Source organism: Psychrobacter sp. P2G3 (assembly GCF_001593285.1).
Taxonomy (GTDB): Bacteria; Pseudomonadota; Gammaproteobacteria; order Pseudomonadales; family Moraxellaceae; genus Psychrobacter.
Window position 1 is genome coordinate 2,016,673 of record NZ_CP012529.1, and the last position, 115,343, is coordinate 2,132,015.

86 protein-coding genes, 1 other RNA gene and 1 pseudogene (1 of these 88 running past the window's edge) are annotated in these 115,343 nt (G+C 41.2%); 45 read left to right on the plus strand and 43 right to left on the minus strand.

All coding sequences use genetic code 11. The features are described from left to right. From ppsA to ssrA, 7 genes are all read left to right on the plus strand, one after another. A protein-coding gene (gene ppsA, locus AK823_RS08185) for a phosphoenolpyruvate synthase (RefSeq protein WP_068036195.1) crosses the window boundary here: on the plus strand, positions 1 to 1,017 show its final stretch. The gene continues 1,368 nt to the left of window position 1, outside the view; 1,017 of the gene's 2,385 nt are visible here — the last part of the coding sequence; its start codon lies beyond the left edge, outside the window; its stop codon occupies positions 1,015 to 1,017. 128 nt (positions 1,018 to 1,145) lie between these two features. After that, complete coding sequence (locus tag AK823_RS08190) at positions 1,146 to 2,138, plus strand: RDD family protein (protein ID WP_068328120.1); 993 nt, start codon at positions 1,146 to 1,148, stop codon at positions 2,136 to 2,138. Positions 2,139 to 2,370: 232 nt separating this feature from the next. Next, entirely contained in the window at positions 2,371 to 2,775 is a 405-nt protein-coding gene (gene rpsF, locus AK823_RS08195; protein ID WP_068036200.1) for a 30S ribosomal protein S6, read from the plus strand. A gap of 16 nt (positions 2,776 to 2,791) precedes the next feature. After that, entirely contained in the window at positions 2,792 to 3,022 is a 231-nt protein-coding gene (gene rpsR, locus AK823_RS08200; RefSeq protein ID WP_010198808.1) for a 30S ribosomal protein S18, read from the plus strand. Positions 3,023 to 3,048: 26 nt separating this feature from the next. Continuing rightward, entirely contained in the window at positions 3,049 to 3,564 is a 516-nt protein-coding gene (gene rplI, locus AK823_RS08205; protein ID WP_068328123.1) for a 50S ribosomal protein L9, read from the plus strand. 381 nt (positions 3,565 to 3,945) lie between these two features. Continuing rightward, complete coding sequence (locus tag AK823_RS08210; RefSeq protein WP_068328125.1) at positions 3,946 to 5,268, plus strand: questin oxidase family protein; 1,323 nt, start codon at positions 3,946 to 3,948, stop codon at positions 5,266 to 5,268. Between the two features lie 114 nt (positions 5,269 to 5,382). After that, positions 5,383 to 5,741, plus strand: a transfer-messenger RNA (tmRNA) gene (ssrA, locus tag AK823_RS08215). A 184-nt stretch (positions 5,742 to 5,925) separates the two neighbouring features. Here the strand turns inward: ssrA and AK823_RS08220 are convergent. The 3 genes from AK823_RS08220 to AK823_RS08230 form a co-directional block, all read right to left on the minus strand. Then, the gene (locus tag AK823_RS08220; RefSeq protein ID WP_068328128.1) at positions 5,926 to 6,363 is read right to left on the minus strand and encodes a hypothetical protein; all 438 of its coding nucleotides are present in this window, start codon (positions 6,361 to 6,363) and stop codon (positions 5,926 to 5,928) included. Between the two features lie 337 nt (positions 6,364 to 6,700). Next, positions 6,701 to 7,171 carry a hypothetical protein gene (locus AK823_RS08225; RefSeq protein ID WP_068328131.1) on the minus strand — a complete coding sequence of 157 codons (471 nt, stop codon included), beginning with the start codon at positions 7,169 to 7,171 and terminating at the stop codon, positions 6,701 to 6,703. Positions 7,172 to 7,356: 185 nt separating this feature from the next. After that, positions 7,357 to 8,028 (minus strand): dienelactone hydrolase family protein, encoded by a 672-nt coding sequence (locus AK823_RS08230; RefSeq protein WP_068328134.1) that lies wholly within the window; start codon positions 8,026 to 8,028, stop codon positions 7,357 to 7,359. A 369-nt stretch (positions 8,029 to 8,397) separates the two neighbouring features. Between AK823_RS08230 and AK823_RS08235 the strand changes: the two genes are divergently transcribed. The 3 genes from AK823_RS08235 to AK823_RS08245 all read left to right on the plus strand — a co-directional run bounded on the left by AK823_RS08235 (position 8,398) and on the right by AK823_RS08245 (position 11,358). Further along, the gene (locus AK823_RS08235; RefSeq protein ID WP_068328136.1) at positions 8,398 to 9,207 is read left to right on the plus strand and encodes a response regulator; all 810 of its coding nucleotides are present in this window, start codon (positions 8,398 to 8,400) and stop codon (positions 9,205 to 9,207) included. A 54-nt stretch (positions 9,208 to 9,261) separates the two neighbouring features. Beyond that, positions 9,262 to 10,998: a two-component system sensor histidine kinase CreC gene (gene creC / locus AK823_RS08240; RefSeq protein WP_068328142.1), complete on the plus strand. Its 1,737-nt coding sequence runs from the start codon at positions 9,262 to 9,264 to the stop codon at positions 10,996 to 10,998. A 174-nt stretch (positions 10,999 to 11,172) separates the two neighbouring features. Further along, positions 11,173 to 11,358: a hypothetical protein gene (locus AK823_RS08245; RefSeq protein ID WP_068328145.1), complete on the plus strand. Its 186-nt coding sequence runs from the start codon at positions 11,173 to 11,175 to the stop codon at positions 11,356 to 11,358. Positions 11,359 to 11,507: 149 nt separating this feature from the next. Here AK823_RS08245 and aroC read toward each other — a convergent pair whose 3' ends face one another. Together aroC and prmB are read right to left on the minus strand one after the other, a co-directional pair. Next, positions 11,508 to 12,611, minus strand: coding sequence for a chorismate synthase (aroC, locus tag AK823_RS08250; RefSeq protein ID WP_068328147.1), 1,104 nt, complete (start codon positions 12,609 to 12,611; stop codon positions 11,508 to 11,510). 65 nt (positions 12,612 to 12,676) lie between these two features. Next, complete coding sequence (gene prmB / locus AK823_RS08255) at positions 12,677 to 13,843, minus strand: 50S ribosomal protein L3 N(5)-glutamine methyltransferase (protein WP_068036221.1); 1,167 nt, start codon at positions 13,841 to 13,843, stop codon at positions 12,677 to 12,679. 418 nt (positions 13,844 to 14,261) lie between these two features. Between prmB and AK823_RS08260 the strand changes: the two genes are divergently transcribed. Continuing rightward, positions 14,262 to 15,680, plus strand: coding sequence for a L,D-transpeptidase family protein (locus AK823_RS08260; protein ID WP_203226467.1), 1,419 nt, complete (start codon positions 14,262 to 14,264; stop codon positions 15,678 to 15,680). A 126-nt stretch (positions 15,681 to 15,806) separates the two neighbouring features. Here AK823_RS08260 and AK823_RS08265 read toward each other — a convergent pair whose 3' ends face one another. After that, entirely contained in the window at positions 15,807 to 16,019 is a 213-nt protein-coding gene (locus AK823_RS08265; protein ID WP_068036223.1) for a hypothetical protein, read from the minus strand. A gap of 392 nt (positions 16,020 to 16,411) precedes the next feature. Here AK823_RS08265 and AK823_RS08270 point away from each other — a divergent pair, with 392 nt between their 5' ends. The 5 genes and pseudogenes from AK823_RS08270 (at position 16,412) to AK823_RS08290 (ending at position 23,500) form a co-directional block, all read left to right on the plus strand. Further along, entirely contained in the window at positions 16,412 to 18,031 is a 1,620-nt protein-coding gene (locus AK823_RS08270) for a DUF389 domain-containing protein (RefSeq protein WP_082785680.1), read from the plus strand. Positions 18,032 to 18,211: 180 nt separating this feature from the next. After that, on the plus strand, positions 18,212 to 20,884 hold the full coding sequence (gene alaS, locus AK823_RS08275) for an alanine--tRNA ligase (RefSeq protein ID WP_068328148.1): 2,673 nt from the start codon (positions 18,212 to 18,214) through the stop codon (positions 20,882 to 20,884). 285 nt (positions 20,885 to 21,169) lie between these two features. Beyond that, on the plus strand, positions 21,170 to 22,456 hold the full coding sequence (locus AK823_RS08280) for an aspartate kinase (protein ID WP_068036227.1): 1,287 nt from the start codon (positions 21,170 to 21,172) through the stop codon (positions 22,454 to 22,456). Positions 22,457 to 22,852: 396 nt separating this feature from the next. Then, positions 22,853 to 23,020 (plus strand): annotated as a pseudogene (gene csrA, locus AK823_RS08285) (carbon storage regulator CsrA); the annotation flags it as partial. Positions 23,021 to 23,125: 105 nt separating this feature from the next. Continuing rightward, positions 23,126 to 23,500 (plus strand): HopJ type III effector protein, encoded by a 375-nt coding sequence (locus AK823_RS08290; RefSeq protein ID WP_068036230.1) that lies wholly within the window; start codon positions 23,126 to 23,128, stop codon positions 23,498 to 23,500. A gap of 127 nt (positions 23,501 to 23,627) precedes the next feature. Here AK823_RS08290 and AK823_RS08295 read toward each other — a convergent pair whose 3' ends face one another. Next, complete coding sequence (locus AK823_RS08295) at positions 23,628 to 23,939, minus strand: DUF1315 family protein (protein WP_068036232.1); 312 nt, start codon at positions 23,937 to 23,939, stop codon at positions 23,628 to 23,630. 35 nt (positions 23,940 to 23,974) lie between these two features. Then, positions 23,975 to 24,979 (minus strand): NAD(+) kinase, encoded by a 1,005-nt coding sequence (locus AK823_RS08300; protein ID WP_227514040.1) that lies wholly within the window; start codon positions 24,977 to 24,979, stop codon positions 23,975 to 23,977. A gap of 343 nt (positions 24,980 to 25,322) precedes the next feature. On the opposite strand from AK823_RS08300, the gene AK823_RS08305 reads away from it, so the two are divergent. Continuing rightward, the gene (locus AK823_RS08305; protein ID WP_068036241.1) at positions 25,323 to 26,045 is read left to right on the plus strand and encodes a Bax inhibitor-1/YccA family protein; all 723 of its coding nucleotides are present in this window, start codon (positions 25,323 to 25,325) and stop codon (positions 26,043 to 26,045) included. A gap of 124 nt (positions 26,046 to 26,169) precedes the next feature. Here the strand turns inward: AK823_RS08305 and AK823_RS08310 are convergent, their stop codons facing one another. Then, positions 26,170 to 29,010, minus strand: coding sequence for a heavy metal translocating P-type ATPase (locus AK823_RS08310; RefSeq protein WP_068328150.1), 2,841 nt, complete (start codon positions 29,008 to 29,010; stop codon positions 26,170 to 26,172). 503 nt (positions 29,011 to 29,513) lie between these two features. Between AK823_RS08310 and mrcB the strand changes: the two genes are divergently transcribed. The 6 genes from mrcB to purH all read left to right on the plus strand — a co-directional run bounded on the left by mrcB (position 29,514) and on the right by purH (position 37,780). Then, positions 29,514 to 31,994: a penicillin-binding protein 1B gene (gene mrcB, locus AK823_RS08315; RefSeq protein WP_068036245.1), complete on the plus strand. Its 2,481-nt coding sequence runs from the start codon at positions 29,514 to 29,516 to the stop codon at positions 31,992 to 31,994. A 65-nt stretch (positions 31,995 to 32,059) separates the two neighbouring features. Beyond that, on the plus strand, positions 32,060 to 32,902 hold the full coding sequence (locus AK823_RS08320; protein WP_068328152.1) for a tetratricopeptide repeat protein: 843 nt from the start codon (positions 32,060 to 32,062) through the stop codon (positions 32,900 to 32,902). A 144-nt stretch (positions 32,903 to 33,046) separates the two neighbouring features. Then, entirely contained in the window at positions 33,047 to 33,973 is a 927-nt protein-coding gene (gene prmA / locus AK823_RS08325; protein ID WP_068328154.1) for a 50S ribosomal protein L11 methyltransferase, read from the plus strand. Between the two features lie 201 nt (positions 33,974 to 34,174). After that, positions 34,175 to 35,371 (plus strand): DUF3426 domain-containing protein, encoded by a 1,197-nt coding sequence (locus tag AK823_RS08330; RefSeq protein ID WP_068328156.1) that lies wholly within the window; start codon positions 34,175 to 34,177, stop codon positions 35,369 to 35,371. A 244-nt stretch (positions 35,372 to 35,615) separates the two neighbouring features. Next, the gene (gene fis / locus AK823_RS08335; RefSeq protein ID WP_068039245.1) at positions 35,616 to 35,873 is read left to right on the plus strand and encodes a DNA-binding transcriptional regulator Fis; all 258 of its coding nucleotides are present in this window, start codon (positions 35,616 to 35,618) and stop codon (positions 35,871 to 35,873) included. Positions 35,874 to 36,199: 326 nt separating this feature from the next. Next, a complete protein-coding gene (gene purH, locus AK823_RS08340; protein WP_068036254.1) occupies positions 36,200 to 37,780 on the plus strand; it encodes a bifunctional phosphoribosylaminoimidazolecarboxamide formyltransferase/IMP cyclohydrolase in 1,581 nt (526 codons plus the stop codon). Positions 37,781 to 37,980: 200 nt separating this feature from the next. Here the strand turns inward: purH and AK823_RS08345 are convergent, their stop codons facing one another. Next, entirely contained in the window at positions 37,981 to 39,855 is a 1,875-nt protein-coding gene (locus AK823_RS08345) for a SurA N-terminal domain-containing protein (RefSeq protein WP_068328159.1), read from the minus strand. A 309-nt stretch (positions 39,856 to 40,164) separates the two neighbouring features. Then, complete coding sequence (locus tag AK823_RS08350; protein ID WP_025653024.1) at positions 40,165 to 40,437, minus strand: HU family DNA-binding protein; 273 nt, start codon at positions 40,435 to 40,437, stop codon at positions 40,165 to 40,167. Between the two features lie 698 nt (positions 40,438 to 41,135). Between AK823_RS08350 and AK823_RS08355 the strand changes: the two genes are divergently transcribed. From AK823_RS08355 to fdx, 8 genes are all read left to right on the plus strand, one after another. Then, complete coding sequence (locus AK823_RS08355; protein WP_068328161.1) at positions 41,136 to 41,780, plus strand: hypothetical protein; 645 nt, start codon at positions 41,136 to 41,138, stop codon at positions 41,778 to 41,780. A 409-nt stretch (positions 41,781 to 42,189) separates the two neighbouring features. After that, positions 42,190 to 42,699 carry an Rrf2 family transcriptional regulator gene (locus tag AK823_RS08360; RefSeq protein WP_068036260.1) on the plus strand — a complete coding sequence of 170 codons (510 nt, stop codon included), beginning with the start codon at positions 42,190 to 42,192 and terminating at the stop codon, positions 42,697 to 42,699. After that, positions 42,696 to 43,922 (plus strand): IscS subfamily cysteine desulfurase, encoded by a 1,227-nt coding sequence (locus AK823_RS08365; protein ID WP_068036263.1) that lies wholly within the window; start codon positions 42,696 to 42,698, stop codon positions 43,920 to 43,922. Before AK823_RS08360 ends, AK823_RS08365 begins: the two co-directional genes overlap by 4 nt. Before the next feature lie 163 nt (positions 43,923 to 44,085). Then, positions 44,086 to 44,496, plus strand: a complete 411-nt coding sequence (gene iscU, locus AK823_RS08370) for a Fe-S cluster assembly scaffold IscU (RefSeq protein ID WP_068328163.1) — start codon at positions 44,086 to 44,088, stop codon at positions 44,494 to 44,496. Positions 44,497 to 44,791: 295 nt separating this feature from the next. After that, a complete protein-coding gene (gene iscA, locus AK823_RS08375; protein ID WP_025653020.1) occupies positions 44,792 to 45,112 on the plus strand; it encodes an iron-sulfur cluster assembly protein IscA in 321 nt (106 codons plus the stop codon). Between the two features lie 130 nt (positions 45,113 to 45,242). Further along, positions 45,243 to 45,824, plus strand: coding sequence for a Fe-S protein assembly co-chaperone HscB (gene hscB, locus AK823_RS08380; RefSeq protein ID WP_068328165.1), 582 nt, complete (start codon positions 45,243 to 45,245; stop codon positions 45,822 to 45,824). 263 nt (positions 45,825 to 46,087) lie between these two features. Then, the gene (gene hscA, locus AK823_RS08385; RefSeq protein WP_068036269.1) at positions 46,088 to 47,968 is read left to right on the plus strand and encodes a Fe-S protein assembly chaperone HscA; all 1,881 of its coding nucleotides are present in this window, start codon (positions 46,088 to 46,090) and stop codon (positions 47,966 to 47,968) included. 109 nt (positions 47,969 to 48,077) lie between these two features. Next, on the plus strand, positions 48,078 to 48,416 hold the full coding sequence (gene fdx, locus AK823_RS08390; RefSeq protein ID WP_068036271.1) for an ISC system 2Fe-2S type ferredoxin: 339 nt from the start codon (positions 48,078 to 48,080) through the stop codon (positions 48,414 to 48,416). A 131-nt stretch (positions 48,417 to 48,547) separates the two neighbouring features. Here fdx and AK823_RS08395 read toward each other — a convergent pair whose 3' ends face one another. The 5 genes from AK823_RS08395 to AK823_RS08415 form a co-directional block, all read right to left on the minus strand. Then, positions 48,548 to 49,948: an adenylate/guanylate cyclase domain-containing protein gene (locus AK823_RS08395; protein WP_068328168.1), complete on the minus strand. Its 1,401-nt coding sequence runs from the start codon at positions 49,946 to 49,948 to the stop codon at positions 48,548 to 48,550. Between the two features lie 324 nt (positions 49,949 to 50,272). Continuing rightward, complete coding sequence (locus tag AK823_RS08400) at positions 50,273 to 50,704, minus strand: HIT family protein (protein WP_068036275.1); 432 nt, start codon at positions 50,702 to 50,704, stop codon at positions 50,273 to 50,275. Positions 50,705 to 50,852: 148 nt separating this feature from the next. Beyond that, positions 50,853 to 54,563 (minus strand): transcription-repair coupling factor, encoded by a 3,711-nt coding sequence (gene mfd / locus AK823_RS08405; protein ID WP_068328176.1) that lies wholly within the window; start codon positions 54,561 to 54,563, stop codon positions 50,853 to 50,855. 307 nt (positions 54,564 to 54,870) lie between these two features. Continuing rightward, positions 54,871 to 55,386, minus strand: coding sequence for a ribonuclease E activity regulator RraA (rraA, locus tag AK823_RS08410; RefSeq protein ID WP_228138941.1), 516 nt, complete (start codon positions 55,384 to 55,386; stop codon positions 54,871 to 54,873). A 60-nt stretch (positions 55,387 to 55,446) separates the two neighbouring features. Continuing rightward, on the minus strand, positions 55,447 to 56,157 hold the full coding sequence (locus AK823_RS08415; protein ID WP_068328184.1) for an NAD-dependent epimerase/dehydratase family protein: 711 nt from the start codon (positions 56,155 to 56,157) through the stop codon (positions 55,447 to 55,449). A 457-nt stretch (positions 56,158 to 56,614) separates the two neighbouring features. Between AK823_RS08415 and rpsT the strand changes: the two genes are divergently transcribed. Further along, positions 56,615 to 56,881, plus strand: coding sequence for a 30S ribosomal protein S20 (gene rpsT, locus AK823_RS08420; RefSeq protein ID WP_058369082.1), 267 nt, complete (start codon positions 56,615 to 56,617; stop codon positions 56,879 to 56,881). 115 nt (positions 56,882 to 56,996) lie between these two features. Here the strand turns inward: rpsT and AK823_RS08425 are convergent, their stop codons facing one another. The 19 genes from AK823_RS08425 to AK823_RS08515 all read right to left on the minus strand — a co-directional run bounded on the left by AK823_RS08425 (position 56,997) and on the right by AK823_RS08515 (position 80,371). Further along, positions 56,997 to 57,830, minus strand: a complete 834-nt coding sequence (locus AK823_RS08425; RefSeq protein ID WP_068036283.1) for a histidine phosphatase family protein — start codon at positions 57,828 to 57,830, stop codon at positions 56,997 to 56,999. A gap of 160 nt (positions 57,831 to 57,990) precedes the next feature. Next, positions 57,991 to 58,788 (minus strand): metallophosphoesterase, encoded by a 798-nt coding sequence (locus AK823_RS08430; RefSeq protein WP_068036285.1) that lies wholly within the window; start codon positions 58,786 to 58,788, stop codon positions 57,991 to 57,993. Positions 58,789 to 59,030: 242 nt separating this feature from the next. Continuing rightward, positions 59,031 to 59,732, minus strand: coding sequence for an orotidine-5'-phosphate decarboxylase (gene pyrF, locus AK823_RS08435; protein WP_068036287.1), 702 nt, complete (start codon positions 59,730 to 59,732; stop codon positions 59,031 to 59,033). Positions 59,733 to 59,810: 78 nt separating this feature from the next. After that, a complete protein-coding gene (locus AK823_RS08440) occupies positions 59,811 to 60,218 on the minus strand; it encodes a lipopolysaccharide assembly protein LapA domain-containing protein (RefSeq protein ID WP_068036289.1) in 408 nt (135 codons plus the stop codon). A 147-nt stretch (positions 60,219 to 60,365) separates the two neighbouring features. Continuing rightward, positions 60,366 to 60,668 carry an integration host factor subunit beta gene (locus tag AK823_RS08445; protein WP_068036291.1) on the minus strand — a complete coding sequence of 101 codons (303 nt, stop codon included), beginning with the start codon at positions 60,666 to 60,668 and terminating at the stop codon, positions 60,366 to 60,368. 414 nt (positions 60,669 to 61,082) lie between these two features. Beyond that, positions 61,083 to 62,774: a 30S ribosomal protein S1 gene (gene rpsA, locus AK823_RS08450; RefSeq protein WP_203226536.1), complete on the minus strand. Its 1,692-nt coding sequence runs from the start codon at positions 62,772 to 62,774 to the stop codon at positions 61,083 to 61,085. A gap of 314 nt (positions 62,775 to 63,088) precedes the next feature. After that, a complete protein-coding gene (cmk, locus tag AK823_RS08455) occupies positions 63,089 to 63,844 on the minus strand; it encodes a (d)CMP kinase (RefSeq protein WP_068328186.1) in 756 nt (251 codons plus the stop codon). 113 nt (positions 63,845 to 63,957) lie between these two features. Then, the gene (gene tadA, locus AK823_RS08460; protein ID WP_228138833.1) at positions 63,958 to 64,575 is read right to left on the minus strand and encodes a tRNA adenosine(34) deaminase TadA; all 618 of its coding nucleotides are present in this window, start codon (positions 64,573 to 64,575) and stop codon (positions 63,958 to 63,960) included. An 18-nt stretch (positions 64,576 to 64,593) separates the two neighbouring features. Further along, entirely contained in the window at positions 64,594 to 65,331 is a 738-nt protein-coding gene (locus AK823_RS08465; RefSeq protein WP_068036297.1) for a uracil-DNA glycosylase, read from the minus strand. A gap of 189 nt (positions 65,332 to 65,520) precedes the next feature. After that, positions 65,521 to 68,109, minus strand: a complete 2,589-nt coding sequence (clpA, locus tag AK823_RS08470) for an ATP-dependent Clp protease ATP-binding subunit ClpA (protein WP_068328188.1) — start codon at positions 68,107 to 68,109, stop codon at positions 65,521 to 65,523. Positions 68,110 to 68,745: 636 nt separating this feature from the next. After that, positions 68,746 to 69,159 (minus strand): ATP-dependent Clp protease adaptor ClpS, encoded by a 414-nt coding sequence (locus tag AK823_RS08475; RefSeq protein WP_068328190.1) that lies wholly within the window; start codon positions 69,157 to 69,159, stop codon positions 68,746 to 68,748. Positions 69,160 to 69,306: 147 nt separating this feature from the next. Beyond that, the gene (locus tag AK823_RS08480) at positions 69,307 to 70,194 is read right to left on the minus strand and encodes a hypothetical protein (protein ID WP_068039252.1); all 888 of its coding nucleotides are present in this window, start codon (positions 70,192 to 70,194) and stop codon (positions 69,307 to 69,309) included. 162 nt (positions 70,195 to 70,356) lie between these two features. Then, positions 70,357 to 71,424, minus strand: a complete 1,068-nt coding sequence (argC, locus tag AK823_RS08485) for an N-acetyl-gamma-glutamyl-phosphate reductase (protein WP_068328193.1) — start codon at positions 71,422 to 71,424, stop codon at positions 70,357 to 70,359. Between the two features lie 109 nt (positions 71,425 to 71,533). Further along, on the minus strand, positions 71,534 to 72,670 hold the full coding sequence (hemE, locus tag AK823_RS08490; RefSeq protein WP_068328195.1) for a uroporphyrinogen decarboxylase: 1,137 nt from the start codon (positions 72,668 to 72,670) through the stop codon (positions 71,534 to 71,536). A 285-nt stretch (positions 72,671 to 72,955) separates the two neighbouring features. Continuing rightward, positions 72,956 to 74,128 carry a glutamate 5-kinase gene (gene proB, locus AK823_RS08495; RefSeq protein ID WP_068036306.1) on the minus strand — a complete coding sequence of 391 codons (1,173 nt, stop codon included), beginning with the start codon at positions 74,126 to 74,128 and terminating at the stop codon, positions 72,956 to 72,958. A 204-nt stretch (positions 74,129 to 74,332) separates the two neighbouring features. Continuing rightward, positions 74,333 to 75,541, minus strand: coding sequence for an Obg family GTPase CgtA (cgtA, locus tag AK823_RS08500; protein ID WP_068328196.1), 1,209 nt, complete (start codon positions 75,539 to 75,541; stop codon positions 74,333 to 74,335). A 415-nt stretch (positions 75,542 to 75,956) separates the two neighbouring features. Beyond that, positions 75,957 to 77,402, minus strand: coding sequence for a glyceraldehyde-3-phosphate dehydrogenase (locus tag AK823_RS08505; RefSeq protein WP_068328198.1), 1,446 nt, complete (start codon positions 77,400 to 77,402; stop codon positions 75,957 to 75,959). Between the two features lie 411 nt (positions 77,403 to 77,813). Further along, positions 77,814 to 78,935 carry a lipocalin family protein gene (locus tag AK823_RS08510; protein ID WP_068328200.1) on the minus strand — a complete coding sequence of 374 codons (1,122 nt, stop codon included), beginning with the start codon at positions 78,933 to 78,935 and terminating at the stop codon, positions 77,814 to 77,816. A 365-nt stretch (positions 78,936 to 79,300) separates the two neighbouring features. Beyond that, complete coding sequence (locus AK823_RS08515; protein ID WP_068328202.1) at positions 79,301 to 80,371, minus strand: NUDIX domain-containing protein; 1,071 nt, start codon at positions 80,369 to 80,371, stop codon at positions 79,301 to 79,303. A gap of 303 nt (positions 80,372 to 80,674) precedes the next feature. Here AK823_RS08515 and AK823_RS13960 point away from each other — a divergent pair, with 303 nt between their 5' ends. Next, positions 80,675 to 80,839 (plus strand): hemin uptake protein HemP, encoded by a 165-nt coding sequence (locus AK823_RS13960; protein ID WP_010200173.1) that lies wholly within the window; start codon positions 80,675 to 80,677, stop codon positions 80,837 to 80,839. 141 nt (positions 80,840 to 80,980) lie between these two features. On the opposite strand, the gene AK823_RS08520 is transcribed toward AK823_RS13960, so the two are convergent. Further along, on the minus strand, positions 80,981 to 85,978 hold the full coding sequence (locus tag AK823_RS08520) for a translocation/assembly module TamB domain-containing protein (protein WP_068328204.1): 4,998 nt from the start codon (positions 85,976 to 85,978) through the stop codon (positions 80,981 to 80,983). Between the two features lie 122 nt (positions 85,979 to 86,100). Beyond that, positions 86,101 to 89,556 carry a BamA/TamA family outer membrane protein gene (locus AK823_RS08525; RefSeq protein ID WP_068328209.1) on the minus strand — a complete coding sequence of 1,152 codons (3,456 nt, stop codon included), beginning with the start codon at positions 89,554 to 89,556 and terminating at the stop codon, positions 86,101 to 86,103. Between the two features lie 347 nt (positions 89,557 to 89,903). Here AK823_RS08525 and AK823_RS08530 point away from each other — a divergent pair, with 347 nt between their 5' ends. The 7 genes from AK823_RS08530 to AK823_RS14090 all read left to right on the plus strand — a co-directional run bounded on the left by AK823_RS08530 (position 89,904) and on the right by AK823_RS14090 (position 99,432). Further along, positions 89,904 to 91,247 carry an MFS transporter gene (locus AK823_RS08530; RefSeq protein ID WP_068328210.1) on the plus strand — a complete coding sequence of 448 codons (1,344 nt, stop codon included), beginning with the start codon at positions 89,904 to 89,906 and terminating at the stop codon, positions 91,245 to 91,247. 139 nt (positions 91,248 to 91,386) lie between these two features. Then, the gene (gene coq7 / locus AK823_RS08535) at positions 91,387 to 92,025 is read left to right on the plus strand and encodes a 2-polyprenyl-3-methyl-6-methoxy-1,4-benzoquinone monooxygenase (RefSeq protein WP_228138942.1); all 639 of its coding nucleotides are present in this window, start codon (positions 91,387 to 91,389) and stop codon (positions 92,023 to 92,025) included. A gap of 317 nt (positions 92,026 to 92,342) precedes the next feature. After that, positions 92,343 to 93,437 carry a hypothetical protein gene (locus AK823_RS08540; protein WP_068330246.1) on the plus strand — a complete coding sequence of 365 codons (1,095 nt, stop codon included), beginning with the start codon at positions 92,343 to 92,345 and terminating at the stop codon, positions 93,435 to 93,437. 336 nt (positions 93,438 to 93,773) lie between these two features. After that, positions 93,774 to 96,227: a hypothetical protein gene (locus tag AK823_RS08545; RefSeq protein ID WP_068328213.1), complete on the plus strand. Its 2,454-nt coding sequence runs from the start codon at positions 93,774 to 93,776 to the stop codon at positions 96,225 to 96,227. Between the two features lie 482 nt (positions 96,228 to 96,709). Then, positions 96,710 to 98,203, plus strand: coding sequence for a cytochrome ubiquinol oxidase subunit I (locus tag AK823_RS08550; RefSeq protein WP_227514157.1), 1,494 nt, complete (start codon positions 96,710 to 96,712; stop codon positions 98,201 to 98,203). After that, positions 98,203 to 99,219, plus strand: coding sequence for a cytochrome d ubiquinol oxidase subunit II (gene cydB, locus AK823_RS08555; RefSeq protein WP_068328215.1), 1,017 nt, complete (start codon positions 98,203 to 98,205; stop codon positions 99,217 to 99,219). Before AK823_RS08550 ends, cydB begins: the two co-directional genes overlap by 1 nt. 96 nt (positions 99,220 to 99,315) lie before the next feature. Then, entirely contained in the window at positions 99,316 to 99,432 is a 117-nt protein-coding gene (locus AK823_RS14090; protein ID WP_149031854.1) for a DUF2474 domain-containing protein, read from the plus strand. Positions 99,433 to 99,518: 86 nt separating this feature from the next. Here AK823_RS14090 and murU read toward each other — a convergent pair whose 3' ends face one another. Together murU and AK823_RS08565 are read right to left on the minus strand one after the other, a co-directional pair. After that, positions 99,519 to 100,247 (minus strand): N-acetylmuramate alpha-1-phosphate uridylyltransferase MurU, encoded by a 729-nt coding sequence (gene murU / locus AK823_RS08560; protein WP_068328217.1) that lies wholly within the window; start codon positions 100,245 to 100,247, stop codon positions 99,519 to 99,521. Positions 100,248 to 100,303: 56 nt separating this feature from the next. Beyond that, a complete protein-coding gene (locus tag AK823_RS08565) occupies positions 100,304 to 101,431 on the minus strand; it encodes a phosphotransferase (RefSeq protein WP_149031855.1) in 1,128 nt (375 codons plus the stop codon). A gap of 478 nt (positions 101,432 to 101,909) precedes the next feature. Here AK823_RS08565 and lptD point away from each other — a divergent pair, with 478 nt between their 5' ends. From lptD to AK823_RS08580, 3 genes are all read left to right on the plus strand, one after another. Continuing rightward, positions 101,910 to 105,032 (plus strand): LPS assembly protein LptD, encoded by a 3,123-nt coding sequence (gene lptD, locus AK823_RS08570; RefSeq protein ID WP_228138834.1) that lies wholly within the window; start codon positions 101,910 to 101,912, stop codon positions 105,030 to 105,032. A gap of 207 nt (positions 105,033 to 105,239) precedes the next feature. After that, positions 105,240 to 106,643, plus strand: coding sequence for a peptidylprolyl isomerase (locus tag AK823_RS08575; RefSeq protein ID WP_068328224.1), 1,404 nt, complete (start codon positions 105,240 to 105,242; stop codon positions 106,641 to 106,643). 482 nt (positions 106,644 to 107,125) lie between these two features. Beyond that, positions 107,126 to 107,371 carry a hypothetical protein gene (locus AK823_RS08580; RefSeq protein WP_068036338.1) on the plus strand — a complete coding sequence of 82 codons (246 nt, stop codon included), beginning with the start codon at positions 107,126 to 107,128 and terminating at the stop codon, positions 107,369 to 107,371. Positions 107,372 to 107,862: 491 nt separating this feature from the next. On the opposite strand, the gene AK823_RS08585 is transcribed toward AK823_RS08580, so the two are convergent. Beyond that, positions 107,863 to 108,993: an endonuclease/exonuclease/phosphatase family protein gene (locus tag AK823_RS08585; protein WP_068328226.1), complete on the minus strand. Its 1,131-nt coding sequence runs from the start codon at positions 108,991 to 108,993 to the stop codon at positions 107,863 to 107,865. A gap of 423 nt (positions 108,994 to 109,416) precedes the next feature. Between AK823_RS08585 and asd the strand changes: the two genes are divergently transcribed. Beyond that, positions 109,417 to 110,550 (plus strand): aspartate-semialdehyde dehydrogenase, encoded by a 1,134-nt coding sequence (asd, locus tag AK823_RS08590; RefSeq protein WP_068036343.1) that lies wholly within the window; start codon positions 109,417 to 109,419, stop codon positions 110,548 to 110,550. Positions 110,551 to 110,714: 164 nt separating this feature from the next. Here the strand turns inward: asd and AK823_RS08595 are convergent, their stop codons facing one another. After that, positions 110,715 to 111,308: a heme-binding protein gene (locus tag AK823_RS08595; RefSeq protein WP_228138835.1), complete on the minus strand. Its 594-nt coding sequence runs from the start codon at positions 111,306 to 111,308 to the stop codon at positions 110,715 to 110,717. Between the two features lie 285 nt (positions 111,309 to 111,593). Here AK823_RS08595 and tgt point away from each other — a divergent pair, with 285 nt between their 5' ends. After that, positions 111,594 to 112,745 carry a tRNA guanosine(34) transglycosylase Tgt gene (gene tgt / locus AK823_RS08600; protein ID WP_068328228.1) on the plus strand — a complete coding sequence of 384 codons (1,152 nt, stop codon included), beginning with the start codon at positions 111,594 to 111,596 and terminating at the stop codon, positions 112,743 to 112,745. A 99-nt stretch (positions 112,746 to 112,844) separates the two neighbouring features. Here the strand turns inward: tgt and AK823_RS08605 are convergent, their stop codons facing one another. Next, positions 112,845 to 114,197, minus strand: a complete 1,353-nt coding sequence (locus tag AK823_RS08605) for a sodium-dependent transporter (RefSeq protein WP_068328229.1) — start codon at positions 114,195 to 114,197, stop codon at positions 112,845 to 112,847. A gap of 274 nt (positions 114,198 to 114,471) precedes the next feature. Beyond that, positions 114,472 to 115,251, minus strand: coding sequence for an acyl-ACP--UDP-N-acetylglucosamine O-acyltransferase (gene lpxA, locus AK823_RS08610; RefSeq protein WP_068328231.1), 780 nt, complete (start codon positions 115,249 to 115,251; stop codon positions 114,472 to 114,474). Positions 115,252 to 115,343 lie beyond the last annotated feature (92 nt).

Here is a 115,343-nt window from a genome sequence, read left to right on the forward strand (position 1 = left end):
GAAGGTGATACAGGCTTTATTTATGAGAGCCAAATTGATTTTGAAATTCAGACCAACTCTATTGAATCTATGCCAGAGCTTGCATTTAAAATTATGATGAACGTTGGCAACCCAGATCGTGCCTTCTCATTCACGCAAATGCCAAACGAAGGTATCGGTCTTGCCCGTCTTGAATTCATCATTAACCGCATGATTGGTGTACATCCAAAAGCATTGTTAAATATGAACAGCTTACCACGTGAAGTGGCACAAGCGATTAATGAGCGTATTGCAGGTTATGCTTCACCAGTTGATTTCTATGTTGATAAATTGGTCGAAGGTATCTCAACGTTAGCCGTTGCCTTTATGGATCAACCAGTTATCGTTCGCATGTCAGATTTTAAATCAAACGAATATGCCAACTTACTTGGTGGTAAATTATACGAGCCATCAGAAGAGAACCCAATGCTTGGTTTCCGTGGTGCTAGCCGCTACGTTTCTGATAACTTCCGTGACTGCTTTGAGCTTGAGTGTAAAGCGCTTAAGCGTGTACGTGATGAGATGGGCTTGACCAACGTCGAGATTATGATTCCTTTCGTACGTACTGTTGGTGAAGCAGCCCAAGTCATTGAGTTGCTAGAGAAAAATGGTCTAAAACGTGGTGAAAATGGTCTACGCATCATTATGATGTGTGAGCTACCAACTAACTGCTTACTAGCAGAAGAGTTCCTTGAGCACTTTGATGGCTTCTCAATTGGTTCAAACGACTTAACTCAACTTACTCTTGGTCTTGATCGTGACTCAGGTATCGTCTCACATCTATTTGATGAACGTGATCCTGCCGTTAAGAAATTATTGTCGATGGCGATTGATGCCTGCCGTAAAGCTGATAAATATATCGGTATCTGTGGTCAAGGTCCTTCAGACCACCCAGATCTTGCTTTTTGGCTTATGGAACAAGGTATTAGCTCAGTGTCACTTAACCCTGACTCAGTATTAGATACTTGGTTCTTCTTAGCTGGTGAAGAAGTACAATAAGCTGTAACGTTAAGTCACCGCAGTAATTCACACAGTCATTAAGTAAGTAATCATTAGGGTCTATTTGAAAAATCCTCAATAGACCCTAATACTATGGCTTACAGTAGCGACTTAAGATATGACTAACTATGCAGGCAATTATGCAGATTTTCCTTGCTCGAAATAACGTACAAGCTGGTCCATATACTTTGGATCAACTCAATATTATGCTGACATCTGGTGAGGTATTATTAGATGATTTGGTATGGCATGAAGGCTTAGATAAGTGGCAGCGTGTTGGAGACTTGACATGTGACCAACCTCTTTATAGTCCTGCTAACATTCCTACGCCTAACGACTCTATCATTAATAATGTGACGGTATTCCCTGAAGACTCTGATACTAATAGTCGCGATGGCAAAAACGTGTCTCTTGATAGATTATATGGTAAGCCTGAACGCCCAAAAAGTAATACTGACAAGAATGCTAAAGGTGGCATGACGTCCAACCGTCATCATACGCCAAATAAAAATGTATCATTGAACAAACCTGGTACGACCAAACTTGCCAATAGTAAAGACAAAGTACTTGGCGATGTGGTCCTTGCACCTATTATGTCACGCGTATTGGCAACAGCACTTAATGGCCTATTATATATATTAGCGATTTTTCCGTTAGTACTAGCATTGACCAAAATGGATGTAGATTACTCAAAGTTCCAAGATATTCAGAATATGGATGCCGCTTATCAGTACTCGATGACACTCATGGAGAGCTTACCTAGCTCTACCTTAATGATGTCACAAGTTATGGTCTTTGGTCTATTCGCCCTACAACTGGTATTTATTACATTACGTGGACAGTCTCTTGGTAAATTAATTACCGGTATTCGCGTGGTCGATCAAACCACACACCGTATACCGTCGTTTATCAAACTTATCGGCATGCGTACATTGGTACTATTTATTATCTACAATTTATTGTTCTCATTCACGAGTTTCTTAGGATTTGTTGTCATTGCTGTTCATTATTATATGGTATCTAGAAGTCCTGAAAATATTGGTTGGCATGATAAGTTGGCTAAGACTTTAGTAGTAAAAGCTGATAGCAGTCAATTGGTCAAGCAACCAAAAATAAAGTAGCTAAAACACTTCGTTATTTAAAATCATATCTGTTTGCAAAAAGCAGCGCTTAGTCGTTGCTTTTTATTTATTAGCAGACGACTGTATTAACCTTTGTGTTAGTACACGACTACTGCTATAATACGGCGCTTTATAACCTAAGCTTACCTTCTCTATATGAGATTGAGTTTACCTTATAAATCTCCTTGCTATTAACATAGGGTTAATAGCTACTAATCCGTAAGGAGTCCAAATGAGACATTACGAGCTGGTGTTAATTGTACACCCAGACCAAAGCGACCAAGTGGTCGGCATGGTTGAACGCTATATCAAGTTGGTTCAAGACAATGGCGGTGTTATCCATCGTCTAGAAGATTGGGGCCGTCGTCAACTGGCTTACCCAATCAACAAGATTCACAAAGCTCATTACGTTCTTTTCAATATTGAGACTGACGGTGAGACTTTAGCTGAGCTTGAAGAATTATTCCGTTATAACGACGCGATCATTCGTAGCCTAGTTATGCGCCGTGACGACGCTATCACTGAAGAGTCGCAGTTAGCTAAGAATGCCGATGAAAAACGCGCACGCAAAGCAACTACTCGTCGTCCAGACAGTCGTGAAAACGATAATGACGACAACGACAACAGTGAAGACTAATTAAAGGAGAATACTCATGGCACGTTTCTATCGCCGTCGCAAATTCTGCCGTTTCACTGCTGAAGGCATCACTCACATCGATTATAAAGATGTTGAATTGCTAAAACAGTATATCAGTGATAATGGCAAGATTGTACCAAGCCGCATTACCGGTACATCTACTAAATATCAGCGTCAACTAGCGACTGCTATCAAGCAAGCTCGTTATTTATCGCTACTTCCATACACTGATAACCATCAGGGTTAACCGTTAACTTTAACTAGGAATGACTCATGCAAATTATTTTGTTACAGCGTATCGTCAACCTTGGTAAACTCGGTGAAACTGTCGATGTGAAACCAGGTTACGGTCGTAACTTTCTTATCCCTCAGGGCAAAGCACTACCTGCTACTAAAGCTAACATTGAAAAGTTCGAAGCACGTCGTGCTGAGCTTGAAGCTGAAGAAGCAAAAGAAATCAATGCCGCCAAAGAACGTGCTGACGCATTAACTGATGTTAATGTCATCATGCGCGCTAAATCAGGTGACGAAGGCAAACTATTCGGCTCTATCGGTACTCGTGATATCGCTGAAGCGTTAACTAACTCAGGCTTAGAAGTTGATCGCTCTGAAGTTAAACTTCCAGAAGGCGCTTTACGTCAAGTTGGCGAATATAACGTTGATATCCAATTGCATCATGACGTTACTGCTAGCATCTTAGTTACTATTCTTTCTGAAGATGGTGATAACGAAGATTCAGCCGAAGAAGATGAAGCACAAGACGAGAACGAAAACTATTCTGAAGAGTAATCCTTAGAACGTTTGAATCAAGTCTAAAGAAAGCCAGTAACTTAAAGTTGCTGGTTTTTTTTATGAATAATTATAGAGACTTAGAGACTTAGAGACTATTTCAGCATTACGCATTATATTAGAATACACTATAGAGTGAAGCTTATAAGATGCTTAACGAACAGATAGGTTAATTAGGTATAATATTTTTGCAATAAACTCAGACGTTATCTTATTTGTGTTATCAATGATAAGTATTTGTACGTAAAACTATTTGATATAGAAGTAATAGCCCATTACTATAAATAGTATAAATCTGTTTTTATATTCTTATGATAATGCCAAATAGTGAGATAAGCATCGCTTTAGCGTTATACGATTATTATGAATTAGAGTGTTCACATGACATTTTACTCAAAGCCAAATTATTCTGACCATCTGCATGAGTGGCTTAAGCGTGGTAGAAACTGGCACATTGAATATGGTGACTACTTATCAAATCATATCACTCATAATTGGATTGCATTAAACGCTGCTGGTGCTAGTCAAGAAAAAATGCAGTGGTGGCAAGATACTTATACTCATAATGCCACTAACGAGACTTCTAAAAATACTGTAAGAGAGCCAGAAATGTTAGAAGCGCCTCACAGTAACCCGATAGATTACACAGAAATAACTGATGCTAACTGGATGAATAATTTGCAGTCTATTCGGATTGCCTTTCCTTTATATCGTGATTTTTTTGATAAAAAAATAGCAGAACTAGGGTTAAGCGCTTGCCTTAAACGCTACTACCCTACGCTATCAAAAGGAATGGCAGGCGCTGCGTTTCATCCTGTGATCCATACAGGCTGGGCCGTTGATGTTGACTCTGATGACATGGCAGCGGAAGGGTTGGCATATATGGCAACCGCATTCCAACCATTAGCTACCGGCTCAATCCATACCGAACATCAGCTTTGGTCTCCTAATGCGCCACGTCCTATAGAATTGCTTGAGAAAGTCCTAAACGACGACAGAATACCGCAACTAACTGAAAAAGCCGATTGGTTAAGTAAAACCGAAGATTATAAAAAGCTAAATAGAGGTAGTTTTCAACAGCGATTGATCACTTTTGATAACCCCGAAGAGCCGATGTCGCTGTTTCTCAATGAGGTGGTGACGCTTAAACTGCCTGATATCGGACAAGATCTAACTTCATCGATCGAAGAGCTGACTGTTATTGCTGCAACTGCCTTACACAGCAGTGACAATGAATTTTTTATACTTCATGGACTAACGAGCCTATACGCTGTTTTATGTGTATTGCCACATCTTGATGAAAGCGCTCAGCGCAATACTTTGGGTTATTGGTTTAGAGCACTGGTGGCTACTATCATAGTTCAGGGAAGTCCTGGAATGACTGATACAGCTACCCTACTTAAAAAGTGGCTTGCTGATAAAGAAGACAGTAAAACTGACGGTTATCAGTTAAATGATGAGCTAAAAGCATGGTGGCTACAAACCCTACAATCTACTACAGACAGTTTTGATGAGCATGTGCCAAAAGCAGTTTATGTTTTGAGGCGCTGGGCTGAATGGCAGTCATTTTCAAAAGTATCACACGAGGCCTATGTTAAAGCGGCTCGCAATATAACAAAACCTAATATGGATGGCGAGCTGCAAGATAATCTATGGTTTAGTAATGCCTTCATGAAAGCTTTAGAAAGTAAAAATAAGCAGTGATTTAGCACTTACGATGTTCTTATACGTTTATCATAGGTGTGTTATCAAGTGTAACGACTTAGCATTAACCTATTGCCAAAACTAGCCTTATATACTATAATACGTCGTTCTATTGGGGATGTTCTGGCTTCGACGCTGGTGATGAAACTCAATGATGCATGTCGAGAGTATATGTCCTCTCGTAAATCAAACATATATTGTTATAGTCGCAAACGACGAAACTTACGCTCTAGCAGCTTAAACCCTGCTTACTTGGTTGCTGATCACCTACAGTTGGTTAACTAAGTTGAAGCGTCCGCATGTAGGCTCGCCACAAGGGATTGTCTCAATCGCTTGGGTTCAAAAGTAGAGAATCGTCCAATCCATCCTGACTGTCGGATCGGTGCGGATTAAAGCCAAAGACAGAAACTAAACATGTAGATTCATGAGCGTAATGCTGGCGGACGCGGGTTCAACTCCCGCCATCTCCACCAAATATTAAAAAACCGATCACTTAAAGTGGTCGGTTTTTTTTATCTTTAAAATTCTTATTTAAAACTCCTAGCCTTGCTATGCCTTCTACCTATCTAATCGGCAACCTTTTGTATTTAAGTTCAAGATTTTATACTTAGGCTATTATGTAATCCCTTCGTTATAGTTTTACTATTAGCTTGCTTATTACGTAGCAGGATTGTCGAGAGCCCATTTATATAGCTTCCTAAGTCCGTAACTTGCTGGGTCTACCAGCTCTAACATATCTGCACAGGCCTCAGAACAAAACAATCGACGTTCAGGATTATAAAACCCCGGAATTACAGTTCTAATTAAAGCAAGGTAATCATACTTAAAGTTTTGACGCCTATTAAACCAACGTACAGCATAGTCAATATCACACATAACTGGTATCAACACCCAGTGACTAGGCTCCATATGAATAGTCTTACGACGCAAACCACCATCACGATGGCTTGAGCTAATACAATCATAGCGCTGCTCACCTAAGTTCTTAATTACAAGCTCGCAATGACTGTAGGGCGAACGATCAATCATACTAATAATACGGTCTAGTGCCTTACCCTGCTTAGCAATATAGAAAGCCAAATAAGTAATTTTCATAGCAAATCTCCAGAAGTTTCTTCATCAGTCAAATTTTAGACTTTGCTGAACTTCAAAATTGCTCTGGCATTTTAACTAACGAATTTGTAGATTAATGACCTTATAAATTTATCTCTGTTACACTATATTTTTATCATCTCACATAACTATTGTCTTAGCAAAATCCTCTTAAGTAACTAACAAGCGTTCAGGTTTCGCTATTTCTATTAGATATAAAAAACCAGCCACTTAAAGTGACTTGTTTTTTTGTCTTATATGTCTATAGTTACTATCATTTTAACAACGTTTTTCGAATATATATTTTCACACAATAACCTAGAACATGCCCTAAGAAACTTCAAAAAAGATCATCTGGCTCTTCATTTAATAAGCTAGTAGTAGAATTTAATATAGCCCATCGATATAGCTTTTTGAGGCCATAACTTCCAGGGTCTACCAGCTCTAGCATATCCGCACAAGCTTCGGAACAAAATAAGCGATATACAGGGTTATAAAATCCTGGTATCTCAGGTCTAAATAAAGCAAGGTAATCGTATTTGAAGTTGCGGCGCTTATTAAACCAGCGTAGGACATAGCCCATGTCACACATGACTGGTATCAATACCCAGTGACTGCCTGACATGTCAATATTTTTGCGTCGCAATCCGCCATCACGATAGCTTGAACTAATACAATCATAGCATTTATTGCCATGATCGCTGATTATCAGTTCACAATGACTATACGGTGAGCCATCAATTACACTGATGATTTGGTCTAGCAGCTTACCGTGATCGGCAATATAAAAAGCCAAATACGTGCGTTGCATGGTCACTCTCCAAAGGACCTTATAACTCTATATTATAGAAATTTATTCATACCACTATATTGGTCATTATAAGTAGATAACCCTCTTTTTACTGTGATTAGTTGTAGTAACATAAAACAAAAGCCAACCATATAATATGGTTGGCTTTTATTGCATATTCTCAAAATAACAGAATCTCAAGAACTTTAACTCAAAATTTTGTTTAACCACTTACCGATATTTTGAATCTGCGGCATACACACCTGATGTGCCATCGGATAAGTATTATACTCAACACCATAGCCCTTCGCTGCTAGTAATTGATGTGCCTGCTCACCCAGAATAACAGGCACAACAGGATCATGAGTACCGTGTTCAATTAATATTGGCATGTCTTTGTTAGCAGCACTATAGTCGATGTTATCATTGGTCGCAAGATAAGTAGATAGCGTCATCAATCCTGCCAAGCGCTTTGGATAACCCAGGGCGACATGATAAGCCACTGCCCCGCCCTGCGAAAAGCCTGCAATGACAATATGTTCAGGTAACACGCCACGCTCAATCTCACGACTAATCAAATCATGTATTTGCTGCGTAGACTCTTCAATCTGAGCGATGTCGACTTTGCGTTCAAGACTCATCTCCAAGATGTCATACCATGCTGGCATCACCATACCACCATTGACAGTCACTGGACGCTTAGGCGCATGCGGAAATATAAAACGTACTGCCATATCATCAGCCAAACCTAACTGCGGTACGACTGGCTCAAAATCATGACCGCTAGCACCCAAACCATGTAACCAAATAACAGCTCTATCTATCTTCTTTTGTGATGGATTATGCTCAACAATGACCGCATCTAAATAATTATTCATATTTCCTGTATTCCTTTTATAGAAAACCACATATTTAAAAACTCATATTTCCAATAGTAGAGGCATTTGCCATACCTCTAGTTTCTTCTTTATTATCATAATGCCCGTTATTTTACAGCCTTTAAGCAAAACTGCTAATCAAAAACTCATAGATTAACCAATCCAATTTCCATCAATTTTTCACATCGTTTGATAGGAGATGGCAAAATATGACCATGCTTTTATGCTACGATAATTTAATAATTTTGGCATAGCACTCTAGCTACTTTATGACGCCCTATTATTATTTTTCAATGTTCGTATATCTATGAGCGTTATTCACGCCAATTCATCATAAATTATTTTTTCTTATACAACGATATAAAGCCTATGACCCATATTTTATTGGTAGAAGATGACCCCGCTATTGCTATGTCTCTCAAAGTTACTTGCAAACGTGAAGGCTGGAAAATAACTTGGCTAGATAATGCCAGTAGCGTGCTGCCGATGCTACATAGTAATGAGGTGCAAGACTTATCAGCTATTATTTTGGATGTAGGACTACCAGATGGTGATGGTTTAAGTTTATGCCAACAAATACGCCATACGCCTGATATTGGCACGTTAAAAGATGTGCCTGTGGTATTTTTGACCGCGCGTAGTAATGAGGTCGATCGTATCTTGGGTTTAGAGATGGGCGCTGATGACTATTGTGCAAAGCCTTTTAGTCCGCGAGAATTGGTCGCACGCTTAAAAGCTATTTGGCGACGTGAACAGTTACTGTATGAGCAAAGCACTGCTCATAAAACAGCAATAGATAATGCGACTGACGACACTTCACCTAGCCTCTCATCTAGCGTATCCTCTTCTCATAATATGTCAGGGCAAGCGTTGACTTTTGAGTGCCAGTCTGGTATCTGGTATTACCAACCGCTCAATTACTCTTTAAAGTGGCAAGATCAAAAACTTGAGCTTAGCAATACGGAACGCAAAATTTTATTAACCTTATTACAAGCGCCCAATCAAGTCTTCAGCCGTGAACAGCTGTTAAATGCAGTGAGCGATTATCCAGATCATCGCCTAGCGCGAACGATAGACAGCCATATCAAGTCAATTCGCAAGCAGCTAGCGGCTGTCGATTCTAGCATTGATGTCATCCATACGCATCGCGGACTGGGTTATGCATTATGTCCTGCCTAGTTATATCTCACTTAGTACTGGCATTTTACAACTTTAAATAGTACTTCTAAAAATATGAACCATAAAGCAAACGCTAGCACTAATCAAAGCAACTGGTATGCAAAATTGCATCCTATTGGCACTGCGCAGCAAACGACTGAACCTAAACGATTACTGAACTTGAGTATTTTTTTCAGGATTTGGCTAGCCGTTGCTTTAGTACTTATCTTTTGCGGTGTGGTAGTGTTTACTCAGCTGTTTGGTTATGTCAAACCCACAGCGCAGCAAGTCATCGAAGACACTTTATTAGATACCAGTAAATTGCTCGCAGCAAGCTTGCAAGTGCCATTAACTTCAGGGCAGCTATACCAAGATGCCTATCAGGCCAAACTTGATGCTGCATTTATCGGCGTACCAGCCATTGATAAACCTATAAAACCAGCGGATAAAAACAAAAGTGGTAGTAGCGTTCGGATATATGTGACAGATAGCAAAGGTACAGTCATATACGATTCACTACCCGCCCCTGAAAACTCTGAGGGACAGGACTATAGTCGCTGGAATGATGTGTATTTGACCTTAAAGGGTCGGTATGGCACGAGAAGCACCCCAGATATTAATAGCACACGTGGTAGCTCTATCATGTATGTGGCCCAGCCTATTAAGGATGCGTCTGGCGCACTTATCGGAGTCGCTAGCGTTGGTAAGCCAGTCGATAGCGTGTTGCCTTATCTAGACAATACTCGCAATCGTATGCTTCTTACTGCTTTGCTCATTAGTATTGTTGCACTGATCTTGGCAGGACTGGTCGCCTGGTGGCTGAAGCAAAGCATAACTCTAGTTATCCAATATACAAGTGCGCTGGCTGAGGATACCAAAAAGCCTTATTTTTACTTAGGTCATGAGCTTAATAGCCTGACAGACACTATTGAGACCATGAAATATCGCTTAGAAAACAGAGCCTATGTCACTGACTATGTCCATACCCTCACTCATGAACTTAAGAGTCCTTTAACGGCAATTCGTGCCAGCAGCGAGCTACTAGAGGATGATGGACTTGATGAAGAAGATCGGCAGATGCTAATCCAATCTGTCGGTGAACAAAGCATCAAAATGCAGCAGTTAATTGATCGACTGCTATTACTTGCCAAGATTGAGCAACCAAGCTTTAAGCTGAATCGGCAGCTGACACCTTTATTACCACTACTACAGACTCTAATAAAAGACAATGCCGCTAAGTTGCAACAGCAGCATCTAATACCTATTGAAATCTATATTGATGACAAACGCTTTACGGAAACAACCTCTTTATCCTCAGATATGTTGGCAAATACCAGCGTTTTTGCCGATCAGTTTTGGTTGGTGCAAGTGCTACAAAACGTAATGGATAACGCCATTCACTTTGCTGAGAGCACTGTCAGTATTGATATTCATAACACCATGCAAACTGTAATCATCGATATCTTCAATGATGGCAAGTTATTACCTGGTTATGCGGTTGATAAAGCTTTTGACCGTTATTTTAGCCTATCTCATCAAAGTCAGGTTTTTGACAATCCATCAGAGTATTCATCAGTGCATTCATTGAATAAGAACCCAACACTAAGCGTTGAGAAAGAACAGTCTAGTATGTCTAGTAGCACCCTCAAGAAAGGCACTGGTCTTGGTTTAACTTTGGTCAAACAGGTGATTGAACATCACGGAGGCCATGTGGGCATTCGTAACATTAATGCTAACGATAATAGACATATTATTATAAGTAATCGTTCTGGCGTGATGGTTAGTATTACCTTACCCTTGGCTAAAAATTAAAAAGGTTGCGCAAAATAAATACTTGCTCTTTTCAATAAGTTTTTTTCAATTATTAAAAGCCAAATCATTGATGACAGTTCATAAACTTTCCATCATTCCTACATATGCTTTCTATCTCTTTGTTTTACGATAGCGTTATTCAAATTCGTAAATAAAACTTAAGAGAGAAATCCTATGCAAAATATTGTTATTAAAAGCTTGTTAGGTCAGAACCGCCATCATTGCGCACAGACTTTGTTAAATCAAGGCATCGACAGCATTGAATTTGGCCATTGGTTAGCCATCCCAAGTCAGCAATTATTATTGGTTTTCCGTCATCAGCAATGTGTGGCCATTGATGATTATCAATTGGCAGCTTAAGACTGCTATTAATTTGCCAACTAGAACGCAACCATCGATTGGGTAATTACCCTTTTAAACATTCATAAAAAAACCCTATATCGTTTCTAATAATATTTCATTAGAAACGATATAGGGCTGATAGCTTTATAATATACTTTGAGGCGACTCTAAGTAATCGATTCTACCGGTTGCTTAACATCAGCGTTTTGACCACGATGACGCAGATAATGATCGAGCAATACAATCGCTAGCATGGCTTCTGCAATGGGCGTTGCACGTACCCCAACGCAAGGGTCATGACGACCTTTAGTTAGCATATCAATTGCTTCGCCATCTGTATTTATGCTCTTACCAGGGGTAGTAATACTAGAAGTTGGCTTAAGCGCGATACTGACACTGATATCTTGTCCTGATGAGATACCACCCAATATACCGCCAGCATGATTGGCAGTGAAGCCGGCTGGCGTCAGCTCATCACGAGAACTATGCCCAAACTGCCCTGCAACAGCCATACCGTCACCAATTTCTACGCCTTTGACCGCATTGATGCTCATCATCGCATGGGCAATATCAGCGTCTAAGCGATCGAATACTGGCTCACCGAGTCCTACTGGTACGCCACTGGCGATAACTTCCAGCTTCGCCCCGCAGCTAGTACCTTCTCGGCGTAGATTATCTATCAGCGTCTCGAAGCGACCAACCGCCTCTTTATCAGCAGTGAAGAACGGATTACTGTTCACAAAATCCCAGTCAATTTGGCTGGGGTCTGTGACGTTACTATATTCATTACCAATTTGGGTCACATGACCACGGATTTGTACACCCAAACGATCTTGCAGATACTTCTTAGCTATAGCACCAGCTGCTACCCGCATCGCCGTCTCGCGTGCAGATGAGCGCCCGCCGCCGCGATAGTCGCGAAAACCATACTTCATACTATAGGTATAGTCGGCATGACCTGGGCGAAAAGTATCTTTAATCTCGCTATAATCTTTTGATTTTTGATTGGTGTTACGAATTAGCAGACCAATAGATGTACCAGTAGTTTTACCTTCGAACACACCTGAGATAATCTCAACTTCATCAGACTCACGGCGCTGGGTTGAGTACTTAGAGGTACCCGGTTTGCGGCGGTCTAAATCCACCTGTAAATCTTCTGCGGATAATGCTAAGCCCGGTGGCACACCATCGACGATAGCCAACAAACCTGCACCATGCGACTCACCGCAAGTGGTGACCGTAAAAACCTGCCCAATACTATTGCCTGCCATATCTATCCTTAAACCAGTAAAATCTATGTACACATACTTAAGAGCGAATCATGAGTTTTGACTCATTACTGACTGTTATCCAGCAGCTGTACATAATGCGCAAATAACTCGCGATGCTCCATGAGTTCATCAAAAGTAATCGCAAAGATACCATGACCACCGAGCGCAAATTTCAGCCAATCAAACTGAATATCTGGATAAGCTTGGCTAAGTGCCCACTCACTATCACCTACTTCACAGACAAGCAAACCTTCTGGACTTAGATAATCTGGCGCTTCAAATAAAATACGATGTACCAAGTCTAAACCATCTTGACCTGCGGCTAGCGCGTGCTCAGGCTCATATAAAAATTCAGGTGGCAAATCTGCCATGATGGCAGCATCAACATACGGTGGGTTGGTAACGATGAGCTCATACTGGTTTTCAGCTGGAATTTTCGCAAATAAGTCAGACTCAATCACATTGACTTGATGACCAAGGTCGTGATGATCGACGTTGACCATCGCCACTTCTAATGCTCCTTTATCGATATCAACAGCATCGACTAGCGCATCAACGAAACGTGTCGCCATTGCGATAGCAATACAACCTGAACCAGTACATAAATCTAAAATACGCTCAGGCTGTGACAATTGCTTCATGTCAAGTCCATGATCATAAAATGCTGCAGGTTGCTCATTGATAGTCGCACCAAGCGGCTTGGCAAGCTCATTGACATCGAAGTATGGATGGAACTGCTGACGAATCAATTCTGCTACAGGTGAGCGCGGGATGAGAACACGCTCGTCCACATAAAAAGGCAAATCACAAAAGTAAGCTAGGTTAATCAGATAGCTCAATGGCTTACGCTCAGCGATACGCTCTTCTAGTAAACTTAGCACCACTTGCTTTTCTGAAGAGGTCAGACGACAATCAAGTATTTGTTCGTTAGCCGCCCAGTCCAAAGATAAAGAATGTAAAACAATAGCGGATGCTTCAGCGAACTCGTCAGTGGTACCTTGTGCTACAACTACATCGTAATTGCGCAACTGCGTTACTGCAAAGCGAATAAAGTCACGTATACTAAATAGCTGCTCACGTGCTTCTTCAAGCTCGCCATGTAGATTAGCGAACTGTTCTGTCTCATTTCTTTCCAAATCATCTTGTAGATCATGCTCGAAATCTTGAGACTCCTGGCCGTTAAAATACTGATTTTGAAATTCTTCTGCACTCATGGTCTGGTGTTCTGACATATCTCACCTTGTTGATTACATGCTCGTTAGTTACATGCTAGTTAATTAAATAAAACGCTGTTCATGCATTATAGACGCAAACGTTATGTAGCGCCAATAACTATAAAGGTTACCCTAATAAAACGTAACAGTAAGGTCTTTCACAGCTATATATCCAATCCTAAACCCCTAATAACTGTTTAATAATCAAACAATATTTATTAAATTTATGGGATAACAATATTACCGAAAACTTACCACAACAACGATTTGCGCAATATGCCAGCCAAACTATTAGCCAAATATCACTACATTGTATCCCATACGTCAACTGCTGACGCTTAGCACTATATCGACACAAAAAGATGTGTCAAAAGTTTGCTTAGAACCTAAATTATGCGCATAATAGCCACATTGTAACAACCTACTGTGAACAAATATGATGAAAATAAAACCACTTATTACTTCTATGTCTATCGTTGTACTTAGCGCTAGTATGAGTGTCAGTGCCCTTGCTGCACCTGATAATAATGCACGTACCTTACCAGTACGCACGGCTGACAAGTTACCTGGCATTGCTGTCTTAGCTAGTCTTGATGTTCAAGAGAATCGTAGCAGCTCAATCGATACTAATAGCTCAGTCTCTACGCCTAAAACGAAGCCTAAGACTACTGATAGTATGGGTGAGTTAATTGATACCAAGCAAGACAAAAAGACAGCATCTGCACCAAAAGCCGTCGCTGCTGACAATATGAGTGCTGCTGAGCTGACACGTAAAGATGAGCAATCTGACCGTACTGATGATATCAGTGAAGGCCAAGCTGTTGCCGCCCCTAGTGACGCTTCATCTATTGATTCAACAGACCCATTATCTTTTGAGCTACCTAAGTACGAACAGAGTTTGGATTTCAGCAATGATCCTACAATCAAGAGCATCGAAGATAAAGATGGAAAAAGATATACCACGCTCAATTTGTCAAATTATGCCAAGCAAGTAAACGACGCTACATGGTCGCCAAACATGAATGTCAACTCAGCGATGACTATCAAGATGCAAGCTTTGCTTGATTGGAATCATGCCTCTCCTGGCCCTATCGATGGTGGCTGGGGCATGAACAGTAAAAAAGCTTTGATCAACTTTCAAACGATGAAAGGCTTGCCAGCGACTGGTAATATGGATCAAAAAACATGGGATGCGCTAACTAAGAAAATCCCTGCTAGTAAGCCTGTACTAGTGACTTATACTTTGACTGATGATGATATTAAAACCAACTTTGCAACCACGCCTTCAGGTTCAGAAGCAAAGTCAAAAATGAAAGGCTTATATTATCAAGATATTAAAGAGATGCTTGCCGAACGCTTTCATATGGATGTACGCTACCTTGATAAGTTAAACAAAAACAAAAACTATCAAGCTGGTGAAACAATCACTGTTCTCAACACTCGTGGCCCGCTCAATGAGCGCATTAATCGTGTCGTTGCTGATAAAGCAAGCAAAACCCTATATGCTTATAATGGTGATAAGCTGGTTGCCACCTATCCAACTACGATTGGTAGTGATGCTACTCCTTCACCACAAGGTACCTTCAAGATCATCAATAGAGTTAAGATGCCATGGTATAAAGCGACTGTCGGTGAAGGTAGCGATAAAAAGATACATATGCTACCACCAGGACCAAACAACCCTGTTGGCGTCGTCTGGATGGGTTTATCCAAACCTTCTTATGGCATCCACGGTTCACCTAAACCTGAAGGTATTAGTCGCCAAGCATCAGCTGGTTGCGTGCGTCTAACTAATTGGGATGTATTAGAAGTCTATGCCAACATTGAAAATGGTGCGACAGTAATACTTAAATAACAACTAAACCAGTATCGCTTAATTAATGTATCTGAAAATAAAAAAGACCTTTATCATAAAGGTCTTTTTTTATTGGTTTAAATAGCGATTGATGTACGCAATAACTATTTATACTTTATACCCTTCTTATGCTTTATATCCTTCCTCATCACCAGTAATACTGCCAATTTTTTTAGTGAAAAACAATCCAACTGGTACTGAGATTAGGATGCCGATCACTACAGCAATTTGTATATGGGGAATTTCATTAAATCCCGACACTAATGCTGCGACCATGAGTACGCCGATTACAACCGTTGCTGTCATTGAGTAAATCATAGAAAATAATGTCCAATTCATATCCTAATCCTCATAGTTTGTGTGGGTATAATACCTTTATACGCTAAATCCACAATAATAGTAAGCTTTTCCTTTGGACTCATAGTCCATAGACATCAGCTGACTTAAGCTTAAAACCATGTTAATATTAGGGAGTTATCTATCGACTTATAAAACTTAATACAGTTCTTATTAAACGCTCCTTACCTACTCGATCCCAGTGTTTGTTATTGCTCATTTTCTTTTCACCTCTACATCTAACCTGCAATTTCTATGGTTACGGTTGATCATAAATCCAGTCAAATTATATTTCTCATAATGATGTTATTTGCTTATAAAAAATTTATACGTTTCTTATGTTTTATCATTACAATAGGAACTCTTTTTTCTTTGACTTATAAAGCCATATTGTTATGACCTCACCTGCCAATGATTCCTCTCCTTCTTTGCCTCCCGAAAAAGACTTGTCCGACTTTGAAAAAGAAGCTAAAGCTGCTGCGCAAAAACAGCAGGATACATTGAACGATGACGTTGATCATTCAGATGAACATGACCTAGATGATGCACATAAAGCAGAAGAAGGTGCGCAGCACCCTGAACCTAAAATAACTATGACCTCGCCAAGTCCAGATGTGGTCATTGCAACTGTAGAAAATTCCATACCTGAATCGGCGGAAGCGGAAGCTAGCGACAGTAAGTCTTATGAAAATTACAACAGTGATAATATAGAAGACAACCAGCACACCATTGATGAATCAAACAATAATTCTCAAGCGCAAACACTTTCTACAACCCCAGTAGACTCAAATGATGACTCATCCAAACCTGCATCAGAGCCAGTGCTGAATAATATTGATAACGATGTTGACTCGGACGAAGAAGATCAGACTGAATCGGAAGACGAGCCAACAGATGAAGACGAAGTTCATGAGGTCAAAAAAGAAAAAGAAGCCAAGCTTGAGTCTTACAAGCAGTTTATAGCGGAACAATTTAGCAATCAAAAAGTAGATTATCCAAAAGTACGGCTCACCATCGAAGCCAATGCGCTACCCAGCAAAATGTATTTTGTAATGAATACCCTCTCCGCTATCATTGCTAGTTATGGACTGATAACCAATTCAGCAGCAGTCGTTATTGGAGCGATGTTGGTCGCTATGATGCTGGGGCCTATTACCGGAGCTGCATTAGCGATTATTGACTATCGTATACCATTACTACGCAGGTCGCTGGTTACCGTTGCTGCTGGGGTATCTTTAGTCATATTGGTAGGTTTCATAGTCGGATATATACATCAAGGTCAACCGCTATCCTCTGAGATATTGTCGCGTACGCAGCCTACTTCAATGGACTTAATGATTGCGCTAGCTGGCGGTACCGCTGGTGCTTATGCAATGGTTTCACCGCACCTGTCCGTAGCGGTGGTTGGCGTTGCTGTTGCAACCGCGTTAGTGCCGCCACTTGCTGCAAGTGGCATCTTATTTGCCAATGGTGAGATGACATTAGGTCTCGGTGCCGCTTTACTTGCTTTGACCAACATTATTGCCATTCAATTTACCAATGCGATGGTACTTTGGTTTTTAGGCTTTCGCCGTTTAGTCGCTGATGACTATAAATCAAGCACTTACCTAACTTTCTTTCGCCGTAATGCCGTTGCGTTAGTATTATTGGTCGGGTTAGGTGTTTATTTGACGATTAACTTAAACATCAGTGCCAAACAACAAACTTTTGAAAACAACGTAAAGGGCGCTATTAATACCTATTTTATGGATAAAGGTAACGTACTGACCAATACCCAATTCGAAAAAGTTGGTGGCTATCAGACTGTTCGTGCCGTTATTCGTGGTGAAAAAAGCCCAACCTCATATGATGTGCAGAAGATTGAAACGGTTATCACCCAAGATATGGCGGATAATTTTCCTGATTATCTACCCATTAAGCTACAACTTCGTTATCTCCCTGTACAAGTGATTGAATCCGACCCTTTGATTCAAAATCAGCTTGATCAGACTGATGCAGCAATTTTAACGAATTAGTATTAGGGCTAAACCTTCCAATACTTATAAGGGCAACATACAGGTGTGACCGTCGTTTACCAAGAGCCTACTTGTGAATCTTCAACACACCTCAGGCGTTTGTGCTAAAATCGCTTGCAAAATTATTTCCTTTATTTTGTCCTTTTTTACTTTATCTCTATTCGTCAGTAAGGAGCCGCTGTGAGCCAACCATTTCGCTCAGCCGATATTCGTCAAGCTTTTATAGATTTTTTTATAAGCAAGCAGCATACCGCTGTACCTTCATCGAGCCTTATTCCGCATAATGATCCGACATTGTTATTTACCAATGCGGGCATGAACCAGTTTAAAGAGACGTTTTTGGGCATGGAACCACGTGACTATACACGCGCGGTAACTTCACAAAAGTGTGTACGTGCAGGCGGTAAGCATAACGATTTGGATAACGTCGGCTACACCGCGCGCCATCATACATTTTTTGAGATGCTGGGCAATTTCTCCTTTGGTGACTATTTTAAACAAGCAGGTATCGCTTATATCTGGGAGTTTTTGACATCTGATGAATGGTTGGCTATCGATAAAGATCGCCTATATGTGACCATTTACGAAACTGATGACGAAGCCTTTAACATCTGGAATAAAGACATTGGCATCCCTGCCGAGCGTATCATTCGCATTGGTGATAATAAAGGCGCACCTTACGCGTCCGATAACTTTTGGACGATGGGTGATACTGGCCCTTGTGGCCCTTGTACCGAAGTCTTTTATGACCATGGTGCGGATATTGAAGGCGGTTTGCCTGGCACTCCTGAAGAAGATGGCGACCGCTATATCGAGATTTGGAACTGCGTGTTTATGCAGTTTAATCGCCAAAAAGATGGCACTATGCTGCCACTGCCTGCACCTAGTGTCGATACTGGCATGGGGCTTGAGCGCATTAGCGCCATCATGCAAGGCGTCCACGGTAACTATGAGATTGATTTATTCGTTCATTTGATGGATGCCGCTGCTGAGATTTTAGATATCGAAAATGAGCAGCAGTCGTCACTTAAAGTCATCGCGGATCATATCCGTGCGGTCGCATTTTTAATTACTGACGGTGTTATGCCAAGTAATGAAGGGCGCGGCTATGTGCTACGCCGTGTCATTCGCCGAGCCGTGCGCCATGGTAATAAGCTTGGCGCCGATAGCGATTTCTTCTATAAGATGGTCGCGCCACTCGTAGCTGAAATGGGCACTGCTTATCCTGAGCTAAAAGATAAGCAAAGCGTTATTGAAAACGCGATTCAAAAAGAAGAAGCGCAGTTTGCCAAGACACTGGCACAAGGTTTACGTTTACTTGCCAGCGAGCTTGAGAACCTGAAGGACGGCGACATCCTCTCTGGTGAGGCCGCATTTAAGCTCTATGATACTTATGGCTTCCCACTAGACTTGACCGCTGACATCACTCGAGAACGCGGCATTGCTATTGATGAAGCTGAGTTCGATGAGCATATGCAAGCACAGCGTGAACGCGCACGTGATGCTGGTAAATTCGACGTTGATTATAGTAGTGTCATCCAAGTAGAGAGCCCTACTGAATTTATTGGTTATGAGCAACTACAAGAAGATGACGTCAATGTTATTGCCTTATATCAAGACGGCCAATCTACTGACAACTTAGATGAAGGTATGGAAGGCGTTGTTGTGCTTGACCGCACACCGTTTTATGCTGAAGGTGGTGGTCAGGTTGGTGAGCTGGGCGAAATTCGTACCGCGTCTGGTGTCTTTGAAGTACAAGATACCAAAAAGTCTGGGCAAGCCATCATTCATTATGGTGTCGTGAGCATGGGTACCATTAGTGCGCAGCAAACAGCGGACGCGCAGGTGCTTTCTAGCATTCGTGCAGCTAGTGCTAAAAACCATTCTGCTACCCATTTGCTCCATGCAGCATTGCGCCAAGTGTTGGGAAACGATGTCACGCAAAAAGGCTCATTGGTATCAAGCGAAGTATTACGTTTCGACTTCTCTTATGACAAGCCAGTTAGCAGCGCTGAGATTACGCGCGTAGAACGCTTAGTCAATGAGCAAATACAAGCTAATGCGCCTGCCTGTATCGAAAACATGCCTATTGATGAAGCTATGAATAAAGGTGCAGTAGCGCTATTCGGTGAGAAATACGGCAGTGACGTTCGTGTTCTAACGATGGGCACGGATAGTATCGTTGAAGGTCAGCGTCAGCCCTTCTCTATCGAGCTATGCGGTGGTCTTCATGTGCAGCGTACCGGCGATATTGGCGTGTTTAAAATTACCAGTGAGTCTGGCATTGCCGCAGGTATTCGCCGTATTGAAGCAGTCACAGGTATGGGGGCGATTAAATATATCCAGCAAAGCGATCAGCAGCTGAGCACCTTAGCTACTAAGCTCAAAGTCAAACGTCCTGAAGTAGCACAGCGCGTGCAAACCATGGCAGACAAACAGCGTGATTTAGAAAAACAACTTGAGCGTCTACAACAAAAGATGGCTAGCGCCCAAGCAGCAAGTTTACTCGATGACGTGCAGACTATTGCAGGTACACCAGTACTGATTAGCATGTTAGCGGGTATTGATGGTAAGTCAATTCGTCCTTTAATGGATGATATTAAGTCCAAGCTACCAGATAGCGTTATCGTGTTGATTGGCGATAAAGATGGGCAATTGGCGTTATCAGCAAGTGTCGCTAAGTCTGTCACTGCTCGCATCAAAGCAGGTGATATCATTCGTCATCTCGCTGGTGAATTGGGTGGTAAAGGTGGCGGTAAGCCTGACTACGCGCAAGGTGGTGCACCTAAGGCTGATAATACTGCATCGGTAATTGACGATCTACCAGCTTGGGTTGAGACTCAACTTAGCTAATCCAGTCAGAACTGGGCAATTTATGCGATTGGTTATAACCGTTATAACCAATCGCCATATATCTAATAGCTGCTGTGACTTAATTTTAGCGCGCTAATATGGTATAAAGTATGGCGGTTAACCAACAAGTCAGTCTGCCATTAAAAATAATAGACAGCGGCGCAGTTTTTATAATCCGGCCTAATCATTATTGGCACTAGTCTAGAGCAATATGGATAAATAGACTCAGAACAGATTAATGCTAATAATTCACAGACAGTCATTGACGAATAATAGGTAAATTTTATGGCGTTAATAGTACAGAAATACGGCGGTACGTCGATGGGCAGTATCGACCGTATCAAAAACGTCGCCAAACGTGTCAAACGCTGGCACGATAATGGTCATCAAGTGGTCGTTGTGGTATCTGCCATGAGCGGTGAAACCAACCGTCTTATCGACTTAGCGCGTCAAATCAGTAACCAGCCTGATCCACGTGAATACGACCAAATGGTCTCTACTGGTGAGCAAGTGTCAATCTCACTACTAGCGATGGCCATTAAAGAGCTTGGCGTTGGTGCCCGCTCATTTACTGGCCGCCAAGTAGCGATTAAGACTGATGGCGCGCACAATAAAGCCCGTATCGAAAGCATCGATGATGAAAATATTCGCGAACAGCTAGATGCTGGTAACGTTGTTATCGTTGCAGGCTTTCAAGGTATAGACGAGCATGGCAACGCTACGACCTTAGGGCGTGGCGGCTCTGATACTACGGGCGTCGCCATTGCAGCTGCCTTGGGCGCTGATGAGTGTCAAATCTATACTGATGTCGACGGTGTTTATACCACTGACCCTCGCGTCACCTCAAAAGCCAAAAAGCTTGAAAAAATAACCTTTGAAGAAATGCTTGAGATGGCAAGTCTTGGCTCCAAAATCTTACAGATTCGTTCAGTAGAGTTCGCTGGTAAGTATGGTGTGCCCTTGCGTGTACTATCTAGCTTTGATGAAAATAACGACGGTAGTTTTGACCAAGATTTTCAAGACAATGTCGGCACCCTAATTACGATAGACGAAGGAGATAATATGGAACAGGCAGTTATTTCAGGTATCGCGTTCAACCGAGACGAAGCAAAAATTGTAGTACGCGGTGTACCTGATCATCCTGGTATCGCTTCTGCTATTCTAAGCCCGATTGGTCGCGCTAATATTGAAATCGATATGATTGTACAAAATCTTTCGGATCAAGGCACGACAGATTTCACCTTTACCGTCAATCGCGCTGACTTAGACAAAACTATGAAAGTGCTCAATGATGAGGTTAAAAACGAAATTGGTGCAAAAGAGATATTGGGCAATAGCGAAGTCGTCAAAGTCTCATTAGTTGGTGTTGGCATGCGTTCACACGCAGGTGTTGCTAGCCTCATGTTTCAGACTTTAGCTGAAAACAATATCAACATTCAAATGATATCGACCAGCGAAATCAAAGTGTCGGTTCTGATTCAAGATCAGCATTTAGAAAAAGCCGTTAAGTCATTACATACTGCATTTGGTCTTGACCGTGAAGATGGTGAAAGCAAAGTCGCTGGGCTGTAATTGTTATTAAAGACTTTCAAAAGTATAAGTTTGGCTTTAATTATTATTAATTAAGTGGCTATTGATTACTTTCAATAATATTTGAATGAAGAAATAGGGTCTTTTTAGATCCTATTTTTATTTTTTATTATTGCTAGGGTTAGTATTTACCTAATAGTTTTGTGAAAACCCGTGACAGTATCTATTATGCCACCTATAATGGGGGCTCATTTGGGCTAAATGAACCTACCCATCATCATCGCTTGTCGTGTAACACTTTGCGTACAGCATGAGTCACATATATAACTTTACAATTATTGTGAATAAGATTTATGTGCGACGGCGTAGCGATGATCTGCAATTGAGATGTAATGTAATGAGAAATAATTTCTTAATGCGACATAAGGAGTGTGACGCATGCTAATTTTGACACGCCGCGTGGGCGAGACGTTAATGATCGGTGATGAGGTCAGTGTGACTGTCCTAGGTGTTAAAGGCAATCAGGTGCGTATAGGCGTTAATGCACCTAAAGATATTGCTGTACACCGTGAAGAGATTTATCAACGTATCCAGCAGGAGCGTACTGTACAGTCGCAAATGCAGCATCTTGAGCAAGGCAACTTTGCGCCTTCATTCGATGATGAAGACTACTTTAATCGTTAATTTAACCTGCTTTGAGGTCATTTACTTATGAGTATCCGCCAATCAGACGTATCGGCTTTGCTTAATGGTTTGAACAAAAAAGCCATTGGATTTAATGATGTGATCAGTTTTATCGATGATTTTTATCGCTACGCACCAGCGCCATTTGTGAATGGTATGGTGCATAATGAAGCTGGTGAAAACGAAGGTAGTGCTAAAGTTTTTGGCTTTGCTAAGCATCATGGCTTAGACCAACTGGACACGCTAAAGCTGTTCGGCGAGCATTATGAAAAGGTTAAAGCAACGCCAAATGGTACTGATCATGCCAACATACGTAATTTTTTACATTGGGGCTGGCAAGGGTTTTTGATGCAAAAAAATCCGCTTACTTTACGTCCAAACGTAGATACTACTGCGTTATAAGCCATAGTAATTCGTCTGTCTCGTTCTAAATGTGACAACTCATTCCAGAACAGGACAGTCAACATAAAAAAGCCACGCTATCATCATAGCGTGGCTTTTTTATGTTGACTAATTACAGTTATTCGTCTTATTTATTTCGAAATTTGACTGGCTGAATCGCACCTTTAGGGTTAGGCATATTCGGGTAATGATGTTCATGCTCCACATCACACTCAGCACCAACGATTGAACCATCGTCTTTTACTGGTTTGTGAATGAAGCCAGTACGCTCGGCAGGAGGTAGATGTTCATGCTCCCAAACCATCACTGCCTGCATGCAAGTAGCGCGTTGCTCAGCACTCAACTTAGCGCCATCAGGCCATTTTCCCAACTCAATAGCTACACGGAATTTATCAACCACTTCCGGTGTTAAACTTGCTAATATCGTTTCTTTATCCATGTTTCCTACTCTCCACTACTATTATTTAGATGCGCTTATTCATCGTCTATAATATCATCATCACTATCAAGACTGAATTCTTCGGCATGTACGTTCCAGTGCAACTTAGTACGGCAAGCTTCATAAAAGTCAAAACCTGGTGGATGCAGTAAAGTAAGCTTATCTGGATGTTTACGAATATATAGACGCTGCTCTTGCTCCAAGGGCACACTTGCCTTGCCATCAGCACTGACCATTGGCTGCGTACGATTGTCTTCATGAATACGAATACAAACTTCACTATTCCCACTGACCACAATCGGTCTACTTGACAAGGTATGGGGATGCATAGGTACCAAACATATTGCATCCATACTGGGATGAATAATTGGGCCACCACCAGAAAGCGCATAAGCTGTTGAACCTGTAGGCGTCGCAGCAATCAAACCATCGCTATGCTGGCGATAAACATCTTGACCATCAATTTTCATCTGAAAATCAATCATATGTACCGATTTGCCCGCATGCAACACTATGTCGTTAAGCGCCATGTCTTCATGAATAATATTGCGCCCTTCTCTTATCTCCATGGTCAATAAGAATCTGTGATCCAGCTGATAGTCGCCCATTAGCACTTGGCGCAATTTAAAAGCCGCTTCATTAGGCTTTACATCAGCCAAAAACCCAAGACGACCACGGTTAACACCTAACACAGGTACGCGGTAACGTGCCAGCGCTTCAGCGGCATGTAAAATTGAGCCATCACCACCTACTACGATGACTAAGTCACAAATCTCGCCAATTAAACTACGCTTGACGATTTTAACTTTTTCTATTTCAGATAAATCTAACGTAGGTAGGTTAGACGTTTGTATGTCCATAATTAACGTCAAACCCATCTCATTAATGGTTTGCGCAATTTGTACAAGGCTTTGGGTCACGCTACGTTTTCCAGCTCGACCCATCAGCCCAATACGCCGAAAGGCAGGATTTTTGATGGCGTGAAATAGCTCTGATTCGTGTAGATGCGGCAATCTTGCGGACTGCGCTGAGTTTTCCATAAAACGACTCGGCATAACTGTAAAGTACCAGGCAATGATAGCGATAAATGAGCGCTTAAACTAGCATGTTTTATCAATTATCGTTGTTAACTGTCGTAATCGACCCCATATAATAACTATCGTACGCATTTTTTAGGCGTTTTCGTTTGGCTACTCAACAACACTGTATGTATTAACCGATAAGCAACTCAATAGTTGCATTAGACCTTAGCAGTTGTCGTGCAAACCTTGGCAGTTATCGTGCGAACGTTGTCACGCAAACACAGTTGACAATAATAGCGGTTTTGCTAGAGTAGCTGACATCTGTATTATTTTATTTATATTTTTTATTAAGGATACATGTATGGCCAATCCTATTGTGAGTCGCGCAGAACTTGCAGTCGGCGGTGCTCCGATGACTGTTAAAGGCGTGATACAAAAGACCAGTTTATTGCTTGGGCTATCGGCTATCACTGGTGTGGGATTTTTCTTTTATGCACTAATGGCAGGTCTATCGCAAAGTTTTATTACTATGGCGGCGTTTGGTAGTATGTTCGCCGCTTTTGGTCTAGCCATTTTTATTACCTTTAAACCGCAAAAAGCCAAAACTTTGGCTGTGCCTTATGCGCTGTTAGAAGGTATCTTTTTAGGTGGTATCTCGCTGTTTTTCATGAGAATGTACCCAAGCGTTCCTGTTACCGCTATGTGTGCGACCTTTGTCACCGCTGCAGTAATGCTTGGACTATATCGTTCTGGGCTTGTTAAAGTGACTGAAAAGTTCCGCTCAATAGTAACATCAGCTTTGATTGCCATCATGCTAGTTTACGTTGCGCAGTGGGTTCTTTCTTTAGCGTTTGGTTCAAGCTTACCATTCCTATTTGAAGGTGGCGTTATTGCTATCGGCTTTAGTCTATTTGTGATTGTTATTGCTTCTTTCACTCTTTTATTGGATTTTGACAATATTGAGCGCGGTGTAGCAGCGGGTGTGTCTGAAGACTACGAATGGTTATTCAGCATTGGTATTCTTGCGACTCTAGTATGGATGTACATTGAGTTTATGCGTCTACTAAGCTATCTACAGGACTAATAGAAAGAGCTGTCTAGTAATTATTCTACACAAAAAAACCGCCTTTAATAATAGGCGGTTTTTTTATGGATCAAACTAAACGATCATAGTATAGATAATCATACTTCCTAGAATTAATATCATATTAAGCACGTTTTAGACGCAGTGCATTTAATACTACCAGTAATGAGCTTAGTGACATACCAATAGCAGCAAGCCAAGGCGGTACATAGCCTAAAGCTGCTGGTATTAATACACTACCATTATAAATAAGGGCCCAGCGGAAGTTCTGTTTAATAATACGTTCGGTTTTATTAGCGATACGCTTGGCGGCAGTAATAGCTTCGATTTGACCGTTTAGTATAATGCTGTCGCTAGATACTTGTGCCAAATCTGCCGCACCAGCAATTGAAGTTGAGACATCTGCCGCTGCTAATACGGGCGCATCATTAATGCCATCACCAACCATCAACACTACCGCGCCTTTAGCTTGCATTGCTTGAATGTGATTGACCTTATCAGTTGGAGATAGACCATTATGTGCTGACTGCATTCCTAAACTCTCAGCCATCACTAGCGCCTGCGGACTTGGATCACCCGTAAGCATTACAGACTCAAGACCCAGCCCTTTGAGCGTATCAAGCATCGATTTGGCGCTATCACGCACCTTATCGTTAAAGTAAAAGCATGCCAGCGCTTGCCATACGTTTGAGCCATCTTGCTGACAAGATAACACTACTGCTGAGCTGGCACGATGGGCAACTAAATCAATAACTGGCTCATCAATTAATGCTGTACTTGAATCATTATTGATTCTATCTAAAGCAAAATCTACATGCCCGATTCGGTATAGCACACCATCAATCATCGCTTCTACCCCGCCCGCTGGGTAGTGCTGTAAAACTTGAGTAGACGGCAAATGTAACTGATAAGCAGCTGTAAGCAGCGCATGAGCAATAGGATGACGACTGCCTACCTCTAAAGCAGCAGCGATTGCTAACACGTCATCTTTTTGCTCAGCTAGCTCTAAATTGTAAGTTTCATTTTGGCTTGCAGAATCTAATAGTTCAATATTTAATAAGTTCGGCTTACCATAAGTAAGCGTACCAGTCTTATCAAAAGCCACATGGGTAATTTCAGCCAATGTTTGTAGCGTATGTCCACGAGTCGTTAGAAAGCCATAGCTGGCCAAGCGATTGGTCGAGACGGTTAATGCAATTGGAGTGGCTAATGACAGTGCGCAAGGACAAGTCGCTACCAAAACTGCAACGGTTGCCCAAATCGCTTGGCTTGGGTCAACGATGTACCAACCGATAAAAACCAGTGCCGATAACACTAAAATGCGCGCGACAAACCAACGTGCCAGCTTGTCCGCTTGTTGGGCAAGCTTGGGCTTTTCACTCATGGCACGGTTCATAAGCCTATCGATCAAGCCTATTTGACTATCTTGTGGCAGTGCAGTGACCAGCATTTCAAACGGTTGACTGTCGTTTTGTGCGCCGCCAACGATATAGTCACCTTGGGCTTTGACAATCAAGTCACCCTCACCCGTCAGCAAGCTTTGGGAGACCGTAGCAGTTGGACTAAGCAAAATGCCATCACTGATAATTTCAGATCCGGCCTCAACCATAATGATGTCACCCACTTGCAAGCTATGGGCTGTCACCATCTGTTTTTCTTCTGCTTCATCTTTTAGTTTTGAGAGGTCTAGGCGTTGATTGCGTTTCTGCTGCCAGTCTTGCGCAATACGAGTTGTTAACTTATGGACGTTAGCGTCTATGCGCTTCATAAAGTCGGGCGTAGACTTTGGCTTGAGGCTTGATAGGTTTCGAGCATCTAACTCGTTAATAGCTTCATTAACAACTAAATCATTGGTCTGAACAATAAAACCTTCTTTTACCTCATTAAGCTCAAGCTCATTTTCCGCTAACATTTTCAAAATAAGCGCTGCAGCTTCTTGGTCTTCAGCGACCTTTTGTACCAATACTGGCTCGACTACGACTAAGTCATTGGCCATAGTCGCTGCTTTTAGACGCGCATTATGCTCAATATAACGCCCTGCCAGTAAGAAGAAAATAAACATACTGACCGAATCATAGTACGTCTCCCCTTGCCCTGTAATAGTGGCATAGAGACTTGCAAAGAAAGTGACTATTAAGGCAATACTGACCGGCACATCCATATTGACTTGGCGCGCCCGAACCGCTGACCAAGCTGATGTGAAGAAAGGAATTCCGGCGTAAAAGAACACAGGCGTACTAACAAATAAAGATACCCAACGTAAAAAATCACGCTGAAATATCAACATGTCACTATATTCACCAAAGTAAATCGCAACGGCATACATCATCGCTTGCATCGAACCTAGTGCAGCAATTCCTAGCCTTAATAACATTTGATTATTATGACGCGCCAGCATAGCCTCATGAGTATCTTGCCGATAAGGCTTTGCTTCATAGCCGATCTCATTAATGACAGCTAAGATGCGGCTAATAGGCAGCTTAGTCTCATCCCAAATGACACGCATGCGCTGATTGGTCAAGTTCACCTGACATTTACTAATACCATCTAACTCATCTAGACGTGATTCAATCAGCCAAGTACAGGCAGCGCAGCGTAGATTATTGACAGATAATTCCGCGACTGACAGGCCATCTTGCGCATAGACAAACTGTGACTTTATCTCATCATGATCGTAGGCTTCAAGGCGAGTCAGCTGGGTTGGCAAGCTTGCTGTACGATTAATTTCTGAGCGGTCAAGGTAATACTGCTCAAGACCCGCTTCTACAATGCTTTGCGCGGCCAATTGGCAACCCATACAGCACATCTCACGCGACTTACCCAATATCTCAGCATAGAATGGTGGCTGCGGTACCGGATCGCCGCAGTGAAAGCAGTGACCAGCGAGTGGCAATACCAAGCCTTCGGTAATAGAATTATCTTCATAAGATGTAGTCGATGATTTTGATGACGAGGCACTAGACATAGTCGCGCTTACTTCCTTTAGATAAACTGGCTTTTAATACGCAGGCTTTAGATACATTAGCTTTAAATACATTGTGTTGCATTAGTATTGCTTAAGTTAAACCGCGTTTAAGCCTAACAATAAATCAGCCACTACTGGCAAAGTAACAGCTGATAATCCACACAAAAAACACCATTTTCGAACATGTAGGCTGTATCCTATATGTCACTTACCAAACGCATTAAAAGGCAAAGTCAGTGCAATATAAAATGCATAGTGTGCCAAAAGCATTTAGTCTGCTAAATGCAGAGCTTTCACTGCTTTTATTTTTTTCCAAATCATATTGAAACGACTATCACAAAGCTTTATTTAGTTAATTAATATTATGATATTAGACGCTATACTTATTATACACCTTCCCAGCTAAACCCTAATGAATCCTTAAGTCGATGATGATAGATTGAAAATTTTGTCAATTTGCGTCATTATGAGGCAGTTTTTTATCCCAATACGGTGCGTTATCAGTGCAAAAATCTAATCTTAAGCTACCACAATCGTCTAAGTCTGCTATTAGTACTCTACCCTCGCAACAGCGCGGTATTGTATTTAGCAGTATCTTATTAATTATTGTCATCGTTGGCATGGTTTTATTGGCGCTGTATTTAGTCAAGCTTGATCGTACTATTACCCAAAAATTTGAAGGCAAGCGCTGGGATATTCCTGCTAAGGTATATTCACAACCACTTGAGCTTTATCAAGGTGCTGCCGTTGATAACGACACCATGAAAAAATGGCTAGAGCTGCTTAATTATCGTAGCAATAAAGCCTATGATCGCACCGGTAGCTTCCATAAATCAGGCAATAACTACTTTATCCATACGCGTGGATTTACCTATAGCGCGAATGATGTTGATAAAGAACAAGTTATCAAAATGACCATTGCGGATAATAAGATTCAGACGATTCAAAGTACTGAACAAAATAAGACTGGTATTATTCGTCTTGAACCTGTGAATATTGGCGGCATTTATCCTGATAGCAATGAAGATCGTATGGTCGTCTCGTTAGATGATGTGCCACAGCCATTGATTGATGCTTTAATCGCTACCGAAGATCGCGGTTTCTATGAACATAAAGGGGTATCCATACGTGGTATCGCTCGCGCCGTACTTAACAATTTCTCTGGCGGCTCTATGCAGGGCGGCTCGACCATCACCCAACAGCTTATCAAGAACTTTTATCTTAACTCTGATCGTACCCTGAAACGTAAAGCCAATGAAGCATTGATGGCAGTGCTGCTAGAGTTGCATTATAGTAAAGATGAAATCCTGCAAACCTATCTGAATGAGATCTATCTGGGTCAAAATGGCAACCGCTCTATCAATGGTTTTGGCTTGGCATCACAATTTTATTTTAATCAACCACTCAATGAGCTACGTTTAGATCAGCAAGCCATGTTAGTAGGTATGGCAAAGGGGCCAAGCGTTTATAATCCACGCCGTCATCCAAACGACTCAAAGGCACGCCGTGATATAGTGCTCAATAACATGCTAGAAATGGGTAGTATTAGTCAAGAGGACTACGATAAAGCGTTAGAAAAACCTCTTGGTGTTGTTGATAAGCCTGTTGAAGGCAAAAGCCAATTTCCAGACTTTTTGGATATCGTCAAGCGTGAACTTAATGAAGTGTACTACTCTGATGACCTCAAAAATGAAGGTCTTACCATCATTAGTACCCTCGACCCTATTGCTCAATTAGCTGCTGATAAAGCTGTTGATAAGAAGCTGGGTGAGCTACGCCGTAATAGTAGTAAGACTAAGGATCTACAAGGAGCATTAGTCAGTGCGAACCCTGAAACGGGCGAGCTGGTCGCAGTAGTTGGTAGTGGTAGTGAGTTTACTGGCTTTAACCGTGCCGTTGATGCTAAGCGTCAAGTTGGTTCGCTGTTAAAACCTGTTATCTATATGACGGCGCTTGAAAGCGGTCGCTATAATTTAGCCAGCTCCGTTGATGACTCACCGATTACAGTCAATCTAGGTGACGGTACTAAATGGAACCCTAAAAATTATGACAATCGCGACCACGGCTATGTGCCGTTAACCACTGCACTGGCTAAATCGTATAACCAAAGTACGGTACGCTTAGGCATGGAATTCGGTATTGATACATTTGCCAAGCAGCTGCGCCGTCTAGGTATTGAAGAAAAAATTCCTGCGTATCCATCCGCATTATTAGGCTCAGTTAACTTAAGTCCAATGGATATGCTTGGCGTTTACCAAGTCTTTGCGACTGGTGGCTTTCGTACTCCTATTCACAGCATTCGTACTGTTATTGATGATCGCGGGCGTATCTTGCAGCGTACTGGTCTTAATACACAGCGTAGTATACCGCCTGAAACCAACTACCTAACTAACTATGCGCTACAACAAGTAGTGAAAGATGGAACCGCTAAACGTGTCCAATCACTTGGTAGCGATTTAAATCTAGCGGGCAAGACAGGTACGACTAATGACTACCGTGACGCCTGGTTTGCAGGCTATAGCGGCAACTACGTAAGCGTTGTCTGGGTTGGACGTGATGACAATAAACCAATCGGACTTAGCGGCGGCACAGGTGCCCTACCAGTATGGGTCGATTATATGAATCGCCTAAAGTTGACACCCGTATCCATGCCAGAACCTGAAGGCATTGAATGGCTGTGGCTTGAAAACAACTCTGGCAAGCTGTCCAATGAACGTTGTGCATCGGCACGATATTTACCAGTCATGTCGGCATACTTACCAGAGGAAGCCAGTAGTTGTGCAATTTCTTTGTACCAGCAAGATCAAGCACGTGATCAGATGCAATGGCAAGATGAGCAAGGCTCGATGAATCAGCAGCGTCAGCGTGAAGGTTTAGATATACCAAATAGTGAGGTAATCAACCCGAATGAGGAAAATGGCGATAATGGTGATACTCAAAGACGTACTGACACTTGGTACGATAGAGCGCTTGAGTGGTTCTAATAAATTGTTTGATTAACTATCAGTTCATACTGTTATTTAAAATTACATAGAATAAGGGGTTTGACATGACGGCATCTATGCAGCAACAATACTTGGCAGTAATGAATGACAGACACAAAGGGTTGGGTAAATTATTACTAGTATCAACTGCGCTCATCGGTACTTTGACGTTGAGTGCTTGTCAGACCGCGCCTTCAGCTCCTAACAGTACCGGTGCAGGCGCAACAACGACTACGATTAATACTCCTCAAGGGTCTGTAACTAACCGTAATGATGCCAGCAATACAGCTGACTACTCTAGTGAGCCTTATATAGCACCCGCTGAAACTACTAGAACGCCAGCAAATCCTCCTTACTCTGAGCCCCAAACGAGACCTAGATCTGAGAGTAGTAGTACAACTACCAACAATCCTTTAACCCAGCAAACACCGATAATAGAACAACCAGAAATCATATTTAACGAGCCAGTGTACACCCCACCACGTGATGATTATATGATCTCGCAACCGCCCGCTACACCTTCACATAATGAGCTATTAGAGCAAGCACGTCAGAATTCGCAGCAGCAAAGCCGTAAATCTACTAGCAATCAAAGCAACTTGCCAGCATTTCGTAATCTGATGCAAACAGGCACTAATCAGCTTAAATCAGGTAATTTGACCGCTGCTGAAAACAGCTTTACGCGTGCTCAACGTCTAGCACCTAGATCTTCAGCGGTTTATTTTTACCTGTCACAAGTTGCTCTGAAGAAGGGACAGCCACGTAAAGCCGAAGCGATGGCACGTCGTGGCCTGACAGTTTCTGAAGATGACAGTCGTCGCCGTGCGTTATGGCAGCTTATCTTACGATCAGGTCAACAACAGAACAATTCACGCGTTGTAAGAGAGGCACAATTAGCTCTTAAGTAGTCATTATCGCAGTTTATTTTCGATGCAACAGACAAAGAAAAACTTGCTAACTGCGTATAATAATGAATGTGTTTATTCTATTTTTTACAAACGATAATTATTTATTTTTCTTCAATTTATTCTAATTTAATTAAGGTTACTTTTATGGCATGGCAACAACTTCACCTACAATGTGAAAAAGCAAACGTCGATCTTGCAGAAGCGCTGTTATTAGAAGCAGGCGCCCTATCTATTGCGTTAGACGATGCAGGTGATCAGCCTTTGTTCGAACCATTACCGGGCGAATCACCCTTATGGGATGAAGTAATACTGACTGGTCTCTTTGATGCTACTACCGAAATTGGGAGTCGACAAGCTGTTGAGCAACTAAGTCATGAGATTGCAGTACAAGTACAGGCCAGTCGCATTTGGCTGAGCGCTGTTGATGATAAAGACTGGGAGCGCGAATGGATGACTCACTATCATCCAATCGAATGCGCTAACGGCTTATGGATCGTTCCAAACTGGTTAACGCCACCTGATGCAGATGCCATTAACATTATTATGGACCCGGGACTTGCCTTTGGAACAGGTTACCATGCCACTACACGCCTATGTTTAGATTGGCTGACTGAACAAGACCTACAAGATAAAGTCGTCATCGATTATGGTTGTGGCTCAGGCATCTTAGGTGTTGGCGCATTGCTATTAGGTGCCAAACATGTCTATGCGGTCGATATCGATCCGCAGGCGGTGCTGGCTACTAACCAAAATGCTGCACGCAATAATGTCGATGAACACTTGCAAACATTTTTGCCAGAAGATTTCGTGGCCTACTGCGCACAACATGATGTCGTTCCAATGGATGTTATTGTAGCCAACATTCTAGCCAAGCCCCTCATCGGCTTAGCTCCTTACTTTGCAACTTTAATTGCCTCACAAGGACGCATAGTTCTAGCAGGATTAATTGAGTCACAGACTGAGCAAGTTTCAGAAGCTTACAAGCCTTATTTTGCCCTTGATTCTAAACATGCTTTCACTGCTCAAGAAGATCAGCATTGGCAACGTTTATCAGGAACGTTTACACAGTAGCAATACCTAATAGTTTTGTTTACACACTAGCAACACTTTATTACATCTGTTACGATAGGCAGTCAGTTGAATTTTGCAAACTTAACGCTGCTCCCCTATTATCTATCGCTATAAAGATGCCTAATAATATCTAAAAAATAAGACAGGTTTTGGTGAGTGGATGCGCGATAGTTACTATCGTATTTCTTTGGACTCAATTACATGACCACGCTCATCAAAACCCAATGTCCTTCTTGCCAAGCCTACTTTAGTTTACCGCAAGCTCAATTAAATGAGTTAAATGCGAAAGCGCGCTGTGGACGCTGTCAACAAGTATTTTTAGTAAATGAAAATCTTGTGGTCTCTGGTGATGATCGTTCAAATACCGATAGCAATTTCACCTCTTTTGAAAAAAGCAAAAATAATAATTCTCAGCAGGATAATAATTTTTTATCCTCTGATACTCTTATCTATGATGATATGCCCGTTGACGATATTGAAGAGTCAAACTCAGAATATAACTCGCTAGATGAAATGAGTGCATGGTTTTCTGAGCTGGATACTACAAATCTAGATTCTGAACCAACAGACTCTAAACCAGCCACTACTGTGGATAATCAGTCTAATATCGAGCCTAACGATCAAGATACTTTATTTGAAGAATCAGATTATGTTGTCAACACTAGGCCTCAATATAATATCGGTTCAGTCGCCGCTAATGATATCAATGCTTCTATCGACAATATTAATATGTCCAATGACAACGATAATGCATGGCTTGAAAAACTCCTTGAAGAACAAAACAATGATACAAACACGATAGAGTCTGACACTGATTTATCGCAGCTATTAGCTAGCATGGGCGTACCACTTAGAGATCAAACTCAAATTAGCCCTAAGCAAATAAGCAAGGGTCAGTCACGTATCTACCCATCACAAACTCTTGCACAGACTTCTGCCGCTTCGATCCTTTGGGTAGCCGGCTGCTTAGTCTTGATAATGCTATTGTTTGCACAATATGTTATTTTTAATCTAGATAACATAGTCAAAAACCCAGCGCATGCAGCACGCTTACAAGCAGTTTGCGCAGTCGCAGCTTGCAGCCTACCTAGTGCTGACATGGCAGCTTTTGATATTACTGATTTGGTTTATAAACCTAGTGATATTATGGATGCTGATGTATTTACTGATATAACAGCCACTTTGGCAAACCAAAGCACAAAGTCCCAGCTCCTACCTAGTCTCAAAGTTAGCATTTATGACAATAACGCTCTAACTGGAGAGTTCATTGCGCTGCCAAAGGACTATCTAGCAAGTAAGCAAAATCTACTATTCGCTGAACAAAACAAATCATTTATGTTTACAGTACCAGTTACCATCAATCATATTAGTAAAGTTACTATCAACCCTATTTATTAAAAAGCTTCATATCTCCAACCTAATACTTATATTAATATTCAGTTGAGCGACTAGTTATCTTTTTGTCTATGACCTTTGTCGTATCACACTTTTTTAAGGACATCACCTTATGGCACACTCCGCTCAATCCTTTGCCAACCGTTTTGCCCAGCATCCTGATTGCCATAACAACTATGATGATCAGGACAGTACTAATCAACCAACCACTGATACACAGAATCGTTTGGATAGCGCAGACAATCATATGCACAGTGATACGACACTTACTCCAGCGAATGCGCCTTTACGTGTGCATGTTGAACGCGTAGTACGTGAGTATTTTGCGGCCTTGGATGATGAAATGCCAACCGACTTTTACGAGCTCATCTTAAAAGAAGTAGAACTCCCCCTACTAACTGTAGTACTTGAGCAAACTCGTGGAAATCAAACCAAATGCGCTCAAATTTTGGGCCTTAATCGTGGCACACTACGCAAAAAACTTAAAATCTACGATTTAATGTAGTTGATTGTATAGAAATTAGTATTTATGCTCTAAAATGATATTGAGTTTTGTGTAAATTGGTCAGATGTTTTATCATAGGCATCGTGATTTTTGAAGCTCTATCCATTCAATGCTAGTCATGCCTAAGTAATGCATAGCTAGCTGCGAACATTAAGCTCTAAACACTGAAACTTAATTATTAAGCTTACAACAGTTATTAAGCTTACAACATTAAGCTTTATCATTATTGTGCATGGCAACTCATAGATTAGACGTAACTCTATCTGTGACTGCCACTACTATCTTGCCGGACGTTTGTGTCGGGCTTTTTTTATGGAATCGTTTTTATGGCTACCAAACCGCTTGCTCTACTCTCAGTCTCTGATAAGTCCAATATCGTAGAATTTGCTCAGGGGCTTATTCAGTCAGGATTTGACTTACTATCCACTGGCGGTACTTATCGTTTGCTCAAAGAGCATAATGTGGCCGTGACTGAAGTATCAGATTATACTGGTTTCCCTGAAATGATGGATGGCCGTGTCAAAACGCTACACCCAAAGATTCATGGTGGTATTTTAGGTCGCCGTGGTACAGATGATGCGATTATGAGTTCGCATAGTATTGATCGTATCGATTTGGTCGTGGTTAACCTTTATCCATTTGCTGAAACAATTGCTCGTGCTGATGTCACTATGAACGATGCTATTGAAAACATCGATATTGGTGGTCCGACTATGGTACGTTCTGCTGCTAAGAACCATGCCCACGTAGGTATTGTTACTGATCCAGCCGATTATGAACGAGTACTTGTAGCCTTAGGTAATGGCACAGAACTGACAACGGCCTTACGCTATGACTTAGCGGTTAAAGCGTTTGAACATACGGCACAATACGATGGGATGATTGCTAACTTTTTGGGTAGTCGTGTCAATGAAACTCAACAGCCAGAGAATTTTTCAAGAACGTTTAATGTGCAGCTTGAAAAAGCACAAGACCTACGCTATGGCGAAAACCCACATCAAAATGCTGCTTTTTATATAGAAAGCCAACCTTCAAAAAGTAAGCAAGCTTCTATAGCAACGGCCGAGCAATTACAAGGCAAAGCATTATCTTATAATAATATCGCCGATACTGATGCTGCCCTTGAATGCGTCAAAGCATTTAGTGCACCTGCTTGCGTAATCGTCAAGCACGCTAACCCTTGCGGTGTCGCCATTGATAACGACCAAGTAGCGGCTTATCAAACTGCTTTTAGCACGGATCCTGAATCTTCTTTCGGTGGCATTATTGCCTTTAACCGCCCATTAACACTTGCCGCAGCAAAAGCCATTATTGACAATCAATTCGTAGAAGTTATTATTGCGCCAAGTATTGAAGCAGGTGTACTTGAAGCGACTGCGACTAAGAAAAACGTACGCGTCTTAGTTTGCGGTGAACTACCAGCACCAGATCAGCGCGACATCCAACTTGACTATAAGCGCGTCAACGGTGGCCTGTTGGTACAAGAACAGGATCTCGGTTTGATCACTGCTAATGATTTGAAAATCGTCACTGACGTACAACCAACTGAAGCACAAATTGCTGATCTGTTATTTAGTTGGAACGTAGCAAAATACGTCAAATCCAACGCTATCGTTTATGCTAAAGGTCAGCGCACTATTGGTGTTGGCGCAGGTCAAATGAGCCGGGTAAACTCAGCACGTATCGCTGCTATCAAAGCTGAGCATGCTGGATTAGCAACTGAAGGTGCTGTCATGGCCTCAGATGCCTTCTTCCCGTTCCGTGATGGCATAGATAACGCTGCTGCAGTAGGGATTTCTGCTATCATCCAGCCAGGTGGCTCTATGCGTGATGATGAAACCATTGCTGCAGCAAATGAGCATGGTATTGCTATGGTATTTACGGGTATGCGCCATTTCCGTCATTAAAACTTTCATGTACAAAATGCTAAAGCAGTATTAATAGCAGCACTTCATATAAGTACTGCTATTAATTTATATATATAAAAATATCAAAAATATAGCTCATTAAAAAAGCCACTGTATTGCTACAGTGGCTTTTTTATTCAAGAATTTTTATGCATTTTTTTGATTACTTATTAATAGCTCAACAGAAAGCAATGGCGCTATTACTGACCTTGTGCCCCTGCCATGTTAGCTTCGTTAATTTCAACCTTATATACCAGACGTAGATAATCTAAGTAATCTTGCAGCTGATCTTGACCTAAATTATCACGGATAATTGAGGCTGTTTGCGCTTTTTCTAGATCAGACAACTGCGATTGGCGTTCAGTCTCAATACGATCACCAACCAGCACACTAGCACCTATCTCAGTCTCACTTGCCAACGCTACAACCCCGTTCTCAGAGGCTTGCTTACTAAATGCTAAACTACGCTCCTTTTCGGTCAGTAACGTTGTTTGACGATTAACCTGACCGAGTGCCTGAAAACCTACTGTTTGCTTATTGATATCAGCCACGGTTTTAATCCCAGCAGCCAACTGCTTAGCATCTTTAAGAGCCATAGCACTGGCTTTTTGCTGACGCAGCCTTTTGGTAATAATTGGAGTTGCAGCTGCCAAGGTAAGAGTTTGAGTTGGACGATAGTTACTTGGTTGCACCCATGCCGTTCCGCTACCTACTTCAATACCTGCCGTTACTGCCTGATCTTGGATAGTAAACTCATCAAAGGCTTGCTTGATGACAGCAGGTTGCGGCAACACTGACGTATTATTATTCTTACGATAATCTTTAATACGTTTTAACGCTACGTTTTCTTGCTGAGCGATATCTTCGATACTAAAACCATCTGCTGCCAAATCATTAATTGCTGTTACTTTATCAGCATAAATTGATTGACGCTTATATTCCTTTGCCTTAGCTGTTAACTCTTCACGCATACTATCTAGGCTTGGTATTTTACTACCATTGTCTTCTGTTACCGTAAATATCTGATAACCGAAATTGGTTTTAATAGGGGCAGTAACGTCACCTACACTTAAGCCTTGCAGCGCTGTTTCAACGGCAGCAGCATCATTACCAAATACTGATGGATTGAAAAGTCCGATATCACCGCCAGTCGCGCCTGATGGATCATCTGACTCTGTTTTGGCCAATGCTGCGAATGATTCACCTTTATCAAGACGAGCTTTGATTTTATCAGCACGCGTCTTAGCATCATTACCAGTAACTAGAATCTGACTTAGCTTACGCTCATCAACCACAGCAAGCCCTTGCTTATAGCCTTCATATTGCTGCTGCAGATCTTCTTCTGTAACTTGATCGACCTTAATCGTCGCAGGGCTTAACTGAATATATGCCAAATCAACCATGGCATCGCTCTTTAGCGTCTCTTTATTAGCATCATAATAAGCTTGGATATCATTTTTGCTAAGCTTAACTTTCTGCTGATAATCTTGCCAATTAAAACGATGTAGCCAGATATTGCGTGATTCTAGCTGTAAATCAATCAGCTGATTCACCGCTTTCATAGGATAGATGGCAGTACCAACGATACTTGCATTGAGCTGATCTAGGCTTAACTGATTACGAAATTCAGCAAACAGTTGGTCTTTAGTCATGCCGCGTTGACGTAAAAAGTTCGAGAACTGATCGTTAGAGAATTCGCCGTTTTCATCTTTAAAAGCGTCCTCTTGACGCAACAGACGATTGATCGTGTCATCAGATACAGTCATACCTAGCTTACCAGCTTGCTGCTCAAGTAAGGTGCGGTCAATCAATCCTTTTAGCACTTGCTCATGTAACACATCTTCATTTAATAAGCTTGCGTCATCAATTTGGTCTAAAATCTCAGAGCGTCGATTGTTTACTGCATTTTGATACTCTGACAAACCCACACTTGCCTCACCTACTTGGGCTATTTGATTGGGATCAACATTGCCCTGAAAGTAGCTCTCGATACCTAATAAAGCGAGTGGCGATAGGCATAGAATCAATAAAATGCGACCAGGCCAGCTTTTCAAAAAATCGCGCAATTTATCCATAGTTATTTCTACTTTTTAACCTATATTGATGAAGAACCATTGCAACGATGTCAGCGATATGTGGACAGACAATGGCATGATAAATGATGTCAATGTTATTTGATGCTTGTAAAAACCGTAACTTGATAAAGCAATAGCGTTACGCGCGCCCTATGATACGTGAATTTTAGTCTAGACTCAAAATATTCCAAGCATCTGCTATACAAATTTTAGCGATAAAAAAAGCACCTCTATATAAAGGTGCTTTTTATTGCTTGTTTTACTGTTTAAAGTTAAACAGTAAACTTATACTAACAAGCTAAGATTGGCTTAGTTTAAGCGCTCTTTTAAGTTTTTACCGGCTTTAAAGCTTGGTACTTTACTTGCAGGGATACTTAGCTCTTCACCTGTTTTAGGATTACGGCCAGTGCGTGCTTTACGGTCTTTTACGCTAAACGTACCAAAACCAACTAATGAGATACTTTCACCAGCTTCTAGAGCTTCACCAACGCTTTCCATAACGGCGTTCAATGCATCACCAGCTTGGGTTTTGTTTAGGCCGCTTTTGTCTGCAATGCTATCAATTAATTCTGACTTATTCATACAATTTCCTTCAAGTTTAAGGGCTGAAATAAACGCTAACGTCAGGCATTGTATCGCTCTCATACGATTTAAGCAATAAAAACCACTTTTGACGCTTTTATTTACGGGTTGCGCGTTGTTAACGTCTTTATATCAAGGCAACATAAGGAGCGCAAGCGATTTTACATTTTTTTGCCTGCGAAACTACGTATTTGACACCTAACGTTACGCAAATCACCTGTAACTTGTCATTTGTCCCACAGATACTGCTCAAAAACATCGCATAATGCATATTAGTCTTTTAGGTCGCCAAGATGTATTTTACGTCAGAGAACGTATAGTTTATTTAAAAAAACCATTAATTTTAGCGAAATCACTGATTTTTCAATCAAAATTAGCGATTAAAGTCTATATTATGAAGAGACAATTGATAATATCTTTTTACTAGCCAGTGTTCGCTACTTCAGCTGGCTTTGTTCATATTTGTAGTACAGTAGAGCTTTGACTTACAAAAACTCTAGGTATAGAAAACGGGCTTTATCGCAATAATTTGCTAACTGACATAGGTATACGTTACTTTTTATGATGAAAACGTTATGATAGCCATCACATAATATGCTATAAAAACCAAATTATAATTAATGTTGTATTTGCAGTTATTCACTGCTTCTCATATTTTATGTTTACTTTTAATTTGCCCAATAAAATGGATTACTTACATGAAGCGTTCTACGTTGTCTCACTCTCTTCTCAACATTATCCTAGTGTTCACTGAGTCAGCATTGACCTTGCTGTTACGCTTAGATCCTGAGCTACGTAAAGCCGCTTACCCGCTTGCTAAACAGGGCACTGTTATCTGTCTACGCTTGTATTTGCCTCATATAGAGATTTTTGCAACTTTTAGCTATAAAGGTGTGTTGCTAGATGCCAATCTACCTGTTGGTCGTAGTGAGCCTGACGTTATTATTAACGCGTATAGCATTCAAGTTTTAAGTGCTTTAACCTCACACGACAGCGAAACGACTGAAAAACTGCAAATGCGTGGTGAGCTTATTCAGGTTCAACTGGTTAAACAATTTATTACTCAGCTAGGTTTGGGTGGCTTAATTCAAGGGATCCTTAAGAAGTTTAAAGGTGGCAATGCAAAGCAAAAACCTAGCGCTGATGAAATGGAAGAAAAAAAGAACAACTATAAACTACGTATTGCAGAACAACAGACTCAAATTAATACGCTGACCATAAAAAATCGCGAATTTGAAACTACAGTGAAAGAGCTACAGAGTAGACAAAAGACACTTACTATTATCACAATTGCTTCAGTTATTATGGCGATTGTTGCTGTTATCACGTTGCTAATGAACTAACCTTCGGGGTTTACCTTTGTTTTTACAAGAACGCTCAACGAAGTCATCGAACTGTCATTGAGCGTTTTTTTTACCCTTAGCCTTTACCACCACTCATTAGCGCTTTTCCACTTCGTTGCCGCTTTATTTAGCCAATTACTTTTATTAATAGTGGTGATAGGTAAGATTAACCATTCTATGACATTTCAATCTTGACTAAATTACTCAGGATTAAGTATAATGACTTTATCGCAGCACACATCGGGTTAACCATCTGTTGTTTAATAGCGATGACGTTTGACTTAGTATACTTAATATCTGTATTGCACAAATAATCTTGCATGATTTAGATCACTCATGATTTAGAGTACTAAAGATACTAAGCTCGTTATTGAATTTGGCTTATAACTGATTAGCTTGGAGATATTTTATGCGTTTAACTACTCGAGGCAGGTATGCCGTTACCGCGTTACTAGATTTGGCGTTACAAACCAGTCAACAAGACAGTGCTGTATCCTTATCTGATATTGCAAAACGGCAATCGATATCTATCTCATATCTTGAACAGTTATTCTCCAAACTACGTAAACGCGGTTTAGTTACTAGTATTCGTGGTGCTGCAGGCGGTTATCATTTAGCCAAACCCCTAGATGAGATAGATGTAATGAGTATTATATCTGCCGTTGACGAGTCGGTTAATGCCATGCAGTGTGAAGGACGTGGTGACTGCCAAGGTGGTACAATGTGCCTAACCCATGATTTATGGTGTGCACTGTCCAATCATATTGAGCAGTACTTGAAAAATATAACATTGGCGCAATTATTAGATATGGAAAATGTGCAATCAGTATCAGAGCGTCAGCAAAACTCTACTAAAGAGATTTCCATAAAAGACATTAATACTATTACCCTATCGACCAGCGAGGCAAACCCAGCATGAGCCAACATAACAACCTTATATACTTAGATTATGCCGCCACCACGCCAGTTGCTAAATCAGTAGCCGCTAAAATGAGCGAATATCTGACTGTAGACGGCATCTTTGGTAACCCAGCCTCGCGCTCACATGGCTATGGCTGGCAAGCAGAAGAAGCAGTCGAAACTGCTCGTCAGCAAGTTGCTGATGTTATCAATGCTGATCCGCGCGAAATCGTCTTTACTTCAGGTGCGACAGAATCTGACAACCTAGCGATTAAAGGTGCTGCGCATTTTTATCAGTCTCGTGGTAAGCATATTATCACCAGCAAAATCGAGCATAAAGCCGTATTGGACACTTGTCGCGAACTTGAGCAAGAAGGTTTTGAGATTACTTATCTTGAGCCACAACCAAGTACTGGTCTTATTTTGCCAGAGCAAGTTAAAGAAGCGCTACGCGATGACACGATTTTAGTATCATTGATGATGGTAAACAACGAGCTTGGCACAGTTACTGATGTAGCTACTATTGGTGAAATAACCCGTGAAGCTGGTGTTATCTTCCATGTCGATGGCGCACAGTCTGTTGGTAAAGTTCTTATTAACATTCAAGAGATGAAAATCGACTTGATGAGTTTTTCAGGCCATAAAGCATATGGTCCTAAAGGTATCGGTGCCTTGTTCGTCAGTCGTAAGCCCCGTGTTCGCTTAAAAGCAGAGCAACATGGCGGTGGTCATGAGCGCGGTATGCGTTCAGGTACACTACCGACGCATCAAATTGTCGGCCTTGGTGCTGCATTTGCCTTAGCCAATGAGCGTTATGAAGAAGATAATGCTCATGCAGCAAAATTGCGTCAGAAACTATGGGACGGTCTACAAGATATCGAAGAGATTTACCTAAATGGTGATCTTGAGCACAGTGTGCCTAATATTGTAAACATCAGCTTTAACTTTGTTGAAGGTGAATCACTCATGATGTCGCTAAAAGACTTAGCCGTCTCATCAGGTTCAGCCTGTACTTCAGCGACACTTGAGCCATCTTACGTATTACGTGCTATCGGTCGCCCAGACGAATTAGCACATAGCTCGATTCGCTTTAGCTTTGGTCGTTATACGACTGAAGAAGATATCGATACTGTTATCAAGCAAATGCATGAAGCGGTTGACAAATTACGTGCCCTATCACCACTTTGGGATATGTATCAAGAAGGTGTTGATTTAGATTCAGTCGAATGGGCTGAGCACTAAAACCAAAAAACGATATGGTTATAGACCATAGCCATTAAACGATTGATCAGACAATTATAAATATAGTTTTTATTAACTAAATGTTTGACCCCAATTATCGATGAGTAGTTAGACATTCAAAGTCAGTAATTGACTACTCATCATCTAACTAGGAGAAAACCCCATGGCCTATAGTGACCAAGTTATTGATCATTACGAAAATCCGCGCAACGTCGGCAATCTTGATAAAAATGCCAAAAACGTTGGAACTGGTATGGTTGGTGCCCCAGCTTGTGGCGATGTAATGCGTCTACAAATCCAAGTTGATGATAATGGTATCATTGAAGATGCACGCTTTAAAACTTATGGCTGTGGTTCAGCAATTGCTTCAAGCTCACTTGTTACTGAGTGGCTTAAAGGCAAAAGTCTAGACCAAGCTGGCGAAATCAAAAACAACGATATCGCTGAAGAGCTTGCATTACCACCCGTAAAAGTGCATTGCTCTGTACTTGCAGAAGATGCTATTAAAGCTGCTATCAGTGACTATAAAGGTAAACATGGCGCTGCAGCAGTGACAGAAGAAGCGACTAGCTAAGCCTATTAGCGTGAGTATTGTATTTTTAAGTACACTATCTTAATAGTCATACTTTAGTAGCAGTACATTGAACAGCTACTAATGCTAAAGAGGTGACAATAACGCTTATGTAATTGTCACCTTTTATTTTCTAGCAGTTATTAACCAGAAGTTATTAAAATGTTATTTCGGCAATCTTGCTATCCTAGTTGCCCATTTATACAGAATTTTATTTATATTCATTATTGATAGTTTCTTATTAAACAGTTTTTTATTAAATTAATATCTTTATTATTGATAGTCAATGGGAGTTGGCATGATTGAAATGACAGAACGCGCCGCTCAGCATGTTCGAGATTTTTTGGACAATCGCGGTAAAGGCGAAGGTATTCGAGTTGGTATCCGTACAGCGGGTTGCTCAGGATTAGCTTACGTTTTAGAGTTTGTAGATACGCCTGATGAAAATGACACGCGCTATGAAAGTCGTGACGTCAGTATCTTTATTGATCCTAAAAGTTTGGTGTATTTAGATGGCTTGTTGATGGATTATGAAAAAGAAGGTTTAAACGAAGGCTTTAAGTTTACTAACCCGAATCAGAAAGGTGAATGTGGTTGCGGTGAATCCTTTACAGTCTAAGGTCTCAACGCTTGTGAGTTTAATAGTAGACAGTAGTGAGCGATTAACTCAGTATTACGAACCAATCCGTAAAAAAGTCCTCAACTAGACAAAGTTTTGAAAAAACAAATAAAAATGCAAGGCGTATGATATGACAGACATTACAGCAGAAGCACAGTTTAATAACTTCTTTGCTCTATTTGAGCAGCCTGTACAATTTGAAGTCAATCAAGACAGTCTCGATCAGCGTCTACGTCTGCTACAAAAACGTTATCACCCTGATAATGTCGCAAAAAACTTGTCAGATACGGCACAAGCACAACAGCAGTCTGAGCAAGCTTCAGCGTTGATTAATCAAGCTTATCAAACGTTAAGTACGCCTGATAGTCGTGCTAGCTATTTGTTAGATATGGCAGATCAAGCACAAAATCTAGAGCATTCAATCGCAGACTTAGACTTCTTAGAAGATGCTATGCAGATGCGTATTGATCTAGATGAAGCGATTGAAGATAAAGATCGTGCGACCCTACAGCAACTACATCCGCAGATTACGCAGCGTCTCGCTAAACAGTCTGAGCGTTTTAGCACTGCATACCAAAGTCAAGACTGGCAAACGGCGATCGATGCGACGCAAAAGCTGAAGTTCTTAGTAAAGCTAAATGCTGATGTTACTACTGGCCTTGATGAAGTAGTAACTGCTGAACATTCAGATGACGATGATTTATACGTTTAAAGAGCCGATTTATAAGCTTTATGACTTAGTTTATATCTAAGGTTTATTTATAAGTGCTTTTAACATATAAATCTCATTTAAAAGCACTATTCCAAAATGATAGTTAAAATAGTACCAACGATACCGTATAATCTCTTATTTTAAGCACTCTTAACCGCCACCCTCCTCTAATTTGAAAGCGGGATTGCAGCGGTTAAACTATAATAGTGTATATTTTTTTATTTGCTCCATTTCACTTATTCATTTTATCTCTGAGTTATCTTATGTCTTTATTGCAAATTGCCGAACCCAATCAAAGCGCCCAACCTCACCAGCATCGTTTTGGTCTGGGAATCGATCTTGGTACCACGCGCTCATTGGTCGCTGTGGTACGCTCAGGCAAGGCGCAAGTCTTAGAAGCAGGCGCAGCTAATGACACTTTACTACCTTCTGTCGTCTACTATCCAAGCACAGGCAACCCATTAGTCGGCTATGATGCCCTAGCACACTTAGCGGATGATCCAAAAAATACGATCGTCTCGGCTAAGCGCTTTATGGGTCGTAGCCAAGCTGATATCAAATTCTCCCACCCTTATGAATTGAGTGGCAATAAAGACGATATGCCTGCATTCGTTACTGCTCAAGGGGAAGTATCGCCTGTGGAAGTATCAGCGCGGATATTGGCAACGCTTGAGCAACGCGCCACCACTGCATTACCTGCAGACAGTATTGAAGGTGCGGTAATTACCGTTCCTGCTTACTTTGATGAAGCTCAGCGTCAAGCGACTAAAGATGCGGCGCAAGCGGCTGGTATCAATGTACTGCGTCTATTAAATGAGCCGACCGCCGCAGCCGTTGCCTATGGTCTCGATCAGCCTACACAAGATAGTAATAAAGAAAGCTATTACTTAATTTATGATTTGGGTGGTGGTACTTTTGACGTTTCTATCTTAAAGCTAAATGATGGCGTCTTCGAAGTATTGGCAACTGGTGGTAATAGTGCATTAGGTGGTGATGATATTGACCGTCTAATGACTAATTGGCTTATCAAGCAATTACACATCGATCCTACAGACGTGAGCCGTCATGACAAGTCGATACTGGCACAACAAGCCAAAGCTTATAAGCAAGCGCTGACTGATGCTGAACAAGTCGATATCGATATCACTGTCAATGAGCAGTCTTATCAAGGCGTGTTACGCCGTGAAGACTTGCTGGCTATTGCAGAGCCCGTTAGCCGCCGCACGATAAGTGTCTGTGAACAAGTACTGCGTGATGCCAAGCTATCTACTTCAGACTTAGATGAAGTTATCTTAGTCGGTGGCTCTACCCGTATGCCTGCTGTACAGCAAGTAGTGACTGAGTTTTTTGCTAAAGAGCCGCTTTGCCGTCTAAACCCAGATGAAGTGGTGGCTTTAGGTGCTGCCCAAACCGCACATCAATTGGTCAACGGTGATAGTGACAATAACTTATTACTGTTAGACGTAACGCCGTTATCGCTCGGTCTTGAGACCATGGGTGGTCTGGTTGAGGTACTGATTCCACGCAATACGCCTATTCCTGTCAAAAAACGCCAAGTGTTTACCACCTATCAAGATGGTCAAACAGGCATGGTGATTCATGTGGTACAGGGCGAGCGCGAAACAGTTGATAACTGTCGTTCACTAGGACGCTTTGAGCTATACGGTATTCCACCAATGAAAGCTGGATTTGCACGTATTGAGGTAACCTTTAGTATTGATGCCAACGGACAGCTAACAGTCAGTGCTCAAGAAACCACTACCAAGACAGAAAGTAAGATTGAGATTGTACCTTCTTATGGACTATCAGATGAGCAAAAAGAGCAGCTACTAGTGGCAGGATTTAAATACGCGGAAGCAGATAAAAATGCGCGCTCTTTAATTGAGACCAAAGTAGAAGCTGAGCGTGAAGTGCTTGCTTTACAATCTGCGCTCAAAGAATTCGCAGCCCTACTGACAACTGATGAACAGCAATCATTAGCTGAGCAAATACAAGCACTACAAACAACACTTAGTACGGATGACTTGCCACTTATTGAGGCACAGCAAGCAAAGCTCAAGCCACATAGTGATTCCTTTGCTGCTCGTATTATGAATCAAAGCGTTAAAGCCAGCATGGCAGGTACTAGTGCCAAAGATTGGTAGTAGATACGTTTAATAATACATACGCCTAAGAATATAGATTAGCGACTATACTAAGCTGACCTCTTATATCTTTCATTTTTTTAATTGATTAGCATTGGAAAGACAATTTATGCCAAAGATTACCGTACTACCGCATCACGAAATTTGCCCTGAAGGCACTGAAGTCGAATTAGAAGCTGGCAATAACTTATGCAGAGCGCTATTGGAAAAAGGCATTAAGATTGAGCATGCTTGTGAGATGTCAAAAGCCTGCACCACCTGTCATGTGGTAGTCCGTAAAGGCTTTACCAGCTTAGATGAGATGGATGATATCGAAGCCGATTTACTTGATCGTGCTTGGGGATTAGAGCCTGACTCACGCCTATCTTGTCAGGTTATGCTTGAAGATGAAGACTTAACCATCGAGATACCTAAATATACGCTCAACCATGCAAAAGAAAATCATTAAGCGCTACGCTATCAGCAAGTAATATTTGCTGCAATAAAAAGCCAGCTATTACAGAGTAATAGCTGGCTTTTTATTTGTTTTAGAGTCAAAGGCCCTTTACTTATAAGGTTTTTAAATTAATGTTTACTATTCTATTTACCCTTTCCCTCTTTATCAGGAGCCATTATCTTCTCTTCTTTTTCGATACGTTCAAGGGCAAAATTTAATTTGTTTTTAATCTCTTTGTAGTCGTAATTTTGCATATCTTTGAAGTTTAGATGTAAGTTAAAACCTGGTAGCGTATGGTCTACCCACTTAGATAAGCGGCCTTTATTAGCGTCAGGGTCTAAAACCTGCCACGCATTGATGCTACTATCGAAACCTTTTAGTTGATAAGTGCCAGCGTATTCGCATTCATAATCATGGCAAACATAATCATAAGTTCTTTGACTAATAAGAATATCTCCCTTTCCTGCTATCGACTCAAGACGAGATGCAAGGTTAGCCTCTTTACCAATAATGGTATAACTCATGCGATTATTACTACCAAAATTCCCCACATGACAGTAACCAGTAGTAATACCAATACGCACATATAGACCTTCAAAGCCCATCAAGCGCCATTCCTGTCGCAAACTACGCATTTCACGGCGCATATCAATTGCCATAGCCACGCAGTCCAATGCATCTTGCCGTGTCCCTCGACTATTAGGCTCACCAAAGAAACATACCATGCCATCACCAACAAACTTATCCAGCATCGCACCGTGTCTGTTAGCAATGATAGTCATACATTTCATATAAGTATTTAAAATATCAGCTAAGTTGTCAGAGCTTAAGCTATCAGACAGCTCAGTAAACCCAGCAATGTCCGAAAACATAATAGTCAGCTTGGCGCGTTTGTTGTTCACATGTACGACACTATCTGATTTTACAATCGGTTGCCAAACTTGTGGAGGTATAAAACGGGTCAATTTACTGATGACTGATACCATCGTATTCAGTCGCCCTTTCGCTTGCTTTGCAGTTTTTTTACGATTTAAGTATTTATGATATACGTTCCAGAATTGCCAGAATATAGTAACAATGCTAGCTAGCAATATGGTCGGTGATAATAAACCTTCATTGCAATCCATCACCTCACGACTTAAAGTAATACTGACGTAATAGAACATCATGGCCGTAATGGCAGATATCATAATCAGTTTAAGTCGATTCTCAGGATCACTTAAGATAATTCGAATGCCAATCAATAGAGCAAGACTGAGCGATAATACTGTGCAGAACTGCATACTTCCAATGACTGTTGATAATAGCACTACGACAATATTAGAAGTCCAAAAGCTTGGCTGATGCTGATAGTTATAAATTAGAATCATCAGACTTGGCAGGCATACGATAGCTAATAGCGCCATCGAGGTAGAATCAAATTCAAAATGTACAGCGACAAGTACGACAGTGAGTAGCAAGACCAATATTTCTGGATAGTCAAAACGAGAGACTTCGTTATTCTCTGATGAAGTCGGTGATTTTAATCTAACAGAAAAAGACATACTTGATGTTCACTTAGGTTAAAGGAAGTGAAAAACATGAGCAATTTAGACTCAGAATTCATTTTTAGTTAGTAAAATAATAGGAGATATAATTACATATATTATAAGGATATAACCCAATATAATATATGTAATTAATAACTAAAAAGACACTATCTATCTTCAATTGCTCTACAATTTTAGCAATATCGATAAATAGTGTCTAAAATATAACAACGTACAATAGAAATCATATAATAACGTATAACAGAAATGAATGGCAAAAGGTAAGTAGCATGAAACTGAACCATCTAATAACCAAAATATTCAACCGTTAAGTAGCAATTACATTTGCCAATCAAAAGGCATCTGATGATGTCCTCGTAATGCGATCATCAAGGTTTGTTGCATTTGAGCCAATACTTCTTTGGTATACGGTATTGCAGGCACGCCCCATACTGGATTTGGCCATTGCATATCGTTTTGGTAGCGAACTATGTGATGAAAATGCAGCTGTGGTACTTGGTTACCAAGTGCCGCGACATTCATCTTATCGGCTTGGAAAGTCTTAGCAAGTTGGCTTGATAACCAGCTTGACTCACGTAAAAACTGTGTTTGATCAGACTCAGACAATTCATACAATTCTTTAATACCTGATACACGTGGCACCAAAATCAGCCAAGGAAACTGACAGTCATTAATCAAACGACATGTCGATAGTGGAAAATCACCTACTAAAAAACTATCGGCAGCAAGCTTAGGATGTAGTTGGAACATAATGACGGCTTCTCTTGTTATAAAACATCAATGAAATAAGTTAACAATTATGATGGCGCTATTTTATCAGTTATCTACTGGATAAAATAGCGCCATTACCTAATCCCTTTATACGACTTATCTAGTATCCAATTATCGTCAAATTAATCTATGCAGGCTCAGCTACCCTATGCTCGCTAAAATAGCGTAACAGATCTTGGATGACCGTTACTCTCTGTTGCGGTGTTTCAAGTTTATCCGCATCACTATAACGAATACCTGACGCTCCATTCATACGATAACGCTGGCCATCAGATTGAATCAGTTTGATGATGGCTAAAGCATCAACAGGGGTGTCTGGTGCAAACTCCAGCGTCATGCTATTGCTATTGGCATCAATTTTGTTAATCTTCAATGGCTCCGCTTGTAAGCGCAGACCATGAATAGCGAATAGCTGCTTGGTTTGGTCCGGTAGTATACCAAAGCGATCAATCATTTCAGTGCGAATATCGATTAGGGTTTCTTTATCATCGGCATTACTAATCCGTTTATAAAACAACAAGCGCTGATGCACATCGTGCAAATATTCTTCAGGTATCAAAGCTGAACTATGCAAATTAATCTCGCTAGTCAGTGATAACGGTGTATTTAAGTCCGGCTCCTTACCCGCTTTGATAGCTTTAGTAGCGCGCTCTAGCATATCCATATATAAACTAAAGCCAATCGCCTGCATATTGCCACTTTGTTGTTTACCCAATATCTCACCGGCACCGCGAATCTCTAAATCCTCACTTGCCAGCATAAAGCCTGCGCCTAGTGTATTGGCTCGCTCGATAGCATGTAATCGACGCTTAGCATCACCCTTCAGACCTTTAATTGACGGTACTAGTAGATAACAATACGCTTGATGGTGACTACGACCAACGCGGCCCCTCAGCTGATGCAGCTGAGCCAGACCAAATTTATCAGCACGCTCAATAATAATGGTATTGGCATTAGGTACATCGATACCGGTTTCGATAATAGTCGTACAGATTAGAACATTGAATTTTTTATGGTAATACTGCTGCATAATTTGTTCAAGCTGACGTTCTTGCATCTGTCCATGAGCCACACCTACTCGCGCTTCTGGTACCAGCTCACGTATAGTCTCTGCCATACGCTCAATACTAGCAACATCATTATGCAATAAATATACCTGTCCGCCACGTAGTAACTCACGCAAAATAGCTTCTTTCATCAAAGCCTCTGTCTTTTGCATCACAAAGGTCTTGATAGCCAAACGACGCGCAGGCGGTGTGGCAATAATTGACATGTCACGCATTCCAGAGAGCGCCATATTAAGCGTTCTTGGTATTGGCGTAGCTGTCATAGACATACTATCTACATCGGTCTGAATAGCCTTGATACGCTCCTTATGACGTACGCCAAAGCGATGTTCTTCATCGACGATCATTAATCCCAAATTAGAAAACTTCACATCAGGCTGTAACAGCTTATGAGTACCTATCACAATATCAACTTTACCAGCGGCTAAATCCGCCAGTACCGTATCTTGATGTTTTTTACCACCAAAACGCGATAAGGTTTCTATACGGACAGGCCAATCAGCAAAACGGTCGCGGAAGTTGTCTTCGTGTTGTCCCGCTAGCAAAGTAGTCGGTACCAATACTGCAACTTGGTAACCAGCACTGACCGCAATGAAGGCCGCACGCATGGCAACTTCTGTCTTACCAAAGCCTACATCACCGCAAATGAGTCGATCCATTGGCTGGTTTTGTCTCATATCTTCCATGACAGCATGGATGGCATTAGCCTGGTCTGGCGTTTCTTCAAAGGCAAATTGGCTAGCAAACAGCTCATACTGAGAGATGTCTATTTTAAAATGAATACCTACTTTAGCCTCACGCCGCGCTTGCATATTAAGGAGCTCTGCTGCAACATCATGTACTTGTTGTAATGCTTTTTGCTTGGCTTTATCCCATTTACCACTACCGATCTTGTGTAAAGGCGCAAGCGCAGGATCACCGCCACTGTAGCGACTAATCATTTGCAAGTTAGCGACAGGCACATAAATACTGGCATCATCGGCGTATTTTAAGTGGATAAACTCTTGCTCACCATCGCCTACATCTAGAATAATCAAACCGTTATAGCGGCCAATACCATGTTCGATATGAACAATTGGGCTGCCTTGGGTCATCTCAGTGACACTTTTAACCAGAAACTCTTCTGATACCCCGCTTTGCCGACGACGACGCGTTTGCAGTACTTGCCTACCAAACAGCTGAGTCTCACTAATCAGTACCAAACGTTCGGGGACATAGACTCCACGTTCGATCGGTGCCACTGTCAGACCAACATATGGTTTATTACTCGAATTGGCTGCGCTAGTCCTATCTGCTGCTAAAAATTCTTTAAAGCTATCATAGGCTTTGACATCAATTTTACCTTTAAATAGCTCAATGAGAATCTCGCGGCGACCTGCAGTTTCGGCAACGATCAATACTGGTGTACCTGTTTCTGCTTGCAAGTGTAAAAAATCCAACAGCTCAGCTAAAGGTTCTGCCTTTTGATGGTTTACTGATAGCTGCGGCGGTACTTGAGCGCTAAGTGTCGCCAGGCCTTGCTTATTTTGCATCGAAGCAGACGTAGATGTTGGCGTCGCTTGTGTATCATCGATAGCGGCTACATCTTTCATAGATGCAAGCTCTTCTCGCGCGCTCAATATCACCCGTGGATACTGGTTTAGATGCTCATTGAGAGTATTAGATAGTAAATATAATAGCTCAGGTGCCACGATAGGTTTGTCAATATCGTGACGGCGCTCTTCGTAGCGGCGCTGGATTTGTGACCAATAATCCGCTTGGCGCTCATTAATTAGCTCATCCGTGATGAATAAAGCATCCTCAGGTAAATAAGTGAATAAACTGCTTTCTTGCTGCCAATCTTTTAGATCGAAAAATAAAGGCTGGTAATATTCAAGTCCACTACTTGCAATCCCTGCCATCACATCTTTGTGCAGCTCAAACTTACGGCTGCTAGCATTTGGGAACATCTCAGCGAAATTCATGCGAAAAGTTTCTTTACCTTCTTCTAAAGGAAACTCTTTTGCCGGTAGGATTTGGAACTTCTGAATAGGTTTAGAGATATCTGGCAGTTTATGCAGTAGCGACAACGACTCTTGACCCATACTACTGTCATTACCTGACATCATTGCTTTTAGATCATCATTAGTCAGTGTACGCTGAGTCTGTGGATGAAAGAAACGAATCGTCTCAATCTCATCATCAAATAAATCTAAACGCAGGGGAAATGGCTGCCCCATCGCAAAAATATCAATAATGCTACCACGTACCGCAAATTCACCAGGTTCGAACACATTCTCAACCGCGCGGTAACCCGCCTTCGCTAGTAGTTCACGTTGGGTGTTGATATCAAACTGATCACCAACACTTAAATCAAAGTGTTGCCCAATTAGCCAACTGGGCGGTGCAACGCGATGCATCAAAGCCTGTACCGATATAAGTAGCACACCTGACGTTGGCATATCCGTCAACAGATTAATCCGCTCGCTAACGATATCTTGATGCGGAGACAGCTCATCATAAGTCAAGGTCTCCCAGTCTGGAAACACGTAAGCATCCACACCGCAAAAAGCCAGTTCAGTTTCTATTTGATTGAGCTGATTTTGATCCCTAGCCACAACGACTTTTAGACGATCTGCCATCTCCCATATGGGTGTTTTAACCAAACTGGCTAGCCATAAACTACCGACTGCACCATGAACAGGTGCCAGCCAGCGTCGCTGCGAGTTTTGAATAGGAAATAGCTGATCATTAATGGGAGCAAAAGCGTCGGTTAAAGCAGTGATAGACATAGCAGGTAGGATCAAGTTAAGAGTCTGGGGGTTATTATACGAATATTTTCGCAATTGACCAAAATTAATGCCGTAACGGTTTGTCACTCAGAGTGGAGTAAAAATGGGATCACTCATAGTTAACCTTTAATTTCAGAAATAATATTCTTAAATGAGAAAATCCCAGCTTAGCAACTGAGATTTCAAGTTGCTTCTTAGACTCTTGTTTTTGAATATTATTAATTGACATATACTTTGTATATATCAATGATAAGAGCCTAAGACACAAAGTGACTGAAAAAGTCACTTAAGATATAATATCTCTTTATTACAGCAGTGATTTATTACTAGCAATAATGCCATTATTATCTGCATAAACAAACATGCCAGAATTTAAAGTCAGGTCACCAAAGCTAATTTCAATATCCGTCTGGCCTTCATCGCGGCGAGTAGATTTACGTGGGATGCAACCTAGCGCCATGACCCCTATCTCCATCTGCGCCATATCATCTACATCACGAATACAGCCATAGACGACTACCCCTGCCCAGCCATTATCTATCGCTGACTGTGCAATCATATCTCCAAGCAAAGCACAACGCATAGAACCACCGCCATCGACGACCAATACTTTGCCTTCACCATTCTTATCTTTGCCATCACTATTCAATAATGCTTTTACACGGCTGTTATCTTCAAAGCATTTAACAGTCACAATCTCACCGCAGAATTTATCTTTTGCTCCAAAGCTATAAAAAGATTTACCTTCAATATTCGGCAAGCAAACTTGCGACTCTGGATTGGCATCCAACAGATCACAGGTTACAAAGTTCTCTTTATTCATTGTTGTTGATTCTGACATAGTTATACACTCCTTGTTGATGACTATCAGTTGTTTTACGATTTACTTTTTTACACGGGTCATCGCCAGCATTTGTTTATTTTCGATGATATCAGTAGCACTAGGCTTTGACTCAGAACGATATTCACTATACTTACGACGTTCATATAGATCATGAGCGCTCATTGCCATAGCAATTGCCACGCGCTTGGCTGAAATAGGATGCAACGGTAACGACTCAGAAACTAAAGGTGAGATAATTTGAAAGGCTTTTTGGCTAATGCTCTCAAGTGGACGACCTTTATGCTTACCCAATAATAATGAAGGGCGGAAGATAGCTAATTGCTCAAAGCCTAACGCCATAATCGACTGTTCAGTTTCAGCTTTTACTCGGTTATACAAAAACCGACTATCAATATCTGCATTCATGGACGATAACAAAAAGAAGTTCTTAACCCCTTTGTCATGGCATAGTTTGGCAAAATTCACATTGTAGTCATGATCTACTTTTCTAAATGCCTCATCACTACCTGCCTGTTTTTTAGTTGTACCAAGGCAGCTAAATGCATCCGTCGTTCGATCTGCACCAACATTTGCAAAAATTTCGGCTAAGTTATCAAAGTCACTAACTTGATAAAACCTCATGCTAGCGTTGATATACCGTGGCGGACGCCTTGCAATCACTATTAAAGTATCATAGAGCTCGCTAAGCTGTTTGACAAGATGCTGACCTACCAAACCTGTCGCGCCAATTAAAATTGCTTTTTGCTGCATATCCTATCCATTTTTTCATAATCGTAAAGTGTTATAAAAACTATTTATAATCGTCAAGTCGTATCATCTTGAAATCATAGCGCAGTATCATAACTAAGTTACCCTATAACTGTCGCTACTATCCATGATTTATTGTAAGAGTTTTTATCAAACGCTTGAATATTAGCCGTTTATTTATTCATATTTCACCTTATAGAAGGTTTAGTATGGCAATACATACAACTTCTTTACGCTTTGATGGTCAAATATATTGTTCTAAGCGCAATAATTTGCTAAGATGTCCGGCTTTACACGTCATAGCTATTTAATTATTCCAAATGGCTTTGACGCTTGCGATGGCTTATATTTGGCATCGACATCATGTTTGGCGAGACGGCTGCTCGTCACCGATGATTGTTAAACCCATTATTGCAATCAACATTCATATTTTTATCTGTCTTTCATAAAGGAGATACGCGTGGCTAATACTGCACAAGCTCGTAAACGCGCCCGTCAAAACACTAAACGTCGCCAGAATTCAGCGTCACAACGCTCTATGGTTCGTACTTATTTAAAGCGTGTTGATGCGGCAATCGAATCTAAAGATTATGACGCAGCTACCGAAGCTTACAAAAAAGCGGTACCTGTTCTTGATCGTATGGCTGACAAAGGCATTATTCATAAGAATAAATCTGCCCGTCGTAAGAGCCGTCTAAACAAAGCTATCAAAGCTCTCCAAGCTTAAGATCAGCTGCGTTAATAACCGGTTATCAAAAAAACCTTGTCCTAGTGGCAAGGTTTTTTTATGTCTATTCAAAATGTAATGGTTAAAACAGCAACCCAAATATTCATGCTTGTCATTATGTCCACTTTACCTCTGGTGGTAATAATAGTTTGCTAGGATGAAAACCAGCAGCACGGTAGCTGTCCAACAACGTGTTGATCGGACGAACATAAATCTCGCCACGCCATACAAAATAAGCATTAGCCTGCTCGAATGGCTTATCATCAAACCATAAAAATACGCCTTCCATCATTTTTGGCCAATCATTCCAATCAATCTCACTCACATCAAACATTACCGCTAAGAAAGCAGACAGCAACGTATCATGGCTAACAGCTAGCATTAAATGTCCATGCTGTGGCTGGTTTTGATAAAAAAGCGATAAGATATCGAGACCACCTTGATAGGCATTTTTGGTGCCTTCAAGATTCCCTTGCAAGAAGCGATTGATAAAATTGAGCACACCAATCTCTTTAAATACTGCATTAGCAATATCAGGCTCAGTCACTAGACTACCTGGCTCAACCAATAGCGACTGATGGGCTATATCACGCTGTAACCCAGCCCCTTCTTGCATTAGCTGCGCTGTATCAATACAACGCCCGATTGGGCTTGAGATACTATCTACGTCGAGAGAATATGGCAGATGACCTGCTAGCCAACGCCCCCAAGACTTCGCTAATATTCGGCCTTTAGGAGTCAATGGTAGCTGATAGCTGGCAAACCCATTACCATCAGAGCGCTCGCGTAGTGAGTGTCTGGTAAACAAAATCAGGCGTTTGTCAGTAGGCAACAAGCTGACTGAGGATATCATGCTATCAGGCAGATGCGCGGGTGCAGGCGCGCTCATCTTAAGAGGCTTTGTCGTCTCAGACAGCTTGGAATTTGGGGTATCAGGGAGTTTACTCATGGTAGCTAGCGTAGCAGATTTTTGAGCGGTAGTGAACGAAATAACAGCTGACTAGCAATAAAAAACATAGCTAACAATCATCATAATAATCAAGCTTTAAAAGGATTAATGTTCATACTCATGGATACTACAATGAACCAATAACATAATCTAAAGTACTTTAACCAATATCGATTACCTTATCCCACGCAAACTCAATCTCGGTGCTACTGACCTCATTGGGATAAGCACGCGGATTGACAATCACACGTGTATTGCCAATACGATAGTCGAACGCTTCATGAGTATGTCCATGAACCCATAGAATTGGTGCCCAAGATTCATGCATCCAAGCAGAGAAATCACTGACAAATGCAGCATTGCTCGGCAGCGTGGCATACTTCTCAGAAACTGACAATGGGCTAATACTGTGATGACTCATAACAACAGTTTTTTTACCTAGCTGCTGTGCAGTTATTAGTGCTTGCTTTAACCACTGACGCTGCTTTTCATGCAGCTGCATCGATACCTCAGGTGAGAATAGCTCGCTACCTGCATATATCTGCTTATAATCACGCATAAAACGTTTAGCAACCACCATTGTATCTTCGTTGGCCTGATACTGATAATCCGTCCATAGCGTACACCCTAATATACGTATATCACCGATATCGATATGCTGGCATTGAAGTACTCGTACGCCTTGACCTGACGTTTCGCTATAGTTGTCCCACATAGCGAGCTTTTTATCGAAATGTAGCACATCTTCATTAAAGTACTCATGGTTGCCCGCAATAGTGATTAAAGGCACTTGTAGACGCGTAGCTTGCTCTTGTAACCATGGCATACCACTATCGCTATTGGCAGTGTCGCCCGCCACTAGCACTATGTCTGCATCAGTTTTAGGAATGTGCCCGATAGGGTGTGACTGACGAGCATAACTATCAATGTGTAAGTCACTCAATATCTGTAATTTCATATTATCCAATACTATCCAATAGTTTCAATTCTAAAAATCCAAGAAAACACGCGTAAGCACTATATCTAGCAGACCAAGCGAGTTTGACACAGCTACTTATATCTTTAGAATTGGTATAAGCATAAATCAAGGTAGTGTAGCACTTTTCCATCTACCAGCAAAAAGTAAAAAAGACAGCTTTTCAGCTGTCCTTTTTATTATTTCTTAAAAGTAAATAAAGTATTTATACAGTAATAAAAACCTTAAATACCTTTTATTATCGCTTGTAGTTTAGCAGCAGGATCTGGCGCTTGAGTGATTGAACGACCAATAACCAGATAATCTGATCCATCGCTTAGAGCTTGTTTCGGAGTACAAATACGCTGCTGATCGTCTGCGCTATCTTCAGGCAACCGAATACCTGGAGTAACCAATTTAAAGTCAGTGCCACACAGGGTTTTCAGAGCTTTTGCTTCCTGTGCTGAACAAACTACTCCGTCAAGACCAGCCTGCTGAGTAAGTTTTGCTAATCGACTCACTTGATCATCTAAATCATCAGCGATACCAATCTGTACTAGGTTGTCTTTGCTCATAGAAGTGAGCACCGTTACCGCAATTAGCAACGTTTTATAATTACCTGCTAACAGACGTTCCTTTGCTAAAGACATCGCTTCTAAACCTGCACTTGCATGGACATTAACCATCCATACACCAAGCTCAGCTGCTGCTAACACAGCTTGTGCGGTAGTATTAGGAATATCATGGAACTTAAGATCTAAAAACACTTCAAACTGGCGTTGATGTAAAGCTTCTACAATCGAAGGACCGCAACGCGTAAACAACTCTTTACCTACCTTTAACCGACATAACGTTGGATCTAGTTTATCGGCCAACGCTAACGCTGCATCTACAGTCATATTATCCAAAGCAACAATGACTGGAGAAGTTATCACATTGTTATTCATAATTGTGCCATTTTATATTGGAGTTATTAAAGCATCATATTTTTATACAAATCAATATCAGATTACTCATCAATCGAGTTAATCTCGCTTACGTTTAGTAAGCATAGTTTCATCATCAAGGGTATTAGTTACTTCGTCTTGTACTTGGCCTGTATTTGCTCCATAGACAGCTTCTTCTACTGTTGGAGCATTTGCTTGACGATCGATAACAACATTAGCCTGTGTCACTTGTTCTTGCAAATTAGCATTCAACTTTTGCAAACGTGAGATTTCCCATTTGTTTTGTAATACACGGAAAATCAATAGCGCCAATAACATGCCAATTACGATACCCAGTATTAAGCAAAGTATCAGCAGTAATCCCAAATTCATCGTAGGTGCTTGCGAAAATAGTAGATTTACCCCGATTTCAGTATTATTTGCTAATACCAAACCAAGCGCATAAGCAAAGCTTAAAAATAGTAGGACAAACAATAAAAAGCGCATGATACATATACCTCAATAGTAGATAGAAATATCTGCTCAATAACAGCAAATAATATTATGGTAAATAATAGAGATAATAATTGCTTATGATAAATCATAAACAACTATCATTTTATACCTATTCTGTTAATTACCACCCTGTATTGACTATGATGCTACTTTATCGTTGACTGCTTCACGTAGTGCTTTACCAGGCTTAAAATGTGGAATAGCTTTAGCAGGTACAGGTACACTTTCACCTGTCTTTGGATTGCGTCCCATACGAGCTCTTCTATGGTGCAAACAGAAACTACCAAAACCACGAACCTCAACACGGCCATCATTCGCCAAAGTATCTACCATTAGGTTTAGTATTTCTCGTACTGCATCATCAACGACCATTTCAGTCATGGTGTCACAGCTCACACTCAAATTACTAATAAAGTCGGACTTATTAATCGCTTGTTGCATTGTTACACTTGCCTTATTAATTTATGGTCATCATCTTGATTATATGAGTAAAGTATTAGATATTTGCTAACTAAGGTACTAGCTACCATTGGATTCACAACTTAACGCTAATTGCGAAACATAATATCTAAACCAACTCCCTCATTTAAAAGTTACTAATATAATGTCAAAATCTGTTTCGAGTAGCGTACTTCAAAAAATTATAATATAGACAGTCATAGTTTAAATCTCTATGACATATTAGATTACTGGTAGTAGTTTACATTTCGTTACTCATAGTTGCAAATAATAGCGGAATTTATTAGCAATGAAAATGAAATTATAACTATTTATAAGTAGTGATAAAAATTAAATAAAAAAAAGCGACCGAAGTCGCTTTCTTTTTATGCTACTAATATATCAAAAGCGTGCAGCTTACTGCATTTGCTCTTTAATCAAGTCACCAATAGTTTTTGGCTGTGCATCAGAACCTGGAGTAGCAGTAGTGCTCGTGCTACCAAGATCTTTAATCGCTTGACGCTCTTCAGCTTCGTCTTTCGCTTTGATAGACAAGTTGATGTTGCGTGTTTTGCGATCGACACTGATGATTTTCGCTTCAACATCATCACCAACAGTTAGATGCTTAGTAGCATCTTCAACGCGATCACGTTGAATCTCAGAGGCACGTAGGTAAGCTTCAACTTCATCAGCAAGCTCGATAGTAGCGCCTTTAGCATCTACTTCTTTCACTTTACCATTAACGATAGCACCACGGTCATTGTTGACTAGGTATTCGTTGAATGGATCAGAGCTTAACTGCTTCACGCCTAGGCTGATACGGTTAGCTTCTGCATCTACTGACAATACCATTGCTTCAACGGTGTCGCCTTTATTGTAGTTACGGATAGCGTCTTCGCCAGTTTCGTTCCAAGAGATATCAGATAGATGAACAAGACCATCAATACCACCGTCTAGACCGATAAAGATACCGAAGTCAGTGATAGATTTAATCGTACCAGTGATTTTATCACCGCGCTCATGTTTCTTGTCAAACTCATCCCATGGATTAGCTAGAGTCTGTTTGATACCTAGGCTGATACGGCGACGTTCTTCATCGATATCAAGAATCATTACTTCAACTTCATCACCCACTTGAACGACTTTTGATGGATGGATGTTTTTGTTGGTATGATCCATTTCTGATACGTGTACTAGACCTTCAATACCTTCAGAAATCTCAGCGAAACAACCATAATCAGTCAAGTTAGTAACGCGTGCTTTAACCACACTACCTACTGGGTATGTGCCGCCAACGTTATCCCAAGGATCAGTACCAAGTTGTTTTAGACCTAGGCTTACGCGATTACGCTCACGGTCAAACTTCAATACTTTAACTTTTAGGTCTTGACCCACTTCAACAACTTCTGATGGGTGCTTAATACGGCGCCATGCCATATCAGTGATGTGCAATAGACCATCAATACCACCAAGGTCAACGAATGCACCGTAATCAGTAAGGTTCTTAACGATACCTTCGATTTCGATACCTTCTTCAAGCTTGTTCAATAGCTCTTCGCGCTCAGCTGAGTTTTCAGCTTCCATAACTGCACGACGACTTACCACAACGTTGTTACGTTTTTGGTCAAGTTTGATAACTTTGAATTCTAGCTCTTTACCTTCAAGATGCGTAGTGTCACGGATAGGACGTACGTCTACCAATGAACCTGGTAAAAATGCGCGTACTGAACCGATATCTACAGTGAAACCGCCTTTAACTTTACTTGAGATAATACCTTTTACGATCTCATCATTGTCAGAGATTTTTTCAAGGATATTCCAAGTTTCAACGCGTTTGGCTTTTTCGCGTGACAGTAAGGTTTGACCCATACCGTTATCAACTGCTTCAACCACGACATCAACGCTATCGCCAACTTCAACTTCAAGTTCGCCTTCTTCGCTTAAAAACTCTTCACGAGCGACAATACCTTCAGATTTCAGACCAGTATCAACAGTGATCCAGTCGTTATCGATGGCCACAACAGTACCGGTGATAACCGAGCCACGCTCGATATCCAGACCTGTTTCTTCGATGCTCGCTTCAAATAGTTCAGCAAATGATTCCATTATGTCTACCTTTGTATAGCCGTAGCCTGTCCAGCACAGTACGGATCAAATTTATGATTACATAAAACGAGAATACTGGTTTTATATCTTATACAATCATATAAAAAAACGTTTGTTGATAATAAGCGAATTATTTGGCGAACTCATTAGCAACAACTGTCTTACATTAAGATTTTTTATATCTACTATAGACGTATCTGTATTATTAAACGATGTCTACAAATAGAATTCTAAAATCTATAGATTTTTACTACTATGATTTTATACTAAAACCACACCTTATAGCAAAGTTTTTGGCACTTACTATGTTGTTTTTATTATCTATTAAAACAAATACCTTTATCCTGACAATGTTTCTTAACTTTCTCGTAAACCATATTAGCATCTAAGGATGAGCTATCGAGTAGCAATGCATCTTCTGCTGGTTTTGATGGTGCAGTTGCGCGGTTTTCATCACGATCATCACGGGCTTTAATCGTGGCTAAAATCGCTTCAAAATCTGCTGTTTGACCAGCGCTTAGTAGCTGAGTGACACGGCGCTCGGCACGCGCTTCAGCACTGGCAGTCAAAAACACTTTTACATCAGCATCTGGGAACACCACTGTACCCATATCGCGACCATCAGCAACCAACCCTGAACGAGTTGCCATATCTTGTTGCAATTTTAACAATGCTTGACGAACTTTCGGAAATATTGCTATCTGTGATGCATAGCCTCCAATGGTCTCGTTACGGACTTGTTCACCGACCGCCTCACCATTGACAAGAATATCGACACGCCCTGAATTATTATTAGGTACAAAAGCAATCTCTAAGCTTTGAGTCAACGCTAATACAGCCATCTCATCAATGGCTTCGCTTGCATCTGCACTAATCAATCCCGCCTCAAAAGCTTTCAGTCCTACAATACGGTATAAAGCACCTGAGTCTAACAACTGATAATTTAACGCTTGTGCTAATCGCCATGTTACTGTGCCTTTACCTGCGCCACTTGGCCCATCAATACAAATGACAGGATAGCTCAAAGGCTGCATTTGGCTACTGTTGTTAGCATTAGGTGTAGAGACAGTCATAACACTCACTTAATAATAGACGCTACTTATGTGATAGCAACCTAGGACAGTATTTACTTATTTATCAAACGATTGACAACAGATTAACTGGTTAGCCATCAAATAGGGCAATATTATAGCAAAGAAACCTCACTATCACCAAGACTCATATCTTGTTTATTATTAATATTGTGCTTGATTTTTTTCACTACTTGTCGACGCTCACGGAAAAAGTGCTTAAGCATCTGACTACTATGTGCTCGACATAAACCATTATGTACTTCAATATTATGATTATAAAAGGACTGTATTGGTAAATTCATTTGACTACCAACCATGCCAGCGCGTGGCTCGCTCGCTGCGTATATCAATCTATCAACACGTGCATGAATCAGCGCACCAATACACATCGTGCAAGGCTCTAAAGTCACATACAATGTGGTCTGAAGTGGTAAGCGATAATTTTTTAAACGCGTACAGGCATTTCTTAGTGCTACTATCTCAGCATGTGCAGTCACATCATGGCGACCAATTGGCTCATTGAATCCCTGCCCAATAATTCGCTGATTATGCACTAGAACTGCTCCTACTGGCACCTCTCCACGCTCAGCACCTTGCTTAGCAATTCTAAGAGCCTCCTGCATCCATTTAACGTCTTGGATTGACCAAAACGTACTGGTTGCGAGTTGGATATCAGCGAATTTATTAGCTATTAACTGGCTATCTATTAAGTCATAAGACTGTAAATTCATATTCTGGTAATTTATCATTTATTGTGGCAACTGCCAGTCAATCGGCGCTTGACCGTACTGTACTAAATAATCATTGGTCTTAGAAAACGGCTTAGAACCAAAAAATCCACCGCGATTGGCTGCAAGAGGTGAAGGATGTACTGCTGTCAAAATAAGATGTTTGTCAGTGTCTATATATTTACCTTTTTTCTGTGCTTTACTACCCCACAATATAAATACGGTATGCTCTGTTTGTTCATTGACCACATCAATGACAGCATCAGTAAACTGCTCCCAGCCTTTATTTTGATGACTGTTTGGCTCACCTTCTCTGACTGTTAGGGAACTATTTAACAATAGAACACCCTGCTGCGCCCAATAGGTCAAATCGCCATGTGCCGAGTAACTAGTACCGATATCATCTGCCATCTCTTTAAGTAGGTTGTTAAGAGAAGGTGGTTTAGGAATTGCTTTCGGTACAGAAAATGATAACCCCATTGCCTGACCTGGACGGTGATAAGGATCCTGTCCTAAAATAACGACTTTAACTCGTGATAAAGGCGTTAAGTTAAAAGCATTGAACATCAAAGGAGCAGGTGGATATACACTATCATCTGATTGATAAGACTCTTTTAGAAACTCACGTAGATTATCCATATTCTCAGACGTTAATTCATCTGCTAATGCAGTTTTCCAGTCTTCTGGTAGACGGACATTGTCTAAAATTGCCTGTTTTTGCTCTGCTGTTTTGGTCGTCTGTTCACTGAACAGTTCCATAATGTATCCTTTTTTTATTCGTTATCAGTTAGATAAAAGATAGGCAGTAATATTCCAAAACTCATCTTAAAATCTATACTAGCAAAATGTTATGTTCGCTTTGTTATAAAGTATAGCAATAGCATAAACGAAAATCATAAAAAAACGGCTACCGAAGTAACCGTTTTTTGATTTAGAAGTAGAAGGTAATTAGCTTGCTAGGGACTCAGAGTCTGAACGTGGTTCATGGATTTCAACGACAGTCAGTATAATCCGGCTATCTGCTGATCCTTTATCACTTTGCATGTTGCCACTTGGCACGTTACTACTTTGCGTAGCTTCATTCTTGTCAAGCGAAACACTATCAGCAGCGGTATCTAGCTCATCATTTTGTTCTGGTTCTAGGGTTATATGTACCACCCCGCCATTAACCAAATCACCAAATAAAATCATATTTGCCAATGGTTTTTTAATCTCATCTTGGATTAAACGCTGCATCGGACGCGCGCCCATCAGACGGTCATAACCTTTTTCAGCCAAATAATCACGTACCTCGTCATCAATCTCTAGGGTAACCTGTTTGTCATCAAGCTGTACTTGTAACTCTACTAAGAACTTATCAACGACAGAAATAACTACCGATGTATCTAATGGATTAAATTGAATAATTGCATCCAAACGGTTGCGGAATTCAGGCGTAAAGACTCGTTTCAATGCTTCAGTATTGTCACGGCTATGATCTTGCTGGGTAAAGCCCATAGATGAGCGACTAATACTATCTGCACCCACGTTGGTAGTCATAATAACGATAACTTGTTTAAAACTAGCCACACGACCATTATTATCGGTTAACGTACCATGATCCATAACTTGTAACAATAAATTGAAAACATCAGGATGCGCTTTTTCAATCTCATCAAATAGCAACACACAATGCGGATGCTGATTAATCTTCTCAGTAAGTAAACCGCCTTGGTCATAACCGACATAGCCTGGAGGCGCGCCAATTAGACGTGAAGCAGTATGCGCTTCCATATACTCTGACATATCGAAACGTACAAGCTCTACTCCTAATAGATTTGCTAGTTGACGCGACACTTCTGTCTTACCAACCCCTGTAGGCCCTGCAAACATGAATGAGCCGATAGGTTTTTCTGGAGCTTTCAAACCTGCTCGCGAAAGCTTAATTGCATCTGCAAGTGTCGCAATAGCTTCATCTTGTCCAAATACTAAGTGCTTAAGATCGCGATCTAAATGCTCAAGAATACTCTTGTCATCGCTGGAAACTGACTTGGGTGGAATACGTGCAAGCTTCGCTACAATAGCTTCAATATCAGCAACATCAATTTTCATCGGTGGCTTTTTATTGTTAGCAGTTTGCAAATCTTCATAGTTCTTAGACTGATCATTTGCTTTAGCTGCGGCTGCCTCATCCTGCATTTCATTATCAATATCAGCATTATCAGTATCGATACTTTCATAATCTTGATCACCGATATTTCTATCTAAATCAGCAATTAAACTGTCTTCTGCATTAATATCGTCCGCATCTGGAATAACCCCTAGACGCTTATAGGCACCAGCTTCATCGATAACGTCAATCGCTTTGTCTGGTAAAAAACGTTCATGAATATGCTTAGACGATAGCTGTACTGCAGTTACTAGCGCCTCATCAGTATATTCAACGTTATGGAACTCTTCATAGCGTGGTTTGAGACCGCGTAAAATATCGATACTATCCTCGACACTCGGCTCTTTTACATCGATTTTTTGGAAGCGACGTGATAACGCATGATCCTTTTCAAACACTTGACGATATTCAGTAAAGGTCGTCGAACCCACACAGCGCAACTCGCCGTTTGCAAGAGCCGGTTTAATCAGATTTGACACATCCATATTGCTACTCATTGATGAACCTGCACCAATAATCATATGAATCTCATCAATGAATAAGATAGCATTAGGTTTTTTCTTAAGTGCATCGAGTAGCGATTTCATACGTTTTTCAAAATCACCACGATACTTAGTACCTGCTATCAGTGCACCAATATCAAGGCTATAAATCACGCAGCCGTTTAACGGTTTTGGTGCTTTATCATTGATGATTAGCCACGCCAAACCTTCAGCAATAGAGGTTTTACCGACCCCTGGTTCACCTACTAATAGCGGATTGTTTTTGCGGCGACGACATAGTACTTGTGCGGTGCGCTCAATCTCAGAAGCACGGCCAATCAATGGATCAGTCTTGCCTTCTGCCGCACGCTGATTAAGGTTGCTCGCAAACTCTACTAACGGATCTTTACTAGTCTTCTCTGAGGCGCTACGTCGCTCTCCAGTAATAGAAGCACGTGGCTCAGATGGCTCATCTTTATCTTGTCCATGTGAGAGATATTGAGTAAGCTCCAAGCGGCTAATACCTTGCTTTTTGAGCAAGTAGACAGCATAGGTATCATGCTCAGAAAACATAGATACTAAAATATCTGAGCCTTCAACCAAACGGCCTCCGCCGATGGACTGAACATGAAAAATAGCTCGCTGCAAGATACGATCAAAACTTTGGGTAGGCTGTGGTGATTGCTCCATATCTACATCTATCGTAGGCGTGTGCTTATCAATATAAGCTTCAAGCTCCGTACGTAGATTTGAAACATTTGCATTGCAGGCAGTTAAGGTATTAGCAGCATGCGTGTTCTCAAGAAGGGCTAATAATAAATGCTCAACAGTGAGATACTCATGTGATTTTTGGCGCGCAAGCGTCATTGCCAAACGCAAAGAGACTTCAAGGTGACGACTTAACATAAGAAATTCCTACGGTTATACAACTCTTTATAATAATTTAATAGCTTAATTGATAAATCAGGGCGACAAAGGGATTGTTCAAGGTCAAAACATGATAGTTATCAAAAGACATTGGCTATAATACAATTGCAACCACATTTAGCATCAGCACTTATTCATCTCAACATGATAGTTACATATAGTCAATCTATTAACACGTACTAAAATGTATCAAAGGGTATAATTATCAGGATTCATGCATTATAAGCTTCACTTTATACATAAGAGCACGTACTACGCAATCCAGATAGCTCTACTTATAATATCAATCAAGCTGAAAATGACGATAAATTAGGGATAGGTTTTGATAAGGAACATTGCTAATAATTAGTTTTTGAATCAAAAAACCAAAGTAAAAAAGACGGGAAAACGACGTCCTAGATTATCAAATCAAAAACGTTTAGAAGTAAGATAAGATTAATATTAACGGAATATAATGATTTAAGTAGATGAAGTGACAAGGTAAACAAAATTTATCGATAAGCCTTATATAAGGCTATCATTATTAAAAATCAAGAGTAGAGGGATTATATTGGATACGAATATAGGTGTGAGTTTGACTTATTATCTGGATATTAGTTTATAAGATGGATAATTTCATTCGCCTTGATGAGGTTCAATTTGAGTAAGCAATGGATAGCCTTCACGGTGAGCCAAGCTATTTACTTTTTTGGCTTTAGTTTCAGCGATATCTTTAGGGTAAATACCGGCAATACCTTTACTGCTATTATGAATGGTCAGCATGATTTCAACCGCTGAGTCGATGTTATGGCGGAACTCCGACTGTAAAACATATACAACGAATTCCATCGGAGTATAATTGTCGTTATACATAACCACAGCATACATTGGTGGCTTGGCTACTTCAGGCTCTGCAACCAAAACGTCTGCCTGTGGAGCTGTCTCGCTGTCAGTATCACCATCTTGAGCACGGTGATCGGCTGGGATACTTGGAAAATGCCAGTCAGCAACAGTAGGTTGTGGGTGCGCTATTATTTGTTTTTTAGTCATAATAAAGGTAGTTTCAATAGAGAGTTTAGTATAAGAATAATTGATATAGAATAAATAGTAGGTTATAAAGAAGTAAGATAATTAGGAAGAGTTAGTCAATATAAACTCTACCTAAAAACTGTTTTATAATAGTCGTGTGTAACCTGTTTATGGCTCAATAGGACTTTGATCAACCTCTGGTAAGTCCATTAATGATAATGGCATACTATCTACCATAGCACCGAGCTTCCAGTCATATAGTTGCTCGACTTGCTGATCACCTGCTTCTAAGCTGAGCTTAACTTGTAACGGTTTAAACCCTGTAGGCATCACAAAACGACCGCGAATACGAACAATTCCTTCAATAGCATAACGTGCAGGATCTAATGGAACCTCGACAAAGTTATCTTTATTTTGTAGAGTCAACGTAACCTTAAGATTTTTGGCGAGACCATCCTCACTAAGCATCCCTACATCAAAACCATATTCGAAGGCATTTTCGGGTAACGGTTCAATTTTTGCACCTAATATCTGTAAAGGCATGCCTCCTTGTTCAGCGATAAATTCGGCATATAAGTCATTCAACTGCGAGACTTGTCTGTTATCGACCTTCAAGTCTTGTTGCTTTTGACGTAGCTCATCTAAATTTGCTAGGCTAATGGTAAGCTCTTGCTTAGCTGTCTCTACTTGGTTAGTCAAGACTTTATGACTAATGCGTAGATCTTTGAGCTCATTAGTAGCTTCCTGACTATTAATAGTCGCTTGCTGAGTCTCTGACTTTAAGGCGTAATAACCGCGTTGATAGCCAAGCTTGTGCCCTAGTAAAATAGCAACTATCGCGGTCACCAGTATAGCTACCACGAATAATGCCAGCAGCCATGTTGATGTGCCTTGTTGTCTAATGCCAATGCCTTTATTATATTTTATATGGTCATTCCTATTTATTAATGGCTGTACCGTATCATCAGAAACAGATTGACAAGATACAAATGCAGACGCGTGACACGATGATCGTGCTGGCTGGGAGCGCAAGCGGGGGGCATTCTTAACACGCATCTGGACAATATCTCTTAACAGTAAAGGCGAGATATTATAACGGAATTTAAAGTCAATACCTAGCATAGCGCTGTAAGCGTGATGACTTAATAGTAAAGTTTCTGTGATAAGTCAGCACTACATTCCGTATAAATATCTCTTTTAACTTTGAAGCTTTATATTTTACGGTACAATCGGTGCAGCGTTTAACCCTAATGTTTCATCAAGCCCAAACATTACGTTCATATTTTGTATTGCCTGTCCTGCTGCGCCTTTTACGAGGTTGTCTTGTACTACTAGCACAGTTAACTCTCCGCGTGCATTATCTTGATGTACGGCAATACGTAAACGATTGCTAGCACGTACACTACGCGTATCAGGATAGATGCCGCGTGGTAAAACATCCACAAAGGCTTCCCCTGTATAGCTAGTCTCAAACTCTTGCTGCCAGTCCACGCTACTACCAGCTTCTGTTAGCACCATATGAATAGAGCTAAACATACCACGAATCATTGGCACTAAGTGGGGTAAAAAACGAATCTGCTGCGAGAATTGACTGCCCAATAATTGCTCAACGCCTTGTTCAATTTCAGGTAAATGACGGTGTCCGCCAACGCCATAAGCCTTAAAATTATCAGTCGTTTCGGCATAATTTAGTGCAAGGCTTGCTTGACGACCAGCACCTGATACTCCAGATTTAGCGTCGATGACGATACGTGATTCAATCAATCGTGTTGCTTTTTTATTTTGTATCTCAATAATGGGTTTTAATCCTAGGATGGCTGTGGTCGGGTAACAACCAGGGTTGCCTACAATTGATGCCGCCGCAAGCTTATCACGATTAAGCTCAGGGAGCCCATATACTGCTGTCTTAAGTAGCTCAGGGCAGGCATGAGACTGCTGATACCAATGCTCGAAATCTGCTAATGATTGTAAGCGAAAATCAGCTGCTAAATCGACAACCTTCACACCAGCTTGAACTAATGCTTCAGCTTGCTTCATCGCTACCCCATGTGGCGTAGCAAAAAACACTACATCACATTTTTGCAAAGCAGATAGCGTATCATCTCCTAAGTCGCTAAAGACAAGATCAGAGATACCACGTAAGCTTGGAAATATCTCATCCGCCCGTGTTCCTGCCTCACTTCGCGACGTTAACAAATCAATGGACACCTTAGGATGTGCTGATAGCAAGCGAATAAGCTCGATACCTGTATAGCCTGTACCGCCAACAATAGCTGCTGAAATCATAAGATATCCTTCTAATAGTTAGTCATTAAATATTACACTTACTAAGCTTTAGATTAATTGAGGTTAAAAGCTCTGTTTATTCTGAGGCTTGTACTTAGATTAATAACGCTTAAATTTGGTAATCATGTACGGCGTCAATAAATATTTTAGCATTGTCAGGATTAACCCACTGAGTGATGCCGTGACCTAAGTTTGCCACGTAACCTGTCTTTTCACCACCAATATAAGCACTGTCAAGCATGGCGTTTACTTCAGAGCGAATAGTCGCAGGTGAGCCGTACAACGTCGCTGGATCTAAGTTACCTTGGATGGCTTTACTGCTCTGGAGCTTCTTATGCTGTTTGGTCAACTGACGCTGGCTTTCAATCAACACTTGACGAGCACGATTAATCGGCATTGTCCAGTCTAAGCCTAAAGCATCAGCCTCACTATCAGCTTGGATATCAAGCCAGAGGCCACCGCCCTTTGTGAACAATACGACTGGCACATCAGGATGACGTATTTTCAATTCTGCAACGATACGCTTATTATAGGCGTGTGAAAAATTAACGAACTGACGATGCCCGAGCGCCCCGCCCCAACTATCAAATATCTGTAAAATTTGGGCCCCAGCAATGACTTGCGCATCTAGATAATCAATTACAGCAGTTGCTAGCTTATCTAATAACTGATGTAAAAACTCAGGATTGCTATACAAAAAACCTTTAGTATAACGATAATCTTTTGAGCTACCGCCTTCAATCATATAAGTAGCAAGCGTCCACGGACTACCAGAAAAACCAAATAACGGTACTTGTCCATTTAAAGCTTTACGAATACTAGTCACAGCGCGCATGACGTAATCAAGAGAGTCATTCACATCAAGCGTTGGCAATCTATCAAGATCTGACTGTTGACGGATAGGATGTTTAAATTTAGGCCCTTCCCCAGTCTCAAAATATAAACCTAAACCCATGGCATCTGGAATAGTCAGAATATCACTAAATAAGATAGCAGCGTCTAAATCATAACGACGCAATGGCTGCAAGGTCACTTCTGTCGCCCGATCCGTATCTCTACACAGACTCATAAAGTCCCCAGCCTCGGCACGAGTTGCCTTATATTCTGGTAAATAACGACCAGCTTGACGCATCATCCATACCGGTGTGGTATCTATAGGCTCAAAGCGTAATGCGCGTAACAATCTGTCATTTTTTAAGGGCGCAAAATCTTGCTGAGGTGTGTTAATATTATTTGAGGCACTCATGCACAAATCTCCAAAAGAGTACGATATTCATTGTTATCATTATTAAAAATGAAAAAAAATTAAGCTTGAAAATATATAAATCAAATACAGGTTACTATCAATTATTAGCAAATATGAACGTATACATAGTTAATGCCATAAAGAAAGAATCTAATATGGCATTAGTTTTAAAAAATAACGATGCTTACGACTATCTAGTAATCTTAGGCAATAGTGAGTGTTTTTCATAGACCAGCTATGTATCCGTACCACTTTAAGCCATCTATCTACTTTTGATAGATAACATCACATGGATAGTGCTAAATTATCACGATGTACCATTACTACACGCTCTTCCTTATTACCGAGAATTCTATCAAATTGCTCAGTACGCTCACGGGCGACACGGCGTGCATCATTAGATGAGAAGTTCATTTGCCCAACTGCTAAACGCTCGCCTGTATCTTGGTGAACGATTTCTACTACATCGCCTTCATCAAAATCACCACGCACTTCTACCACACCGACTGGCAATAAGCTTCTATTATGCTCTGTCAGCGCTTTGGCAGCACCAGCATCAACAATGAGAGTGCCTGACATGCGCAAATGCGCTGCTAACCACTGCTTACGCGCAATAATCTTATCAGCATCGTTAGTCGTTAATAGTGTACCGACTGCTTCACCAGATACCACGCGAGTAATGACATCATCAATCGCACCGCTCACGATAACGGTTGGGCAGCCGCCCATTGCCGCAAGACGACCAGCACGAATTTTAGTTAGCATTCCGCCACGTCCAAGCTTGCCACCATCTCCTGCAATGTCAAAGAGATAATCTGCCATTGCACGCTCTTGACGTATCATTTTAGCGTTAGGGTTATTGCGCGGATTATCAGTAAATACGCCTTCTTGATCCGTTAAGATAATATATAAGTCGGCATTGACCATAGCCGCTGACATCGCGCCTAAAGTATCATTATCACCAAACTTGATCTCATCAATAGTGATGGTGTCATTTTCATTAATTACTGGCAGCACACGCCATTCTAACAATTGGGTTAACGCGCCAGTCGTATTTAAATAACGGCTACGATTAGACAAGTCATCATGGGTTAACAATAGCTGAGAGCTTTGTATCCCATGTTGAATTAGTGCTGACCACCAAGTTTCAATCAAACCCATCTGACCAATAGAAGCGCAGGCCTGTAATGCCGCCAATTTTTTTGGGCGCTCCTCAAGGTTCATACGTACTACGCCTTCAGCAACTGCACCTGATGACACCAGTAGTACTTCCACTCCTTGTTTATGCAGATTAGCAATCTGTTTAGCCCACTCATAAATAGCAGTTCGATCAAGCCCTCGACCATTATTGGTTAACAATGATGAGCCAATCTTGACAATAACGCGCTGAATATCAAAGTTGCGGTCCTGTTTGATGAACCTTGCTTCTTCGGTCGTTTGTTCCATGTCATCTGCCATAAAAACTCCTGTATATTGTGGGGATTGATTTAAAAGATTAATAGGCAACCTGTTCTTTTGTAATATGAGGAACTGATTAAAGCTCACAAATAATAATAACAAATTTGTATAATGGTTAGCAGAGGATGCTAGTCGTCATTACGGCTAGCATTTCTTTGTTTCTAATATGCGGCTTGTTATGTCGCTACATTTTAGATGGGCGATTTAAGGGGTATAGATTACTTCGACACCGTCATCATCATCAAAATCGTCATCTGCCAGATCAGTACCTTCGCGCTGAGCTTTACGAGCAGCACGATAAGCTTCACGTTGTGCATCAGTATTGCGACGCACTTCTGCCTCTAAACGCTCAAAGCGCGCTTTTTGTGCTTCAGCAAAGGCAGGCTCTTCAATTTCTCGTTCACGTTCTAGCTCAATCTCGTTCATCAAATGATATTTGACTGGATCTACGCCATCACCAGTTAACGTTGAAGTGCGAAATACCACGCCTGTCCAGCCAAGCTCGGAGACGATACGGTCACACAGCTCATTCAACTCTTCTTCATCAACCACTTGATCGATTTTATTTAAAACTAAAATCTGTGGAAGATTGGCCAATTCAGGAGAAAAACGCTCAAGCTCGTTTAGAATGATACGAGCATTATTAATAGGGTCACTACCGTCAAGAGGTTGAATATCAACGATGTGCAGTAAACGACGGGTACGTGCCACATGTTTTAAGAAGCGAATGCCAAGACCTGCACCTTCTGATGCACCTTCGATAAGCCCTGGAATATCAGCCATCACGAACGAGCGATGTATACCAATATCAACCACACCTAGATTGGGTACTAAAGTCGTAAATGGATAATCAGCAACTTTAGGTGTAGCTGAAGATACTTGACGAATGAAAGTAGATTTACCGGCATTAGGTAGACCAATCAACCCAACATCAGCTACAACTTTCAGTTCAAGCTTTAATATTTTCAACTCGCCTTCAAAGCCTGAAGTTGCCTTACGCGGTGCTTGGTTAGTTGAGCTTTTAAAATGTGTGTTACCTAGGCCACCATCACCGCCTTTAGCGATTAATAACGTCTGACCTATTTCGGTCATATCGCCGATGACTTCATCAGTTTCGGTATCAATAACGGTAGTACCAATAGGAACTGACAAAAATACATCTTCAGAGCCTTTACCTGAGCAGTTTCTACTATGACCATTCTCACCGCGCATCGCATCGTAGCGACGAGTATAACGATAATCGACTAGAGTGTTGGTGTTGTCGTCAGCAATGACATATACATCACCGCCACTACCACCATCACCACCATCAGGACCACCACGCGGGACGTACTTTTCTCGGCGAAAACTGGCGATTCCGTTACCACCGTCACCTGCTTTTACCGTTACGACGGCTTCATCAATAAATCGCATGTTACGTTCCTTAATTTACTTTCTGGATTACAGTCATTGACTGATTTTATATTTGTGCTTACAAGGTGTCTGTATGCTTGTCTAGGTTGCTACTCATCTGTCTACTAGTCTGTTTATCGATTAGTTATCAAATTCATGCTTAATGACCTAAATTAACTTCAAGATACGCTTACCATAAAGCAAGTGTGTTATGAATTCAAACTAGATACTGGTTAGCAAAGCTTTTATCGTCATATTATAAAGGTATTAGAAATTTTTTATAACTCTTAGAACCACTATGCGAGCTATTATAGCAACAACACCCGATAACCAAATGGAATATCGGGTGTTGTTTTACATTAAGGACATTCCAATTACGCAACAATGTACTTATAAAAAGCGGCTCAATAAAAGCTTAACTTAATATTGACAAGTTTTACGCAGGAATTTGCGTATAGCTAATGCCGCCCATTTGAGTCGCTAAGCGTAATACTTGGGTGCTATAGCCGACTTCATTGTCATACCAGATGTACACAGTGGCATGGTTATCAGTAACGATAGTAGCTTGCGCATCTACAATTCCGACATGCTTAGTACCAACAAAGTCAGTTGATACCGCTTCTGTCGAATCGGTATATGAAATCTGCGATTGCCAAGTGTTGCTGTTGGCCATCTTACGCAAGAACTCGTTTAGTGCATCCGCACTCTTTGGTGCTTGTTTTAAGTTTAGGTTCAAAATCGCCAAACTAACATTAGGCGTAGGTACACGGATAGCATTACCAGTCAGTTTACCACTAAGCTCTGGTAGCGCTTTGCCCACCGCTTTAGCAGCGCCAGTACTAGTAATAACCATATTTAGTACAGCGCTACGACCACGACGATCAGCTTTATGATAGTTATCAATTAAGTTCTGATCGTTGGTAAATGAGTGAATCGTTTCAACATGACCGTTCTCAATACCGTATTCATCGTTTAATACTTTTAACGTTGGGGTAATAGCATTAGTCGTACAGCTAGCGGCACTGACAATAGTGTCATCGCCAATAGTATCGTTATTAACACCATAAACAACGTTTTTAATCTCACCACCAGCAGGAGCAGTCAATAGCACCTTATTTACGCCTTGAGATTGCAGATGTTTACCTAGACCCGCTTCATCTTTCCATATACCTGTATTATCGATTACTAACGCATTGTCGATACCATAGGCAGTGTAATCAATCTCACTTGGATCATTAGCATAAATAACTTGGACAAAACGACCGTTAATAACCATACCGTTGTTGTCATCATCAATACTGACGCCACCGGTAAAGCTACCATGGATTGAGTCACGCTCAAGTAGTGACGCACGCTTGGCAAGATCACCTGCAGCAGCTGGACGTACGACGATAGCTTTTAGTTGTAAGCCTCTTGCGCTTGATGCTTGCGATAACAACAGACGTGTCAACACACGACCGATACGACCAAAGCCATACAACACTACATCAGTAGTACCATTTTGTGCAGCTTTATCATCACCAATGGCTTGCAGAGCATCTTGCAAATCAATGTCATTAGCAATCAGTTGACCGACATCCACACGTGCGGATTGAATGTCACCACTGGTTGCTAACGCTTTGACCATCTCTAAAGTATCAGCAATAGCGATAGGCTTGCCATTCTGCTCACGAATTGCAGCTTTTTGATGCAGTGCTAGCACTTGACCCACTGAAGTTGTGTCAAGAGTCTCACCGAACAAGGTAACTTGCACGTCTTGCTCGTTATATAGTTTATTTAACAATCCAATCAGCTCAATAGCTTGTTGTTCTTGATTGTTATAGCTGTTTAGACGGTCTTGATGCAATTGGCGTAAGGTATTAGCTTGGCTCACGAGGAACATCCTTATGGTCAGTAAAATATAGTTGGTGGGATATGAAAAATTATAGAAGTACTAAAAAATATAAAGAACTGGGTTAATCGTTACTTAGATAAGATTGCTACTTATAACTACTTATTTATAACCGCTTTTTTATGTAAGTTTGTAGCCTCTCTGGCAGTCTTTATCTTGGCTTTTAATTGGTGTGTATTTTAGCTCAAAATGCCTAATTTTGCCAGTGATAACGCTTATTGCTAACGTTTGACCTTGTTAATCTGTTGTTTTTGACAAAAATCACATTTGTAAGTATAAAAAAGACAGCCTATCTAGCTGTCTCTTCGATTATTTGTTAATTCAAATTTGCAACCAGTACCAAACTCTTAATAGGTAAGCTGCTAGCTATCATGGCCTAATACGAGGTTAAATTATTAAAAGTTAAGGTACTAGATTAACCGTTTGATTACGGTGATCAGTCAGTTTAAATTCTTTTAAGTTATATCCTTGCTGCTGAGCAATCTTGCGATAGTTCGAATAAGTCTCTTGCGAAACATTTGGTGAACGTGCCAGCAACCATAAATACTTTTTGTCTGGTGTACCGACTAGTGCTGTTTTATAACTCGGGTCATGTGCTAGCACCCAATAATCTGCACGGCCTACAGGTAACCAACGAATCCATGAAGGTAAAAAAGTAACTTTAAGCTTACTGCCTGTACTGTCCGCAGGCTTTGCCAATCCTTCAGCAGTAATAGATTTGCCATCTTCAGCAGAACATTGATTAAGTACAGTAATACCAGAGCCTTCAGTTTTTGGCGTATAAGTAGCAGTCACATCACTGGCACACTTTCGTTGGAAGTACATCGGCAAGCGTCCAATTTCATACCATGTTCCGCTATATTTTGCTAAGTCTAGACTATCTACAGTAGTTGGTTCAGTAGCTGAATTATGAACGATAGAAGATGACTTGATATCTATGAGCGCCGCTGTCGTTTTTTCAGTATTTACTGTATCTGTACCTGCCGCTTGAATAGTTGTCGCTGGTGGCGTGGCAGCGTAAGCAGAAAATGCTGCCAATGGAACAATAATTGCCAGCGCAATTCCAGTATGTTTGATAAGACCATTCATAAATACGCGCTCCGGAACTTCACTACATTGAGCAGCTGCGGCTAGTAATGTATCATTTTTAGAAAGCTTTTTATTTTCGCTACTATCTATAGAGGCATGGAGCGATGCTGCCCTAGGTTCGTTCGAGCCATATACTTTGGTTGATGCTAAGCCTTTACTTTTCTTATAACGGCTTTTTTTTATCGATGTAATGTCAGCAATATGATCTGAACACTCGTCGGCAGAGTCGTCGTCTATCGATATCTCTTCGCTTAAGAACATGTGCACAGCCTTATCATTGTAGTTAGCATCATTACTGGCGCAACTGGTATTACCGACTACTTTTGTTTTGTCGCCCGTCAAATAATTATAACTTGATTGGTGAGTCCGTCCAGACTGAGAACCAGCTGCCTGCAAGTCAGAGCATTCTGGCGTAGGTAACTCATTGGTTTTCATAAAAATACCATCGAGGTTTATAGGTTAGAATCTTATTTATCGAAAAATTTTATCTATAAAATAATATAGAATATTAGAAATATAGAGTTCTTTAATATCTAGTTAAAATAGAATGAGTATTGTGTGTCTAATACTGTTACTTTTTACTTAGCACCCTATACTTTCATATGCAATATTAACGACATGATTGATCTTAAAACAGTGTGGCAATGTAGGAAAACGCAACGGTTTGTAAGTAATATTATTCTAATCTGAAAAACTGAACACATAGTAACTCGTATGTAAAAACCTTATTGAGATTTGCAATCAATAGCTCATCAAATAATAGCCAGTCTTTTTATTATGTTGAAGCTTTTATCATAATATTACAAAAACTGTCGAATGCCGGCTATGCTGGTCGCTCCATAGTGCGTTGCTTGTTCCAATAGGGTTGGTGACAATCCACCTAGTCCAATGACGGGCATATCCGCAAGCACTGCCAATGCTGACCATTCCTCCCAACCCAGTGGCATAGCATTAGGATGCGTTTGAGTTGCTAATACTGGTGATAAAAAAATACCGATTACTGGTGGCTTCTGCTGTGCTAAACGAGCAGTGGCAAGCTTATTGGCTGCATAGATACTGTCTGCATCATGACAACTTATTATCAATGAATGACTAGGAGGTAATAACTGACTAGATACAGAATTATTTTCAACTTCCTTGAACCATTGCATCAATGCAGTATGCGTCAGATGGTAAGCTGTTACTTGATGACTAGTTGTCAAGTAATAACAATCATCATTATGAGGCATAATTGAGAAGATATCTGGACGTGAACGCATCAGTTGCTCTGCCATATTCTCTGAGCTTGCATCCTTGACCCGTATATATACCCAAGCTTCTTCAGCTAAGTGTTTTTGATGAAACTGTAACCATGCTGCCGCTGGGTCAGGGTTTGTACTAAAGTGTGCCAGTGGATAGGTAATCACTATCTTTGAATGCAGACGTAGCCATTCAAGAATCGTTTTATTAGCAGCTGGCAAGTTATAGTTCCCTGCCAATAGCTCAGACTTATTTACCCATGTCAGAGCCTGCCCTTCTAAGCCGTAGCTAAGAGGTTTGTATTTTTCGTACTGCTGTGTTGTCAGCTCGATATTATAAACCTGTAAGCTTACCTGCTTATTACCATAGTCATGATGTAAGCGCCCAAGCTTAACGATTGTATTGTCAGAAATTTCAATACCTGTCTCTTCAGCGACTTCACGTATTAATGCCTGTTTCGCCGTTTCCTTGTTGTCTATCTTGCCGCCAACAAACTCATAGCGATTGCCTTGATGCTGCAACGCATCTCTAAACCCAAGCAAATATTTGTCTTTATAATGAATGACGGCGATAGCGACATTTACGATGGTTACTGGAATATTTTTTGATTGCTTATCTGACTGGTTTGGCATGGTAGTGTCCTTTATTACTGTTCTTACATTGGTTTTTTTATCGCCGCTCTGTTTCGTTATTTTGTAAAGCTTAAGGTGTAAGGCTGACGTTAATTTAAGAAGCTGTTTAATCTACTCGAAATCTTACTCAAAACTTCCTTGATGATTACTTTATGGCGATTACTGCAGATAAGTTTACATAATGACTGCATTTTATTTTATTAATTACCTTGCAAAAAACCCTAATGTAAATGATAATTATTATCGTTAATTAATATTGCATCGTCATTACTTAAACAGCTATTTCATCAAAAGGAATTTACTATGAGCATGGTCATCTCTCGTTACTTGAACTGCCGTGAAAATCGACTACCTACTCTTCAGTCGCAGCATTTATTTGCACTCACTAAAGAGGTGCGTATTGAGCATGAAGGTGAGGAATACCGCCTGCGTTTGACTCGTAATAATCGTTTAATCCTGACTAAATAATGTGAAAGCTATTACAAAAAAACGCCTTTATCGAAAGGCGTTTTTTATTGGAAAATAATGGGTACTGATTATTTATAGCAGCTTCTTATTATAGTCTTCAACTGCGCTCACTTTTTAAGAAAGCATGTAGAGCGTTACCGTTTAGAACTGCCAACTATAGACCACATCCACTGCATTTTCAGCCGCAGAAGTTGCTTCAACATAGATACGGCGCGTTAATTGATAACGAATAGACAAGCTATTTTGAGCATTAAAGACACCTACTCCATAGCGAATATATAAGTCAGGGGTTACGTAACCTGTGACATTAACATTCGTATCTTCACTACTTCCTGAAGCATCAACAGTTAGGCTTTGCAGACCAAAAGCCTGACCTATTTGATTAGTTAAACTACGTGTACCGCTAAGGCCGAAGCTTAGTCCAGCAGCGGCTAGGTTGTTGGTTACCTGAGACTTAAAGCCTTGCTCACTGATTTGGGTCGCACCTGTATTATTGATACGGCCAGTTACTAATGCATTCATAGCTTGCTGCTGGGTAAGTCCTGCATTATTGAATACGATGATATTCGGACTTTCAGTATTACCTTTAACCCGCAAACCTACCGTTTTGCCATCAATAACTTTGACTGCTTCGATACTAAGGTTCGGCTTCATAACATCGCCATTGAAGCGCACTTGCCCGTAATTGAGTTCTAAACTCTGACCAAAGGCATTGATATTAGTTCGACGTGATACTTGAACAACCCCTTTAGCACGCATGATGCCCGTACCGTTTTGATTAATATTGAGAGCACCTGCCAAAGGAATAACAGCACCAAAACCGCGGAAGTTAATGTCATCACCCAAATCGATACCTATATCAGCATTGATAGACCATGGTTTTGAGACTGCCAAAACGTCGTCAATATTGCCAATCAAACGTCTATCAATCACAACAGCGTCTTCGGTCTGGGTAATAATATCTTCGCTAGCTTCGGGAGGACGAATAGTCGCTGATGGTACACTGACCGCCCCTTCGATATTAACGTAACGATCACCTGGGCGTACGATTATATCAATATCAGGGTTAACCTCAGCCAACAACAATGGTGGTTGCGTCAATACCAATCTTTCGCCAACAACACTGAGCTTAGCTTGCAGCTTTTGTTGCCAATTAACTGTTCCGATCAACGTACCCGTACCTGTACCACTGTTAAACTTTCCATCAATCGTCGCTTGGGTGCCGCGAATTTTAGCAGCTACATTGACGTTAGATAGATTAACTGGTAAATCAAGCATGGCAACACGGCCATTAGCAAGTTTTACATCTCCATAAAACTGTGGCTTATCTAGGGTGCCGCCAACGCCCCCTGCCATAGTAATATTACCTTCAAGTACGCGCATACCTGGGAAGAAAGGCTTGAATACAGCGAGATTAAGCTCGTTGAGTACTAGCGCCCCTGATATTGGTTTGGGTGTTTTGTACGGATCTACGATTACTTCGGCATAGCCGCGAGCACCGTTTCCAGTATTGATATCTGTACGCAGTTTTAGTCCTTCAGGTACCGACAATGCGATGAGAGATACGCGCTCATAAGGTAGGGTTATAGGTGCAGCATCACCATCTTGAATCAGACCTATTTTGCCATTGTCAGAATACAAAGTCATATTGATAGTAGGTGGCTTACCACGTTGCCATCCCACAATAGCTTTACCATTAATCTGACCATGCCAATCGATATCTTTAGGTAAGAATACTGAAAACAGCGATGCATCGAGCTTTTGTAACGCAAGATTGACTTGTCCACCAGCGGCTGAAGCAATGAGATTCTCACGTAAACATAGCTTGCCAGTCTGATCTTTTGCTTGCCAACAATGTGCCGCTAATTGAACTTTTAGATCACTAGTACCGCCGTTTTTTTCTGGTTGTGGCAAGTCAACGATTACCTGTGCAGGCTGCAACTGATTCAAAGTAGCATACTGTGACTTGATGCGACCTTTACCTATCACACCTGACCAACTTAACTGGTCACGGTTGAAGCCACCTTTTAACCGTGCTGAGATATCTAATTTCTCATTAGCCACCTCAAGATTAACGACATGTGCCTGCTCGGTACCACTAAACGATGCATTAACATTTTTGAAGCTTTGTCCAGCTGCATCTAAACCTTCGGCACTAATAATGAACTGGCTAGGACTGTTTGCTAGATTCACTAACTTACCACGTATGCGGCCTTGACGTAATATAAAACCAGGTAACGCGATACGCTCACCTACTAGATCTATATAAATAGTCGGTAACGCTTGTCCTGCTGGCTGGGACAAGGTCGCACCGCCAGTTATTTTACCCGCAAGCTTTTCTGAAAGCTGATCGAGACTAGTAATATTAATCTTTGCTTGTAGCTGCTTGGCGTTGCCATTGGCGGTCAAATAATTATCACCCCAACGAAGCACAAGATTATTAGCATTGAGACTATCGATGAGCGCGTTTACCTGCTGATATTGAGCTTTAGCATCTTGAGCTTTTAGACGCTGGAAATAACTGCTTAAATCTTCTGGCAAGTTTAACTTGGCTGCTAAACTACCCTTAGCACTCAGAGGTTGACCTTTTAAAGTACCATTTAGGTTGATTTGTTGTAGATTGATAATTTGCTGCGCTTTACTCCAGCTTCCATCCGTTTTTATGCTGCCAATAATGGTACTTGGCGTGTCTTTTAGGAAGTAACCTAGGTTAAAGCGATCCATCACTGCGCTGATATCCCACGCAATACCTTTACTCACGTCTATTGACCCTTGAGCATCGATACTACCCGCGGCACCCACATGACGGAAACGCTTAATACGAATGAGTTGTGAGTCTCCACTAGCATCAATAGTCAGTTTGCCAGCAGGGAGCTGCTTGGCATCCAGTACGCCATCGAAATTTATAGCAAAGCGTCGTAACTTACTCTTTGCATCAGGGCGGTTTTTGGGCGCAGGTTGCCATTGTCCACTCGTGTTCAAATCACCAGTGAGAATGGCTGGATTGTTCGGTAAAAAATAACCTAAATCGAAATTGTTAAAACGCCCATTCACTGTCCAGCCAATATCTTGGCGCAAATCAATCACACCTTTCACATTAACAGCACCAGCTTCACCAGCATAATCTAGCTTACGCACGTTGATTAACTTTGGCGTGCCAGCAGCATCAATGGATAGTCGACCATTGGGAACATCAGCAGTATCAAGTTGACCATTAAAACGTACATCAAATACTGATAGCTTGCCACCGACAACATCAATGCTCGCATCGCCATTACCTGCTATACCAATGTCGCGACCATTTTGGGTAGCATCAAGCTGAGCCTGCAAGTCAGTCTTATTCAAATTAATGATGTGTCGCTGACCTTTGACACCGTTTTTAGTAATATTGAGCAAACGACCACGAGCACTGAGACTTCCTGTCAGGCGCTCAAGTGGCAAATCGTCACGGTATTGTTTGGGTAGCAAACCATTGGTACGTGCATCAATCTGCCATGTCAACGGTCGCTGCTTAGTCGCTAACTGAATCTGCCCATTACCTGATAAATCACCGACTATACCTTTATAATTAAGACCGTTGATATCGATGACATTACCAACTTTACGAACTTTTACATCGTAGTTACCTTTAGGCGCTGCGTTTAGCTCATTGATAAGAGCCTTGGCATCGATCGATAAGCTTGAGCCGCGCACGATGACATCAGCCTGTCCATTTGGACTGTCAATATTGCCAATGTTAGGTACATTGCGACGAGTGAGATTTTGCCATTTAGCATCAATGTACCAAGGTGCCACTTGCTTAGATTTTAATGACGTTTTGCCACGGACAATATTGGCATTGACGTGTTCGCCATCACGTTGACGCAAGTCAGCATCAATCTGCGTATTCCCAGCGCTATTTTGTTGTTGATAATGCATTGATAGCCGGCCGTTGAGCTTTTGCGGCGCATACGCTTTAAAATCAGTATATTCATCAGGAATAGCACGACGCACATCAAAGTTACTACCTGTCGCTCGTATTTTTGCATCGAAGCTGTCTTGCCAGTCTAAAATGCCCTGCAATACTAAACGTCCAGCTGGTACATCAGCATCTAAGCGATCAATACGCAGTTGACTATTGGCAATGATTGCGCGTCCTTGATAATGTCCTGAAGGGATGTCTTTAGCAGTCAATTCTGTATTAATACGTAGACGTATCTCAGAAATAACCCCATCTGCGATAGCGGTGCCACTTTTTAAATGAATATTTTGTGCATCTACATAAGGAATAACAACATCATCCCATTGCAATTTAGCTTGGAATGGTGCGTCGTTATCAAGCCCCTGCACCACAAACTCACCTCGGACATCGCCCTCGTTGTAACGACTACGCACCTTACCTACTGTGCGCTTTAAAGTTCCTGTCGCTGTCACGTTTAGTGGATCAATATAGGCCTTTTCTAACGCACTGACTTCAGCGATAGCACTGAGATCTAACGGATAGTCGCCTTGTAAATCTATACTGCCTTGCAATGCACTGATTTTGACAATATCTGCATAACGTAAATCACCACGACCAACCGTCACTTTACTACCTACCCACGTTAAATCACGAGCATTAATATCGTGCACCACGATAGGATCTTTGGTTACTTGCTTGTAAACGATATTCTTTATTTTTGCTTGATCAAAACGCAAATTAACCGGAAGTTTAAGCGTTTTATAATCAAATGCTTCACCAGTTGGAGGTTTATTATTAATAATTTCTATACGCTGAATATCAGCATCACTAAGATGCACTTCTTTAGCAAAGACAGCACGCCAGCCTATTTTTACATAAGCTTTGTCCACCAATATTTCAAGATCCTCAGTCGCTTGGATATCTATATCCGTAACCCAAATGCCGTCACGTAAATTTCCCTTACCGTATTTAAGCTCAATCCCCGTCTCAGCACTTATCTTTTCTAAGATAAACTTCGTACCTGACTCTGTTCCTGTCATGTAAAAGAAGATCGCAAACATAATCAGCAGAACGATAAGTATCAGTACCAGTAGCTTAAGTACAAAGGACAGTGGATACCAGCGTCTTACCGCGCGGGCATCTCTTTGGGCAGGATCTTCATCCGGTGAACGGTCAGGCGGGGTCTTTTTGGTCAACATGACACTCAACTACGTTAAAAGATTATTACCAGAAATTGGTAGAATTAATAAAAGCGACTCATTGGGCTTTTCTAGTTTGATCGACTTAACCTATACGTTGACGATTGAGTCTATAATTTCAGCTATAAAGGCGAGCCAATAAAGAAGTGTAGTCTAATTGGAACACTATCTTCTGTCACGCCAGCAGCGACATCTACACGTACGATTCCCACAGGCGATGCCCAGCGAATACCGACACCGACACCGACTTTGGTTTCAGTCTCAAAGTCTTTATCATAAGCATTACCTACATCGGTAAATACTGCACCACGAAAGCCAGGAATAAATTCATAATTGTACTCGGCACTACCGACTGCTAGTACTTGCCCGCCCGTTAGATAACCATTTTCTAATGGCGATAAGCTTTCATAATCATAACCGCGAATGCTTTGATCGCCACCAGCGAAAAAGCGCAACTTATAAGGTACTTCATAAAAATCATCTGCCCAAATATACCCTGTATTTAAACTACCGAGCACTTGATGCTTATTAGAGTCTCCGAAGCTATAGATACCACTAACACCAGCGCGAACTATAGCCAAATCAGTATCACTAAGCGCCTTATCTGCTCCTGCTTCAATAGCATAGTATTGACGTATACCGCGAGTCGGATTAGTAGCACTATCGACATCCGTTTTATTTATACCATAGCCAAACAGTAGTGCCTTTTGCGTAGGCCTAGAAGAGGTAAAACGTATAGGCAGATCATCCAACTCAGCATCATCAACGCCAGTTTCCAGCTCGTCTAAACGATAGCGCATAGAATAACTACGATTCCAACCATTCTCTCGACGAATATTACGGGCTAACGCTGCTTTTAGCGTTTTGGTGGATAAATCAAAGTTACCTTCGCCCTGATCGATCACTTCTTCTTCATAAGTAAGACGTCCCTCTAGCTTATCATTGAGCGGATGTTTCCATGGTCGACTGGCATAAACGGCAACATTTTTATTGATTCGTGAGATCTCAGTTTCTGCTCCTGCTTGATAGCCTTTACGATTAATCAAGTTATAGTCTATCTTAGCAGTTGCTCTCACACCTGTGTCTGTGCCATAACCAATACCCACTTGCGCATCACGTGGCTTATCAGCATAGACAAAGACATACAGTGGTACTTTTTTGCTTTCTTGAACTTGCTGGGGTGTTTTACGTCCTGCAAGTGTAGGCGGTACAAAGTTTTCATCAGCCAGTATACTTTCTTCATCAGGGAAGATCTTTTTGGCAACTTTACTAATGGAGTTACTGATTTTTCCTAGAATACTATCTGCTTCTTGCGTCTTTTCATCGAGCAGCCGATCATCTGGCAAGCCACTTAACCGATCTGCTTTACGCTTGATAGCTAGCAGCTTGTCTTGCGTTTCTTGATCGACTTCAAACTCAATAGGAGCAACATCCATTGCATCTACAGTAGCGCCACTATTGGCTTCAATGTTCTCACCATTGTTCTCGACATCATCGCTGCTATCAACATTATCGTCAGCACTTTGAGCATTGACGGTATTCATCGCCGACTCGCCACTATTGCCGTTATCAGAAGAGTTAACATTAGCCGCACTGTCGACATCATCATCTATAATGCCATCATTATCAGCATCTATCGGAGTATTATCAAAAGCTAAGGTGCTGCTTTCGCTGAGCTCATCCGGTGGCAATATCGTCTCAACGTTGACGGTATTAAAATAACGGGTCGCTGATAAGTCATTACCAAGTTTGGTAATGGCCGGACGATAGAACGGATCGCCTGCTTCAAAGTCAAACATCTGTTTCAATAATGAAGTCTCAACCGGAAGTTTTTCAGGATCTCGTGTAAGAGTTCCTGTCGCCTCATCGTAGGTAAAAAACACCACTTCATCAAAATCATAACGATTACCAGTATTGTAAACCAGTGAAACATCAGCTGTGTTGTCCGGCAAAATGATATCGACGGATTTGTTTAACCAGTATTGATCAAAATAACCATAGGTATTACTTAAGGCTTCAAGTGCGGCTTTGCTGTTTTTGTAAACACGATGATTAAAGATATCTCCTTCTTGTGGCGGCATATCTTTTTCGAGCGCTTGAAATTCAGGTTGTTCGATACCTTCACCGCGAATATCTACAATACGACTATCAACGCGCACAGGTTCACCAAGTTCTTCGATAATGACGTCAATAGTATCAATAGTTGGTTGGCGCAGGCGTAGGGTAACATCGTAATAACCAACTGCACGCGCGGCATCTAATGCAGTTTGGCGTAGACGTGGTAAGGCGGCGGTAAAATCAGCAACAGATTGCACGTTCGTATCATCAAGTGCCGCTTTGATGTTATTGATTGGCTGACTGTCGTCGTCAGCCTTGATCAATTTTGGCTGAGCATTATCATTAGTGGCAGCTTGCTGTAAGTAAATAGTCGTTTCTACGTTTGGCAACGCCATTACCCCACCGTTAAACAAACGGTTGTATAGGCGCTTGACAATATTACCGTTTTTGCGCGAAGGTTTAGAGGCTTGCACGATACTGTCAGTGACTGCCTGCGTCTCAGAGACAGCTTGGTATTCAGGTAAATAGTCATCAGGATTCAAGGCCTTGGGTTGCGCACCTTCTTGCTGCCCTACCGTTTCACCTTGGATAGGTAATTTGCCTGTACTTGCCTCAGCCTTGATATCAGCGATAGTGTCCTCAGCGCCAGTCACCATATCACTGTCTTGCTGTGCGAGAGTTTGAGCAGGGCTCTGTTGGCTATCCTTTACATTACCACTGCCAACAGAATCACTCACATCAAGCGGACGTGACAGGATTTCAGCCGTCTCAGCACGCTCTGCAGCATTTTGCACACGTCCAAGGGTATCAAGATTGGTCGGCGCTGGTAAACTTGCCGCATCTAGGCTTGGATCTAAACCAATAGGAATCTCTTGGCTATCTAAAGTCGCGACAGGATTATCAAAACCATCATTAGCATTGTTGCTATTGTTGCTTGAAGAGTTATTGCTTGAAGAATTGTTACCTTCAGAATCGTTTTGATTATTCTCTGCATCTACCGCAGCAAGTTCACGCTCAATCTGTTCAGGCGTCATCATCTGATAGCCTTGCTGCTGCACTGTGGCTGCCTGCTCTAACAGATTATCATCGGGTATATTGGCTTGCAGTATATCCACATCATTTAAGCTATCTGAGCTTTTTGAGACGTTAGGGTTACGCTTGATGGGTTTGGTTGATAAAGACTTTTGCGACTTCCCACCTAAACTTTGCTCACTGTAATCATCTAATACCGATTGATCAATAACACCTTGCTCTACTGCTTTTTTTAGGCGTAGCGCATCTAAAGCGGCATCAAGCTCGGTCTCTTGATCAGACATTAGAGCATTGTATTTGGACAAGCTTGAAAGCTGAGCTGAGCCATCGGTGTTTGTCTTAACATTATCAGCACCAATGGCAGGAGATGCTGCGCCAAAACCGACTAACGCACTCGCCAGCGCAGTAAAAAGCGTTGAGCGAGTAAAAGAGGTACGCGGCAAGTTTGACAAGTTGCGTGATTGCGTTGAGGGCTGCTGTCTTATCATACTTATTTCCTATCACCTCACGCGGCATGCTTATACTGACGATGGGTATCGCCTATACTTACCGGTGAATATACTTATCACATTTAAAATTAATAGTGCTTATAATCAACGTCGATAAAAGCATGTCAAACTTACAAATCATAGCTTAGTTAATTATCAAATCATAGCATCTAGCGCATGTATTTATAGCAAAGCCTTGCTATTATACGGTCTAAAAATAATAAAACCTATCTTATATTTCGATAAGTTTTTGATAATATTCATAATTATATAACATAGAAGCACCTTGTGTTGCTTATGTTTAGCCCACTTTATGCATTAGACGCTGGCCGCTTGTAGGAGTCCACATGGCAAATCAGTTTCAATTATTTAAGCGTCGTCGCTTTAACGCTATGTTTTTTACCCAATTTTTGGGTGCATTTAATGACAATATTTTTAAGCAAGCGTTAATCTTAGTTTTGACTTATACCGCTGCCAGTCAAATCGGCGTAGAAGTGAGTATTTTAAATAATTTGGCAGCGATGCTATTTATTTTGCCCTATTTTTTGTTTTCCGCATTGGCTGGCCAAATCGCAGATAAATTTGAAAAATCCAAACTAACTCGCTTTGTGAAGCTACTCGAGCTGGTTATTATGACGGTCGCTGCCATAGGATTTGTATTTGAGTGGTATACGCTATTATTCGTGGCGCTGTTTTTGATGGGTACGCATTCTACCTTTTTTGGTCCGATTAAATATGCTTATCTACCGCAGGCAATGCAAAAAGACGAGCTAGTCGGTGCCAATGGTTTGTTTCAGATGGGTACTTCCCTTGCTATTTTGCTTGGTATGATTATCGCTGGGGTATTGACGCAATTGCCGCAGTCGCTTTATTGGATTAGTGTAACGGTTGTGTTGGTAGCAATACTAGGCTACATAGCAGCGCGCTTTATCCCCATCATGCCAGCAATGCAGCCTAACCTAACTATTAATTGGAATATTTTTACCACCAGTATGGCCACGGTGCGCTATTTGTATTCTTTGCCATTTTTGTTCTTTATAATTTTGGGCAATAGCTGGTTCTGGTTTTATGGTGCAACATTCTTGACCCAAACACCTGAATTTAGCAAAGTCATCTTACATGGTGATGAGTCCGTTGTTATTTTCCTATTAACCCTATTTTCCGTTGGGGTTTCTATCGGTTCACTACTATGCAAAAGCTTAACCAAGAACCAAGTTAGCTTGCGTCTATTACCTTTTGGTATTGCAGGCTTAAGTATCTTTGCTATTGACCTTTATTTCTCCTTATCAGGTCTAAATATTAATGTTAATTCTGAAGCACTGTTAAGTATTAGCGATTTATTTGGTATAAATGGCAGCTGGCGCGTGTTTGCTGATCTATTCTTTTTGGGCTTTAGTGGCGGCCTTTATATCGTGCCTTTATATGCATCTATGCAAGCTTATGCACCCAAAAGCCATCGTGCGCGTATTGTTGGTGCCAATAATATTTTTAATGCTATTTTTATGGTCACCTCTGCCATATTTGCTATCGTAGTATTAAATACGTTAAATATGTCGCTGCCACAGTTGTTTTTGGTCACTGGCATACTTAATATTGTTTTTGGTGTGTTTTTATATACCAAGCTCAATAAACATCTCAGGCAGGCTGTCATGCAAACTGACGATGATGACTCATTCAGCAGGCAAGACTAATGCAGTGTAGATAATATCGCTCTAACAGAATTTTCATGCCGATAATCAATATTGTTTGCTATAGTAATGAATTATTATTTTTGCAAAATTAAATTAAGACACTAACGAAACAAAGCTACATCAGGAGCTAATCATGGCACTGCGTTCCTTATCTAAGATAGACAATCTGTTACTTGGCGTCGACAAGGCGCTACGGGCAGTCGTTCCACATTCCAATCCTAGTACTCGCCCGCTACCTGTCAGCGATGATACTATTCCTGAACTGAGTATCACTGAAGCACGGCACGTGGCTGGGCTCATGCGTATTAATCATACTGGTGAAGTATGCGCGCAAGGGCTATATCATGGGCAAGCTTTTAGTGCAAAAGATGATGGCGTGAAGCAAGCCATGCAGCAGTCAGCTGAGGAAGAAGTAGATCATCTGGTGTGGTGTGAGACTCGTCTGCAAGAGCTGGGTAGTCATCCTAGTGTCTTTACACCATTATGGTATGGCATGTCGTTTGGTCTTGGCGCGGTTGCTGGTGCTATCTCGAATGAGTTTAGCTTAGGCTTCGTCGCTGAAACTGAAGCTCAAGTTAGTGAGCATTTGCAAGATCATATAGGACAGCTACCCATCCAAGATAAGCGCTCGCGTGAGATACTGGCACAGATGGATATTGAAGAGCTACATCATCGGGAGCTGGCAATCAATAGCGGCGGTACAGCATTATCGCCCCCTATTCGCCATACCATGCGCTGGATGGCCAATCGTATGAAAGCCACTGCTTATCATTTATAAAGGTGTAAAGTTAAAAAATATATTTTACAATCAAAATAGCCCGCTAAAAATTCAAAATCTCATAAAATCTTTTAGTCGATAAAGTACTTCAAAATTCTGATAACTGAAGCTAATCTGTAGGATTTTTAACAATCCTACTATTGAGAGGCTTGATGCTAGTTTGATAGGGTATAAAAAATTTGTACAGTTTTTCATCAGTTTTTATAGCACTGAGCATATTTTATTAGCCAAACGTTTTAACTGCATGCAGTATTGCAGATGTTAATGGAACATCATTGATTAAAAACAACTTATTAACAACCAAGGTAACGATTGCCATGAGCCAACCCATAAGTCACGATAAACACCATAAATTTGCTACTCTAACCGCCCTAGCAACGGCTTGCACAATGATGCTTTCAGCTCCTGCCTTAGCTGCGACCCCTGATACGACTGCTGCACCGGCAATCAGTACCAGCGCACCGAGTGCTATTGACTCAAGCAAACGCATTATTCGCCGTGCACAGCCAAATGCAACTATCAGTAGTGTACAGCCAAGCCTTCCTGAAGCCGATGCTACTACCCCAACTACCGCTCAGTCTACGCCCCAGCGAAACAGTGCAGCTGCGCCAGCTCAACCAACCCCTTACACACCTGTGGTTCCTGTAACTCCGAAACCTACAGGTGCCACGCAAGTTTATCAACGTGGTCCTATTACTAGTACTGGTGTTGACATTAGCGGTGGTCAGCTGGGCAATTTTCCAACGCCACAAGTACGTATCTCAGATATCAGTTTTGTGCCTACGTTATTGATTCCGCAGACAACGGGGCTTGGTACAGACAAGCTTGATGTCAGTTTACTTGATGACTTTATTAAAGAAGTGTCACCTAACGCGCGTCATTATCCACCGAACTTCCCTAACCGCTCACAGCGCCACTATGCTCGCGAAAAAATCAAAGTAATGACCGAGTGGATTGAACCGTACGCCAGTGCACCTAATGCCTCTTACGATGTACTCTTGCGTGCTGCAAAACTTAACGGTATGGGTCGTAACTTAGACTTAGGTTCAGATTTTGCCGTTCGCGGTGGTAAATATGTCGATCGCGCTATCAAAGCCAAACCTGACAGTGGTGAAGCCAATTTCCTATATGGCATGATGTTATCGGAAGGTGGTGGGTTTAAAGAAGGGAAAAAGTATCTGGACAAGGCTGTTTCACTTGGTTATACCGAAGCAGAACAAAGCCTAGCTCAGTCAGACTTATTGAGCGATCGCCGTAACGAAGCCTTAGATCGCCTACGTCGACTCGAACAACAAGTGCCGGACAATAGCATCATTCGTCAACAGATCAAGCTGATTGAAGATGGCAAATTCTACATCTGGGACTTACCGGCACCGAACATCAACGTTAAACCGAACTCTCCAATTACCTAGATTTATTGTTATAAATACATACCGTTGATCTATATTATTAAATAAAGAGCTACCTTAAAAAGCGTGTTCGTTTTATATTGATATTGCATCAATCATAAAACAAACGCGCTTTTTTGTGGGCTAAGATATCTGTCTTAAGAAACTATCTATAAAACCATAATATTAACCATTACTTCTATCAGTCTGCGCCGTTCAATAATTAAGATTTAAACGTTAACAGTTAATGCATATAGTGTAAGCGCACAAGGTACGCTACACTCGTAAGTATATGGGCATTCGTTATAGAAGCACTTATTGAAAGCGTTATTTTACAAAATTCATCTACTGAGGTCTTCTATGTCATTTGCCAGTCTTACTGCAGTCATGTCAGCATATGTTAAGAAAAAACCCATGCCTATTGCGCCAGTAGCAATGGCAGCGACCATGATGCTATTGACGGCCTGTAGTACAGTCTCAGTCAACAAGCAAACTCAGGCAAAAACCATTAAAAACCAGCGTGGTAGTATCGTTACTGAAAATAAGCTTAGTACGGCTACTTCTGCCACACTATTGTCTGCCGGTCTTAATGAGCAAGCGTGTATACAGTACTTTGACCAATGTTTAGCACAATTAACCGATAGCATACTCAATGAACACTATAGATCGGCACTTGCTGTCTATGCTGAGATTCATTATGCAAAGGCGATTCAACTTGCTAACTCAGCAGATTGCCAACAGGCTTTATCACGACCACCCCTTGACCCTTATTACGCTAATGCTCCTTTGACAGCAGAGCAAAAAGATACTCAAGAGCGAAATACCAACACCTGTGTCAACAGCTATCAGGCACGGCTTTTTGATGCGATTAAACTTAGTTATACTTATTTATTTTATGATAGCTTAACCCACGATTTTGAAGAGGCTAGTACTGACAAAACTGTCGTGCGCCAACCCCAACGTATTCCAACCGATATCGATATCCAAACTCAAGACGTCTATAATGCGGCCACTAACAGCGTTGTTACACAGTTATATCGTTCAACAGACTCTTCAAATAGCATGATGGACAATACCAAAATAAAGTACCTGCCAACCAATGCTACGATTGATACTAGTAACAAGGCAGCAATTGCCAATCGAGCGCCGTTGCGTGGTAAGCCTACTGATCAGATTAACGTCATGAATATCCAAGTCGACAACTATGACCTCAACGTTTATCTACCTAATGAAAACAACTATCTACAAAACGCACATAAGCAAGCTTCTGCACTTGCTGATTTGACTTCAACTTATGAGCTGCGTTTGACGGGACTAAACTCAGTCAGTAAGCGTCCAGGTCTTGGTGTCAGCTTGGTTGCCTCACTGGATGACCGTTATACGACTACTATCCGCCAACTATTAGCTTCATCGCTATCAGGTAAGCTATCTGCAATGGCAAGCAACGGTAGCATGGAAGATAGCGAAACGAGCACGCGCATCTATCCTACTGGGCATCTACTTATGACCGGTGTGGTAAAGCCAATAGGTGACAGTGTGCTTGACGTACTTAGTAGCAATCAGCTCGATATTCACTTATATAACCCCTATCGTAGTAACAGCGTCAATATCCTTGGTAATGACTATCCGCTTGCCGCTAACTTTTCTGCAGGTTATGGACTGTGGTTGGCAGAGAACCAGCTTGACGGTGTCGGTTATTTGAACTTACTGACGCGGCGCCAAGAAACAACACTGCCTAAGCTATTTATGCTTGAACCTTATGACCCTAATAAGCGTGTGATTGTCATGATACATGGCTTAGCTTCCAGTCCTGCGACATGGGTTAACTTAACCAACGATATATTCAGTGATGACAAGCTACGTGACAACTATCAAGTATGGCAAATATTTTATCCGACCAACCTGCCTATTCTAGAAAATCGCTATCAGATTCAAAAGCTTCTTGAAACCACTTATAAACGAACAGATCCTAACGGACAAAATCGCGCTAGTAAAAACAGCGTGATTGTCAGCCACAGTATGGGAGCTATCATTTCTCGTATGATGCTCTCTGACGACAATTTGGCAAAAAATCTCGACGCATTAGATGATAAGAATTTAATTTCAGATAGCGCAAAACGTCAAATTGATCAGACTCTCAGACAGGCTTTTGGTAAGGAAGAGATTCGTAAGCGTTTTCAGCTGCAAACCTTACCACAGGTTGATACCGCTGTATTTTTGTCTGCACCATTTCAGGGTACTGATTATGCAGACCGCTGGTTTACCCGTGCACTACGGCGTATTATATATTTGCCAATAAGCTTAGTAAAAACCGTTACTGATAATTTAGCTACTATTGCAACTCAAGGTGATTTGGCACAGAACCCGTTAGGTGCGCTATATCTGCAAAATGGTGCAAGTCAACTGAGTAACAAGTCCTCATTTATTCAGTTGACTAAAGACATCATTATCAACGATCGTATTACCTATCACTCCATTATTGCCAATAATGATACAGATATCACTCAAGGCTTGGCAAGAATGCAGCCCGGTGGAGCTAGGATAGACTTATCCCAAGCAACAAAAGCGGATACAAGTGGTGATACTGATACATCTTCTATACCGAGCGCACCACTGGTCGCCGCAGTGATGGTAGATGAAGATATTAGCCAAGCACTCACTGAGCGTTTATCTGATGGCATTGTGCCTTACACCAGTGCCCATCTCGATGGTGCTGCCTCCGAAACAGTAATCAGTGGCGGTCATAGTATCCAAGCTAACCCACAAACTATTTTGACGTTGCGCCGCATCTTGCACAAACAATTACAACAGTAAACTTCATTTAGAATAATGAGTAGCTTGTTATGCTTTTGCTGGTAGCAAACTATTCATAGCTCTAGTCAACATTGATAGTCTTTCTCAGAGCTTTGATTATAGGTAAAACACCCCTTAATTATTAGCGGTTATTAATGACGGACTAGTAGTCATTGAGTTAATGACGCTTACTATGCACAGCTTGCGTGTGTACCTATGGTGGCGCATAATATATGCACGTTAATGCATATTAATCTACTGATTTTATAGACAAATGACTTTAATTTATAAGGATATAAGTTATCTACTGCAATTAAGAAAGTCTTAAATAAAGATATCTTTATTTAAGACTTTCTTAGCTGAATGTCATTTGTAGCTAAATAACAATTGGCTATTGCCCGTAATGCTCGTACTACTGATTACGGACAGTTACTTGAGCGTATCATGGAAGCTATCGCTAGTCAGCTAACAGGTAAAGGTAACCGTTTATGTTCGCTACGTTTATGATTGATCAGATGGATGCGCTAATGCTAGCGCGTATCCAATTTGCTTTTGTTATCTCTTTTCATATTGTCTTTCCTGCATTCTCTATTGGACTTGCCAGCTTTCTGACAGTGCTTGAATTTCGCTGGCTCAGGACCGGCGAGCCTATTTACGCTGAAGTCTATAAACATTGGGTAAAAATATTTGCCGTTGTTTTTGGCATGGGCGTGGTATCGGGCGTGGTCATGTCCTATCAGTTCGGAACCAACTGGGCAGTATTCTCAGACAGAGCTGGTAACGTCTTAGGTCCTCTACTCGCCTATGAAGTTCTGACCGCGTTCTTTTTAGAAGCTTCTTTCCTAGGAATTATGCTATTTGGTTGGGGCCGAGTCAGTAAGCGCATGCACTTTGCATCGACCGCTATTGTAGCCATTGGTACGCTCATTTCAGGGTTTTGGATTTTGGCGGCTAACAGCTTTATGCAAACGCCGCAGGGTTTTATGATGGGCGCTGACGGTCTACTCTATCCAACCAACTGGCTTGAGATTATTTTTAATCCCTCATTTCCTTACCGCTATGCACATATGATGACGGCAGCATTTTTGACCACTGCCTTTGTGATTGGTGGTATCGGTGCTTATTATATTCAGTCTAAAAAGCATACCGAACATCGTCAGCATGGCCGCGTTATGTTAGGTATGGCGATGGTCATGGCCATTTTTGTCGCCCCAGCGCAGGTCTTGATTGGTGATATGCACGGCTTAAATACTCTTGAACATCAACCTGCTAAAGTTGCAGCGATGGAAGGGCTTTGGGAAGATGAGCGCGGTGCGCCATTAATCCTGTTTGCTATTCCAGACCAAGAGGCACAAAAAAACCATTATGAAGTCAAAATACCTTATGTATCTGGTCTGATTTTAACTCATTCGTTAGATGGCGAAGTTAAAGGGCTTAAGAACTGGGCCCCAGAGGACCAGCCTTATGTCCCTATCGTATTTTGGTCGTTTCGCGTTATGGTAGGTATTGGAACGCTGATGGTGTTAGTAGGATTATTTAGCCTCTATAAATACTTTAAAAAACAGCAGTTCAATCCTGAAAGTAAATGGTTCCACCGTGCATGGATGATGATGACGCCTCTTGGTTTCATTGCTCTGCTTGCTGGCTGGTTCGTTACCGAAACTGGTCGTCAGCCTTGGACGGTATATGGCGTGATTCGTACTGCTGAAAGTATGTCACCCGTTGCTGCACAGCAAGTGGCAACAACGCTGATTGGCTTTATCGTGCTGTATATCTTTGTTTTCGGTGCGGGTAGTTTCTATATCCTACGCTTGATTGCTCAAGGGCCTAAACCGTATGAAGACCCTGCGGATGACAACTTTTATGAGCATTCTATCACTGAGGGTCAAGGTCGTACGCTTAGTGGTGATAGCCATGCCAGTGAAAAGATGGAGCAACATGACTCTGAAGATCTTGATACGCCAGCGAATGATAAAGAAGATGGAGGGTTGCGCTAATGTTTAACTACGGTGATGTATTAGATTTACCTTTAATCTGGGGCGGACTAATCGCTCTATCTGTCTTTATTTATGTACTGCTTGATGGCTTTGACTTAGGTTGTGGCATTTTGTTCCCCTTTGCGGGCTCAGATAAAAACCGTAGCCGGATGATGAACTCTATTGCTCCCTTTTGGGATGGCAATGAGACTTGGCTAGTATTGGGCGGTGGTGGCTTGTTTGCCGCTTTCCCAGTCGCTTACGGTATTATTATGACGGGTCTCTACTTGCCCGTTACCGCAATGCTATTTGGTCTTATTATGCGCGGCGTGGCGTTTGAGTTTCGCTTTAAAGCTTCCTCACGCCGTCATGTCTGGGATACCTTCTTTTTTGTAGGTTCTGTGGTAGCTACTTTCTCTCAAGGAATTATGCTTGGTGCATTGGTTCAGGGGTTAGAAGCAAGTAACCGCTTATATACTGGTGGTCCTTTTGATTGGTTCTCACCTTTCCCAATCATGTGCGGGTTTGCACTTATTATCGGTTATGCGTTACTGGGCTCTACTTGGCTGATTATCAAAACTGAACATAAACTGCAAATTTGGGCGCGCAAAGTCTCTGGCTGGATGTTGATGGCATTAGTAGCCGCGATGATTACCGTCACGATATCTATGTTCTTCTCAGATATCGATGCGCTTGAGGGCTGGTTTAGCTTCCCAGGTTTGCTCTATCTCGCGCCGATGCCAATTATTGTATTACTGCTATTCTTCTTAATGCGTAAGGACTTAAATACTGAGCGTGAATATCGTCCATTTTTATTGACGGTCGCTCTATTCTTGATGGGTTACATCGGTGTATGTTTTGCCATATTTCCTTATATAGTACCGTATCAGATGACGATTTATGAGGCGGCGGCTGCCGATACTTCACTATCCTTTATGCTGATTGGTGCAGTTATTATGCTGCCAATTATCTTAAGTTACACCGCTTTTGCGTATTATACCTTTAAGGGTAAATCTGATCACAATCCTATGTATTAATCAATAATAGTAGTATGCAATGGATAAATTAGAATAATTGTGGTTGCTGTACTAAATGATAGCAGCCACAATCAAAACGCAAATTGGGAGGTTACCTTGAAAAAGCTTAGTAAGAAACAATCCCAATGGGCATGGTTCATTGGTTTATATCTGGCAGGTTTTTTAGTTATTTTTACTATTGCCCAATTAATCAAATTGGCGATGGGTGTTTGAAATATTACTTATGTGATAAAAAAAGCAGCGCTGATCATAAGATTAGCGCTGCTTTTTTTATCAAACTTCTTTCATTATCGTACTAATCAAGCGCCATAATGATTATCCGCGCCTTTACTGTTAATAAAATCATTTACTTGCTCTAGACGCTCAGGCGTACCAACGTCTATCCAGTTATCTTTAATCACTTCAGCGGTAATCTGAAACTTAATCATCGCCTGCTTAAGCAATGGCGCTAGTGCCGCTGGCTGACCCGTTACCAGTCCATCAACCAATCTGGGAGACATTACGCTAATACCAGCAAAGGTATATTTGTCAGCATCACCAACTGGATTCTCACTGGCCAAACCATTATTGATAGCGAAGTCACCACCATCATTATGTTCTGGATTATCAATTAATAATAGATGTGCACGCTGATCGGCACTTAGCTCATAATTCTGCAACTGAGCAAAATCATATGTCGTCCAGACATCGGAGTTGACTAGGATAAAAGGTTCATCTCGTAATTTACCCATTTGTAGCGCTTGAAAAATCCCACCTGCGGTCTCTAAAGGCTCATCATCTTCAACTGACCAATGCAAAGTCACCCCGTATTGCGACCCATCGCCCAGTGTATCCATTAGTTTGTCAGCAAGCCATGAGACATTGATAGTAATATCAGTGATGCCCGCTGCTTGTAACGCTTGAATATGCCAGACAATTAGCGGCTGTCCACCGACTTCAACTAAAGGTTTGGGGGTTTCAAGAGTTAATGGACGCAGGCGTGTCCCCTTGCCAGCGGCCAAAATCATTGCTTGCGTTATAACAGACATGCACGCTCCTTATTAAAATCATTATTTTGGTAATCAACTCAATTCATTGACATCTATTACGATGCAAACTTGTCTTGATAAGCAGGTAATACGCTATCTTGTAGCCATTGATTAAAAGGTAGTACAGCTAGCTTCATAGCATCATTACCCTGTTCAGCCAGCCAATTTAACTCAAGAAGGAGATCGCTCATGACCTTTGGAATATCAGCCAAATAGCGGTTTTTACCATCACGCTCAGATAAACGAATAAAAATTCCTAATACCTTTAGATGTCGTTGTACACCCATCACATTCAAATCATGTTCAAACTGCTCAGCACTGTCCGCTGTCGGTAGCATTGCTAGCTGCTGCAATTGCCAGAAATCATTAACCCAGCTTGATACCTGACTCTCTGGCCACTCCACATAGGCATCACGCACTAAGGATACCAAATCATAAGTATATGCACCGATTACAGCATCTTGAAAATCAATGACGCCTAAGCGCGAATGATCTGCTTGATCTTGCATTAAGTTGCGACTGTGATAATCACGATGAACAATCACCTGCGGTTGAGTCAAAATATCATCGATTAAGGCCGATTTTAGATTTTCCCATAACTTCTCATTAAGGCTTACACCAATATAAGGTATGAACCAATCACGGAACAAATCCATTTCACGATTGAGCATTGCGCTATCATAATCAGGCAGTTCGTGCTCTACGCGAGCTGTCTGCACAGGCGTTTTTTGTAAATCAACTAATGTTTTCATCGCCAACTGGTAACAGTCATTCACCTTTGCAGTTGGCGCATCAACCAATAAGTGCGCGAACTCTGTCGCTCCAAAATCTTGTAGTACCAAAAACCCTTGTGCCATATCTTGGGCAATAAGCTCTGGCACATTGATTGCAGGCGCCATCAGCTTAGTAACGTTGACAAACTGCTGCATTGCTTCTTGCTCATCAGCGGAATCCATGACGATATACCGTGCTGCTGGGGTATCATCGCTGCTGTTAGCATCAAACAGTTGTATGCGATGGTACTGGCGTGCACTGGCATCACCCGGTAAGCTATCAAGAATAAACGTTTGATCTTCAAATACTTGCTGCAACCAGTTCTCTAATTGCTGCTGACGGGTACTGTTATCGACATCAGTATTGATATTAGTATTATCATCAGGCTGTAAAACTATATGGTCTGTCATAAAGGGCATCGCAGGTTAACAGTCAATAAGCTTAAGTACTTGATAATTGTAAGAACAATAATACTGAAAATACAATCGTCAAAAATACCTAGCATTAATGACTAAATTAGTAATAAATAAAGTGAATACTTGCTAAAATGACGAGCTATTTTTATTTGCTGGACGTTTTAGGTTATTTTTAAGACTCATTTTATGTGCTGTGCTGAGCATTAATGGTAAAAACGTCTTGCTACGTTATAAAATTTGATGAATAGTGTAGCTGATTTGGTTTTTTTTGACTATGATAACTCATCAATAGTTGTAATATGACCGGATATCCAAATCTATATTATCGTATAGTGGTCAGATATACCTTTGCTATTGACTCGTTTTTATTGGCTCAAACTGGTTTTTTATCAGTCTAGCTTAGATATAGGACGAGATTAAAATATACAACTGAACCAAATATCGCAACCCCATAGGCTTTGCAATCATAGGTGTGCCCTTGTTATATTCTCCGCTTTACCAAAGCATTCGTTTGATTTTATTTGGTGCCTTGAGCTTGACCGGCTTGACTGTGAGCGCTGCTACAGTAATGAGCGATGATAAGCAGGCAGCACCGTTAATCTCTGACAGCCCTAGTATTGCTAGTGCTCCTACCAAAGAATACAGCAATAGCTATAGTAATGAGTTAAGCACTAGACCAAAGACGAATTTGGCCTCTTCAACCACTATTGAGCTTGCCAACTCTGAGCAAATTGCTGTCGCGCCGATTAGCAATCAGACTAAAGATACCAGTTATAACTTAACTTCTAGCGATGATTTCAATTCTAATAGTGATTTCAACTCTAATAACAAATTAACTGCTGATAATGTAATTACTGAAACTGACACCACAGCTGCGCTGCCAATAACTGAAACTACTCAAAACCTAGCTCTTGAAGCAGAGCGATCATTCAATAAAAGCGATAATAAGAGTTCAACGCAGACACGTCAAAATACGAATAAGAATTCAGCAATTGATAACAATCGTCTTAATCTTAATGATGAAAGTGTTCAAGACAGTCTGATGCGTTTAGCAGAATTTTATGAGCTGACTCCAGATACTGATCCGTCAACTTTAAGAAATAATGACAATACTATAAACTCTGAACAGACTACTAGCTCTGAACAAGACGGTATTCAAAATACGCTAACGCCTACGCCGCAAACCATTCCAAAAGTAGGTGAAAACTTAAGGCTACTTCCAAGGGTCGTAGATAGCGCTCAGCGCTGTGAAGGCCAATGGGTTAATCCTAAACGTAATCCTAATTACCAGCGCGCAGTAAATGAAGCAGGTGGACAGGCAAATACCAATCTTAACGGCGTTCCTAATAATCAAGCGCCACTGTTTGCGGAGTCTGATTACGGCTACTACGATAATGTAGATTATGCTGAGCTATCAGGCAACGTCATTATCGACCAAGGCACTCAGCATATCGAAGCCGATAAAGTCGTGCTTGATTTGACCAATGGCGTTGCTGCTGCGCAAGGCAAAGTGATGTTTACTGACCAAGCCACTGGCAATGGCAACACTCGAAATAATGGTAAAGTTGGTATTACGAACAAGGCTGCACAGGGTGGTCTCATCGGTGTTGCAGATAACTTGGCTTATAATACTGAGACTGGACAATCAACTGCTGATGAAGTGGCTTTTGCCAGTGTGGAATTGCAAGCACATGGCTACGCCAAGCGTTTGAATCGACCTAACGACACTCAGTATGAGCTTGATGAGGTGATGTTCAGCACCTGTCCGCCCACAAATCGCAAGTGGCAATTCGATGCTAAAAGCATTGATCTAGATACTGAGACTGGGCGCGGTGAAGCTTATAATACTACCTTTCGTATCGCTGATGTACCTGTCTTCTATTTACCTTACTTCAACTTTCCTATCGACAGCCGCCGTAGTAGTGGATTCTTATTACCTAGCGCGAGTATCGGTAGCGAAAGTGGTCTCGAAATCGACATCCCTTATTATTTTAATTTAGCACCTAACTATGATGCCACGTTAAATACCCATCTCTATACCAATCGTAATCCGATGCTCTCAGGTGAATTCCGTTATTTAACTGAGCAATATGGCGAAGGTATCTTTAACGGCTCATATTTACCTAATGACAAAGAGTATGACGATGAGGATCGGAGTAGCTTTTTCTATGATCATTATTGGTCATCGAATAGCATTCCACGTTTGAGTGGTGATGCGAAGTACAGTTATGTGTCTGACGAAGACTACCTTAACGACTTTGATACGCTGGGTTTATCAGACAATACGTTGAACCTGCCAAGACGTGCCCGACTTAATTATTATAATGATTATGTTAATGGTGAGCTAAAACTTGAAACGTTCCAAACGCTCAGTGCATTTACTAACGCAGGCGATGCGCTAGAAGATAAAGATAAGCCCTACTCACGTCTACCACAGTTATCATTAAATTACCGTCTACCATGGTTAGATGCCTTTGATATTACTGGCGTTCACGACTCAGCTTACTTCAAAAAATCCATTGATGATGGTTCTGAAGATGAAAAGAGCGGTGTACGTGTCTATAACAAGTTAAGCACTACTTATCCGATTGAAGCTGCATGGGGTTATGTAAAACCCAAGCTTAGCCTGCAACACCTGTACACCTCGTATGATCAAGATAGCTTAGAGGATAACCAATTAAATAAAGAGGACGGTAATCAATCAGTATTTGTACCACAAGCTAGTATTGATGCTGGTCTGCACTTTTATCGCCCTGGTTCACCATTTGGTGCCTTCGACGATACAATGGGCGGCTATCAGCTACTTAGTCCGCGTCTAAAATATACTTACTCACCATTTGAAGACCAAAACGATATTCCTAACTTCAATACTCGTATTGCGTCTATTAACTATGAACAGCTATTTTCGGACAGTTGGTTCTTAGGACATGATCGCTTGCAAGACTTGCATGCCATTACTCCAGGTATCAATTATCGTTACATCGACGCAACGGGTGTGACACGTTTTGATGGTAGCATTGCAGAGCAGTTCTATTATGGTGATGGGCGCGTCACTCTTGATGATCAGACGCCAGTATTTAACACCTCATCATCTGGAATGGTATGGAATGCTAGCACCCAACCTTACAATAACGTATGGGTTGATGTTAGTGGCGCTTTAAATAACAGCTACGACCTCAATTATCTTACGACAGAGCTACGCTATCAGCCGTCAGATAATAGCTTATTTAACGTCGGTTTTGTCAAACGCCAGCGTGATGAAAATACTGATCAATTGCCATTATCTGCATTTACAGCATCGGCAATTTTCCCTGTTAATAACAGTTGGCGCGTGTTGGCACAAGGACAATACGATTATCGTAGTGATAAAATGCTAGATGCACTCGTCGGTATTGATTATGAAGACTGCTGTATTGGTTTTGCAGTTTATGGTCGCCGCTACTATAATGATTTAAACCTTAAAGAGAAACCTACGCAAGCGATTATGGCAGAGATTAGGCTCAACGGGCTTGGCAGTGGTAGCAGTCGTCTCACCCGCTTACTTGCGGATAAGGTCTTAGGCTTTGAGCCAGTACAAACTGCTTGGAAAGATTAGCAGAAATTTTTAGAGATATTGATTTAGCAGTCTTAAATTAACGAGCGATAATGTAGTAATTGAAGCAATTCAATAGACTAAACAATCACGTAATAACATTGTGGGCAAGAGTATTCAATATATGATTATTTGTAATGTAACCTGCGAATAATTATGAAGATCATTGCCCAAACACCATCCGATGCGATGACATTGATGAGGAGCATCATGAGATTTTTTTCTTTACGTCAGACCAGCCGTGCTGTACTAATTTCTATGGGTATGAGCGCAGGCATTTTAATAAGCTTTAGTAGTCAAGCAGCAACTGTTAAACCTGCAAATGCGCAACCAAACGTTGCAACTGCTAGTCAAAACAACAATGCTCGCTTAACGCCTGCTAATAGTACTGACGGTATTATTGCTCTAGTCAATGATAACGCTATCTTAAAAAGCGACTTAGTCGATGCTATTGCTCAAACCCAAGCACGTGCGCAAGCAGCTGGCGAGCCTATCGCCAATTCAGCGCAATTGCAGTCTGAGGTATTAAATGCATTGATTCTACGTGAGTTGCAACTCTCGTTAATCAATCGTGTCGGTCTCAAGGCCGATGAAGCAGCCATCAATCAACGTCTTGCACAAATTGCTCAGTCTGAAGGACTCGGTAGTATTAGCGCTCTACAGCAACGTCTAGATGCCAATCAAGCAGGAAGCTATGCCGCTTTACGTTCACAACTGATTGAAGACGCTGCTATTCAGTCTTTGCAACAGCGCCAAATCACCAGCCGTGTACGTATCAGTGAGCAAGATATTGATGCGTTTTTGAACTCTCCGGAAGCCAAGCGCCTAAATCAAAGTGAATATCAAACTATTCACGTTCGCGTACCGTATATAGATGACTATAGTCGCTTATCTGAAGCTCAACGTAGTGAGGCGCTAAAAGTCGCTCAAGTATTACGTACTCGTCTACAAGCGCCAAATGTCGATGTTGAAGCTGCTGTAGCCGCAGCCCAAGGCAGCTATCCAATTCCGCTACAAGGTGGCGATATGGGTTTTCATAAAGCTGCTGCTCTGCCCATAGAGCTCTCTAGCGAGATTACTAAGCTTGAAGTTGGTGCCGTTAGCGCTCCACTAGTGACCCCTGAAGGCATTGATATTATTAAACTGGCTAATAAAAAAGCTAGTGACACTATGATTATACCGCAGTGGCATGCTCGTCATATATTGGTCAAAGTGGATGAGCTACAAACTGATGCACTTGCTGAACAGAAGATTAACGATCTATATGATCAGCTACGTAAAGGTGCAGATTTTGCAGATCTAGCATCAACTTATTCAGATGACCCAGGTTCAGCGGGACGTGGCGGTGATCTTGATTGGGTAAGCGAAGAAGATATGGTTGGCCCATTTGAAGCTGTTATGAAAAACACTACCGTTGGTGATTATTCTGCACCCTTTAAGACTCAGTTTGGTTGGCATATTTTAAAAGTCGAAGGTAAACGCCAACAGGATGTCAGCGAGCAGTATCGCCGCAATATGGCTCGTCAAGCACTGTATCAACGCTTAGCACCACAAGCCCAAGAAGATTGGTTACAAGAATTACGTGCTGGTGCTTACATCCAAGTGCTTAATTGATATCTAGATATCATATTTTTAGCTTAAGTTACAGCTGATAGATTTTTAAGGGCATATACAGATGTATATGCCCTTTTTATTATTTTAAAATCTGTTTATAGCAATTAAATTTTTAATTAATCATTAATAAACCTCAATGTTTTTTACGCTCCGCAAGTCGCTTATTGTATGCTAGTATTATTACAACCAACTAGAGTTTGGTTTTGTTGGTTTCTTGTTAACTTAAATCCTTTTATAGCTGTTTGTACTATTCCTAACCATTATTCACAATAACTGTAACAATCAGCTGATGTTTGGTAAATATAATGCTCCAACAGTTTACTAAGCCCAAGTAGTTTTTCATTAATCTCATTACCATAAATGAAAAATCTTACGAGGTAGCATTTTAGAGACTGTCATGAATATTATAAATATAAAAACACTGCATCGCAGTGCCTCTTTTACACCTCCATAATCATATTTGATATTTAGGATACATAAACGTGGACAATAAATTAACTGGTAGCGACTTAACTCGAGCGATGTTAGATCGTGGCGATAAACAGATTTGGTGTGCAGTAGACGATGATAGTGATGAGCGTGCTATTAGCGATCAAATTGATAATGACTTTACAGCTCGTATTGTGTCTTTTCGCGATGGAAAATTTTTCTGTACCGCTGGGATGACATGGTTGTACGCTGTACCCATCAAAATCAGTGTACTTACTCAAGAAGAAGTGGGTTTGTAATTACAACTGGCTTAACTAACAATTGAAGTAACCTATCTTATTTCAAAGAGATGATTGTGGGTGAGATAAACGTGCTTGAAAATCATTATTGCTTTTAAAGGTATATGCAAATGCATATGCTTTTTATATTTAGAGCTACTGTATTTAGTTTGGTAGAACCCTATCATTTAACGAAATAGTACACAAAGAAAAGCCCCGAACCTAGGGCGATTGGTTCGGGGCTTTAACGCTTCATATTGTTATTATTATTGTTTCTTCCTTCGCGACTCATCCTAAGTCACAAACAGTAGCCTATAAGAGAGCGGGCTAACCTGTTCTTGTATTGCTACTGTCTCAACACCGCATCCTTGCCTATCCTTGTGTTGATGGTGCTATTGTATTGGAATCATATATGAGTAGCTAGAGGCTAAAAACCCTATTTGTTGTACGCTTTAGCTTACATTTATCCGCCTAACTGAATAGAAAGAATAGCTGCGCGCTAAACGATGATGTTAACTAAAATCCGCCTGTTCTTCTGCATGCTCTTTTGAGACTTTGGTTCCTTCCTTTTTGCCTTCTTCAATTTTGTTTTCTGTTTCTTTGATATCTTCAGTTTGAGCGGTAGGAGCATTTTGTTCCTGCTTACTCGCCTCTTCTGGTTCGTACTGTAAAGTAGTCATAACAGGGAAATGATCAGAGCCAATAGAAGGCATACGCTGAATATCAACCACGGTAAAGCAAGCACTATGAAATATATGATCTAGTGCCCAGCGCAAAAACGGATATTTGACATGAAAGGTATTAATAAAATGTCGACCGATACGCGGATCTAATAAACCTGAAATGCGTTGAAAACGGCGGGTCGTCTTTGACCATGCTACATCATTGAGATCACCCGCTAATATCGCGGTTTGATCATTATCTTTGATGTGTTTGCCAACCATAAGTAGCTCAGCATCACGGGTAGTTGACTTATCTGCTTCCGTCGGACTTGGCGGCATCGGGTGCAAACAATACAACCAAATAACTCGACCACTTTGCAGGCGCAGCTGCGTATGAATAGAGGGTATATCATCTATCATTAAATATTTAACTTTAGGATCTATCAGCTCAAGCTTAGAATATAGATGCATACCATACAGATTGTCTAGCGGTACTTTTACAGTATAAGGATAATCTACCTCAATTTGATGTAGAGCTTTTTCCCACTTCTCATCACTCTCCAACGTAATCAAAATATCAGGCTGTCTTTGATTAACCAAATCGACCAATTTTTGTGTTTTATCATTGGGCGTAAGGACGTTTGATACCATTATTTTAAGCTGATGGGCTTGCCCTTCTGGCTTGTCTTTTGCATTCTGAACTTCTTTTTTCCAAAGCTTAGTATATGGTAATACCATTCTGAGCTGAAAAGCCAAAGTAAGACTTAGAGCTATAAATAACAACCATTGTCCTAACTGCCAGTCTGGCCAAAACATTAACATGCTAACCCATGCAATGACGCCCAGTACCATTATCTGAATACGGGGAAATTCAACACCTCGCACCCACCAATTATCAAGAGGCAACCAACCCCATATCGTTACAAATGCGATAAACCCTGCTAACCACTGTGCGCCATAATATAATAGGGAGAGATCCATAGTATGTATTAACCGTTTATTAAATTGATGGTTGAAGTGATAATTATATCCGTCATCATTAGATGACAAAAGCCTGTATTCTTCTCATCTAAAGTGATAATAGAAGCCTACTTTAGCATTTCATAAGACTATAGCCTACTATTGAACATTAATTAAGCCTAGCCTTCCGTAAAATACTACAATTTTGACCCCTACCATAAATAAAGAGCTAAACATTTAACCCCATTTTAACTCAATACTATTAAAGATTAGTAAATCTAATGAATATTATTACAATAGCAATAACTAAAAGTTATAATTATCATAATTAATAGTGAATAGAAAATGCTTAGAATTAGTTAAAAATCCTTGCTTTTTATAACTATTCACGGCATTGTTATTGGTTGGCGATGCAATAAATAATTGTAAGAAGGATTAAGTTTCATGAGTAATTTAACAGTAGGTTTGGTAGGCTGGCGCGGTATGGTTGGGTCAGTATTGATACAACGTATGCAGGAAGAAAATGACTTCGACGGTATCACACCCGTATTTTTTTCAACCAGTAACGCTGGTGGTAATGCGCCAAGCTTTGATGGTATTAAGACCAGCCAACTAAAAGATGCTCATGATATTGCAGCACTAAGTGATTGTGATGTAATTATTACCTGCCAAGGTGGCGACTATACCTCAAAAGTACACCAACCATTGCGTGAAAATGGCTGGAATGGCTATTGGATTGATGCGGCAAGCACATTACGCATGGAAGACGATAGTATTATCATTCTTGATCCAGTCAATCGTACTGTTATTGATAGTGCCTTAGCTAACGGCAAAAAAGACTTTATCGGTGGCAACTGTACGGTGTCACTGATGCTAATGGCTATCGGTGAGTTATTTAACAAAGGCTGGGTCGAATGGGTCAGTGCCATGACTTATCAAGCAGCGAGTGGCTCAGGCGCAAACAATATGCGTGAGTTAATTAATGGTATGGGCGTACTACATGATGCTGTCAAAGACGAGCTGGCTGATCCTGCAAGCGCCATCCTTGAAATCGATAAAAAAATCGCCCAAACTCAACGCTCGGACGACTTTCCTAAGCAATACTTTGGCGTACCATTAGCCGGTAGTTTGATCCCCTATATTGATGCGCAACTAGAAAACAAGCAGTCACGTGAAGAGTGGAAAGGCGGCGTTGAAACCAATAAAATTCTTGGCAACTCTGAAGCTAACAACATTCCTATCGATGGCATGTGTGTGCGCATTGGTGCAATGCGCTGTCATGCACAAGGTCTAACTATTAAGCTAAAAAAAGATATTCCGTTAGAAGAAATTGAAGCAGCACTGAAAAACAGTGGCAATGAGTGGTTAGATTTGGTCGAAGATAATAAGGAAGCCACCATGAATCGCTTAACACCAGTGGCAGTAACGGGTACTTTGACAGTGGCATTAGGGCGCTTGCGTAAGCTTAATATGGGTCCTGAATATCTAGGGGCCTTTACGGTTGGCGACCAACTATTATGGGGTGCAGCTGAACCATTACGCCGTATGCTAAACATCATCCGTGAGCAAAACAGCTAAGATTATTCCTCTAAAAGTCAAATACGAAAAAGACAGCGCTTGCTGTCTTTTTTTATGGGTATATCATTTCCAAAAATGTGAGTAGCACGGAAAACGAGTATAGGTATTATATTTGGTAGACTTAGCAAATTCGACACTGCTAGTCATATGCTTTGAAGCTAGTATTATTTTGGCTGATAAGCGATCATAACTTCATTGCGGCGCATAAATGGCAGCGTCCATGGCGGATTATAGCGTGCTAATTCAGGAACTCCAGTCATTTCCAATTTCTGTGTATTCATCCAAGACTGCAACTCCTGCGTTTTTTCTGCTACCTTTTTACTGCCTGCCAACCCTGAGAATTTAATAACGCCATAAGTCTGCGCGGGTATTTCTTTAATCGTGATGTTTGAATTATTTGGTTTAGGCAATGTTTGCATTGTATATTGGCTTGGCATAGTAAATTGCACGCGCCATTTACCATCGGCTTGTTGCATATTTACTGGTGCAGTCATGGCAATTTTCTGTGATTCATCGCTACCTTTTTTAACTTCAGGCTGCATGGTAACGGGAGCCGTCATACTAACCTTGCTACTTTCCCCGCTTGGCGCGGTATTATTGCCAAAGATGTAATCTGCTAATATCTTAAATCCTTCGCGGCTGGCAGCGTCTTGATCACCTGTTACCCAAGTCTGCGCCACCAGCTGCTCATCGTAACGACGCAATTCAAAATCATCAATTTGTGACAAAACGGTATAGTCTGGCTCTTCGGTAGCCATAGCTGCTCCTGATATAAATAATAAGCTGCTTAGTAGTAAACAGATTGCTTTGGTCATATTATGTCTCCACTATTCAAAAGCAGTGCTTGACGGCTTTTGTTAGTACCATACTTCATTACCTCGTTTTCTACTTTAACAAGCATTAAGTTGCGCTGTCTGTATCTTTTGGTTGTAGCTGGACAATATCAAATACCTATATTGATGACCCATAAACATCTATGTCCAAAAAATGGCTAACAATGCTATAATTAGCGCCATTTTCATAGCTTAAATAGCGATTATTATATGCAATTTGTCTTACATAAAACGGCCAGCGGCGAGACGCGTGCACGCCGTGGTACAGTTCATCTTAATCATGGCGACGTGCAAACGCCTGCCTTTATGCCCGTTGGTACTTATGGTACGGTCAAAGGTATGCTGCCACGTGATATTGAAGCCATTGGCGCTGATATCGTGTTAGGTAACACCTTCCACTTATGGCTACGTCCAGGTACCGAAGTTATCGATAAATTCGGTGGCTTGCACAAATTTATGCATTGGAATAAGCCTATCCTAACCGATTCGGGTGGTTTCCAAGTATTTAGCCTTGGCGCAATGCGTAAAATTACTGAAGAAGGGGTCGACTTCAAATCCCCTATTGATGGTGCTAAGGTATTTTTATCACCAGAAAAATCGATGCAGATTCAGTACAGTTTGAACTCAGATATCGTCATGCAGTTTGATGAGTGTACGCCCTATCCTGCTACTCATGATGAAGCCAAAAAATCTTTAGAGCTATCACTACGTTGGGGACAGCGCTGCGTTGACGAGCATAACAGATTAGGCAGTACCAATGCCCTATTCGGCATCATCCAAGGCAGTATGTACCCAGATTTGCGCAAGCAATCACTTGAAGGTCTACTAGAGATTGGTTTCGATGGTTATGCAATAGGTGGTCTGTCTGTTGGTGAGCCAAAAGATGAGATGATGGATGTTTTAGATTATATGCCAGATGCGATGCCAGCAGACAAGGCACGTTATCTCATGGGTGTTGGTAAGCCTGAAGATATTGTTGAAGCAGTGCGCCGAGGTGTCGATATGTTTGACTGCGTCATGCCGACTCGTAACGCCCGTAACGGTCATTACTTCGTCACAGGCGACACAGACAATGCTGGTGTGGTACGTATCCGTAATAGCCAGTATCGTAACGATGAAGGCCCATTAGATCCTGAGTGCGACTGCTATACTTGCCAAAACTTTAGCCGTGCCTATTTATATCATCTTAATAAGTGCAAAGAGATGCTAGGCGCTCAATTAGCAACGATTCATAACTTACGTTATTACCAGCGTTTGATGCAAGGTATCAGAGACGCTATTGAACAAGACATCTTCGATGAGTTCGTTAGTGAGTTTTACAGTAAGCGCGGTCAAACGGTTCCTGAGCTAAACCTGCGCTAATCATAGTTTTTGAGATTGGCACGCATAAAAAAGGGCTTAAGATAATTCTTAAGCCCTTTTTTACTACTTACCAATTTTATGACTTAACACGCGCAAGCTCTAACCTATTAGCGTGGTAATAAATACTACAACCACGGCAATCGGAGCAACAAATTTAGCCACTACTTGCCAAAGCTGCCAAGCACCATTGGACAAGCCAAGCTCCTGCTGGATACTATTCTGATCCATTTTCCAACCAAGGAATACGATCGCTGCAAGACCTGTTAAAGGTAACATGAATTTACTAGTGATTTTGTCTAGAATATCAAAGATACCATTACCCATAATAGTAAAATCAGACCATAGGTTAAATGATAACAGTGCAGCAATACCTAGCAGCCAAATTACCGTACTTGCCACAATAGTCGATACAGTACGACTCATTGAAGTGCGCTCTTCTAGAAACTCAACTGTCGGCTCAAGTAATGAGATTGACGAAGTTACTGCAGCAAAAGTAATCAATAAGAAGAACAAAGTACCAATAATAGTACCAGCGCCCATACTACCAAAAGCAATCGGTAGGCTTACAAAGATAAGTCCAGGACCTGAAGCAGGATCAAGACCATTGCTAAAGATGATTGGGAAGATTGCTAGCCCAGCAGCCAAAGCAATAACTGTATCGAGAATAACAACAGTACGTGCCGTTTTGAGTAAGTTCACTTCACGACCCAGATATGAGCCATAAGCAACCATGATACCCATACCAATAGATAGCGTAAAGAAGGCATGACCTAATGCTGCGAGCATCACATCAGCAGTCAACTTGCTAAGGTCTGGGGCAAACAAATAGCTAACTGCCTCGCCAAAACCGCCATTCATAACGTTGTAACCAACGATAACGAATAAAATAACACCTAATAGCGGCATTAAAATCTTAGCAGTATTTTCAATACCCCTAGTCACACCTATACCAACGATCAAAGCAGTAATGATCATAAATACGGTATGCCAAATCGTCAACGTACCTGCTGAAGCTAGCATAGCATCGAAGGTTGCAGCGACAGAATCACTATCTTGACCTGTAAAACTTCCTGTACCTACTTTAGTAATATAGTTAAGTGCCCACCCACCAATAACGCTATAAAACGATAAAATTAAGAAGCCACCTAAAATACCAGTAGCACCAACAATACCCCAACTACGTGATTTGCCTTCGCTTGCTGCTACATCCGCAAAAGAGTTAATAGGGTTTTTTTGGCCACGGCGACCGATTAACCATTCGGCTACTAAGATTGGAAAACCAACCAACGCGATACAGAACAAGTAAGCAATAACAAAAGCTGAACCACCGCTTTCACCGACCATATATGGAAATTTCCATATATTTCCTAAACCAACTGCTGATCCTACTGCTGCCAGTACAAAGCCAAAGCTTGAGCTCCATTGAGCATGTTCTTTTTTATTGATAGCCATTTTTCTTTCCTCGTGCTTCACTTAATGCTGTCCATAATCATCCCTGATTATTATAAATAGTTATAATTAATATCAAGCTATTTAGTCAACGCATCAATGTGACGCGCTCAGCAACATTAAGAAAGAATTGTTTACAATACCGTAAACGCTCAGTTTCTGCTAAGCGGCCAAAAAAGTCAAGTAGTCATAAACATAAAAAGCCATAACAATTATGTATGGCTCGTTTAAATACTGGGGTTGATATAAAAGGATTTAGTGACTTGGTAGTACTATGCTAACGTACCACTCCACGTTTACTATGCTGCAACGAGTCAATGAGCAACTGGATTTTTGGCTCTTTTGGTAGTAAATCTTCCTGTAGAACTTTAAGAGATTGTACAGTCGTTAGCCCAGATCTAAATATAGTGAGATAAGCTTGGCGTAATGCATCAATGGTCTGTTGTGACCAGCCCTTGCGACGCATGCCTTCGATATTAAGTCCATGCGCATGTGCTGGGTTACCTGATACCATAGTAAAGGCAGCAACATCTTTTAAGATTAAGCTAGCACCGCCGACTAAACTATAATCATCTACTCGGCAAAACTGATGTATACCTGAGTTACCACCTATAACCGTATTGTTACCAATAGTCACATGTCCTGCAATACCCACATTATTTGCGACAACATTATGATCGCCTATTAAGCAATCATGAGCGACATGGGTATTAACCATGAATAAATTATGACTGCCAATTTTGGTCAAACCTTTATCTTGCACGGTACCGCGATGCAAGCTACAAGCTTCACGAATACTATTATGGTCACCAATCTCAAGCCAAGTGCGCTCACCAGCGTACTTCAAATCTTGTGGGTTCTCACCGATACTTGCAAACTGAAAGATCTCATTATGTTTACCAATACGCGTTAGTTTAGTCACTACCACATGACGATGCAAAATGGTGTGCGCACCTATCGTTACCTCATCACCAACGATACAATATGGTCCGATAATTGCTGTCTCATCAATCGTAGCAGATGGTGAGATGAGCGCTGTGGGATGAATCTGACTCATAATGCAGGCCTTTGTATCATTTGATGCGAGTAAATGGTAAAACAGATAGTCTAGCCTTAATGATAATGCTAATACTAATTCCGATCATAAAT

Bases quoted from the DNA above. Each gene is read 5' to 3' on its own strand.
- rpsR (WP_010198808.1), top strand. From the start codon at position 2,792: ATGGCACGTTTCTATCGCCGTCGCAAATTCTGCCGTTTCACTGCTGAA.
- AK823_RS08510 (WP_068328200.1), bottom strand. From the start codon at position 78,935: ATGAAAACCAATGAGTTACCTACGCCAGAATGCTCTGACTTGCAGGCA.
- AK823_RS08575 (WP_068328224.1), top strand. From the start codon at position 105,240: ATGAGATTTTTTTCTTTACGTCAGACCAGCCGTGCTGTACTAATTTCT.
- AK823_RS08265 (WP_068036223.1), bottom strand. From the start codon at position 16,019: ATGAATTGGACATTATTTTCTATGATTTACTCAATGACAGCAACGGTT.
- argC (WP_068328193.1), bottom strand. From the start codon at position 71,424: ATGATTTCAGCAGCTATTGTTGGCGGTACAGGCTATACAGGTATCGAG.
- AK823_RS08290 (WP_068036230.1), top strand. From the start codon at position 23,126: ATGAGTATCCGCCAATCAGACGTATCGGCTTTGCTTAATGGTTTGAAC.
- rraA (WP_228138941.1), bottom strand. From the start codon at position 55,386: ATGAATAAAGAGAACTTTGTAACCTGTGATCTGTTGGATGCCAATCCA.
- proB (WP_068036306.1), bottom strand. From the start codon at position 74,128: ATGGCAGATGACATGGAACAAACGACCGAAGAAGCAAGGTTCATCAAA.
- AK823_RS08565 (WP_149031855.1), bottom strand. From the start codon at position 101,431: ATGACAGACCATATAGTTTTACAGCCTGATGATAATACTAATATCAAT.
- aroC (WP_068328147.1), bottom strand. From the start codon at position 12,611: ATGGCAGGCAATAGTATTGGGCAGGTTTTTACGGTCACCACTTGCGGT.
- creC (WP_068328142.1), top strand. From the start codon at position 9,262: ATGAACCATAAAGCAAACGCTAGCACTAATCAAAGCAACTGGTATGCA.
- AK823_RS08355 (WP_068328161.1), top strand. From the start codon at position 41,136: ATGAAGCGTTCTACGTTGTCTCACTCTCTTCTCAACATTATCCTAGTG.
- AK823_RS08245 (WP_068328145.1), top strand. From the start codon at position 11,173: ATGCAAAATATTGTTATTAAAAGCTTGTTAGGTCAGAACCGCCATCAT.
- cmk (WP_068328186.1), bottom strand. From the start codon at position 63,844: ATGACTGTCTCTACACCTAATGCTAACAACAGTAGCCAAATGCAGCCT.
- iscA (WP_025653020.1), top strand. From the start codon at position 44,792: ATGATTGAAATGACAGAACGCGCCGCTCAGCATGTTCGAGATTTTTTG.
- AK823_RS08515 (WP_068328202.1), bottom strand. From the start codon at position 80,371: ATGCCAAACCAGTCAGATAAGCAATCAAAAAATATTCCAGTAACCATC.
- pyrF (WP_068036287.1), bottom strand. From the start codon at position 59,732: ATGAATAACAATGTGATAACTTCTCCAGTCATTGTTGCTTTGGATAAT.
- AK823_RS08425 (WP_068036283.1), bottom strand. From the start codon at position 57,830: ATGAGTAAACTCCCTGATACCCCAAATTCCAAGCTGTCTGAGACGACA.
- fdx (WP_068036271.1), top strand. From the start codon at position 48,078: ATGCCAAAGATTACCGTACTACCGCATCACGAAATTTGCCCTGAAGGC.
- AK823_RS08440 (WP_068036289.1), bottom strand. From the start codon at position 60,218: ATGCGCTTTTTATTGTTTGTCCTACTATTTTTAAGCTTTGCTTATGCG.
- cgtA (WP_068328196.1), bottom strand. From the start codon at position 75,541: ATGCGATTTATTGATGAAGCCGTCGTAACGGTAAAAGCAGGTGACGGT.
- AK823_RS08465 (WP_068036297.1), bottom strand. From the start codon at position 65,331: ATGGAACTGTTCAGTGAACAGACGACCAAAACAGCAGAGCAAAAACAG.
- AK823_RS08585 (WP_068328226.1), bottom strand. From the start codon at position 108,993: ATGGATCTCTCCCTATTATATTATGGCGCACAGTGGTTAGCAGGGTTT.
- AK823_RS08295 (WP_068036232.1), bottom strand. From the start codon at position 23,939: ATGGATAAAGAAACGATATTAGCAAGTTTAACACCGGAAGTGGTTGAT.
- hscA (WP_068036269.1), top strand. From the start codon at position 46,088: ATGTCTTTATTGCAAATTGCCGAACCCAATCAAAGCGCCCAACCTCAC.
- hemE (WP_068328195.1), bottom strand. From the start codon at position 72,670: ATGAGTGCCTCAAATAATATTAACACACCTCAGCAAGATTTTGCGCCC.
- AK823_RS08480 (WP_068039252.1), bottom strand. From the start codon at position 70,194: ATGCGTGTTAAGAATGCCCCCCGCTTGCGCTCCCAGCCAGCACGATCA.
- AK823_RS08310 (WP_068328150.1), bottom strand. From the start codon at position 29,010: ATGTCTAGTGCCTCGTCATCAAAATCATCGACTACATCTTATGAAGAT.
- AK823_RS08525 (WP_068328209.1), bottom strand. From the start codon at position 89,556: ATGATAAGACAGCAGCCCTCAACGCAATCACGCAACTTGTCAAACTTG.
- AK823_RS08605 (WP_068328229.1), bottom strand. From the start codon at position 114,197: ATGGCTATCAATAAAAAAGAACATGCTCAATGGAGCTCAAGCTTTGGC.
- asd (WP_068036343.1), top strand. From the start codon at position 109,417: ATGAGTAATTTAACAGTAGGTTTGGTAGGCTGGCGCGGTATGGTTGGG.
- AK823_RS08365 (WP_068036263.1), top strand. From the start codon at position 42,696: ATGAGCCAACATAACAACCTTATATACTTAGATTATGCCGCCACCACG.
- AK823_RS08330 (WP_068328156.1), top strand. From the start codon at position 34,175: ATGACCACGCTCATCAAAACCCAATGTCCTTCTTGCCAAGCCTACTTT.
- AK823_RS08400 (WP_068036275.1), bottom strand. From the start codon at position 50,704: ATGTTCCAACTACATCCTAAGCTTGCTGCCGATAGTTTTTTAGTAGGT.
- prmB (WP_068036221.1), bottom strand. From the start codon at position 13,843: ATGTCAGAACACCAGACCATGAGTGCAGAAGAATTTCAAAATCAGTAT.
- tadA (WP_228138833.1), bottom strand. From the start codon at position 64,575: ATGAATTTACAGTCTTATGACTTAATAGATAGCCAGTTAATAGCTAAT.
- AK823_RS08520 (WP_068328204.1), bottom strand. From the start codon at position 85,978: ATGTTGACCAAAAAGACCCCGCCTGACCGTTCACCGGATGAAGATCCT.
- mfd (WP_068328176.1), bottom strand. From the start codon at position 54,563: ATGTCTATCACTGCTTTAACCGACGCTTTTGCTCCCATTAATGATCAG.
- clpA (WP_068328188.1), bottom strand. From the start codon at position 68,109: ATGTTAAGTCGTCACCTTGAAGTCTCTTTGCGTTTGGCAATGACGCTT.
- AK823_RS08415 (WP_068328184.1), bottom strand. From the start codon at position 56,157: ATGCAGCAAAAAGCAATTTTAATTGGCGCGACAGGTTTGGTAGGTCAG.
- iscU (WP_068328163.1), top strand. From the start codon at position 44,086: ATGGCCTATAGTGACCAAGTTATTGATCATTACGAAAATCCGCGCAAC.
- AK823_RS08505 (WP_068328198.1), bottom strand. From the start codon at position 77,402: ATGTTCCTCGTGAGCCAAGCTAATACCTTACGCCAATTGCATCAAGAC.
- AK823_RS08235 (WP_068328136.1), top strand. From the start codon at position 8,398: ATGACCCATATTTTATTGGTAGAAGATGACCCCGCTATTGCTATGTCT.
- AK823_RS08320 (WP_068328152.1), top strand. From the start codon at position 32,060: ATGACGGCATCTATGCAGCAACAATACTTGGCAGTAATGAATGACAGA.
- rplI (WP_068328123.1), top strand. From the start codon at position 3,049: ATGCAAATTATTTTGTTACAGCGTATCGTCAACCTTGGTAAACTCGGT.
- cydB (WP_068328215.1), top strand. From the start codon at position 98,203: ATGTTTAACTACGGTGATGTATTAGATTTACCTTTAATCTGGGGCGGA.
- AK823_RS08550 (WP_227514157.1), top strand. From the start codon at position 96,710: ATGATTGATCAGATGGATGCGCTAATGCTAGCGCGTATCCAATTTGCT.
- AK823_RS08305 (WP_068036241.1), top strand. From the start codon at position 25,323: ATGGCCAATCCTATTGTGAGTCGCGCAGAACTTGCAGTCGGCGGTGCT.
- AK823_RS13960 (WP_010200173.1), top strand. From the start codon at position 80,675: ATGAGCATGGTCATCTCTCGTTACTTGAACTGCCGTGAAAATCGACTA.
- AK823_RS08530 (WP_068328210.1), top strand. From the start codon at position 89,904: ATGGCAAATCAGTTTCAATTATTTAAGCGTCGTCGCTTTAACGCTATG.
- tgt (WP_068328228.1), top strand. From the start codon at position 111,594: ATGCAATTTGTCTTACATAAAACGGCCAGCGGCGAGACGCGTGCACGC.
- AK823_RS08395 (WP_068328168.1), bottom strand. From the start codon at position 49,948: ATGTCTTTTTCTGTTAGATTAAAATCACCGACTTCATCAGAGAATAAC.
- AK823_RS08350 (WP_025653024.1), bottom strand. From the start codon at position 40,437: ATGAATAAGTCAGAATTAATTGATAGCATTGCAGACAAAAGCGGCCTA.
- AK823_RS08345 (WP_068328159.1), bottom strand. From the start codon at position 39,855: ATGGATAAATTGCGCGATTTTTTGAAAAGCTGGCCTGGTCGCATTTTA.
- fis (WP_068039245.1), top strand. From the start codon at position 35,616: ATGCACAGTGATACGACACTTACTCCAGCGAATGCGCCTTTACGTGTG.
- AK823_RS08190 (WP_068328120.1), top strand. From the start codon at position 1,146: ATGCAGGCAATTATGCAGATTTTCCTTGCTCGAAATAACGTACAAGCT.
- AK823_RS08540 (WP_068330246.1), top strand. From the start codon at position 92,343: ATGAGCCAACCCATAAGTCACGATAAACACCATAAATTTGCTACTCTA.
- AK823_RS08230 (WP_068328134.1), bottom strand. From the start codon at position 8,028: ATGAATAATTATTTAGATGCGGTCATTGTTGAGCATAATCCATCACAA.
- lpxA (WP_068328231.1), bottom strand. From the start codon at position 115,251: ATGAGTCAGATTCATCCCACAGCGCTCATCTCACCATCTGCTACGATT.
- AK823_RS08225 (WP_068328131.1), bottom strand. From the start codon at position 7,171: ATGCAACGCACGTATTTGGCTTTTTATATTGCCGATCACGGTAAGCTG.
- AK823_RS08280 (WP_068036227.1), top strand. From the start codon at position 21,170: ATGGCGTTAATAGTACAGAAATACGGCGGTACGTCGATGGGCAGTATC.
- AK823_RS08220 (WP_068328128.1), bottom strand. From the start codon at position 6,363: ATGAAAATTACTTATTTGGCTTTCTATATTGCTAAGCAGGGTAAGGCA.
- murU (WP_068328217.1), bottom strand. From the start codon at position 100,247: ATGTCTGTTATAACGCAAGCAATGATTTTGGCCGCTGGCAAGGGGACA.
- AK823_RS08270 (WP_082785680.1), top strand. From the start codon at position 16,412: ATGACCTCACCTGCCAATGATTCCTCTCCTTCTTTGCCTCCCGAAAAA.
- AK823_RS08430 (WP_068036285.1), bottom strand. From the start codon at position 58,788: ATGAAATTACAGATATTGAGTGACTTACACATTGATAGTTATGCTCGT.
- AK823_RS08595 (WP_228138835.1), bottom strand. From the start codon at position 111,308: ATGGCTACCGAAGAGCCAGACTATACCGTTTTGTCACAAATTGATGAT.
- purH (WP_068036254.1), top strand. From the start codon at position 36,200: ATGGCTACCAAACCGCTTGCTCTACTCTCAGTCTCTGATAAGTCCAAT.
- AK823_RS08260 (WP_203226467.1), top strand. From the start codon at position 14,262: ATGATGAAAATAAAACCACTTATTACTTCTATGTCTATCGTTGTACTT.
- AK823_RS08210 (WP_068328125.1), top strand. From the start codon at position 3,946: ATGACATTTTACTCAAAGCCAAATTATTCTGACCATCTGCATGAGTGG.
- AK823_RS08545 (WP_068328213.1), top strand. From the start codon at position 93,774: ATGTCATTTGCCAGTCTTACTGCAGTCATGTCAGCATATGTTAAGAAA.
- rpsF (WP_068036200.1), top strand. From the start codon at position 2,371: ATGAGACATTACGAGCTGGTGTTAATTGTACACCCAGACCAAAGCGAC.
- AK823_RS08360 (WP_068036260.1), top strand. From the start codon at position 42,190: ATGCGTTTAACTACTCGAGGCAGGTATGCCGTTACCGCGTTACTAGAT.
- AK823_RS08475 (WP_068328190.1), bottom strand. From the start codon at position 69,159: ATGACTAAAAAACAAATAATAGCGCACCCACAACCTACTGTTGCTGAC.
- hscB (WP_068328165.1), top strand. From the start codon at position 45,243: ATGACAGACATTACAGCAGAAGCACAGTTTAATAACTTCTTTGCTCTA.
- prmA (WP_068328154.1), top strand. From the start codon at position 33,047: ATGGCATGGCAACAACTTCACCTACAATGTGAAAAAGCAAACGTCGAT.
- AK823_RS08300 (WP_227514040.1), bottom strand. From the start codon at position 24,979: ATGGAAAACTCAGCGCAGTCCGCAAGATTGCCGCATCTACACGAATCA.
- AK823_RS08445 (WP_068036291.1), bottom strand. From the start codon at position 60,668: ATGCAACAAGCGATTAATAAGTCCGACTTTATTAGTAATTTGAGTGTG.